An 89038-nucleotide genomic window follows, 5' to 3' on the forward strand; every position below is an offset into this window, starting at 1 on the left:
GGGGCTGACCAAGGCGCTTGCGCTTTTCGTTATGCAAAATGATTAAGTATTATAGATGCCAACAGGCCTAGGGCTGTGATTAGGCCTGTTATTGGTCCGCTTTCTTCGAAGGCTTCCGGCATCATCGTTGAAGCAATCATGGCGATGATTCCTCCGCCTGCGAAGGCTGATATCCCGGCCATGAGGCCATCCGATGCACCATCAAGGAAAAAGAATCCTGCCCAAGAGGAAAATGTAGAAATAGCCAGTACTGTTAACCACATTACAGAAATTTTTGTCTTGGAATAGCCGTTTTTCCTCATCCCGGCAGTACTGGAAAGACCCTCCGGAATATTACTGATAAAAATGGCGACTACGAGGAGGAAGCTCACCGTTTCCTGCTCAAGAAGGCTTGCGCCGATCATGATCGACTCTGGAACGGCATCGATGATGGTCCCAATGAATAAGGCGATTCCTGCACTCTCAGCTGCCTGTGTTCCGGATCTTTTTCGATGCGAAGCTCCTTTTTTGGAAACGATATAGTCAAATATAGTAAAAACTGCAGCACCGGAAAGGAATCCAATAGCGGTAGAGCTGATGCCGCCCGTACGCACCGCTTCACCAATAAGCTCATAGGAAGCCGCACCAATCAGGACTCCGGTTCCAAATGCCATGATAAAGCCAATCACTTTTTTAGGGAGTGAGAAAAACATTGCCACCAGGGAGCCGAGCAAAACCGCCGACCCCGAAACCGCACCCCACATTGCTGCATGCCACATAGCTACGCTCCTTTCATATAAAAAAATTACCCATTAATTTTCAGGGCAAACGTAATGAATGAAGAGAATCAAGAGGAGAAACAAAGAGGAGATACACTTAGACTTTCCCATTAAAAAGGATATTATCATTTGTACATGGGGACGGTTCTCATGTTCCCAAAAGGAACGTGAGAACCGTCCCTGTGTTACCTTTGTAAAGAAAAAAATCTTTTTTTATGAAAATAAATTAATAGAATTACAGGATGTGCAGTTGTAAAATTAGTAGTAAACCAGTTGAGATCCATTTTGGAAAAGGGGAGAAAGCGAAACCTCACCTATAAATTGACCGTTTTCAGCGTTTGAATTATCTAAAAATTCATAAATTTAAAGAAAATAAGAGGTTGATGAATTGAAAATGGATGTAAAAGAACAAACAATTTTTAATCACACCGGAAATAAAATCATGACCGAAGATAGAGAAATTAACATAATAGCAAGATTACATGAACCATTAATCGTGGTTTTAGGAAATGTTTTAAGCCATGAAGAATGCGATGAGTTAATTAGGATGTCAAAAGATCGATTGCACCGTTCAAAGCTTGCGGATGGCCTGGAAGTGGATGAGCTTAGAACAAGCAGCTGTATGTTTTTCGAAGAAGGAGAAAATGACTTTGTCGCCAGGATTGAAAAAAGGGTATCACACATCATGAATATCCCTGTTGAACATGGCGAAGGCCTGCAAATTTTAAATTATAAAATTGGCCAGGAGTATAAAGCTCATTATGACTTTTTTACATCAAAAAATAAGGTAGTAAGCAATCCTAGAATCAGCACACTCGTCATGTACTTAAATGACGTAGAAGAAGGCGGAGAAACCTACTTCCCTAAACTGAACTTCTCCGTATCTCCGCAAAAAGGCATGGCAGTGTATTTCGAATATTTCTATGACGACCAAACCTTAAACGAGCTAACCTTACATGGCGGAGCACCCGTTATCGTCGGAGATAAGTGGGCAGCAACACAATGGATGAGGAGAAAGAAAGTTTAGGAACATGGGGACGGTTCTCGCGTTCCAAAAATATTAGATCATGACTTTAAAGTAATGCAAAAACCCGTCGAACTGGACGGGTTTTTGCATTTATTATCGATTTTCCCTTTTTCCTAAGGCTTTGTTATTTTTAAATTTACCAAAACGAATGAATTAAAAGTGGTATTTACTGTGTCAGTCATAATTAGAGATGAATAATTAAAACGAATAAAAAGCAGCTTGGCGTCAGAATAACGGGTTCGGTATTCGAGTACAAAAACTTAATTAGCACGCCAATTAGCAGTCCTATTCGCAATTGAATTGGACTGCTTCTGTTTTTTGATATAGTAGGGTTATTAAGTGTATTAATGGGGAATTCGCACCAAAATTCGCACCTCTTTTACCAGGCTGACAGAAATTATTGTCAATATGCTGATACGTATGCTAATCCCTACGCGAATGATGTGCTGATAGGTAGGTTATTGGATATTTATGTTAAAATTATAGGTGAGCTTATTCAATTAACGGTGTAGTTAAAGAAGAATTTAATAAATGAGGGTGAACATTCTTACGAAATGGAGGTGCAATTAAAATGATAATTAGGGCTGTTAAACAAGAAGAATATAGTTTTATCGAAGATTTTGTTTATGAAATATTCAAGAATACCAACTATTCAGATGGTGTAGTTGAAAAATCTCTTGTAAGAGAGATTCGGGAAAAACAATATTACATCCCACAACTAGATTTAGTTGCTGAGGAGAAAGGGAAAATTATTGGACACTTTATACTTTCTAAACTTCCATTAAGTAATAAATATGAAAATGAAATTTTAATGCTATCCCCCGTCTCTGTGGCAATTAATAAGCAACGACAAGGTGTGGGTAAGTTTATGTTGCAGGAAGGTATTAAATTAGCTTCTGAAAGAGGTTATAAGGGAATTATTGTTGAAGGAGATTTTAGATACTATCGACGCTTTGGATTTAAAACATCAACTGAGTTCGGTATATATGCTTCTAAGAAAAACTTACCACCATCCAAGGAGAATTTAATGGCAATGGAGTTGTGTGAAGATGGGTTGAAAAACATCTCCGGTGAAGTGGACTATACAATTTATCATTCATTGACACATTGAAATATATTTTACACCTCAAATTAAAAGCCGAAAAAAATTCTCGATAGTATGACGTCCATACGGGTTGTTAATCAATAAAAATTGGTATTATCTAGCTACGTGTTTCTTTAATTACTTATAACGAAAAAAATTAATGCTGGTTTCAGATTGTGAATTATGTACTTCAACAAATGGGCGCGTTGATCCAGGAAGGATTAACCGCTTTTTTTGTTGAATTCCTTATTGAACATACGGGTTAATTGAAGAAGGACATTTAAATTATTTCTAGAATAAAAAAGATTAATAACTGTCATTATGGAAGCGGTGGGATTAATAGGACAGAAAATCAATTTATTTTTAGATAATAAAACTGAAAAAAGCATAATTAACAGACTACGGAGTGAGGGTTGTATTTTCGCTGAAAAAGAAACACAGTTACTTACCTCTGAGGCTAGAAGTATAGAGGAATTAATGAATATGGTAGAAAAACGAGTAAGTGGTTTACCGCTTGAATACGTGCTTGGATTTACAAATTTTTGTGGTCTACGAATAGGAGTCGAACGGGGAGTTTTTATACCACGTCCACGTACGGAGTTTCTGGTTCAGCAAGCAAAAGTTTTAACCCGCCCATATGATATTGTTTTGGATTTATGTTGCGGGTCTGGTGCTGTTGGTGCTGCAATAGCAACCGACTTTAAAAAGATTTTATTACACTCCGTTGATATTGACCCCGTTGCTGTACGATGTGCTTCCAGTAACATAACTAAGATTGGCGGTCACGTTTATCAAGGTGACTTATATGATGTATTACCCCATTCATTGAGAGGTCAAGTGAACATCATAGTGGCTAATGCACCTTATGTTCCTACTGACTCAGTAAAATTCCTTCCACGAGAAGCACGTTTATATGAATCAAAAGTGGCACTTGACGGAGGAAAGGATGGACTAGACCTTCATCGTATGGTGGCGGAAAAGGCACCCCACTGGCTTGTTTCTGGGGGGCATCTATTGATAGAGACGAGCGAAATGCAGGGTGCAAAAACCTTTGAAATCTTTGCTAAAGCTGGACTAATTACCAAAATACTTAGAGATGAAGAATTGGATGCAACAGTTGTTATTGGAACAAAATCTGGCTAAGAGTAACTACAAAATAAATAACTTATTCAGCTAATGGGTAGCTAATGTTGAAGAAAGAATGTATATAAAAATGCTTGGAGCATCGATTGCTCCAAGCATTTTTCATTGGAAATTTACTTGCTAAATTGCCTGCTAATAATAGTGCGAAATATTATGTGAATAGCAAACTTTATTCGAATATTGTACTTCAAAACCGAACCCGTTTGCTTCAGAACGCCAAGCTATTATTTTTGGTTTGACTATTTTTTATATCTTACATTGTTATTACCCGATAAATATATCTGCTATTAAATAGAGTGCTGCTTTTCCAGCTATCTTTACTCGTGTATCTTCGTGCTTACAATATAGCATACCGCCTCTATTTGATAACTGTCTTGCAACCATTTCTCGTTTCTTTAGTTTCTCTGCCCAAAGAGGAATTAATCCACAGTGGGCAGAACCACATACTGGGTCCTCATTTACTTTTAACTTTGGGAAAAAGGCTCTTGAAACAAAATCATCATTATTTCCTTTGGCAGTAACAATAACTCCAAGTCCCTCTGGCAGTTGCTCTAGTTTTGAAAAGTCAGGACTTATATTTTTTACCACTTCTTCTGATTCTAATACAAATAGCAAATCTCTATTCAGATAAGTTTCTATCGGAGTGGTTCCTAAAGCATCAATCATCTGTTCGGTAAGAGTGATCTCCTTAGAAGGAACGGTTGGGAAATCTAGTTCATACAAATCGTCTCTTCTATTAACAGTAAGTGTCCCACTCAACGTCTCAAATTGAACGGTTTCTAATTGCTTTTCAAAATAGTTCAGAATGACAAAAGCCGTAGCTAATGTTGCATGACCACAAAGGTTAATTTCTCCTCCTGGCGTAAACCATCTAAGCTTATAGTTTTTCACATTTTTTACTGCAAATGCCGTTTCAGAAAGGTTATTTTCAATCGCAATCTTTTGCATAATATCATCAGGAAGCCATTCCTCCATAATACAAACCCCAGCAGGATTACCCTCGAAAACGTTTTCAGCAAATGCATCAACCACATAATATTTCATCATTCTGCCTCCTAGATAAATGAATTTAAACATCCTATGTTTGATATAGAAGATAATAAATGGCTAAAAAAAAAACAGTTAAACATAACTAAGCCTTTCCCAAAAAAACGTGGGGACGGTTTTCGTATTTCATTGGGAATTAAATTGAACCACTAGATCCGTCCCTGTGTTCCTGCTTCATGAATGACGGTCTTCGAAGGTTGTTTCTTGATGACGATGACGAATAAACTGCCTAGTAAGCAAAAGATGCCTGCCAGGAAAAATGCCCAGGTGTAGGAATTGAATATCTTGTAAATCAGCCCGCCGCCAAAGGCTGCTACTGCGGCACCAGCCTGATGTGCTGCGAAAATCCATCCGTATACGATTCCGCTTTTTTCAATTCCAAATACTTGTCTTGAAATACTGATCGTTGGCGGTACGGTTGCGATCCAATCCAAACCGTAAAAGACCGAAAAAATCACCAGCAAAACGAAGGAATCTTGTAGTAAGGCATAGGGAAGCAATACTAGTGATGCTCCTCTCAGGCCGTAGTACCAGAATAATAGCCATCTATTATCAAAGCGATCGGATAACCACCCAGACAGGGTTGTTCCGATTAAATCAAAGATTCCCATAAAGGAGAGCAGTGAAGCCGCTGTGACTAAAGGGATTCCGTAACTCATACAGTAAGAGACGAAGTGAGTGCCTATTAATCCGCTTGTTGATAAGCCGCAAATAAAAAAACTGCCGGCTAATAACCAAAATTCTTTTACCTTCACCGCTGCGAAAAGACCATTAAAAGCAATAACAATGGGATTCTTCCGTTGTTCTTCATTACGTTCTTCCCGTTCCTCTTCAAGCCCGTAAGGAAGGATTCCAGCATCTTTCGGGGTATTTTTCATGAATAAAAAAATGATGAACAGCATGATGATACTTAGGACCATAATAAAACCTATTGCCCAGCGCCACGAATAGGTTTCAATCATAATCGCCAGCACCGGCAGGAGAATTAATTGTCCTGTTGCTGTACTTGCCGTTAATATTCCTACCGCAAGACCGCGCCTTTTTTCAAACCAGCGATTTGCTATATATGGACTAAGCACGGTTAAAAATAAACCGGATCCTAATCCGATGATGATTCCCCAAATGATCACGAGCTGCCAGGATTCCTGCATCACAAGTGTTAAAAGCGTACCTGCCAGCAAGGTGACCATGGATATGACCATCATTTTCTTTAGGCCAAACACTTCAATCAGTGCAGCCATAAAAGGGCCGGAAATGCCATATAAAAAAAGGCCCACTGCAAAAGCGAGTGAAATAACAGACCGGCTCCAGCCAAATTCGTTTTCAAATGATTCTATGAAAACGCCTGAAGAGGATCGGACGATTCCAGCGACGATAATGGAGAAGAAAGAGATGATTAAGATAATCCAACTATAATGGAGACGTTTCAAACCCTTCACCTGCGTTCTTTTAATTTAATTCTAAATTTTACAACAAATCTTACAGTATTAATATACTTATTTGTGAACATGGGGACGGTTCTCGCGTTCCTTTCAGGAACATGAGAACCGTCCCCATGTTTTACCTATGTTTTATGTTAGACCCTAATGGGAAGACAAGATAGATAGTTGAACCGATTAGGAGGAATGCAGGATGAGTAAGACGATTTTCATTACGGGGGCTGGGAGTGGGCTTGGCAGGGGTGCGGCGCTTGGTCTTGCCAGGAATGGCCACCGCGTTATTGCGACGACGGAGCTGACTTCCCAGAAAACGGATCTGGTTCGAGAAGTTGAGGAACTGGGCTTAGATATGGAAGTATTCAAGCTCGATATTACGAACGAGCGGGATCGAGGGCAGATTGAAAAATACGATTTCGATGTGTTTGTGGCAAATGCCGCGATTAATGAAGGCGGGCCGCTGGCGGAAGTGCCGATGGACCGCGTCCGTGCGCTATTCGAAGTCAATGTATTCGCCACACTGGAAACCGTGCAAATTGCAGCGAGAAAGCTTGTGGAGAAAGGAAGCGGAAAGATAGTCTTCATGAGTTCAATGGCAGGTATATCGGCAACGCCATATGTAGGTCCATATACAGCGACAAAGCATGCCATCGAAGGAATCGCCCAAACGATGAAGTCAGAGCTTGAAAGCTTTGGGGTTCAAGTGGCAACCATTAATCCAGGGGCTTTTAATACAGGCTTCAACGACCGAGCAGCAGAGGAGAAGTGGAAATGGTTCGACGAGTTCAAGAATTTTACCGACAAAGAAGATATGAAAAAACAAGAAGAGGGACTCGAAAATCAGTTTGATCCAGAAGATATGATTCAAAAGATGATTGAAATCATTCCAGCTGATCACCATAAATTTCGCACCGTTTACCCGGAGGAAACAGAAAATCAGCTTAAAAAGACGGAGAAAGAACGCTGGGATATGGATATTTGATTAGAACCATATGCATAAAGTGAATGATTTTTATCAAATGGGTCGGGTTTTGACTTGCAATAAACAATTCAATTAACAAGAAAACGCTCAGGGAATATAAAGTCTCTGAGCGCTTATTTATATTGTGTGATTGAACATATGGACCCTTTATTTTATTCCTGCTTCTTTAGAAAACTAAAATAAAACAAAAAGGAAATCATGACAAGCATGGCATAAAACCAGACCGAACGATACCAAACATTCTTTAATTCTATCCAAAAACTCATTCCCCCTTGTTCTGGTGGTAAGACAGAATATACAGACACTTCCACATAGAACATTACAAGGAAAAACAAGAACAAAGACAAAAATAATATCCGTTTCAAAAGTTTTGCGTTTATTTCTCCCATAGCTCAACCAGTCTGCCATCAGGATCTTCTATCCATATAAACTTTCCAAATTCACTAATCTCTTTTTCCTTCACAAGAGGAACACCAATTTGTTCAAGATGCTTAATCGTCTCATTTAGGTTATAGACTTGGAAGTTTAACATCACTTGTTGTTCCGTTGGGAAATAACTGTCATCTTCAGCAAAGAATGAAAAGATAGTTTCATTTTCTGAATGGGGTTTAATAATAGCCCCATTCCAATTTTCCATATTAATCTTCAATACTTCACTGTACCATTTTTTAATAGCATCTAAATTTTTAGTTCTCCAAAATATTCCCCCGAAACCTTTTATCATCATAATTAACTCCCTTCTATTAGGAACATGGGGACGGTTCTCGCGTTCCTTTCTGGAACATGAGAACCGTCCCTGTGTTTTTATTTTTCCATCATCTTCTGATCAAGATGCTCAAGGATCATCTTCCAGGCGTCTTCATGCCCGTTTTTCGAGTCTTCGTCTGGAAAGCCCTTATGGCTAAGTTTTAAAAGTGTGCCGGTTTGGTGAGGCTCCAGATCAATGGTTAGGACGGTTTCCGCGCCTTTTGTGCCCCCAGCACCTGTTAACCATGTAAGCTCTATCAGACGGTCCGGCACTAATCTGAGAAATCGTCCATAATGAGGATGGCGCTGAATTTCATTATGCTCATCCGGTCTAAAGACGGTTTCAAAGAAAAATGCCGAGTTGACCTGCGCCTTCATGATCAGCGTCCCAGGGGCTGCGAACCATTGATCGAAATTCTCTGTCCACGCTCTATAAAGTACATCAGACGCGGATTCCATTAAACGTTCAACCTGCAAATCATACGGTCTTGCAGAAAGGTCAGGTGTTGTAATGGGTTCCATGGTACATCCTCCGATTCATTCATTTGGATATGTTTCTTGTAAAAACGCAACAGACTGATTAATTAATGCTTTTAAAACTTCAGTGTCAATGTCAGCTATCTTATTTATGTACACACATGCTTTTCCTGTAGTATGCTTGCCAAAATCCTTTAAAAGCTCATCTCGCTTCGTATCACCAACTGCAAAATACAGACTGATCTTGGCCTTGCGAGGAGAGAAGCCAACCAGCGGCGCATCGCCTTCGTGGCCGGATTCATACTTATAATGATAGGATCCAAATCCAATGATGCTCGGTCCCCACATCTTCGCCTTATAGCCTGTCGTTTCCGTAAAAATATCTAACAATTTGTAGGCGTCCTCACGTTTCTTCGGGTTGTCGACCATTTCGATAAACTCAATCACACTATTATCATTTTCCTTCGTTTTTAGCTCGTACATATTTGGTATCTCCTTTCATGAAACAGAGGGCAGGTCTGCTGTTTGAAAACTAATATATAGACTCTTCCGTTTCCCTGACAATCATCCAGCTGCCAGTTCTCGATGGTAAATAGCCTTGCCAATACTTCTTCATTTATTTCGAGAAAGCAGGGGTGAAATCCTTCAAGGGAACATGGGGACGGTTCTCATGTTCCAAAAATAAAAAGCCCGCCGTAAAAGCGAGCTTTGGTTTTACCTATTTTGGTCCATCTTGTTGTTCTTCTTATCCGTAATCTCAATATATCTAATCGTTTCTTTCTGAAGCTTTCGATAAGTGGCTGTAAGTACAGCTGCTCCTGCTGAAATCATTGATGCCAGCAGCAGTTTCTTTTTCGTCTTATCCATGATCACCCTCCGTTTTAAAAAACTGCTTTTAATGTGTAATTCCCTATTTTCACCTGCATTAAAAGTACTGTGAGGCTTTAATTTTTTACAAGAAAAACGTCTGTCATAATACGTTCAAAACATTTCAACAGAATTGTGAAATCATTCACAAAAACCCCTATTTTCAAGATAAATTTGTTAAATTATAAGTGTAATAATAATTCATTTTTGGAGAGTGAAGATCATGGTTGCCAAATGGTTAAGAGAAAATAACATCGCCGCTGGAATTTTGACAGTGTTACGTTTATATCTAGGTTACAATTGGATGCATGCTGGATGGGGCAAGCTGACTGGTGGGGGATTCGATGCTAGTGGATTTTTGAAAAATGCGGTTGCCAATCCGGTAAAAGGCCCGGATGGTAACATGGTGTATAGCTGGTACGTATCTTTCCTAGAGAACTTCGCTTTGCCAAACATTGATATTTTCAACTTCATTGTTCCAGTTGGTGAATTCCTGATCGGTCTTGGCTTGATCCTTGGCTGCTTAACAACTGCCGCAATGTTCTTTGGCTTAGTGATGAATTTCAGTTTCTTCCTTGCCGGAACAGTATCTCACAACCCAACAGACATCTTCCTAGGCTTCATCATCCTGTTCGCTGGCTACAACGCTGGCCGCTATGGTTTAGACCGTTGGGTAGTGCCATTCCTTCGTAAAAATGTTTTCAAGCGAGCAGAGGAACTGGCCCATAGAGCTGTATAACCGAAGTTAATTCCCCCTTATAATATGGATGGCTGTCGAGATACTCGGCAGCTGTTTTTTTTATGGGCATGCTCTTAAAAAGTGAACAAGAGAACCGTCCCCATGTTCTTTTTAGGAGGGTCTATTGACCGGAGTGAACTAACATGTTACTATAAGGTCACATATTAAATGTTACTTTTTGGTCACATGTTATAGAAAGAAGCAAAAAACCTCGATGAAAGGGTTCGTTGTAATGGAGGAAGGACTTTCAATCGTATTTAAAGCATTAGGACACCCTATTCGAAGACAGATTCTCGATATTCTCAAAAAATCACCTAGAACGACTGGTGAGCTTAATGATTTTTTTCCCGAAGTCAGCAGGTATGCCATTATGAAGCATTTAAAGAGCTTAGAGGAAGGGAATTTGGTGGTGGTCCGTCGTGAGGGTAAATACAGGCGGAACTATCTTAACGCGATACCCCTTCAGGAAATGCATGACCGTTGGGTAGGGAAATATATGCAAACCACTGCTAGCTCACTGTTAAACTTACGGTCAGCCGCAGAACAAAAAGGAGGAAAAGAAGAAATGACAAAAGTTGATCACTTTCAAATTGAACAAGAATTACTCATTGATGCCCCTCGTGAAGAAGTATTCAAAGCGTTAACGGAAAGAGTGGAGGATTGGTGGGAATTCCGATTAGCTCCAAAAGGAGAAATCTCTCATTTTACCTTTGAACCAGTACCAGGAGGACGTTTTATCGAAAAATGGGGTGAAGATAAGGGTGCAGTCTGGGGAAGTGTTTACTACGTGAACGCTCCAGAAGAAATCCGTCTCCACGGCCACCTTGGCATGCAAGGAGCAGTGAACAGTGCCTATACGTATCGTCTTCTTGAAAAAGAAGGGAAAACCTTGCTCCAGCTTTCTCATACTGCTTCAGGAATCCTCCAGGAAAATTGGGAAGAGGACCACAGAAATGGATGGCAACATCTTCTCGGTACATTATTGAAAAATTATGTGGAAAATAAATAAAGCTAGTTATCTATGCAGGAGGAAGCTAGGATGGTAGATGTTTTAACCGAAATTGAGATTAAGCTTCCGGTCAATGTGGTATCTGACTATGCCATGAATCCAGATCATGCTCCGGAATGGTATGTAAATATTCATTCAGCAGAGTGGAAGACTCCAAGACCAATGACGATAGGTTCACAAATTGCTTTTAAAGCGAAATTCCTTGGGCGAGAACTCGCTTATATTTATGAAATCATGGAATACGAACCAGGAAAGAAGCTCGTTATGAAAACGGCTCAAGGGCCATTCCCGATGGAGACCACATATACATTTGAATCATTAGACGAGAATCTTACACGAATGACCTTAAGGAACACAGGCAATCCCACCGGATTCTCAAAGGTATTCTCTCCTTTTATGTCAACCATGATGAGAAAAGCAAATATGAAAGATTTGAAAAAAATTAAGAGCATTCTGGAAGGGTAAGAACCATGAGAAGCATGGGGACATATCTTGTGCTTCCGTTTTCTTTTTAGAAGCACAGGGACGTATCTTATGCTTCCGTTTTTATATACCTTTACTTTTCGGCCGATCTTAATAACTTATGAAGAAGCAAAGGGAACGTCCCTTTGCTTCTATAAAGAGCCAAATTTTGTGGCAGATATGGCCCCGGCTTTATTTGCAAACTTAGTGTAATCCGTTAATTGAGCTTCGCTTTTTGGAGTCCCCCTGTCATGAAAACAAGATAGAAGGGCCGCCATAAAAGCGTCGCCAGCACCTGTTGTATCTACCGTCTTAACCGTAATTCCGGGAACATGAACCATAATAGTTTGATGGATTGCACACGCTCCGTCCTTTCCTTTTGTGATAAAAAGGAAGGGAATCTCCATTTTCGCTATGTGCTCCAATCCTTTTTCCAGAGTTTCTGTTTCTGTTAAAAATAGCAGTTCCTCTTCAGCCATTTTTACGATATCTGCCCTTTTAACATAGGATAAAATCGTTTCTCTGCACTGATTCTCGCTTTCCCATCGTTTCAGCCGGATATTCGTATCAAAAGCGATTTCCATATTTTCTTCTTTGGCATATTGTAGAGCCTGTTCGGTTGTTTTTCTTGCGACAGGGTGAAATAGAGTACCGGATCCAAAGTAAAAAATCTTACTATTCATAAACGGCTTTTTATCAAGCTCCTCCGAGGTGATCCACTCATCAGGAGTTTCGTTTATGTATGAATGGAAGTAGCGTTCTCCAACCTGGTTTAAGTGAATATAGACCGAGCAAATTCTTTTTTTTAGATGATAAGCACAAAAGGAAACATCAACATTTTCTTTCATTAATTTTTCCTCTACAAATTTACTTGTTTCATCCTTCCCCAATTTACAAAAATAGTAGGAGGGAATCCCATGTCTCCTTATCCCAACTGCTACATTAACAGTAGCACCCCCTAATAATTGCTGATACGTTGTATTAGATGGATCTGTTGCAATAAAGTCTACAATTGCTTCGCCTAGTGATATAATCCCTTGCTTTTTCAATATGTGGCTCCTTTCATTACAAATACAAAATGTTCATATAAAAAAGACTGTAATATACATATTTTACGAATATATTAACAGCTATTTTAGATGTTTGAAACAGTAGTTTTGCTATTTTTTTTGGAACATGGGGACGGTTCTCATGTTCCTAAAATAATAAGCCCGCCGTAAAAGCGAGCTTGGGTTTTACCTATTTTGGTCCATCCAGCTGTTCTTCTTATCCTTAATCTCAATATATTTAATCGTTTCTTTCTGAAGCTTTCGATAAGTGGCTGTAAGTACTGCTGCTCCTGCTGAAATCATTGATGCCAGCAGCAGTTTCTTTTTCGTCTTATCCATGATCACCCTCCGTTTTAGAAAACTGCTTTTAATGTGTAATTCCCTCTTTTCACCTGCATTAAAAGTGGCTGTGAGGACTTTTTTACATTAAAATGACTCTGTCATAATTCGTTCAAAACATTTCAACAGAATTGTGAAATCATTCACAAAAACCCCTATTTTCAAGATATATTTGTTAAATTATAAGTGTAATAATAATTCATTTTTGGAGAGTGAAGATCATGGTTGCCAAATGGTTAAGAGAAAATAACATCGCCGCTGGAATTTTGACAGTGTTACGTTTATATCTAGGTTACAATTGGATGCATGCTGGATGGGGCAAGTTGACTGGCGGAGGCTTTGACGCAAGTGGCTTTTTGAAAAATGCAGTGGCCAATCCGGTAAAAGGTCCCGATGGTAACATGGTGTATGGCTGGTATGTATCTTTCCTAGAGCACTTTGCTTTGCCAAACATTGATATTTTCAACTTCATTGTTCCAGTTGGTGAATTCCTGATTGGTCTTGGCTTGATCCTTGGCTGCTTAACAACTGCCGCAATGTTCTTCGGCTTAGTGATGAACTTCAGTTTCTTCCTTGCCGGTACTGTATCTCACAACCCAACTGACATCTTCTTAGGCTTCATCATCCTGTTCGCTGGCTACAACGCTGGCCGCTATGGTTTAGACCGTTGGGTAGTGCCATTCCTTCGTAAAAATGTTTTCAAGCGAGCAGAGGAACTGGCCCATAAAACTGCATAACCTAAGTTAATTCCCCATTAATATAGACGGCTGTCGAGATACTCGGCAGCTGTTTTTTTATGGGCATTCCCATAAAAAGTGAAACACGAGAACCGTCCCCATGTTCTTGGAGGATTTTTGACCATCAAATCGAATTAGATTAGGATGGGGGTGTGGAATTTGAAAAAGATTGAGAAACCTTGGATCAAGCTTAAAGAGGGCATTGATTCTGAGGATTATGAGTTGGTTCATCAGCTTCAGGCGCGGTGCATTGAACATGACAAAACTGCGCTAAAACTGGAGCTGGATTATAAGCTGGGTGTTACTGGCGAAAAGAACGGCGTTCAGAATATCAATGAATTCATGTATTTTGATGGAGAGCGGCTGATTGGCTACATAGGGATTTGCAGCTTTGGCGGCCCGTGGGAAGTGAATGGTATGGTCGATCCAGAGTACAGGAGACAAGGTGTTTTTACAAAACTGTTTGAGCTCGTCCTAGCAGAAGCTAAACGAAAAGATTCAAAAGGGATGCTGTTATTAAGTGATCGCCAATCCGATTCAGGGCAGAAGTTCATCGCTGCAACAGATGCACGGTACAACCATTCGGAATATGAAATGTACCTGAAAGGGGAGCCAGCCCAGCAGCAGTCAGGTCTCTCCTTTAGAAAAGCGAACAATGCGGATGCAATGGAGCTAGCCCGGCAGAACGCGATTTATTTTAACGATGAGCAAGAAGTAGAGATAAACCCTGAGGACCTGCCCATGCCTGAAGAGGAAGAAAAGCGGGGGATGACGTGTTATCTTGTTGAAAAAGACGGAGAAATCATCGGGAAAGTGAACCTGCAGGTAACCTCCAAGATTGGTGCTATTTTCGGACTCGGCGTCCTGCCTGAACACCGCCGCAAAGGTTATGGAAGATCCCTTCTCCTGATGGCTATTGAAAAGCTGAAGGAAGCAAACGCAAAGGACATCATGCTCCAGGTGGCGGCAGAAAATGCGAATGCCCTCAACCTTTACAAGTCCTGCGGGTTTGAAGAGACTTCTACGATGGATTATTACTATTTATAAAACATGGGTAGAACATGGGGACGGTTCTTTTGTTCCAATTCAAAGTGAAAATGGAACACGAGAACCGTCCCTGTGTTACTAAAGGATCAGCTCCTTATGGGGGCGGGTCTTTTTTTGTTTTCGGGATTTTTTCATGGGTCTAGAACTTTTGTAATGGCTTCCCGCTGAAGTACTAATTGAAACTTTACTGTATTAAAGTCTTCTTGCTTGTTATGCTCCAGAATGACCTCGGCTTAAGGATTTTGTCAATCGGTATATCCTCTTGGTTTTCGAAAGGGAAATGCCGTTTTACCCGCTACTTCCTTCCTTTTTTTCTATACAGTTTCTTAATAAGCTCTTTGTATTTTCTTAACCTCAATTTCACCTTTAGTTAAAACTTCAATTCTATTCTTAAACAAGATAGAAAATTTGGATATATAAAGGTGTGTAGCTAATGAAGTTCAGTCTGAAAAAATATGTGAATTTGGCACTTTTAAGTCTATGTATCTTTGTTTTTCCGTATAGTGCTTCGGCACATACAGATAACAGTGAAGGGTACTCCAAATTATCATTTGATGACAAAGGGCTGGTTTATGAAATCCAGATTGATTACCTGGAACTGGCGCGGGTTATTGACCTTGGAATCAATTCGGACGACCCGGCATCCGTTTTAGAAGCAGCTTTTAAAAAGCACCAAAAGGTTATAGAGGAATATTTTCTAACAAAGCTTTCAGTTTTCAATCAAGGAGCCAAGGTAGAAGGCGTTCTTGCAGGAATGGATGTTAAAAGGAAATTAAATCGGGATTATGCCGTTTTTACCTTTCATTTTCCGATAAAGGAGAAGGAATCTGCAGCTTTGCAAATTAGCAATAATATTTTCTTTGATGACAATGACCCGTCACACAGGAATGTAACAACCTATGAACTCGGTGACAAGAAGGGCCAATTTGTTTTTACAGCGAATAATAGGGACTTCCATCTCGGGAAAGAAACAATGTTTGGGCAAAGTATCCCTTTTATTAGGCTTGGTTTCCAACATATTCTTATCGGTTTGGATCACATTTTATTCATCATAGCACTTGTGGTCACATCACGAAAAAAATCAGATGTCTTTAAAATCATTACATTGTTCACGGTTGCTCATAGTGTCACTCTTGGCCTTGCAGCTATGGAACTGATCTCGATCCCAAGTCAAATCGTAGAACCATTGATTGCTTTAAGCATAGCGTTTGTAGCAATTGAAAGAGTAATAGGACTGTCGGAAAAATATAGGTATGGGGTTGTTTTCGTTTTCGGATTAATTCATGGAATTGGTTTTGCTGGAGCTCTGGAGTTACCAAACCCAAAGGATTGGGCGGCTATCTGGCCTGTTTTAACATTTAATGTGGGTGTCGAATTCGGACAGGCTCTCATTATTGCCCTTCTTTTCCCAATGATGATCTTTATTCGCAGATTTAAGTGGTCCTACCCTCTGCAGCTTGCCTTGACCAGCGTAATTTTCTTTATTGGATTAACCTGGTATTTTCAGCGCTTTTTGACCTGATGTGCCTAATTCCAAAGGGGGTGATGCCAGAGTAAGCGTGTGAGCAGGATTTGGATGAAAAAAGATTAGGAGGAGAAAGAATGAGTATTAAACCAGACGCTAGCAAGAAAATAAAAAAGGTATTGAAACCAAGTTTGATTGTTCTTATGTCAGGTCTCGCTTTAGCCCCTTTCATAAAATCAGTTGACGCGGATAGCCAGAATGCCACAGTTAAAGGAACTGTCTATGAAGATAAAAATAAAAATGGAACGCAGGATGTAAACGAACAAGGCATTCCGAATGTCACTGTTTCTGATGGCAAGACTTTGGCGGTAACCGATGAAAAAGGTAATTATGAATTGATCTTTGATACCGAAAGACGCGTTAATGATCTCGTTTTTGTAAGTGTACCAAGCGGATATAGTGTACCTGCTGATAAAAACAAAACACCTCAATTTTATGAACAGTTAGGCGCCGTTCAGGCGGATGAAATGCGTGAACAAAACTTCGGGCTATTGAAGACGCCGGAATCGTCTAATCCTAATTTTACTTTTGCCAACATAGCTGACGTTCACGTGCAGGCAGGCTCAACGAATAACAAAGAACGATTCACAGGGCAGCTTGACCAAATCAATAAATCCACTGGAAATCCAGCTTTTATCGCGGTAAGTGGAGATTTGACAAATCGTGCTACGGATGAAGAATTTAAGGATTATACAGCAAGCACGGCAACATCCTCCTTGCCTGTATATCCAGCAGTTGGAAACCACGACTTTGCGCCTGGTCCGGACTATAAAACAAGAATCGATCGTTACCGGGAATATCTTGGACCTGAATGGTATTCATTCGATTACGGAAACAGGCACTTTGTTACATTGGAAAACACTCTAGGCTTCAATGAAAAAGACCAATTGGAATGGTTAAAGCAAGATCTTGCCCAAAATGCAAAAGACAAGGAAGTCGTTGTATTGGTACATAAGCCGTTGAATACACCGCAAACTCCTTCACCTGATAGCACAAAAGAATTTATGGATCTGCTTAGTCAATATCAGACACGACTCGTAATGGTGGGGCATACGCATGTTAATGATGTAGCCCAGGATACGATTCCGGGAGCCAATCATGTAACGACGGTCTCCAGCGCTTACACCATTGACCAGGCTCCAAACGGATTCAGAATGGTTAACTTCCAAGGAGACAAGCAGGACCAGAAATTTAAAATGTATGATGTGAAACAAAATGCAGCGATCGTCCATCCTTCAGCGGAAGGAAAGGTGCCAAAAGGGATGGTAGATGTGTTAGTAAACGCATATAACACGACAAGTAATGTGAAAAGTGTTGAATATCGAGTGGACGGCGGTTCATGGAAAAAACTAAAACAAAGCAGTGGAATGGCATGGTTTGGCCAGTGGGACGCAAAAAATGCTGACAATGGCAAACATGCAATCGAGACCAGGGTAACAGATGACGCGGGAAAAGTATGGTCTAAAAATCAACTCTTTGAAATTGTGGACAGCTCGGAACAGGTTTCACCAAAGGTTGGGGCAGACTGGTCAATGTTCCATGGAAACGCCCAGCATACTGGGACAGCCAAAGATAAGCTGGGTACAGGGCTGAGCTTGAATTGGACATATCGGACTCCTGGTACAATTCTTACTTCTTCGCCTGCGGTCGCAGATGGAGTGGTCTACATTGGAACACGGGATGAAGAGGGCAGCAGCAACAATGCCATTCATGCAGTGGACCAAAAAACCGGCGAAAAATTATGGCAGGTTAAAGCGGATGCGCAAGTACAATCCTCTCCAGCAGTAGAAGACGGGATTGTGTATGCTTCTTCGATTCGTGGCACGGTTTATGCACTTAATGCAAAGACTGGAGAAGTGGTTTGGAAGAAAACAATTGGTAAAGATGAAGTTCAAAGGGCTTGGATGTACTATTCACCAACTGTGGCAAATGGAGTTGTATATCAGGCATACAGTACGGGCAGTGGCGGTAAGATGATGGCGCTTGATGCAAAAACAGGTAAAGAAATATGGAACTCTTCTTTAGCGGGGAACTGGATTGTTGAATCAACGCCTGTCGTACAGGATGGCAAGGTTTTTGTCGGCGGAGACGGTGGCTGGATGATTTCTCTTGATGCCTCTACTGGTAAAGAACTGTGGAGGAAAAAGCCTGCTGGAGGCTGGATGCACTCAATGCCAGCGATCTCTGAAGGAAAGCTTTATATGGGATATCAAGGAGGGCTATTAGTAGCACTTGATGCATCAACCGGAAATGAGTTATGGCGTTACAACAGTACGGATTCGTCATATATTCACGGTGGAGCGACAGGTTCCTCTCCAGCTGTAGCGGATGGAATTGTCTATATGGGATTCCCTGATGGAAACGTGGCAGCACTGGATGCCGAGAATGGTACATTAAAATGGAAATACCGGACAAATGGAGGAATCATCTCCTCAGCGGCCATCAGTGGTGAAACAGTCTACATTGGTTCAAACGATGGCAATCTATATGCCTTCGACAAATTAACAGGACAGCCTGAATGGAAGCATGAAATTGGGGCATGGGTTGCCTCCTCTCCTGCGATTTCTGGAAATACACTTGTGGTAGGAGCCTTAGATGGAAATCTGTATGCTTTCACACCCCAAGGAAAGTAAATCACCATAATTTCCGAAATTCGTATAACTGAATAGAAGTTCGAAAGGATCTGCTCCTAAACAGGGCAGGTCCTTTTCATAAGCATAGGGACGTTTCTTGGAAGCACGGGGACGTATCTTGTGCTTCCATTTGGGTTGAACTATTTATTGTTTTCCTTTCAATTCAATATTGTCGCATATAAAAAGTTTACAATGCCTTAGTTGCTGACCTCATTATTCGTCCAAAATAAAGAAGCAAAGGGAACGTCCCTTTGCTTCAGTTTGAGTTTTTGTCTGCGATTTCTTTTCTATTAGGAGCAAGGGGAGGTTGTTCTAACCATTCATGTTTTTCCATGATATCAAACCATTTTTTTGTCACCATTAAATTTTTTAGAATTATGCTTTCATAAGTTGTAATAAGGTCTGTACGCATGGAAGATGCCAAACCTGTACCGTGATAAACTTGAGCAGCTTGGAACAAGAAGCCAGTATGATACAACATTAGTTTATCGGAAAAAGGAGAGTCCGTTGAAGTGGTGACTTCTGTCTCCCATGATCGAGGGACTGGTAAATTATCCTTGTGCAAGATATCTGCAAGAGTTTGTATTTGTTGATCAGACGTTTTCTCAGACTCCATTAAAAATTTTCTTACTTCTTTTGACTGAGCTACTTGACTGAATGCAATAGCAAGAGTTTTAGCCATAATACCTTTTTTCATGTTGAAAGAAATACTAATGATTTCTGTGGCAGATAAACTTCTCCCTTTTCCAAAAAGACCATCTGTGAAATCTTTACTAACTATGAATTCTGGACCATTGGAAGGATAAAATAAAGGATCTCTCTGGAAATTTCCTTTCTCCAGTAAGAGTTCTATTGTCTGGTGGTACATCCTTTTTCCGTCGTTATCGCATGTATCGTAAAACTCCCTTAAATCTTTTCTTACAGAAACCCCAAATGCAGTGATATGTCCAATCAAACCATGCAATGTCATAATATGTAGATAATTTAAACAAAAAATGTCAGAGAATAGTCTTTCTGCACCTTTATTTAGGTCGGCTTCACTAAAGCCTATTGGAACTGGAAAACCTTCGTTCTCTATAAATGTAACCAGTTGTTTCTTTTGCCGTTCGAACGTCTTAATCGCATCATCAAAAATGGCTTTTATTGCTTCATCCTCAATAATGGTGAACATATATCGATTTACTGCATCGACCATAGTCCCGTTTACATATTCGCCCCACAATGAACCGATCTCAGAAGAAGTAAGCTGTAATTTTTCCTTATCCATATTTTCACCTCACAATTATTATTTCCTCATTTAGAAGAAATATTAATGTGGAAGCACAGGGACGTATCTTGTGCTTCCGTTTGGGTTGAACTATTGAAACATGGGGACGTATCTTGTGCTTCCATTGGGGTTGAACTATTCATCGTTTTCCTTTTAACTCCAAATTGCCACATAAGTTTACAATGCTTTAAATGCTGACCACAGTTTGAATCCAAAAAAAAGAAGCAATGGGTACGTCCCTTTGCTTCTAAGGTTCCTATGGAATTGAAGTTATGTTCAAAGATGAGCCTATTAATTCATTCTCACCTAATGCTTGCACTTCTAGATGGTCGTGTAAATGTCTTGGAATCTTCCATGTTAATGAGAAATTATTATCCCCATCATCTTTTATGTCATAGCCGATCAACTTTCTTTCATACCATTGCTGGGTTCCGGTTGGAATTAACCAAAATAAGACCGTTTCTGTGTTCGTTGCTTCAACATAGATGGTAATTTCGTCTGTACCTTTTGGGACAGATACCCAATTGTCAATTTCGGGAATGCTCGTATAAAATTTTTCTATTTTAGGCACGGTAGGAACATATTCTTGTTGGCCTTTAACAGGAATATTCATTGCTAAGCTAATAACCAGGAACGGTTCTAAAAACATGAAAACCACCTCAGAACTAGCGTCTCCATATATAGCTAGGTTATGAAAGAAACATGGGGTATACATGGGGACGGTTCTGGCGTTTCATTTTTTGAGCAGAATCGTGAACATGAGAACCGTCCCCATGTTTATCTGTGCTGGTCAACAAGGATCTGGTTGCCGTCTGGATCTTCAATCATAAAGTGGGCTGGCCCTTCGCTTGATTCGTCTGCTTCGGTTAGTATTTTTATGCCGCTTTCTTTAAGCTGCTTTTGCAGCTCGCGGATATCTGTAAAGGATTCAAGATTTTCGGCTTTTTCGTTCCAGCCTGGGTTGAAAGTCAGGATGTTTTTTTCAAACATTCCTTGGAAAAGTCCGATAATGCAATTTTCATTCTTCATAATCAGCCAATTTTGAGAAATGTCCCCTCCAAGGGAATCAAACCCGAGCTTTTCGTAAAAAGCTTTTGAGACATGAATGTCTTTTACAGTTAAACTTACTGAAAATGCGCCAAGTTTCATTTAATTACCACCACCTTTGTATTATTGATTAAAAATTCAGATATCTATGTACATCTTAAAGTATAACAGTATTCCATATTAATTAAACTAGTCGGTTCATTTATGATAATCCATGAAATGCACTCAATGCTCCTTAACCTTAGTTAAAAGGCTGCCGGGGAATTTCCGGCAGCCGTCTTTTTACAATGTCTTAGTCATGAATACACTATTTGGGTCTTCTGCATAGTCGTCAAACGGCGGGCAGTAGTGGAAGCCATATTTTTCATAGAGCTTCCTTGCGGGAATGAATCCGTCCATTGAGCCTGTTTCAAGACTAAGTCTCGTATAACCGCGCAGCTGTGCTTCATGGATGATGTGTTCAAGCATTCCTTGCGCGACGCCTTTGCGGAGGTGGGCGGAGGCCGTCCTCATGGATTTGAGTTCACCATGCTGGCGGCCTAGCTCCTTCAAAGCCCCGCAGCCCATAAGCTGCTCGCCATCCCATGCCGTCCAGAAGGTAATTTCGGGTTTTTTCAGCTTCTCCAGACCCAAGGCATGGATGCTCTCCGGCGGTGAGTGCAGCGTCATCCCATGCAGGTGTTCGTTGATCAGGGAAATGACTTCGGGTTTTGTCAGGTCATCAATTTTAATTTCCATATGGTCCTCCCGTTTCATATGTTGAACTAGTAAATTATGAATATCATAACCTCTTTATCGGAAGGTAGACAATGAGTTTTTGGATAAATATTGTCATGTAAAGATATCCGGGGAGAGAAGAGCTGTTTTTTGCAGCTCTTTTTCATTTTAAGGAAAAAGAGGGACAAAAGTGGGCCTCAGTCTGGAACACGAGAACCGTCCCCATGTTCTTGTTCTAAAACCTCGGCGACTCATTTTATGGAAAAAAATAATTGGAAAATTATGCTACAATTAAATCATCTATAAATGGGAGAGATACCGATAATGAATAAATTAACAGAAGGTACGGTTGTCCAGAGTGAAAAATTCGTAAATGGTATTTTAGAGGATGGCAAATTGTATGTGGGTGATTACATAGAGAATAGCATTTTCGATTTTTCAAAGGGTATGCGGGAAAACGATGCAGCCAGGGCGGATAAACAGTATGTCATCATAGCGAGCTGGGAGATGGAGCCCAGCAGCTTGACCCTATTCCAGAATCGGTTGGTTGCCAAAGAACTGAATGAAGACGGTACCTTCAATGAAAACGGAAAGGAAATCAATTTTTCTACTGCGGGAGTGTATCGAGGATCGATCAAAGAATCCGATATTACTATTATTAAAGTGATGAAAAAGATATTTATATAAGGGGAGTCAACATGCAAACACAGTTTTGTCCAACATGCGGTAGCAAGATGATCGAGGATGCAGCTGAGGAGATTCATGAGCTGCCAGATGGCTCGGTGCAAATAGACGCTATCTATCCAGCATGGGTATGCAGCAGGTTCTGCGGCTATTATGAAAAAATGGACTGCTTCTCTGGTAAGGGAGAAATAAGAAAGGGTTCTTAGTAGTGAAATGGGATGAATGAAATTCAGTAATAGAGTGAGATAAAGTGAGAGTGATGGAGTATGGAAACAACCATAGTTAAAGAAGTAAATGTATTTGTCTGTAGTTATGATGAGTTTTTTTGTGAAAAAGCAGAATTTCCAGTCGGGATCGATAGCTATCAAAGACCCTATATATGGGATGAGTTAAAGGCTCGAGAGCTTCTGCAGGATTTAAAGGAGTATCTAGAGTCTGGCAGTAGTGTTCCTTTTTACATGGGATCGATTTTGCTGCATAAGGATGAGCAAGCCGGCAGGATGTTTATCATAGATGGACAGCAGCGCCTTACAACACTGAGTATTCTGTATTATGCGCTAAACGGAAAGCTTGTTAATGTTGAGAAGATAGCGCTGGAATATGATTCACCAATTTCAATCCAGAATATCCAAAGAATCCAGCATGTATTCAGTGGCTTGCAAGGATGGGACCAATATACGGATTTGTTTGGTAAAATCCATTTTACATTCATAACCACTGCTTCTGAAGATCAAGCCTTCACCTTCTTTGATACTCAGAATAACCGCGGTGTAAGGCTGAATCCTAGTGACTTATTGAAAGCTTATCACTTAAGGTCAGTCAAGGGTGAAGAGTTTCAGAAAGATTGCGCTAACAAGTGGGAATCAATTCAGGGATATGACTTATGGAATGAGAAAGATTTTATAGCTCAGGTTCTTCTTCCTTCCTTATGGAGGGCGCGAACCTGGCGTGGTCAAAACTCGTTAACATTTGAGGACGACGGCGGCCTGCTTTATGAATTTATGAAGAGAACAGTACAGAGCGATGCTGATAATTCTGTAAAGCTCTATCCCAATTCAAATAATGTATTTAATGCAAGGCTTCGCCTCGACAGCAATAAGGCATACATATTCGAAATGCAAGCGGAAGAGAATGGGGATAATAAAATCCTGCCTTTTATCATAAGGCAGCCGATTAACAATGGAATGGGCTTCTTTCTGTTTATAGAGAAATATGCTGATGTGATGAAATACCTTTTTGAAGATGAAAATGCTGATTCCGAAGTGCTAGCGTTCCGTGACTTTTATAGCAATGTCTGGGAGAAAACCTCTGTTTATCTAAGAGAGTTGTTTGTACTGGCAGCTGTCATGTACTATGACCAATTTCGTTCGGATAGGTTATTGGAATTTTCATTAAGACTTGATCATGTCTTAGGAGCTATACGTTTGGATAAAAACTATATTTTCAAAGTAGCACCACTGAAGTTTTTAAAAGAAATGGATCTAAATCTCCTTGATGTCATTAGTCAGGCATTTAGGACAAATGAGGTTTTTGAGTTTCTTGAATTGCTTTCAAGAGAAATCACAATCTATCATACGGAGAAAATTGTTAAAGGGAAAGGTGTTCAGGGGCGCTATAAGGAAAGGCTGCTTAACTATTACGGCAGAGACAGCTTTGAACACAAATTAAATTGGATTACATCGGAGTTTTTAAAGGGGAGATACAAATGAAAATTGAATCTTCAGCAGTGACATTGTCAGAACTCGTGAGCAATTCTTCATTTTTTCAGATACCGATTTACCAGAGATTGTATGTGTGGGAAGAGGATCAGATTAAAACTTTATTGGAGGATATCCAGTCTGCGGTGAAAGAACGAAAAGACCTTTATTATTTGGGTGGAGTGCTTGTCGTTGAAAAGAATCTACCTCAATCCGGAAATGTTTATGACTTAATCGATGGGCAGCAGCGATTTACAACTTTGTGGATGATGGCGATTGTTTTTCGGGATGCCTTAGAACCGTTTGTTGGTGATAGTAGAACACTTCGAATTCATTTCGCTATTAGGGATCATATAAACGAGTTTTTTAAAAGCTATATCACCGGTTACAAAGATCAAAAAGCAACACCGAATATCGAGAATGCGTTAGCTTTGATCGAAAGCTTCAAAGCAGGATTAGATAAAGGTGAAGCAACAGAGTTTGCTAGATATGTTTTTGAAAATATCAAGCTTATATTAACTGAAGTTCCTGGAGAAATGGATTTAAACAAGCTTTTCGAAGTCATCAACAACAGAGGAGTACAGCTGCAGCATCATGAAATACTAAAAGCGAGAATGTTGAACAGGCTTCCGGAAAAAGATCAGTCGCCTTATAACCTCTTATGGGAAGCATGTTCAAATATGAATCAATATATTGAGAAAAATATCCGCAGGAGTACTGGTATAAAGACTCAAGCTCTATTTTCCAAAAGGGAATCCAGAAAGGGGGAAGAAGCACTTTCGGATGCTGGCAATATTCTTGAAGCAATAAGTGACAGGGATAAAACAGCTCATAATCCTATCAAATTGTTGGATATCCTTAAAGGGGAAGGAATGAGAGGGTCTGGCAATAAAGTGGAAAATAACACTCTTGAAGAAGGTGAGGATCAAGTCAGAAGCATTATAACATTCCCAATGTTACTGCAGCATACCTTAAGGATTTATCTTGTTAAAAAACAAAAGGAAGATATCGAAAAGATCTTAGATAAGGAGCTTCTCCGAATATTCCAGGAGCATTATAAGGTTGATTCTACAACTGAAGAAGATGTAAAGGAATTTATTGAGCTTTTGTGGCGAGTAAGATATTTCTTTGACAAGCATGTCATTAAATGGGTTAAGGATGAGGACGGAAACGAGATTCATTTAATCAGTAAATTGGATAAGCAGAGAAGTAAGGAAGGTACTTATTTGGTCAGAGTGAAACCTCAATCTAACCAAGGGACCGCCCTTCTGCAAAGTATGCTGTACCACTCCCAGCAAATAACCACTCATTACTGGCTGACCCCTTATTTAATGTACATTATTGATCACAAAGGACAGGATAGCTATGCCTATCTTCGCCACTTGGATAATTATTTGCTGTGTTCGAGTGAGGAAGAACCGCTAATTGTGCGGACTAGAAAATTCCTAGAGAAACCATTCCGTCATGCGGCTTTAACTATAAAAGAGCTGAACAAGAAATCAGGAACATCCTTTCCCCATTATTGGTTTTACAAATTGGAGTTTGTCCTCTGGTATACACTCGCAGACAAAAAGGGAGAGAAATGGAAGAACTTTCGGATGACAGCCAAGAACTCCGTTGAACACATTTCTCCGCAAACACAAAAGGACACTGATACTAATACTGTGTCATCTGAATTGCTAAATAGTTTGGGGAATTTGGCACTAGTGTCCAGAAGCATTAACTCTGAATATAGCAATCTGCCATTCAACGAAAAGCGCCAGCGCTTCATGAATAATAATAGAGAGAAACTTGATTCTTTAAAAATGGATTTAATCTATGAGAATAAAACATGGAACGACGAGATGGCACGTAAGCATCAGATTGAAATGATTAAGATGATGAATGAGTATTTGGGATTATCCGGTGATAGTGATCCCGTTTCTAAGAAGATTTAGAAGGTGGAGGTATTGATATGTACAAATATACACCATTATATAATTTCTTAATGAGTCAGGAACAAGATAGAATTAAATTAACATTTGCTGAAGTTGAAAGAATCATCTCGGATCAGTTGCCTGCATCTGCTTTTAAATATAAAGCATGGTGGGCAAACGGAGGACATATACAAGCCAATGCATGGCTTGAGGCGAAGTATACAGTTGAAGATGTTAAACTTGGGGAATACGTAGAGTTTGTAAAGAGTTAATATTCTTGTGTTCAAGCAGGGGTTCTCCCAGCAATAAATACTTTATTTTATAATACTCTTAGGCTGCCGGAAAATAATTCGGCAGCCTTTTTATAAATCGTGGCACTAAAAATAGATTGATAAAAAAATAAAAAAATCCAGTAAGGTTTTAACCCACTGAAGAGACAGCTAGGTGATCCTATAACTAAATCAATAACATTGTATTTTTACCCCCCTACTGTATAATTATTCCTTGTGATACTGCATTAATTTAATTGATTATTCAGATAAAGGTTTTTTATAAAGGAGGTTCAAAATGAATAACTCTACGATTATTCAATTCAATAATGTAACGAAGCAATATGACAATGACGCGCCTGTTCTTGACAATGTGAGCTTTGAGATACAGCGCGGGAAATTCTATACACTGCTGGGCCCGTCTGGCTGCGGGAAAACTACGATTCTCCGATTAATCGCCGGTTTTACCGAAGCAACGTCCGGTGACATTCTTTTTAACGGTAAAAGAATCAATGACCTGCCTGCCAACAAGCGCCAGGTGAACACGGTTTTCCAGGATTACGCCTTGTTCCCTCATTTAAATGTATTTGAAAATGTCGCGTTCGGCTTGCGCATTAAGAAGATGAAGAATGCCGATATTGAAGCGAAGGTAAAAGAAGCGCTTCAGTTCGTCAATCTATCTGGCTATGAAACTAGGGAAATCCGTGAAATGTCGGGCGGTCAGCGCCAGCGTGTCGCGATTGCCAGAGCGATCGTCAACGAGCCGGAGGTCATCCTTCTCGATGAACCATTATCGGCCCTTGACCTGAAGCTGCGTACCGAGATGCAGTATGAACTCCGTGAGCTGCAGCGCCGTCTTGGCATCACATTCATTTTTGTCACGCATGATCAGGAGGAAGCTCTCGCGATGTCGGACGAGATTTTCGTCATCAACAAGGGGAAAATCATGCAGAGCGGCAGCCCGACGGATATTTATGATGAGCCAATCAACCGTTTTGTCGCGGACTTTATCGGTGAATCCAATATCGTCAAAGGAACGATGATCAAAGACCATCTCGTCGAATTCGCGGGCAAGCGTTTCGAGTGTGTCGACATGGGCTTGAACCCGAATGAGCCGGTTGAAATCGTCATCCGTCCTGAGGACCTTGAAATCACGACTGTCGAGAACGGCAAGCTTCAGGTAAAAGTAGATTCACAGCTGTTCCGCGGCGTTCACTATGAGCTGAGCTGCTATGACGAGGAAGGCAATGAGTGGCTCGTCCATTCCACGAAAAAAGCAGAGGTTGGCGACCAGATTGGGCTTTATTTTGACCCAGAGGCGATTCACGTCATGCGCCTCGGCGAAACGGAAGAGGAATTCGATGCCCGCTTAGAAGCATATGAGGATGGAGAAGTGGAATGAACACGAGACTGACACGTTCATGGTACACGCTTCCTTATACGCTCTGGATGGTTTTCTTCGTCATCGCGCCGATTGTGCTCGTCGTATACTATTCATTCCTGAATATCGACGGCCAATTTTCGCTCGTAAACTACCAGAAATTCTTCACGCCGGTCTATTTAAAAATGACCCTGAGCTCGTTCTGGTATGCTTTCCTGATTACATTTTTCTCCCTGCTGGTTGCCTACCCAACCGCCTATCTTTTAACAAAAACGAAGCACAAGCAGCTATGGCTCTTGCTGATCATCGTTCCATCGTGGATTAATCTTTTGTTAAAAGCGTACGCATTCCTTGGCATCTTTGGAACGTATGGCGTCAGCAATCAATTATTAGAAGCGATCGGGATTGGCACGCAGCAAATCCTGTTCACTGATTTCAGCTTTATTTTTGTATCGGTCTATATTTTTATCCCATTCATGATTTTGCCGATTTTCAACTCATTGAATGAATTGAATCCGACCTTGATCGACGCCGCCAATGATTTGGGCGCATCGAAATGGACGACGTTTACCCGTGTTATTTTTCCATTAACGATCGAAGGGGTAAAATCTGGCATTCAGGTCACGTTCATTCCAGCATTGTCTCTGTTCATGCTGACACGATTGATCGCCGGTAACCGCGTGATCACGCTCGGTACAGCTATCGAGCAGCATTTCCTTGTGACCCAGGATTGGGGAATGGGTTCGACGATTGCGGTATTCTTAATTATCATCATGTTCGCCATCATGGCGGTAACAGGCAACCGAAAGAGAGGTGTGTAGGATGGAGCGAAAAACGTCTAAGCTAGCAAATGTATTTTTAATGATCGTTTTCTTCATTTTATATGCACCGATCTTTTTCCTGATTTTTTACTCGTTCAACAGTGGCGGAACGATGTACAACTTTGAAAGCTTCACGCTCGATTGGTACAAGGAACTCTTCGGTGATGTCCGCTTGCTGATCATCGTATTGAACACACTGGTAGTAGCCTTGCTGTCTGCGCTATTCGCGACGATCATCGGGGTAATTGGTGCGCTGGCGATCCACGCGGTAAAAAAGCGTTCAGTACGTAATTCGTTGCTGTCGTTGAACAATGTATTGATCGTCAGCCCGGACGTCATCATCGGGGCATCGTTCCTGATTTTGTTCACGATTTCCGGCTACAAGCTCGGATTCTATTCGGTGCTACTATCGCATATCGCTTTTAGCGTACCAATCGTCGTCCTGATGGTGCTGCCGAAATTATCGGAAATGAGCTCATCACTAGTCGATGCGGCAAGGGACTTAGGTGCAAGCAGCTGGGATGTGTTGACGAAGGTGATTCTGCCGTTCATCTCACCAGGCATCATGGCCGGGTTCTTTATGGCCCTGACCTACTCGCTGGATGATTTCGCGGTGACATTTTTCGTGACAGGCAACGGCTTCAGCACACTGTCAGTCGAAATATACTCCCTGGCACGCCGTGGTGTCTCATTAAATATTAACGCCTTATCGGCATTGTTATTCTTATTCACGATTATCCTTGTCGTGGTCTACTACTTTATCACGCAGCGTCAGAAGCTGAACGCAGTGGGGGTGAAGAAATGAGGCAATTAGTGCGCGTATTCATCGCCATTTCCCTAGTTTCAGCACTGCTGCTGGCGGCCATTTCTAAATTGAATGACACCCAGGGTTATTCAGGCGACAATACATTGACCATCTATAACTGGGGCGATTACATCGATCCCGATCTTGTCAAACGCTTTGAAAAAGAAACCGGCATCAGCGTCGTATACGAAACATTCGATTCCAACGAAGCGATGATGACAAAGGTCAAGCAGGGCGGAACATCCTACGATATCGCCGTGCCATCAGAATATATGATTGAGAAAATGCGCGAAGAGGATTTACTGATTCCAATCGATCACTCGAAGCTGCCGAATCTGAAAAACATCGACGAGCGCTTTATGGACCTGCCATTCGATCCTGAAAACAAATACTCGATTCCTTATTTCTGGGGAACGGTTGGGATTGTGTATAATCCTGAATTGTTGGACGGCAAGGAATTCAGCAGCTGGAACGATCTCTGGGATCCCGAGTTGAAAAATGAAATCCTGCTTGTCGACGGTGCCCGTGAAGTCATGGGGATGGGGCTGAACAGCCTTGGGTATTCATTGAACGATACCAACAAAGAACACCTGCGGGAAGCCAAGGAGAAGCTCGATACCCTGACACCAAACATCAAAGCCATCGTTGGTGATGAAATTAAGATTCTTTTAGCCAACGAAGAAGCACCGATTGGCCTCGTCTGGTCCGGCGACGCGGCTGATATCATGTCCGAGAACGAAAACCTGGATTACGTTGTACCGGAAGAAGGCTCTAACCTTTGGTTTGACAACATGGTTATTCCAAAGACGGCTAAGAACGTAGAAGCGGCTCATGAGTTTATCAACTTTATGTTAGATGCTGAAGTTGCGGCTCTGAATACGGAGTGGGTGAGTTACTCCACGCCAAACAAAGCTGCGCTTGAGTTTATGCCGGAAGAGATGGTGACGGATGAGCGGTTTTATCCTTCGGCTGAGTTGACGGAGAAGCTGGAGGTTTATGAGAACCTTGGACAGAGTAATTTGGCGTTTTATAATGAGCTTTTTTTAGAGTTTAAGATGCATAGGAAGTAAGCTAGTGGAAGCACGGGGACGGTCCTTGTGCTTCCTTTTTTTAGAGCACGAGGACGTTTCTCGTGCTTCCACTTTTTTTCACGCTTTTAAAAAAAGCACAGGGCACTTTTTCAGTGGTCTCGAGCCGTCCCTCTGTCTCATTTCAAAGAAAACAAAACTTTTTTAAATCTCAATTGTATGAAAGGTAATGATTGATTCAAAGGAGGTCCATATGGAAAAGTCTAAGAATAATATGGAAAGATATACACTAATTTATTCCGAGCTAAGAGAAAGGTTTCGCTGGAAGGTTTCCGATTCATCCGTATTGATGATGGTGGCATCTTTGTATATTTCGAACAATCGCAGCTTTGATATTGAAAGATATAATGATGTTGCGGAATATATAAAAAATCAATCTGGCCTGTTTTCGCCTTTACGGTCTCAGTCTCGTTTTACCTTTGCAGCCATGCTCGATACAAGATTTGATAATCCCAAGGAGATGTTTACACACTTTATTGCTGCATACGATGAACTGGTCTCAGCGGGATTCAGCAGAAATATTTTCACCTACATTGCCGCCCTGCTGCTGATCACAACCGATGCAAAAGATCTTGGGTCCCTTTCTGAACGGGCAAGAAGCATTTATAAGAGGATGAGTGAGGAGCATTTATTTTTGACAGGTCACAGCGATTATCCGCTTGCGGTCATGCTGGCTCAAAGCGACCGTCAAACTGATGAACTGATTTTTCATATGGAAGACCTATACAGCAAGCTATCCCAAAATGGCTTTCGAAAGGGGAATGACCTGCAAAGTATGAGCCACATTCTTTCATTGCATGAAAACGGCTCTGTGGATGACCTGGTTGCAAAATCTGCTGAAATCTTCGACCGCTTGAAAAAAGAAGGAATCAAGCCAAAATCCATGTTCTATCCACAAATTGCCTTGCTCACCTTCATTGAAAATGGCATTGACAACCTTACAGAAATAAGAGAAATATGGGAGCAATTGAACGCAGAGAAGCCATTCAAATGGAAAAAAGACATCAATTTCATGATGGCCGTTACTTTCGTAGTCAGTGACAAAATTGAAAATTCCTCCCTGCTTCAGACTAGTCTTTCTACCACCATCGAAACATTGATACAGGCACAGCAGGCAGCATCGATCGCAGCCATATCAGGTGCCGCTGTGGCATCTTCTTCAACGGGAGGAGAATAAGCTATTTGATGAGGCTGTCCAAAAATGATAACTTTTGTACAGCCTTTCAGAGTACAGTTGGAAGAGTGTTTTAGATTTAACCACTTTATATTTCTTCTTAATCAAACGTTTGATTAAATATGGGACAAGTGGAGGGATCCGGTAGTTCATAAATTTTTGGGGGCAGCAGAACCATCCCTCTGTCTCTTTATCCCAACATTGGAGGAAATGATGCAGAACGAATCAAAAGCAGCCAAATCTTTAGTATATAAAGTGGGAATGGTCCTGATCATTTCATCTTTTATATTTTGGGTCCTTCCCATGGGGATTCCTTTTTTGCCACTCACTGGTAAATGGAAGGCAATCAGTATTACAAGCACACTGGTTATTGCAGAGGTCTTCTTCTGGATTGGTGCTATAATGGTGGGCAAAGAAGCCGCGGGAAAAATAAGAACAGCGTTAAATCCGAAAAACTGGAAAAGAAGAACTCCAGAAAGAAAAAATGATCTTGAGTAATTGGGTAAGTATGGATTGTTGGATCAAACATAGGGTGATGAATGAGGAGGTATCAGTGAATACTTTTTTCCTCAAAAGGGAAATGATTAATGTTTAAAATTCCTGTAAAACTCTCCTATTTTCTCGATGGATATGGTAGTATGATGAACATGTTGGTTGAAAGGGGAGTTTGTTTATGATGAAGCGCATTTTTACAGGCATTCTATTATTGAGCTTAGCGGTCCTTGTGCTAGGCGCATGCAGCAACGATAGCTCAAAAGGCAATGCTGAGAAACAAAATAAAGAAGATTTAGTTGCCACAGTAGATGGGAAAGGCATTTCCAAAAAGGAATATAACAAAGAGCTGGAGGCTATGAAAGCAGCATACGAACAGCAAGGCATGCCGACAGATCAAATGGATGAAAAGATGAAGGAACAACTCGAAAAGACAGTTCTGGACAATATGATCAATGCGGAGCTGCTTCTCCAGACAGCTGAGAAGAACGACGTCTCCGTTGAAGAAAAAGAAGTGGATGCAGAGCTGGAAAAAATCAAAGCCAACTTCGAAGATGATAAAAAGTTTGAAGAAGCACTGAAAACGAATAAGATGAACGAGAAACAGCTCAAAGCCCAGCTGAAAAAGCAAATAACGGTCAATAAATATATAGACAGCAAGATTGGCAAGGTAGAAGCAACACCACAAGAAATCCAGGCCATGTATGACCAATATAAAAAGCAGCTCGAAAGCCAAAAGCAAAAGCCAGAAGAGTTCGCAAAGATAAGTCCACAGCTTGAGCAGCAGGTTCTCGCAAAGAAAGAGAATGAGAAGGTTAGTGAGCTGGTGGAGAAGATTCGTAAAGAGAATGAAGATAAAGTTAAAATCCATGAGGCGTAGGAAGGTCCTAGCTTCGGGTATTTAAATGGGGGATAGACTTTTGTCTATCCTCTTTTTAATATGTCTAAAAGAAGCACGGGGACGTACCTTGTGCCTCCTTTTTTGTTCAGGCAAAGCGCGGGGATACCTGAACTATCTATAATTTCCAGAGGTGCATACAATTATAAAAATAGGTGATTTGGTGAGGCGGCGTAACCGTCACTTTGTTCTTTGTGGTAAATTTTTGAAAAAGAAAGAATGGTTGTTTATAATTCACCTATATATTCTTTTAAGGAGATACATATGAAAAAGACGTTCCTTTTATTTGCGATTACCCTGATTTTTCTGGTTTTAACAGGCTGTTCGGTGAGCGATCAGGAGCTTAAGGATTATGTTCATGATAAACACAATGTTAATGTCGATATTGTCTCAAGGCCAAAGATTGACACGGGCAATGGAGGGAATAGCAGTTTCAGGGTAAAGCATAAAGACATTCCGGAATTTAGGTTTTCCGTGTTTGTTGATGGTCTCTTTTTCAATGGAATAACAGGGGATGATTATAAAGAGAGCCTTGAATTCTATGAATTCAATAAAGAGTATATGGAATCCAATCTTCATGAACAGTTTAAAGAACTGGGGTTCGAAAAATCATTCCTGCAGTTGTATAGAACAAAAGACGAGGATGGGTTTAAAGGAAGTGCTTATCTTTTCTTGTTTAAGCCTGAAGGAATAGGCGTGGATGAACATGATTATTCCTTGCTGCAACAAAGTTACCCTCTGATCCAGGAGGTGAAGCAGAAACTGGCAGGCCTGCAGTACGATCTGTATGAACTCTATGTTTATGACGTGAATGCTTTCAACCGCTTCTATCTATATGAATATGATAGCAAAGAGTACAAGATTATGAATGAAGTCAGCATCTATAAAACGGGTATCGAGAAAATGAATACGGTCGATGGGGTGAAAGAAGCGATTTTTTCTGACAGCCTTAACCGCGAGAAACTGATCAGTTCTCATTTTTTCAAAAAAGAAGGACATAAGGTTGCGGAGAAAATGCCACAACTGAATAAAATTGGCTTTGAACCCGATGAAGGCTTTCATTATGGCTTCGTTGAGCCCTATTTATTCTGTGAGGATGGAAGCAATGACTATGTTTCCTATGAATCAATGAACATAAACGCTTGCCAGTCTTATGAGCTACACTTGCAGACAAAGGGCACTCTGTCTGGTATGGCAGAAGAAAGCAAGAAAGAGCAAATCATGCATATGCTATCAATCGTTCAATCCATCAACTTACCGATCAACAATATGAGCCTGAAGGTGATGGATGGAAAGTATGTTGATTTTATTTACCTCGAAGACATTGATAAAGTAAAAACGATTCAGGATCTGGAAGGCATTCTTGACGAGCAGCTGGCCGATGAATAGTTTGGTGGAGGGGCATAGACAGGGGACGTATCTTCTGCTTCCATTTTCTTCATGGAAACTTCAAGAAATGAATTCGTTTGGCGATGATTCATGGGGTAACAAAAGGAGCAAAGGGTACGTCCCCTCGCTTCGTCCCCACGCTTCCATGTGTCACAAATCGTTTGTTTTAATCGTCTTGTGATTAGGACGGTTGAAAAGGAGACGAATAGTATGGGTAGTGTGAAAACGATTGTGGTCGTAGGTGGCGGGTATGCGGGGATTAACCTGATTGAAGCACTTAAGAAAGAGTTTCATAGGGAGTTAAAGCGGAATATAAGAGTGATACTGATTGATAAAAATTCTTTCCATTTTAAAAAGGTTAAATTATTTAAGGGGATCGTTAATGAAAATGTGGCGGATTTATCCGTTCCACTAAAGGATTATTGCGGCATTGCTATTGAGTTCATACAAGGTGAGTTAGCTAAGATCGATCCTAAAAAGCAAACGATCCACATTACTGTGCAGGATGGAACGTTTAATGAAATTTATTACGATCAGTTAGTGCTGGCCATGGGAAGTGTATTGCGTGAGGCTGATTCAGAACGTGGAGGCTTAAGTATGACGAGCCTTGAAAGTGCAAAAACGATTCGGGAGCAACTATTGAGAAAGTTGGAGTCACCCGAGACCATGCTTCGATTGGTGATAGCAGGAAGCGGGATTACCGGTATCGAAACAGCTGCAGAAGTAGGAACATGGCTTAAGGAAGAAGCTAAAAAAGCAGGGAATAAACAGAAGGACATTGAAATATACCTTATAAATGATAAACAGAGCCTATTAAACGATGTACCTGTGAAAATCAGTGAACGGATCGAGAGCAGGCTGAAGAAACTAGGTATTCGCGTGCTGCACCTTAAAAAAGCAGAAAGATTTACAGATCATAAACTCTACTTCTCCGATATGTCCCATCTTGATGCAGATCTTTGTATTTGGACTGTCGGATTGAAGCCTCACCCTGGCCTTTGGAGATTAGGTCTTAGTCTAACTGAAGAAGGAAAAATAAAAGTCGATGCTTGGTATCGCGCAAGTGAAAATAAGAACATTTATGCCATAGGAGACTGCGTTCATGTAGTCGACCCAACAAGTGGAGCGGCTGCCGCAATGAGCTGTAAAGAAGCAATATCACAGGCGCAACGGCTTAGTAAAATAATGAAAGCCCATATAGAGGGATTCACCGCAGCACCCCATCAAACCTACGCTAATTTACTTTGTATAGGATTGGGTCCTTCCGACGGGATGGTATGGGCGCAGAAATGGGGAATTGATTTTGTCCTATCAGGTAAAATGGCAGGAAAAATCAGGGAGTATACCTGGGATCTTTCCAGTATAAATCATTGAATGTACTGATACAGGGGGGAAAGCATGGGGAAAGAAATACAGGAGCTTTATTCTCAGTTTCAGCCTTTGCTATTTACGATTGCTTACAGAATGCTCGGTACCGTTTCAGATGCAGAGGATATCGTCCATGACGTCTATGTTCAGGCTGCTGGAAAAACATTGGAACATGTGGAAAATAAAAAGGCCTACCTTTGTAAGATGGTCACAAATAAATGTATTGACCATTTAAAATCCGCTGGGCACAAGCGTGAGGTTTATGTGGGTCCCTGGCTGCCCGAACCTTTAGTCTTAAAAGAAAACGACCCTATCTCTGAGGTGGTGAACGGAGAGGCTGTATCATTTGCATTTCTACTGCTGCTCGAGAACCTAAAACCGATTGAGCGAGCTGTTTTCATCCTAAGAGAAGTACTGGAATATGATTATGCGACAATTTCGGAAATTTTAAATCGCAGTGAACCTAGTTGCAGAAAAGTATTTAGCAGGGTAAAGAATAAATTCCCATTAATAAAGGAAGAGTTGGAAGAACCCTCTGTTTCAAAAAACAATCAAATCATCCAGACTTTCGTATTAGCCTTACACGAAGGAAACACCAAGAAGATTGAGGAATTGTTGTATAACGACGTTACTCTGTATTCAGATGGCGGAGGAAAAGTATATGCAGCCTTAAAGCCGATCTATTCTAAGAATCTTGTTGTTCGTTTTATATCAAATTTATTGGCGCAAAATCAAAAGGCAGAGAAACCCGCACTAGTTAAGTTAATCAATGTTAATGGTAGAAATGGACTCTTAGTAATGGGAGAGGACAATGTCAAAACAATTTTTAGTTTTCATGTCAAAAAAGATCAAATCGCATATATCTATATTGTCAGGAATCCTGATAAACTAAAGCATGTGCCTTTGCCAGCATATTAATTTTCGCAACAAAGGGCCGTTTCCGTTGCCTCAAATAAGTGAAAATAGGTTGATTGTTGAGACGGCAAAATCGTCCCGCTGTTTGCTTTATGGTGTCTAAGGAAATTTGAAATATGATACTTTAAAAGAAGCAAAGAGTGCTTTGCTTCTTCTTTTATTTGTCTTTAATTTGGGTATTTCGATTTTTGGCGCCGTGGGAACCGTCCCTGTGTCGCAGAGGGGTGGAAGAACCCTCCCTCCCAACTTCTAGCTAGCTTATCGATTTGTTCTTTACAGGTGAAGACAACCGTATCAATGTAGAGGGCTGACCGTATTTCATTGATTCATCAATAAAAGATTCTAAGGTTTGAACCGATCCTGTTATTAATTTCACAATAAAATTGTATTGCCCTGCAAGGCGGTGACATTCCAATACCTCCGGGTGATTCTTGCAGAATTGTATGAACTGGTCACATTTTGTATTGGCATAGAGGATGATGGCCATGATTGGTTTTTCAATCTTTTCCGCATTGATCACCGCTCTGTAGCCCTCAATTACCCCTTTATCTTCTAACTTCTTGACCCTTTCATTAACTGCTGGGGTAGATAATCCAACTTTCTTTCCTAACTCTGTAAAGGAAATACGAGCATTCTCCTGTAAATGAAAAATAATGTCCCTGTCGATTTCGTCCATATTTAACACCTCTTTTAATTATTAAGTAAAATGAGTGAAATACGATAAATATTTAGGTATTTATACAAAATACAATAATTACTTCATGTAACAAATGCAATGGATAAAATAAAATTATAAAGAAACCAGAAAATTCAGGAGGTAATGAAAGATGGCTTTATTAATGAAAACAGAGTGTGAAAAGTGTGCTAAAACAATTCAAGAAACCGAAATAGCATATATTTGTGTGCATGAATGTACCTTCTGCCAAGACTGTACAGAAGATATGGGACATACTTGTCCCAACTGCGGAGGAGAACTTGTGCAGAGACCGAGAAAGACAGGGACAGTCATCAGCTGCTCATTGTAAATAGTAGATACATGGGGACGGTTCTGTTGCCTCGGGAAAGTGAGAGTATGTTGCTTTTTTGAGACGGAAGAACCGTCCCTGTGCCTCCATGTTGATTTCATTTACCTCGAAGACATCGATAAAATAAAAGCGATTCAGGATTTGGATGGCGTTCTTGACGAGCAGCTGTCTGAAGGATAATTGGAGGTATATACATAATAGACAAGGGGACGATTCCTGCGGGCGTCGAATGAACTTTAAAATTTACTATTTAGTATAAGCACGGGGACGTATCTTATGCTTCCATTTTCATATAGAAACTTCATCAAATGTTTATAAGGAGCATAAGATTGTTTACATAATTTGGGTATGTTATAATTAAGTCAATTTAATAAGCGGATTTCTGGAGTTGAATTTTAAAAATGACTAACAATACTATTTCACCAATACCTGCTTTTGTAAATAAAAATCTTCCTCCAGGAATACATTTAACAACTTGGGAAGAGTTTAAAGCTAGGTATGGTATAAATTATAAAAGAAATTTACAACTTGATGGGTTAGAGAGGGCTATTGAGGAATTTAAAAATGCTGGGAGTACAAAAATTTTCATAGATGGTAGCTTTGTAACTGAAAAGAAAAATCCAGGAGATTACGATGCCCTATATGATTTAGATGAAATTGATGAAAATAAAATTGATAATCGGTTAGTCGATGCTTCAATCCCTGGAAGAGAGGCACAAAAAAGAAATTATCAAGGAGAGTTCTTTCCCATGTATGCAAATGCAACAAGCCCTGTGGGTTCACGATTTATAGATTTTTTTCAAAAGGATAAAAAGACTAAACAACCAAAAGGTATTATAAGAATAGATTTGAGGTGAGGAACTTGATAAAAAATGATAATGAGTTAAAAAATTCAAAAGAGAGTTTAACACAATTTTTATCATCACTTCAAGAAATTGATTTTGACAAATCTTTTAAAGAGCTATCTCCTAAAAAACAAGATATTTATAGGAAGGCTTTGGAAGGTGAAGTAGAAAATCTACAAAGTCAAATAAATGAATATGAACTATTAAAAAGTGGCAAGTTGCATGATTTTTTTTCCGATAAGTTAACTGAACTTCCTCTAAATTTAATTCGAGCTAGAATTGCAAAAGGTTTTGATGAGCAATATATAGCAGATCAACTGAACATTGACCGGTCTGATTATATCGAATTAGAGGATGAACTATTTGCTGAAGCTGATACAGCTACAATAATTAATTTAATTAGTCTACTAAAAATAGAAATACCTACAGAATTGCAAAAAATGTTCACAATAGATTCGGAACAAATAAAACGAAATGTTAAAAACTCATTAGGTTCTCTTTTTGATAAGCTCATACCTTTCGAGTTAAAAGAAGATTATAACTTAACTAATGGCTATCTTAAGTTATTTTCTTCTCTAAAAAAGATTTTTAAGGACAATCTAAGTGAAATTCTTAGTGGCTCAAAAATTAATAATTATATGTTAACGAATGCTCGATATAAAACCCCAAAAGGAACTAGAGATGAGCTCGTATATCTATATACATCCTATGCTGAATTTATTGCAAGAGAAATATCTAAAGTATTAGATTCCCCTCCCCAAAAACTTATCACTAATCCGATGGAGTTTAGGACAAATGTAATCGGAAAGTATGGGGATTTAAACTTAGAATCATGTATATCTTACTTATGGGACCTTGGTATTCCAGTAATACCCTTTGAAATGTCAGGGGGGTTCCATGGAGCGTGTTGGAGATTCAATGGAAGGAATGTTATTGTTCTAAAACAACAAAGTAAATCTCATTCTAGATGGTTATTTGATTTACTTCACGAATATTGGCACGCAACCCAAGAGCCAGATTTGTTAGAACGAGAAACTGTTGATTTAGGCGAAGTACTATCAGCTAAAACAGATGACAAAGAAGAATTGGATGCTAATAAGTTTGCAGAAGAGGTTATTTTTGGAGGAAGAAGTGATGAACTTTTCGATGAATGCATTACTATTTCTCGAGGAAGAATAAAGTTCCTTAAGAGTGCAGTTCAAAGGGTCGCATTAATGAATGATATAGATGTAGGTTCATTAGCCAACTACACAGCCTATAGAATGTCCAAACTAGGTGAAGCATGGTGGGGAGCAGCCCAAAACTTACAAGATAATGGAAACCCATATTCTAAAGCTTATGATATATTGAATAGTAGATTAGATTCCTCTATGCTTCACTCCTTAGAAGATCCACTTGAACAGGAACTAATTCAAAATGCGTTATATCATTAAAAAATAACTGGGAAATCGCCATCTTTTTATGGCGGTTTTTTATTTGTAATTTTTTATTTTAATAATGTGTTAATCGTTCAATCAAATAGGATAATAAAAGATACTAAGTGGGCGAATTCCTGGTTGTCTGCAAAGTAGAGGGGGAGACATGGGGACGTATCTTGTGCTTCCGTATTTAAAAAAGGTCAATACTTTTCCGCTGAACCAAAACCAAAACACATCAAAAGTAGCAAAGGGTACGTCCTGAGTACGTCCCTTTGCTAATATTTAATTTAGAAGGTGCTGTTTTGATTAAATAAACATTTGTTGCATGAAGGCTTGTTTTTGATTTTGTAATTCTGTTAGTTTACCCGATTCTAATACAATTCTTTCATCAATTTTATTAAATAAAGACCCAATCATCTTTTGTTCTTCATAACAAGGTATGTTACAAATAATAGATTCAATTGTTTTTTTTGACAAACTAGGAACACCTGTGGACTCATCATATTTTTTCCAATTTATATACTGAAACAGAGCAAAAATAAAATTCAGGTCGGTAGATTCCTTAGATGTACAATAAAAAAGTGTATCTACTGTCCAAAACGGTGCTTTTAATTTTTGAGGTTGATTGATAGTACCTTTTCGTCCTATACCGATAGCGTCCTTATCATATAGAGCTTCATTAACACTAAGCATATAACCACCGGTTCCATAGACAGGTATATTTCCTAAATCTAAATGCTTGTAATCTCTTCCAGAATGTACTTTAATGATATCTCCAAAAGTCTTTGTTTCCCAATTAGAAAATTCTTGTCCATCTACATTCTTAAACCGCAATTCACGACTAAAAATCTTCTGCATAAAACCTTTTTTCTGTTCTTTCAGCAACTCGATTTTTTCTTGTTGAAGTTGGATTTTTTGTTTTAATAAGTCGAATAGTTCACCAATTTTTATCTGTTCTTCTATATCTGGTAAATAGAAATTTAGCTTTTTTAATTTCTCTGTACTGATAAAGGGTTGATCGGAACCTACAGAGTTTCCTAAAACGAAGTCGAATATTTCTTTACGAAGTAAAGCAAATAAAAACGTCTTAGATACCTTAGTATTGTCAATTACATCAATCTTACCGACACGTTGATATAAAATTGAAGGTGAAAAATCTTTAGAAATATATGAAATTTTTAATTGACCATTAGTAATAGGACGATTTAAAGCTAATACTATATCATTTTCTACTAATTTCAATTCTGGATAAGAAAATAGATATTCATTTGGTAAATAAGATACATTTTCTTTTTTTATTTCTTCATAGCCAACATTATCAATTTTAACTAATGGTATACCTTCATTAACATATTCACCTGCTTTAAAGCCATGTCCTGATCTAATGGTACACATTTTTTCAAAAGTTGTTGTCTTCCATTCTGAATTAAAATTTTTAAATCTTAAGTTCGGTGCATTCATATCTCTACACCCCTAACTCTTTAAAGTACTTCTCTAACTCACGATCCACTTCCGCAATTTCTTCATCAATTTCTTTCAAACGTTGTCCCACTGCTTGTAAATCAATCGGTTCTTCTTCTTCAAACGTGTCCACATAGCGAGGAATGTTTAGATTGTAGTCGTTCACTTTAATTTCCTCTAAAGTGGCTGCGTATGAATATTTGTAAATTGTCTTACGACTTAAGAATGTGCCAAGAATTTTTTCAACATGCTCATCTGATAGCAGGTTTTGATTTTTCCCTTTTTCGAATTCATTCGAGGCATCAATAAATAATACGATATCGTTGTGCTTGCGGCATTTTTTGAATACCAAAATACATGTTGGAATACTTGTACCGTAGAAGATATTTGCTGGTAAACCAATAACTGCATCTAAATAATTTTTCTCTTCAATTAGATACTTACGAATGGCTTCCTCTGCTGCGCCACGGAATAGGACACCGTGTGGTAATACGACTGCCATTGTACCGTTATCATCTAATTGATGAATGAAATGTTGAATGAAGGCGAAGTCTGCTTTTGATTTTGGTGCTAGCTTTGCATAGGCACTAAAGCGTTCATCATCTTTGAACTTATCATCTGCACTCCATTTTGCTGAGTATGGAGGATTGGCAACAATCGCTTCAAAGCGTTGGTCGATATGCTGCGGCTCTTCCAATGTATCGGCATTACGAATATCAAAACGTTGGTAGGGAACGTCATGCAACAACATGTTCATTCGAGCAAGGTTGTATGTTGTTGATACTTTTTCTTGTCCGTAGTATTTGTGTACCTTCGCTTCTTTACCTACACGAAGTAGCAATGAACCTGAACCGCAAGCCCCGTCATATACATCACGAATTTCGGTTTTTCCAGCAGTGACGATTTTCGCTAAAATTTTTGAAACTTGTTGTGGGGTATAGAATTCGCCAGCTTTTTTTCCGGCATTTGCTGCGAATTGAGAAATCATATATTCATAAGCATCGCCTAGAACATCAATTTCAACATCGTCTTGTAAAAATGGAATGTCTGCAATGTTCACAATGACTTTGCTAATTAAGTTCGTACGATCTTTTACTGTACGTCCCAAACGTGATGATGTTAAGTCCATATCATCAAATAGATTTTGGAAATCGTCTTGGCTGTCTGTTCCTAAAGTAGAGGATTCTATCGCTTTGACACCGTTTTGTAGCATTTCGATGTCAAAGTTACCGTTAGCTCCTTTTTCGATTTCTTCTAAGAAGTGAGAGAATAGGAAATGTGGCTCTACAACATAACCTAATTCATCGATTAAGTACTCTGCTAAGTGTTCACGATATTCTTCGTTTTTCCATGCAGCTGAAAATGAAATATTATCTTCTTTTAGTAATACATTTGCACGTGCTTCAACTTTTTCAGAAAGGTAACGGTAGAAAATTAATCCCAAAATATAATCTTTAAATTCGCTGGCATCCATTTGGCCACGTAGGTCATTTGCCATTGCCCATAATTTTTTATGTAGTTCAGCTTGTTGCTGACGTTGTTTTTCGCTTGATGTCACGGGTGTTTCCTCCTAAGATGGGTTCGTTTTTAAATGAGAAGATGCTCATTAAGGGTACCTTTAAAACTTCTTCACTAATTGATATTTTAAATTATCTTCATCTTTTTGTGTATTTAATGAAAAAAATAACATAAAAAGAGCGCTGGTTAAGCGCGTCTTTAGAAAAAACTGAGTTTATGCACCATACTTTTCAGTGAAGTCACGGATAAATGAGGTAATGGCTTTGATTGCTTTGTTCTTTTTCAAGAATGATCCAGATAGGGAATCCATTATCGCATTCTTTTCAATTAAATTGGAATACTCATATGTTGAAACTTGTTCGCGCAGCACGCTGTCTTCAATATCAACTGTTTTCGCAAAGAGTGCTAGTTCCTGCTCACTCATTTCTTCTTCGTAACGGTTGTATGCATCCATTACTGATTCATCAGGCGCCAATGTTGGTGCAACCTTATCCAGGAAGCCTTTAATCAGTTCAATTTTTAGACGAAGCTTTGGATCAGATGCATGGTTTAATTCTTGTTTGATGAAACGAATCTCTTTGTCACGTTCCTTTTTATCAATTGTGTTAAGGTTTGCAATCAGATTCAGAATGTAGCTGACATTAATCTTGTCTGTATGCATTAGCTCCAACTCAAAGTCAATATCATACAAAATCGATTCTTTTGGGACTTCGCTGCGCTTAAAATCTTCGTATACCTTGAAGTATTTGCTCTTGAAATCCTCATATGATTGCTGTGAAATCGTAAGCTCTGTTTCATCAAATTCAAAATCAGAAAATGACTGCAAACGTTGAAGAAATTTGGTTACATTTTTGAATGCTACGATAAAATTACGTTTATCTTCTTCCCGCTCCAGCTCGTCTACCAATTCCGGAATGACCGCAATCTCTCGAAGATTTTTCACAGCTTGTTTGAACGCTTTTAAGTAATCAGCATAGCTGCCCATTAGAACGGTATCCACATTGTCTGTTCGGGAGAATAACTTAATTGCATCGTCTGTATTGTCTTTTAGATTTCGATAGCAAACAATATTCCCGTATGGCTTAGTTGATTTCTCAACGCGGTTCGTACGGCTGTATGCTTGCAGCAGGTCGTGATACACCATGTTCTTATCTACATAGAGAGTATTTAGCGGCTTGCTATCGAACCCAGTTAGGAACATTTTTACGACAAGTAAAATATCAATTTGGGCATTTTTCACTTTTTTCGAGACATCTGAAAAATAACGATCCCATGTATCAGTCGAGAAGTCTGTGTCGTGCGTTTTATTATAATCTGCAATCATGCGGTCCAGTGCTTCACGAGAATGTTCACCTGTTCCATCGCTTTCCTCATTTTGTCCATATGAATAAATGCCAGCGATTTTCAGGTTGTGATTTTTCGATTTAAAAATATCATAATACTTGATTAAGGTTGAAATGGAATCTACCGCCAACATAGCGCAATAGCCTTTGCTCTTCGAACGGCGTTGGTGATTATCAATAATGTGATCAGCAACTAAATTTAAACGTCGTTCATCATGCCACACTTCATCCGTATCAATGGCTTGCACTTTTGTTTTATCATTTTCATCAATCTTGGCGTTAAACGTACGAACATATTCCACGGAGAAACCTAGTACGTTACCATCACGAATCGCATCTTTAATAAGGTAATAATGCAGGCACTTCTCAAAAAGATCAGCAGTGGTACGCCCATCTTGGCTCTTGTTCTCTTTGAAGCGTGGCGTTCCTGTAAAACCGAAGTACTGCGCATTTTTAAAGTGGTGATCAATTTCTTTGCGCATATCCCCAAACTGGCTTCGATGACATTCATCAATAATGAACACGACATGCTCTTGTTTGTATGGTTCCATGATGTGAGCGTACTTGGGATTTTTGACAGCATTATTCATTTTTTGAATGGTGGTAACAATGAATCTCTTCATTGGATTCTGTATTTGCTCAATAAGGATTTCGGTTTTGTCTGTACGGTCAACCGCGCCTTTTTGGAACTTGTTGAACTCGGCTATCGTTTGACTGTCCAAGTCTTGACGATCGACAAGGAAGAACACCTTTTTGATGCTTTCCTCATCGGCTAAAATTTGTCCAGCTTTAAAAGAGGTTAAGGTTTTGCCAGAACCGGTTGTGTGCCAAATGTAGCCGTTATTATTTGTTTCCGTTGCACGTTTTACCAATGCTTCTACTGCATACACCTGGTAAGGGCGCATGACCATCAAGGCTTTGTCTGTATCATTAATGACCATATATCGACTAATCATTTTTGCTAAATGGCATGGTTGCAGGAATGCGCTCGCAAAATCCTGTAAGTTTGTAATGAGATCATTGTTTTCATCTGTCCAGAAGAAAGTAAAGCCAAACTGAATGTCATAGTCGGAGTTAGAGAAGTACTTCGTATCCACTCCGTTACTCACGACAAAGACTTGTAAGAATCGGTACAGGCCATTAAACGTATGACGACGATAACGTTGAATCTGATTGAATGCTTCTTTAAAGTCCAAGCCACGTCGTTTCAATTCAATTTGAACGAGTGGAAGGCCGTTGATCAGGATCGTCACATCATACCGATTAATATAGGTGCCTTTTACTGTTGTTTGCGTCGTTACCTGGAACAAGTTCTTGCACCAGTCTTTTGTATTCATGAGTTCTACATATAACTGTGTACCATCTTCACGCTCAATCAGTAACTTGTCACGTAAGATTTTCGCAGAGTCGTAAATGCTTTTACCTTCTATTAGTGTAAGGATTCTCTTAAACTCTCTATCTGTTAACGGTTGTCCGTTTAATTTATGTTCGTTAAATGTATTGAGCTGCTCCTTGAAGTTAGCTAATAATGCGTCATAGTCAGCAATCTTAACCGCTTTGTAGCCTAGGTTTACAAGCTGATTATGTAAATTTTTTTCAAGGGCTGCTTCGGGTTGGTATGCCATGTGTATACCTCCTTGCCATGGTCTTGGTTTTATTATACTTAAAATTTGGGGGTTGGTTTCGTTTTTTGTTGGATTTTCCAAAAAATGTTTGTGTGTAGTGGGTAGTACTAAAATGCAACGTCGGATTCATAGGGAAATAGGGTCAAGTTATATTTCTATTACATATTCATCCTATTTTGAAAATGGTAAAATAAGTTATAAGAAAACGAAATCTGAGGGGAGCGGATAAAATGACAAAATGGTGGATGATAAGAGCTGGGGATAATAATGAATTAATTCCAATATGGAAAGAAAGAGGAATTGCATCAATTGGGTGGCCCCAAATGGGTAACCCGAAACAATACACTTCTAAGGCTGAGATGCTCAGTAAAGCAAACTCGTTTTATAGTGAAGAAAAGCCCCAAACTAGAAGCAGTTGGGTAAACCAAGTTTGGCGTTTTAGTAGAGAAATCCAGAGTGGAGATCGTATAATTTCATATTCCAAGGAAAAAAGAGAATACATAGTCGGAAGTGTTATTGAGCCACACTTTTTTGATAAATCAATTGGGAACCCTGATTATCCAAATACTTTAAAGGTTATTTGGGAAGATAAAACTATAGAGAGAGATAAATTATCCCAGGCTGCGAAAAATAGTTTAGGTTCGGTTTTAACTGTTTTTAGAGTAGATCAGTGGGGTGTTGAGTTAGAACAGTTGTTAGAGAATCCCTCCGTTTTACCAGTGGATGATACAGATAAAGATGAGGAAGAAAGTGAAATCATAAAAGATTTGGTGAGTAAAGCATTAGTAATGATAGAAGATAAGGTGGATCATCTTGATCCTTGGCAAATGCAAGATCTAGTAGGCGGTCTTCTTGAAGCCATGGATTATAATGTACAGATAAGTCCTAAGGGACCGGATGGCGGGGTAGATATCCTAGCATATAAAGATGCATTTGGTTTTGAAAAACCAATTATTAAGGTTCAAGTTAAACATCGTAAAATATCGGCATCTGCACCAGAGATTCAACAATTGTTAGGAGCAAATCCTCTTGATGCAAACAGTCTATTTGTTTCTACAGGCGGCTTCACTTCTCATGCAGAAGCTGTGGCGAGACATAACTCCGTGAGACTAGTAGATTTGGAAGAATTGGTTAAACTTGTTGTGCAGTGGTATGAAAAAATGCCAAACGAAGCAAGAGCGTTATTACCGCTCCAAAAGGTTTATGTACCAGAAGTATAGTTTTCTAAGGGAATATCATGCAATTTACTGAATTTAAATTAGATGACATTGTACAAATGAAAAAGAAACATCTTTGTGGCACTCATAGGTGGAAGATCATACAGCTGATATAAGGATAAAATGTATGGGGGTGCAAACCATAGTGTATTAATCCTGGAAGCACGGGGACGTACCCTGTGCTTTTTCTATGTGTGTCGTAAACATTAATAAAACATAGGTGGATAGATAGTTTAGGCATTGGTGTTTTGTTCTCAAAATTTAAAGTAGCACCATTTTAATCAGGAGTCAGTAATCAAAACGCTCTGCTTTATTGATAACGATAATGTATGAGAAAGTGTAAAGAATGGTTTTGAAATTAAAACAGAGGTATTCTGATCGATCTATCAAGTGTTAAACAGAACCGAAAAAAAGAAATGTTTTGAAAAAAATGATAATAATGTAATATTTTATTTATACGACAAATTTTATGGGGGATCATAATGAGTATGGGATATGAAAAAGCTTTACAATATAGTTTGAATGGAGAAGCAGTTTTAATGTTAGGAGCTGGATTCTCCTATGAAATTGTAAATAACAATGGAGAATTATTAGGTGATGCAAAAGATTTAGTAAAAAGATTGTGCGACAAATATGATATACCATTTGATAAGGACTATTCATTGGATGAAGTGGCCTCTTATATTTTAGAAAAAGGAGAAAAAGAGGAGAATTATGCAGTTTTACAGTCATTAATTAAATTATTGCAGGAACATTATCAAATATCTGTTAGAAATATCAATAAAGAACATGAAATTATTGCAAGTATACCTTGGATGAGAGTATATACAACTAATTATGACGATGTATTTGAAAATGCTTATTATAAAGGTACGGGTAAAGATATTGCTACTTTTAATGCATATGATGAAACTTCAAAAGTAGCTAAGCAATTGTCCGTTGTGCATTTAAATGGATATATAAGAAACCTAACTGTAGAAAAGTTGAGTTCTGAATTTAAACTGACAACTTTCAGCTATTGGCAAGAAGAATTTAAGAGAGAAAAAATGTTTGAACTCTTGAAACAGGATTTAGACAACGCAAAAGCCATTATTTATATTGGAACATCTCTTAAATATGATTTTGATATTAGTAAAATTTTAAATACAGATAGTTATAAAACAAAAACTATTTTTATTGATAGAGAGAAGAATGGTTTTGATATTTCAGATAGTAGGAAAAGTTATCTGGGACTACAAGTGAAAAAAGGAGTCAAAGGCTTCGCTGAAGATATACAGGTGGAAAAGGAAACGTTTATCCCGAATACTATTAAGTATGATTGGAACTGTTTTCAACCAGTAACTATAGATAAAAATATTTATGAACAGAATAACGTTCAAAACATTTGGAATCTCTTAGTCCTAGGAAAAATAAATTTAAATATCTTACAAAAAAACCTACATAATGATGACTATATAATTTCTAGAGACGAATTAAGTTCAATTGATCCTCAAAAATATAAAGTTATTAATGTACATTCTAATTTAGGAAATGGGAAATCCACAAGTATTCTTAAACAAGCCTATATATGGAGTAAACGTCATAGTGTCTTTTTCTTAAAAAGAGTTAATGAAAACATAACTAGCGATCTAATAGCTATCTCTAAAATCAAAGACCATAAAATACTGATAATTGAAGATTATACTTATTATCAAGATATAATAAAACAACTAAAAATATACTTAGATGGTTCTTATACATTACTTTTTTCTTCTAGAAGTTTTGTAAATGAGCAATATGAAAAACAAATACCATTATTATTAGAAATTGAAGATAAAGAAATAAAACAAATAAATTTAAACTATCTTAGTTCAAACGAAATTAATAATTTATCTTTGTTATTCAGAAAGCTTAACTTAGATAAATTCTTTATTGAAAGTCAAAGCCAAATAAAAAAATTAGTTAGTAAAAATAAGCAATTATCGAATATCTTATTAGACTTATTAAGTTCAGAATCTATTGCAAAAGAAATAGATAAAATTTATGAGAAAATAGAACTGAATGGTAAAACTCTAAAAATTTTGTGTGCAACAATGGTAAATAACTTTTTAAACTTAGGGCTTACTCCATCAGATTTATTTTCATTAGTAGAAGTTACTACAAGTGACATAGAAAGCATAAGAAATGAAGAGACTAAAGAAGTGCTTAACATTGGAAATGGTGATGTAACTTTACAATCAGCAGTTTTTGCTAGATATTTAGTATCAAAAAAATCAATGGATAATCAAATAATAGAGACTATGAAGGAAATCCTCCTAAATTCAAGATTACTTTCAAAAGAAGATGAAAAAAGAGTTTCCGAAAAATTGATTTCTCAGTCAAATATTAGAATTGTTTTTTCTGGACTAGATAGTAATAGAGAAAATAATGGAGCATCTGAAAAAGTTGTTCGGTATTTTGATGATATAGTCGATTGTAGAAATCATAAGGGAAATATATTCTTTTGGCTCCAATATGGCATGGCTTGTATGGATATAAAAAGGTATGATCGTTCAGAAAACTATCTGAATATTTCTTATAAGTTAGCTTCACAAAGAGAGGAAAGAGGTACTAGGTTTGAAACTTTTCAAATAGATACGCAATATGGGAGACTAATATTAGAAAAAAATATATATTCAGAAGAATCAACAAAAGGCAATTTTAATGAATTTTTGGATGCTAATAATAAATTAGATAAAGCAATAAAGCAAAAACCTAGTCAAGCGAGATTGGCATATAAACAAATGATGTTGTATAGAGAATACATCAGAAAAAATCTAAAGTACTTCTCTTTTGATGATATGAAAAAAATTGAAAACATAATTAATAACCATTTAAAGAATAGATGGTTCAATTCTGATAAAAAAGAAGTTAGAGAAGTTAGAAGAAAGTTAGAAGAATCAAAGAAGTATATAATGAAATATGCTGTACAAAAATAAGGCTCTGAAAGAAACCTGTCCAATCTGGATTGGGTTTTTTTTATAATCCCTAGATGATGATGGTATCTGGGCTTAATAAAAAATAAACTATAAGGAAAATAAATTTTGTAAGCACGGGGACGTACCCTGTGCTTACTTTTTTTACCTATGGTCTTCTCATTTCTGACGGGTTCCGCGACAAGGGGACGGTTCCGTTGTCTCGAAATAAGCAAAAATATGGTGCTGGTTGCGACGTCAGAACCGTCCCGCTGTCGCGAAGTAACCCATATATGGATATAAATCCTAATGTTTAAAACTCAATAATAAATGGAAACACAAAGAATGGAGGGATGAAGATGAAAATACTTATTATTGGTGGGGATGCAGCGGGTATGAGTGCTGCGATGCAAATGGTGCGAAACAGCTCTGGACATGAAATAACTGTATTGGAAAAGGGAGGCGTGTATTCATATGGACAATGTGGCCTGCCTTATGTCATCAGTAGGAAGATTGAGTCCACAGATCGGTTAATCGCTCGCACTCCGTCTACTTTTAAAGAGAAATATGGCATTGATGCACGTGTGTTTCATGAAGTCCAAAAGGTAGACATAGAAAATAAAATGGTAATTGGAATAAACCATAGTAATGGTGAAACGTTTAGCCTTCCATATGACCGCCTTCTGATTGCAACTGGGGTAAGCTCGGTCATTCCAAAGTGGGAGGGTGTGACACTTCGTGGTATTTTCTCATTAAAGAACATCCCCGATGCAAAAGCAATCATGGATTATCTGGAAAGAGATATAAATAATGTGACCGTGATTGGTGGCGGATACATTGGACTTGAAATGGCCGAAAGTTTTGCGGAGCTCGGCAAGAAGGTAACGATCATTGAAAGAAATGAGCAATTAGCCAAAATATTTGATACGGACATGGCCGAACTGATTCACGAAGAAGCAGTAAAGCAAAACATTGTGTTAAAAATGGGTGAATCCGTGGAAGCATTCGGTGGAAGCGACAACGTGGAATCTGTGAAAACCGATAAAGGAGAGTATGAAACAGATTTGGTGCTAGTCGCTGTAGGTGTAAAGCCCAATACTTCCTTTTTAGAAGGAACAGGAATCAAAACCAGTGTGAATGGTGCGATCCAAGTAAATGCCTATATGCAAACCAGTATAGAGGATATCTACGCGGCAGGAGATTGTGCTACACAATATCACCGAGTAAAAGAAAAGGATGATCATGTACCATTGGGAACACATGCCAATAAGCAAGGACAAATAGCCGGATTGAACATGGTTGATGTACATAAAACGTTTAAAGGAATTGTAGGCACTTCAATTATTAAGTTTTTCGATTTAACCCTGGGGAGAACAGGGCTATCAGAAACAGAGGCAAACATGCTGAACATTCCCTGTGGCTCTGTAACCATTACAGCAACTGATATCGCTGGTTATTATCCGGATGATAAAAAAATGAAATTGAAACTTGTCTATCATAAAGAGACACATAAGGTTCTTGGCGGGCAAATTATTGGGGAAAATGGGGTCGATAAACGAATCGATGTCCTAGCAACGGCCATATTTCATTCTATGACGACCGATGAGCTGCTTGATTTAGATTTGGCGTATGCTCCCCCGTATAATGGTGTATGGGATCCTATTCAGCAGGCGGCTAGGAGAGTGAAGTAGCTGGTAACAGCATAGAAACAGAGGGACGGTTCTTGTGTCTTATAACCCTTATCCAAAGATGGATAAGGGTTATTTATATTAAATTGATTCTTAAATCGAGGGGAATTCCCTAATTAACACCCTTCTGATGCTCATAACAAAAAATCTTCCCATTGAACCTTTTACTCGATAAACAATACTCCTTCACTTTATCTGATACAGGTTTATTACAGATTGAACAGGACGAATTAGAGTTAGTGTCTGGAGTACTTGTCTTCAATGCTTGTTCATGTTCTTTTCTAACTTGAGGATCTTTTATATCTGCCTTTGAGAATGTATCGTAAATCTTTGAGATGTCACTTTCGCTCAATATAGGTTCTTTATATTGGATCTTTAATACGGAAATTTTTCGATGGATGAATTCTGACAGTTCGATATCATAAACGATAAGTTCGTTGGATGCTATTTTCCGGTAATCCAAGTCAACTTTGAAGGTAGAGCGCTTTGTGAAAGAGACGAGTGAAATAAATAGATCCTTGTACTTTGAATCAATTAAGAACGCTAATGCCTTGATATGCCCGTAGTTTTGTACAAAAGGGTTCATCATTTTGAAGGTCCCATTGACCGACCATGTTTTTCTGTCTTCCCCGCCGTAAATGGTACCTTGATAATTTTTCGTTTCAATTACAAAGATGCCATAAGGAGTTAACACCACATGGTCGACTTGTGAGTAACCTGATTTTGCTTTTGGGTTCCTGATAAGGAGGTCGCTCAAGTAGCGATTAAACCATACAACCAAACCGAAGCGATCAGCATAATATCCGATAAATTAATCAATAAAGGTTATCATGTCTCCCGTTCATCACTTAATCATTCTCCATACCATTTAATTGCGGAATCTGAAGAACGAGTTGCTAAGATATTAGTTCGTCATCTTCAGTATGACCATGCATATGATCTTTCCACGTTACCATATCAAGTGTATAAGATTGATGCTTTTGAGACAGTGGATGAACAGAAAATCGGAGTAAATGAGATTGATTTTGTCGTAGGTTATAACTTTAAAGATAATAGTTTTGCTTGTTTGGAGATTAAACATTTTAAGGATAAGAAAAGTAGAGTAGTACACCAGAAAGAAGGATTGAAATCCGAATTTTATAATTCCTGGCATGCGCTTGATGAGTTTTTAAAAGAAAAGCAGATTACTAATGGGTGAAGTGTTAATGAGCATTGAACAGGCTCAAAAGATAGAATAATAGATGAACTACAGGAGTGAAAAGAAGATGAATCGTTATTTTAAATTCGTATCAATTAGGAAAGACAAAGAGGAATGGATGTTACAAGAGCTTCAGGAAGGACGCGCGAGGTTTGGCTGGAGTAGTCCAGGCTCTGATTTAAGAATAATCAGGTCAAAAAGTAATGCTGACAGAACTCCGGAAGAAAAAGTTTTTTGGCGTTATACACAGTTTTTAATCAATAGATTAACCAAAGGGGACAGACTGATTATTCAGTTAAGCAGACCGCTGCGTAAGTTTCTTGTTGCTGAAGTGGTAGGAGATTACGGTTCGACTGATCCGCAAGAAAGCGATTTTAATCATTATGTTGAATGTAAACTTTTAACGGAAACTTTTATCAATGTGGAGTCGCAGGCGGTTTCCCAATCATTAAGGCACCATCTTTCTAAACGCGGCCAATACTATGAAATTTATGATAGAGATATTAAAAAGGAACTTGATAGTATTGTAGAAAAATCAATCCAGGGTAATGTGGAATTCTTGAAAGATAATGAGATAGAACATACCGCGGAATTTGAAGCCAAGCTTTTTGAAGAAGATGTGGTGACTCAAACATATAAGCGAATTTCAACAAAATGGCCAAGCGCATACTTTGAAAAATTCGTTGCCGATTTAAATCGTTCAACTCCAGGTCTTGAAGTAAATAAAACAGGAGATACAGGACAAGGCTGAGACCTCACAATGAGAATTCTTGACCCAATGGATGGTTCAATTTTACATGAAGAAGTTCCCGTTCAATGTAAAAACTATAATGGATCAGTAAAAACAAAAAGACCGATTGATGATTTAGAAAGATGTATAAAAAATTCAAATTCACCAATAGCATACCTATTTATTATTGGGGACTTAACAGAGGAATTTAATACTGAACTAGAAACAAGGCTTGCTCAATTAAACAATGAAAAGGGATACGTTCAATGGAAAGTCATTGGACAAGAGCAGATAGCTAAAATGTACTTGAATAGGTTGGGGACTACAGTTTAAAGAAAGAGATTTAAGTGTTTTTCAATGGTAGTGAAACACACGGACGGTTCAACTATTTTTATGAAATGGTTGAACCTTTTTAGCATAGCAAGTTAAGGAGGTTTCATATGAAGTTAATAACTTGGAATGCCTCAATGCGGTTCAGGGACAAAATTGAAAATATAATTCCATTCAATGCAGATATTTTAGTCATCCCAGAATGTGAAGCTCCAGAAAAATGGGGAGCAAGCCACCATCCTCATAAGGTAAATCAGTTTCTATGGTTGGGTGACAATCAGAACAAGGGAATCGGAATCCTGACTTTAAATGATCACTACCAAATCAAATTACATCCATCCTATAATAAGGTATTTCGTTATATCATTCCTTTAATAGTCACTGGCCAGCAAGAATTCATACTGTTTGCTGTTTGGTCTCAACTTTCAAAGAGCAAATTTGATAGTTATATAGGACAAATTTATTTGGCATTGAAATATTATGAGTCATTATTGAAGGAGCCATGTATCATTGCGGGTGACTGGAATAGCAATAAGATCTTTGACCATATCAAAAGGGTAGGTACTCACTCTGAGGTGGTTGAACTTCTAAGGAAAGAAAATATCAGAAGTGTCTATCATCAAACGTTTAATGAAGAACACGGCCTTGAAACAATGCCAACACATTATTTCAGAAAGGAAAAAGCTAGGCCCTTTCATATTGATTTTGTATTTGCATCTGAATCCTTACTTAAACAGGTAAGTAATTTCAAGATAGGGTCATTTGAAGAATGGATACGTTTGAGTGATCACATGCCTTTATTAATGGAGCTTACTGAAAATGAATAAAAGGAAGCACGGGGACGTACCCAGTGCTTCCAATGTATTTAGGAATAAAGAAGCACAAGAAACGTCCCTGTGCTTCTCCCACTGTCTCATTTTGCATTATAATGCCTAAGATTCTTAAACCACTTTTTCTTCTTCACATACTTCTCATTAAGAATGAGTACTTTCCCGTTCTCCGTAGCTGCATATTTGCGGTAAACAGTTTTATATTTTTCGAATGCGAGGTGCCCTAGGATATAAATGGGTATGGTGATGGCCATGAGTATGAGTGCATCCCTAATGAAGTGAAACTTATGGCCAACTACATAAATCGTTATGACTGCCTGGGATGCGAAAGCGACAGTCAGGGTGATCAGCACATTAAATATGTGAAAGACGAATACCTCTTTTTCCTCTCGAAACATCCGCTCCAGTTCATTTTTAAAAGTTATGGTAATGAATACAGATATCACAATGAATATAAGGGAAACAAAATACGTTAACACAGTCACCATGTTTGCTGTCCTCCTCCATGGATATCCCCTTTTTCAGTATTGTAACACAACAGTGAAGCACGGGGACGTACCTGGTGCTTCTTTGTCTATGGATGGAAGCAGGAGAAACGTCCCCGTGCTCCCACGCTGTCTTTTCTTTTACATACTTCTCCTGTTCTTGGTCAATATAAAAGGAAAATGAATGGAGATCAGGTGACTTCCCACTTAGGTGCGAGAACAGTACCCCAGTCTCCAGCCAAAAAACTCAGGAGGAAAGTTATGAAAGACAATAAAGAAAGAAATAAGAATAAGGAAAATAGAAATAATGCTCAAAATGAAGAGTTATTTGAGATAAGTGAAACTGGTTACGGGCTGGAATCGGTTGAAAAGGGTACTGATTTTGCGGAGGGAGATAGAAATACTTTTTCTAACGGTGGCGAGCTTTAAAAGAAGGAACGCAGCACGGGTTGTAAGGGGCTTAACTTTTTAAAAAGTTAAGTCCCTCTATTTTTCAAGTTGGCCCCTTGCCATATGGAAGCATAAGGTACGTCCCTATGCTTCTAGTATGGTAGAATGGCTTGCAAAGGATTTTAAGTTTACATCAGGAGGAATCTGGAATGAAAAAGCTGCCTATTAACCAAAATGGATTGAATGCTTCGGAGCTTGTTTTTGGCTGCATGGGGCTTGGGGGAAGCTGGGATCGTCAGCCGATTGAACCGGCACATGTCAAGCAGGCGCATGAAGCGGTGGAAGCTGCGCTGTCTTCAGGTATCAATATGTTTGACCATGCTGATATTTATACAAGGGGTAAGGCGGAAAAAGTTTTTGGACAGGTTTTAAAAGAGAAGCCGGGGCTTCGTGACGAAATCATCATTCAGTCAAAGTGCGGCATTCGTTTCGGAGATCAGGAATCTGGGCTGCCAGGAAGGTATGATTTTTCTAAATCGCATATTCTCGATAGTGTGGATGGAATTCTTTCCAGACTTGGAATTGAGCACCTGGATATCCTGTTATTGCACCGTCCTGATCCTTTGATGGATCCAAGCGAGGTTGGAGAAGCATTCCATCAGCTCAAGGCTTCCGGCAAGGTGCGTTCGTTCGGTGTTTCTAATATGAGTGCAGGACAAATGCGCTTGCTGCAGCACCATACGGACGAAAAAATCATGGTGAACCAATTGGAAATGAGCTTACATAAAATTGGCTGGCTCGATACTGGTGTACATGTCAATCAGGAAGCGGCACGCCAAAACACCTTCCCGGAAGGAACGCTGGAGTACTGCCAGATGGAGAATATCCAGATTCAATCGTGGGGCTCACTTGCAAAAGGGCTCTATTCAGGGAAAAACATTGAAAATGAAAGCCAAAGTGTCAAAAATACCGCAGCCCTGGTACAAAAGCTGGCAGAACAGAAACAAACCACACCAGAAGCCATCGTGCTTGCCTGGTTGATGAGGCATCCTGCAGGCATTCAGCCTGTCATCGGCACGGCAAATCCTGACCGGATCAAGTCAAGCGCAGAAGCAGTCAATGTCACTCTGACTCGTGACGAATGGTATACATTGTATGTGAGCTCACGAGGTGTTAACCTGCCTTAATGCTTTAATACAAACTTGGGGACGGTTCCAGCGTCCCCATGAAATTTTTAATACCCCTTGTCTTCCCTCTATTACAATCCACGTTGTTTGCTTAAAAGCTTCTTCGTTACAACGGTAAACCCAAAGAGGATTAAAACAATAGCTGAGAATCCGAACATCAATTGCGGTGGTGTTAAAGAAAGCCCCTCAGCCAGCTCCACTGAGTATGCAAGCAGCGTTGCAGTTAAGAATTTTGAGATCGAGGCAATGAGTAAGAACCTTTTTGGTGATACTTGCCCTATGCCTGCTCCTACACAGATGATCTCATCTGGGAGAATAGGAATGATAAACAGCAGGAACATAATCAGAGTTTCATTTTTAGAGACGTATTGTTGGTATTTTTCCAGTTGCTCCTCCTTGATGAACTTGGATATGAATTTCCTTCCCCCGTATCTGGCGGCAAAAAACATCGCTGATATCCCAAGGAGTGTTGCTGGAAAAGCAATGGCTGCTGCAACGGCGGGTCCCAATACCGCGCTCGCACCTGGGATGGTAACAGCTTCAGGGATCGGAAGGAGGATTGGCTGTGCAAAACTGATGAAAAAGAAAATATATTTCGCGGTTTGCAGATGTTCTTTTAACAAACCTTCAAATCCATACGAATCGGTAAAAACCATTACTTTTGTTACATAAAAGATTGCCAATACCAGCAGTAAAACTGCGCCTAGATAAAATAGGATTATCCTATTGATTTTCAAAAGGTGGTTCCGCTTCTTCATGACGAAAAATCCATCTGCTGCTAAAACCATGAGCAAAGCGCTTAAATAAATGATTTTAAAAAGTGGCAGCACTGTAGGCAATTGAAAAAATATAAAATATATGGACACTATGCTTATAGCGAGATGCAGGATCCATTCCTGCGCTTCAAATCTTTTTTCTCTATGTGTGAACAAGTCAATTCTCCTTTATGCCAATGTTGTTCTGATTTTTGCTTGTGTTTACATTATAGGGAAGCTGTAGGTTGGAATCGTCACGCTTAGGTTTGAAATTGCGATAGGACCTGAGGCTGATGGTGAATGAAGTGGAAAGTTACTGGCAGTCTGAAGCTTTTGCAGACACGTTTCTAATTACGAGCAGAGGACCGTTGCTGTGGCTAAAGCAATTTTTAAAAGGTAAAGGATTAACCCGGGTTTTGTTGAATATGTTTTTGACTAAACTTATACGCGAATCAATCTGTGAGAGGATCGTGGAAAATTGAGATTGTTATACTTGTTCGGAAGTATCATCATTATCCCTTTCTTGCCATTTTTATATCTACAAGGAAAAAGGGTCCGGGCCCGTACACCCGTGTTGCCAGAAGCTAATGGATGTACGGGCAGTGTTAGGCTGGAGGGAGATAGGGAGTTTCGCATCATTTTCCTGGGAGAGAGTTCAATAGCAGGTGTGGGGGTTAATCATCATGATGAGGGGTTCGCTGGTGCTTTCGCAAAAGAATTAGCAGCAAAAATGAATACGACGGTTCACTGGGAAGTGTATGCAAAAAGCGGCTATACGCTAAAAAAGGTCACTGAAAGTATCGTTCCGATGATTTCTGACCAGAAGGTTGACCTGATAGTGGTAGGCCTTGGCGCAAATGATGCCTTTACTCTGAATAATCCATGGTCCTGGCAAAAGCAATCAGAAAAGCTGGTTTCAGATTTAAGGTCTAAATTTGAGGATGTGCCCATCGTGTTTGGCAATATGCCGCCAATTAAAGACTTTCCGGCATTTCCATTGTTAATGAGAGTTTTCATCGGCAATTTGGTTGATATATTGGGAAATGAGCTGCTGACTACGGCATCAAAGTTTGATGGAGTCCATTACAGTGATGCGAAAATGAGGGTAAAGGATTGGAAAGCAAAATTTAAAGTGGAGGATGGGGCTTTTTTTAGCGATGGGGTCCATCCCTCAAAGCTCACATATGAGTTGTGGGCTAGTGAGTTATCTGCATTTGTTTGGGAGATAGAGGCCCTGAGGAAAAAGCTGTGGAACAGGGACATGTCAGGTGTCCCATCTAGTAACGGCCGATCGACCCTGTAGTAAAAATAGTAATAGGATAATGGACTAACGAGATTTGTTTTATAAGGAGAGGATTAGCGATGGGCGATAAAATAATCAAATGGGGAATTTTAGGGACAGGTTTAATAGCAAGTGTGTTCGCGAGGGATTTAGCGTTTGCTGGAAATACGGAAAAGACTGCTGTTGGTTCACGTACCAAAGAGAGTGCTGAAAAATTTGCGGAAGAGCATGGGGTTCGAGTGCTTATGGCAGCTACGAAGAACTAGTACAGGATCCGGATGTCGATGCCATTTATGTTGCTACGCCACATCCTTTTCATAAGGAAAATGTATTGGCGTGCCTTCGTGCTGGCAAGGCTGTGCTTTGCGAGAAGCCCTTTACCATAAATAGCGAAGAACTAGAAGAAATCATTCAGGTTGCAAGAGAGAAGAAGCTTTTCTTGATGGAGGCGATGTGGACACGCTTCCTGCCTCCAATTGTTAAAGCTAGGGAATGGATTGACAGTGGAAAAATTGGCGAAGTACTTTTAGTAAAAGCGGATTTTGGCTACCGTGCAGCGTGGGACCCAGAGTGGAGATTACTTAATCCCGCCCTTGGGGGAGGAGCATTGTTTGATCTAAGGATCTACCCAGTATCATTTGCCTCCATGATTTTTGGAACAAACCCAGAGAAGATCATGAGTACTGCTCACATTGGTAAAACGGGTGTTGATGAACAATTTTCGATTATAATGTCCTATCCTTCAGGAAAAACCGCCACCCTTAATGGCGCCTTACGAGTGGGTTTAACGAACGAAGCTTACATACATGGGACAGAAGGATACATTCGGATTCCATCTTTCTCCAGTGCAAAATCAGCAACCTTGTATAAGAATGGGGAAGAAGCAGAGACATTTCATGATGACAGACAATCAGCTGGTTACGTGTTTGAAATAGAAGAGGTAGGAAAATGCCTGAATCAAGGGCTTTTAGAAAGTCCCGTCATCCCGTTGGACGAATCATTAAAAATCATGAAAATGATGGACGAAATCCGAGGACAGTGGGGATTAAAATATCCAGTTGAGTGAAGCGTGGGGGCGTACCCTGTGCTCTAGTTTGTGGATAGAGGATTGTTAAAGCAAACTCATGATTTTTAAAAATTTTATATATTGAGAGATAAAGGAACTGCCTTCTGTCTCCATCTGCTTCTATAGTGAAGGGGTTTTTGATAAGGCGGTGGAAATGAAGGAAGGGGATGAGATTTTTGGTAGGGTTGACTAGATAAAATATAGAATGAATTTTAAACTCGGAAACGGTTCTTCTTTTTCATGAATTGTTAGGTAATGCAATTTCATGAAAAGCAAGAACCCTTCATTATTAGGATGATTATTTTTGTTTTGTGGGAAAAAGGATGGTTCCAGCCTGCATGTCATTTATTTTGAGACGGCGGAACCGTCCCCATGTCTCCAGAATTGATAAACCTGTTAACCGGAAGCCTGAATTGTTTTACATATTCCATTGTCAACAAATGAGTAGTGGGAATGCGCATCGCACCAGCTTCAAGATATTGCTCATCCCTAAAATCGCCCCTTATCGAATATATCCGTCCTCCAACTCTGTCAGTTGCTTCAAGAATGGTACTGCCCAGGGGCGACAGGCATAAGACTAGCGCTGATATAAAGCGCTTTTTGCCTTCCGAAGCGAAGTCCGAAAAGCGGAGCCGTCTTTAAAGAAACAAGTAAACTGGCCGACTAAAGACGCCACGTCCTCCCAAAAGCTCCTGATGAGGAAATCAGCGACTCCTATGTTAAAATAGCAGCAAACAGCCTTAATAAGTATTAGTGTTAATAATATGATTAAAAGTATGGTAATATATATTATCTTTATAAAATGTATTTTAGGGTGTTAATATCATTGGAAATTAAACATTTACAATATTTTATTGAAGTGACTCGCACTGAAAATTTTACAAATGCAGCTGAGAATTTGTTTATTACTCAGCCTGCCCTTAGTAGAATTATCAAGTCATTGGAGAATGAACTTGATACACAGCTTTTTATTCGTACAAGAAAAAAACTAATACTGACTGAAGCGGGACGTGTTCTAAAAAAACATGCATTAATAATTGAAAATCAGCTGCAGCAACTAGGTGTGGAATTAGATAAGATGGTCATGCTAAAAAAAAGGCATATCCGCATCGGTCTTCCTACGATTACCAATACCGTTTTTTTCTCCCAACTGATGGCATCGTTTCATCAAGAATATCCAGAGGTAACATTCCAATTGGAGGAAGATGGTTCGAAAGTGATTGAAGAGAGGATTGTTAATGATTTACTGGATTTTGGGGTTGTTGTTCTTCGTGAAAATGATAATAATATAGACTATTTTATGTTCGTTAAGGAGAAACTAAAACTAGCTGTACCATCGTCCCATCGTCTCGCTGGAAAACAGGAAGTGTCATTACAAGAACTTAAGGAAGAGTCATTTATTATGTTCAACCGAGAATTTGAGTTAAGAAATATTGTCATCAATGCTTGTAGAGAAGCTGGCTTTCAACCGTTTATTATTTCTGAAGCATCACAATTGGATTTTATTCAAGAAATGGTTGCTTCCAATTTAGGCATTACTTTGCTGCCGGAAAGTACATGTAAGGAATTAACAAATAATATTCACACCCTAACTGTAACCAATCCTGCAATCGAATGGAATCTAGCTATGATTTGGAAAAAGGATGAATATTTATCACAGGTTGCCAAAGAATTTATCCGATTTGCAAAAAAGAAGCTGATGACAGCTTATCCATATGATTGATAATATCAATAGGTTTCCTCTTGTTTAGAGGGAGCTTTTTTTTATTTTCAGGCTAAAGAGCGCTTACATACCATTTTGTTATGAATGTTATATATGAATTGGCATTTTATGTTTCCACTATCATCATATTATAATTATCCTTGTAAAAATCCTAATGCATAAGAGGCGGCCGCTTCAAATGTATTTTTCATATAAGGTGATAATTAATGGAAGCAAAGAAAATTAAAGATACACGTGTGATTCAAACCGACCAGGTGCTAATTAATGATTTGAATAATTATCATACATTATTTGGCGGCGTTCTAATGAAAAAGATGGATGCTTGTGCGGTGCTTTCTGCTCGCAGACATTCACGGGTAAAAGAATGCGTTACGGCATCGACTGACGGCGTTAACTTCCTCGAACCAATCCGTGTAAGTGACTCGGTCTGTATCGAATCATTTGTCTGCTATACAGGTAAAAAGTCAATGGAGATTTTCTGTAAAGTGATCGCTGAAAATCTAGAAACAGGGAGCCGAAGAATTGCGGCTACTGCTTTCTTTACCTTTGTTCCTCTGGATGAAAATAAAAGACCAATGCAAGTGCCTAGTGTTATTCCAGAAACTGAGGAAGAAATTTTTCTTTTTGAGACAGGGAAAGAACGAGAAAAAATCCGCAAGCTAAAAAGGGAACAAAACAAAGAACTTGTGTCAAAACTTACACTAGATAAACCATGGGATTAATACCAATAAAGGGGAGAGAGTGTCGTATGCTAATAGCATCAAGTTACAATCAATTAAAAAATGCGCAAACAGCGATCGAAAGCTTACATGAAATAAAACCATCTATTTATAGTAAATTTTTGAATGTCATTAAACTTACTCGTCAAATGCAGTATGGATATCAATATATGGGGTCCTTAGTTATGGATGAAAATCCAAGTGATTTCGTTCCAAACTTCCAAAATGATTATGTATTATCTGTTTATAAAAGGGAAATCGAAAAATTAAAAGCGGATAATAAATTCCCTGACTTGAAAGAATTACTGAATACGTATAAACATGTCAGCTATGAAAATATTAGCAAATTGGCATTAGGGGAAAACCCAAAAGCGTTAGTTGGTCCAATGCTTGTCCGTTAATTCTTCCATAATAAAACCGCCGGTTGGATAGTTACGGTGAACCTTATCATAAGTAGTTTTATAAACAATAAATCATCAAGAATGAAGGTCCCTCTATTTAAATAGAGGGATTTTTTTCTACCTAATGTGGACTCTTCAGAAGGCCCTTGAAGGAAAAAACCACTCAAAGTGGTTTTTAATCTCGCATTGCTCCTGCTTCTCGGGAAGTCATTGCACCTTGTCCTTCGCTTACATCTTTTTGAATTTGTTGTTTTACTTTTTGTGCATCTGTTCCGGAAAATCCCGGTTTCATAACAGAACTCATATTTCCGTTATCTTGTTGATTCTTTTTCATATAAATCCTCCTCAATTTATTGTTTTAACAGTCCTATTATTTACAAAAAGATACCCAGTATGTGCTGAGGGTTCGAGTAAGTTTTGAACCCGGCAACTAAGCACTACCAATTGTGTCGGTTCCAGGAAGAAATTAATGCTGTTTTGTTGAATCTTTATTTAACAACGGGACAAGAACAATTGAAGCGGGAAGGTGACGGGTTTTATCGGGAGGAGATGAGGATGAGGTTTTGGCTGCTTAGAAGATTGCGATAAGAATTTAATAGATTGGAGAGAAATGAACGCAAAAGGACGGGCAGTGGGGAGTGTTGCTGCCAAGTTTCCACCTTCTGATAAAGACATTCCGGCTTACCATTGCCCGGGTATCTTCACTTGGGCGGGATACGAATAGGTAAGTCGCTCGTAACCTTCACTCGCTTTGGAACAAGCGGACGGTCTAGTGTCTCATGAACAATAAAAATATGTAACTTTGTGAGACAGCAACATGATTGTGCCCGATAAACCAGACCCTCATGCCGCAAAGACCCTGCAGGAAGCCCTTGGGGGACAATTTGTCGAAATGAGAACGATGATGCAATTCTCCTTCCAGAGCGCCAATTACAGAGGTGAAGCAAAACTCGTGACCTTATTAGAGGTGAATTTTATAATAATATGTTATTTAGTGAAACAGCGGAACCGTCCCTCTGTCTTGCCTGCATTCGCATTAAAATGGCTGCTAATCCTATCAAGGATAGCAGCCACTTTTTTTATGGTAACTTTTTGGACGATATATAAATGTAGGTATATCTGCTGAACCGGACATAAGGTTACTGTATGGTAAGGGCTTGTTTTTAAAAAAATTGACCTCTTCCTAAGTTAATTATACAGATAAAAAATGGTGATTATAGACTGTTTCTTCTCATTTACTACTGCTAAAATGCAGTAGAGCTTAATAAGGTTTGTTGGAGGGATTTATATGACAGGATTTGGCCAGCAATCTACTGACCCTAGCTGGACACCATTGTTTGTATCCATTAAAGGCCTCGTCACCGAAGTTGGGGGATTGATGGCCCATGGAGCAGTAATCGCCCGAGAATACGGCTTACCAGCAGTTGTCGGAGTCGATCATGCTACCAAACTGATAAAAGATGGACAACGCATTCGCGTGCATGGAACTGATGGGTATATCGAAATAGTGTAATTGCTGGAAGCATGGGGACGTACCTTATGCTTCCTTTTTTTACTTTGCAGAAGGAAACATGGGGACGTATCTTATGCTTCTGTTTTCTCTTGGGAATCAATACTTAGAAGAGCAAAACCAAGGGAAGAAGGGACGAGGCGGGCTGGTGCATCATAGAATAAACAAAAAATTTGTGACTGCCTGGAGGGGGAGGAAGAAGCACGGGACGTATCTCGTGCTTCTTTTTTAGTTTAATTTAAAGAAGCACAAGATACGTCCCTATGCTTCACTTCCTTTTTTAGGGAATTTTTATGTATAATATTCATATTGTTTCCTATCATTCTATTAATTGAATGAACACTTCCCTAAAGGAGTTGAATTCGTGTTAAAAAAGATCGTGATTCTCTTCGTGCTCCTTTTATCGTTTGCTTCGACTGCGTTTGCGCGGTCCTATTCCATTGATGAGGTTAAAATAAGGGCATGGATTCAGCCTGATGGGGATTTGCTAATTAATGAAATCCTCACATATAACTTCGATGGGGATTACGATAGCGTCAGCAGGACGATACATAAAAAGAACCATAAAGGAATAGAGTTTTTCGAAGCCTATGAATTGGTAAACCCAGAGGCGGAGCTGGGCTCTGTGAAAATGGAAGACTTGCGCCCCCTTAAGATTTCACAAGATGACAACACCTACCGAACGGTACTGCCGGCAAGCGATGAAAAGAAATCCGTTTTCTTTATCTATGGATTAAAAGAAGCTGTAAAGTCATATGATTCCTACAGTGATCTAACTGTCCCGTTCTTTGGTACAGATACCAACCATGATGAAGATTTACAAAGGGTGACGATTGACTTTGTATTTCCAGAGGAAATCGAGCCAAATAGCTATTTTGCCTATTTCCATGATCGGCAGGGCAAGGTGACGGAAAAAGACTCTTTGGTAGTCCGTTTTACCACACCTGTGTCAGACATGTACTCCTTGACTGAGACACGTCTGCTGTTTCCTTCTTCCCTGATGTCGGAACAAACTAAGACCAAGGCACCGATGTCGTTGAAGGAAGCTATTGCTGAGGAAGAAAAATTGGCTGATAAAAATGCCTTCATGAAGAAACAGCTAAACATGCTGGAAAAAGTACTGGGTTGCCTTGCTGCTCTCCTGGCATTCGGGCTGATGGCCGTGCTTTTCAAGCGTTTCCTTAGGAAACTGAGAACCGATGATCGTCCTGATGAACTACTGCGGACAGATCCTCTTATTCTGTATATGATCCACCGAAGAGGTAAATTGGATCAATACGCCTTTCTGGCCGGGCTTTTTTCACTTGTTGAAAAAGGAAAAGCAACAGTCAGGACGGAACAAAATCCGAGGAGATTCCTGAAAGATGATGCTTCGGCCAACCAAACGCTATATTTTACTTTAACAGCTTCCGAAACCAGCTTAATGAAAGGTGAGCATCAATTGGTATCCTGGCTGTTCAAGAGGAAATCCAAAAACGGAAGTCCTGTTTTCTTCATGGGTGATATAGCAGGCGCATCCAGGCAGCAAAGAAATAATCAACAGCATCTTCACAATTACCATTTAAAGTATAAATTATTTAAGGAAAACGAGAAGCAATGGTTTGCCTGTGTTTTAGATGAGTTGAAGGAAGCAGGCATGATGAGCGATAAAATCATTCGGATGGTTGGAAGGGGCCTTATGCTGATTATCTTTATGGCCGTGCTTTATGCCTATTATCTGGATATCCATCCAGCGGCATCTATCCTTATCTATTCAATTATTGCAGGGTCTCTATTGATCATAAGCTGGATCAAACCAGCTAGAAGATTGTTCACCCAGCTATTTTTCCTGGTATCCCTAATTGCATCTCTCATGCTTTATGATGCAGAGGCACTTACCTTGCTGGTCATCACTATTGTCCTTTCGGGCTTACTGTTCATACTGATGCCCCTGATGACCTTATCAGGAGAAGCAATCACCCTCCAGCCAGTAATACAGGCTTTTATTAAACAGCTTAAATCAGAGAGAGTCCCAGACAAAATTACTAGCCAATCGGATCAATGGACGATTCGCTCTCTCCTTTTAAAGCCAAAACGCAAAACCAAGGCACAAAATAAAGAATTCTTAAGCGAAGAAACAACCGCAGCACCTTTGACCTATTTGGTTGGATCCGGACAGAATCCCGTAGAATTCCTTGCAAATACCTGGAAATGGAGCCTGCCTCCAGGAAGCAGCTCTTCATCATCTGATTCAGGCTTCAGCGGCTATTCAGGAGGAGATAGCGGAGGAGGCAGTGACGGAGGAGGAGCCAGTGCGGATTAATAGCCTACTATTTTACAAATTATATAGAGAAGGAAGCATGGGGACGTACCTTGTGCTTCCTTTTTTTACTTTGCAGAAGCATGGGGACCTACAGGAGCATGATTCTAAATTTTTTGTTCGGATCCGGGAAATCGTTTGGATCATGCCGGAGATTTAATTGAGGGCGGAAAAGGGGAGGGTCTAGTGTCTCATGAACAGTAAAAATGTGTAACTTTGTGAGACTGCAGAACCGTCCCTTTGTCGCGGGAAGCAAAGGGTACTTCCCTATGCTTCTCTGTGTTCTTCGATTGCCCTCATAATCTCGAAAGCTCCTTTGGATTTGTTGGAGCAGACGACGGCAATAGTTTGGGTGGCTGGATAATATGCTGAATGGAAGCTGACTCCTGGGTCATAGCCCATGACATGGTATTTCAATACTTGATTGGCGTCTTTCTTGATCCAGATCCCGTATCCGTAATAGCCTGTTTCATTGACTTGTACGTGGAGAGTCAGTAGTTTATTTAACGACTCCTCACTTAGTAAAAGGTGAATATAAAGCGCGTTCCACAGCTTAACCATGTCTTCTACGGTGACATATGCGCCACCATCAGAGCCGCCTTTTACCGGCAGTGAATAGATATTCGTCTTCCATGTCCCATCAGGAAGGTCGATATAGCCTAATGCTGTATTCGACGGGAGGGCGTCAAAGGAAAAATAACCGGATTGACTCATGCCTGCTCTCTTAAAAATATTTTCCTGAACATATTCAGTAAACTCCATCCTGGAGGCTTGTTCTATAATCAGGCCTAATAAAATGTATCCAGCGTTATTATAGTGGAAGGATTCGCCTGGTGCGGATTTCATCTGCTCATTCTGGAACATAGGCAGGAAATCCTTTAGGCTTCTGATATGATACATCGGCCTGTTAATCCAGAGCTCCTCAAAATCATCCATGACATCCTCGTCAAAATAGTCAGGAATACCGGATGTATGCGTCAGCAAATGGTGAATTGTAATCTCTTCACTGAAACTAGGAAACTCTAAATCAAGGCAATCACTTAATCTCGTATCAAAGGTGAACTTGCCTTGCTCCACAAGCTGGCAAATGGCGATTGCTGTGAAAAGCTTGCAGCCAGAGGCGATTCCGAACCGGGTTTCCGCGTTGTTTTTTAATGAATCAGACCGATTTGCATAGCCAAAGCTGGCAGTGGCGGCGTGACCGGTCCCATCTTGAACCTTCACCGCTCCTGAAAAATTAACCTTGGAATGAACCTCTTTAATGACTTCTTCTAAATTTTTCATATGGATTCTCCTAACCTATTCTACTCCGATGTTACCATGTGGCAATTGTGAATTATAGAAAAATATGACAAAAAGTGAAACGGAAGCATGGGGACGTATCTTATGCTTCCGTTTTCTAAATGGAATTTTTCATGAAATCTCAAAACTATGGACCCTGAATCACAACTCCATTATAGAAGCAAAGGGTACGTCCCTTTGCTTCAAATAGTATAATGGACTAACAAGGTTTGTTCTAGACTACTAATTGCTTAAGGAGAGGGTTAGACGATGGGCGATAAAATAATCAAATGGGGAATTCTAGGGACAGGTGGTATAGCAAGTGCTTTTGCCAAAGATTTAGCGTTTGCTAAAAATACGGAAAAGACTGCTGTTGGTTCACGTACTAAAGAGAGTGCTGCAAAGTTTGCGGAAGAGCATGGCGTTTCCCGTGCATATGGAAGCTACGAAGAACTAGTGCAAGATTCAGATGTAGATGCAATTTATATTGCCACGCCACACCCTTTTCATAAGGACAATGTATTGGAGTGTCTTCGTGCTGGCAAGGCTGTGCTTTGCGAGAAGCCTTTTACCATAAATAGCGAAGAACTAGAAGAAATCATTCAGGTGGCAAGAGATCAGGAGCTTTTCTTGATGGAGGCAATGTGGACACGTTTCCTGCCTCCAATTGTTAAAGTTAGAGAATGGATTGACAGCGGAAAAATTGGCGAAGTACTTTTACTAAAAGCGGATTTTGGTTTCCGTGCAACATGGGATCCCGAGTGGAGATTACTTAATCCGGCCCTTGGAGGAGGAGCATTACTTGATGTAGGGATCTACCCTGTATCATTTGCATCCATGATATTTGGAACAAACCCAGAGAAGATTCTGAGCTCTGCTCATATTGGTGAAACGGGTGTTGATGAGCAGTTTTCTATTATTATGTCCTATCCTTCTGGAAAGACCGCCACCCTTAATGGCGCATTTCGAGTGAGTTTAAATAACGAAGCTTACATACATGGAACAGAAGGATCTATTCGAATTCCGTCCTTCTTTAGTGCGAAATCAGCTACTTTATATAAGGACGGTGAGGAAGTAGAGACATTTAATGATGACAGAAAATCGGCTGGTTATGCGTTTGAAATAGAAGAGGTAGGAAAATGCCTGAACCAAGGACTTTTAGAAAGTACCGTCATTCCGTTGGAGGAATCGTTAGAAATAATGAAATTGATGGATGAAATTCGTGGACAGTGGGGATTGAAATATCCGTTTGAGTAACACAGGGCGGTTCTCCTGTCTCATTCGTAAGGCGAAGTATATTCTGAGAAGGGACGGCTATTGTGTCTCATAAATGTGAAGATATGTCATTTTATGAGACGGAGGAACCGTAACTATTTCACTTAAATATACCCTCGAATCCCACGCGAGAATTCGCTTTTCTTACCGTTTATTATATTACAATCTGATGACACTTCCCTTACAACCCTCCTATTCATTCAAGGAATGTGTTAGTATGACGGACATTTTGAGTGAAAGGGGAGTTTGTTATGATGAAGCGCATTTTTACAGGCATTTTTTTATTGAGCATAGCCGTCCTTGTGCTCGGCGCATGCAGCAAGGATAGCTCGGAAGGAAATGCTGAACAAAATAAAGAAGATTTGGTCGCAACAGTGAATGGGGAAGGTATTTCGAAACAGAAATATGAAAAAGAGCTGGAGGCTACGAAAACATCTTATGAGCAACAGGGCATGCCGGCAGATCAAATGGATAGCAAGATGAAGGCTGAACTCGAAAAGTCAGTTCTGGATCAAATGGTCAATGCTGAGCTGCTTCTTCAGACAGCTGAGAAGAATGGCATCTCCGTCAATCAAAAAGAAATGGATACAGAGCTGGAAAAGATTAAATCCAACTTCGAAAATGATAAACAGTTTGAAGAAGCACTGAAAAAGAATAAGGTAACCGAGAGTGAGCTTAAGGACCAGATGGAAAAACAAATGTTGGTCACAAAATATTTGGACAGCAAGATAGGTAAGGTGGAAGTGACCGATCAAGAAGTCCAGGTGTTGTATGATCAATATAAACAGCAAGCAGAAAGTCAAAAGCAGAAACCGGAAGAACTCGAAAAGATAAAGCCAAAGCTTGAGCAGCAAGTTCTCTCTCAAAAAGAGCAGGAAAAAATCAGCAAGCTAGTGGAAGAGCTTCGTAAAGACAATGAAGATAATATCAAAATCCTTGAAGCATAGGGTTCGCATAAATTAAAAGGAGACAGCGGGATGATTCCGCTGTCTCTAAATCTATATCTACCTTTTGCCATGGAAGGAAGCATAGGGACGTATCTTATGCTTCCGTTTCTTTTCATAGAACTCCATCGAATTAGTATAATTTTGTGCTGACACAAGAAGCAAAGCGAGAAGAAGCACAGGGTACGTCCCCGTGCTCCTTACCTTTCGCCATCGACGTATCTGCCGTAGTCAGGTATGGCTATATCATCAAATTCAGCTGCCAGTCTAGCCAGGTTCTCCCTTAATGTTTCCGCAGCCATAGGTATCCCGTGGCCTGTGACCGCGACTGTTGGGTTCAGGGCTTCTAGCTTTTGTACGGAAGCGCGTGCTGATTCCCAATCGGTTGTTAAATAACGCGGCGGACCGCTTATTTCCTGTTCCTGGGTCAGCACACTATAAAGAGATTCCTGTTTGACCGTTACAAAGGCGTCCCCCGCAATCAACACTCCGTCACTTTTTCTGTAAAATGAAACATGTCCCGGTGTATGACCTGGTGTGTGAATCCATTTCCAGCCTGGCATATGGGGAACGCTGCCATCTTCAGGTAATGCCTGAACATGTGTGTCGAGGTCGATTCCCTCGTGAGGAAAAGTTGGCGATATTTTAGCAACCAATCCTCCCTCGACACTTGCATCCGGTTTTGGATAGTCCTCCTTGCCCGTTAAGAATGGCATCTCCAATGTATGTGCGTAAACAGGAACTTGCCAGTGCTCAACCAAATCAATAATAGCACCTACATGGTCAAAGTGCCCATGTGTTAAAATAATCGCCTTTGGCTTTGCGTTTTCTCCGAAAAGTTCCTTAGCCGCATCTATGATTTTATCAGCTGACTTTGGCATGCCTGCATCGACTAATACCCAATCGTCTGCAGAAACCTGTACAAAGCAAAGGTTTACAATCTGAACTGTTAAATAATGTACGCCTTCCGCAACGCTTACAATCATTCCGCTAGTCGTTGACGTCATGGGCATATACCGTTCTGTGGATGAGCTTTTCTTCAAGGATATTGCCTCCTTTTTCAAGAGTTATCCTTTTGATTTTACCCCCATAACACCCAAGTATGCGTCAAGGTTTGCGGAAGCATGGGGACGGAAGCATGGGGACGTACCCTGTGCTTCTTCTCTAGTGGTTAACTTAAAAGAAGCATAAGATACGTCCCTACGCTAATATAAAAAAAGCATTCCTTGTTATAAACATGGAATGCTTTTTTGCATACTAGAGAAGCGCCTCAGCGATCAACTTATCAAACTTTCGAACATCAATGCCTTTTTTAAGATTTACTTTTATATGGCCAGCTCTTGTCCATAATTCAACTTCGGCGTTGAAATCGAACAGGCTGCCTGCATTTTCAGAGGACCACATATTGATTGACGAATATGGTAAGGAGTAGATTTCAACCTTCTTCCCTGTTAGGCCTTGTGCGTCTCTTACGATTAATCGCTTATTCGTGAAAATGGCGCTGTCACGAATGGTTTTATAAGCAGCAACCGCGGTTTCTCCTTCCACCAATAAATCATTTACGTCATTAGGTATAGGGCACTCAGAAATAAAAGTCCATGCCAAAATTGCTTGTGTTGCAACCATTTGAATTACCTCCTGGAAAGTATATTTATATATTTGTATTCTGTATGAAAATGGAAAAACCTTCTTTTATAGGAGTAATACTTAAAGTCACACCTTACTCTTCGAATTCAGCCAAATAGCCCATCTAGTAATATAAGAAACTTAATTTATAGTGAGATCCCTAACCTAAATCAAAAGTGTTGCTGAAAACTTTTCTTAGCCAATGGCAAAGTGAACATATAAAAATGTAAAGATAACGAAAAGGTATTTAAAACTAAATGTCGAATTGAGTCTGAGAATAACAATAGGCAAAATAAACATAGGGACGTATCTTATGCTTCCGTTTTCTAAATAGAATCTCCCATGAAGTCTCAATACTATGGATTCTGAATAAACCCCTCTATAGAAGCAAAGGGTACGTCCCTGTGCTTCCGTCCCTGTGCTTCCGGAAGCAAAGGGTACGTCCCCATGTCCCTAACAGATATTTAGGAGTGATTGTTTTGGAATTGAATGATGTTATACACGGACACAGATCCATTCGAGAATATGAAGATAGGGAAATAGATCAAGTTATGCTGGACCAAATTTTAGAGGCGGGTATTCGTGCCTCTTCAAGCGGTAATATGCAGACTTATTCGATTATCGTCACGAAAGACAAAGAACTTAAGAAAAAATTATACACTGCTCATATGGAGCAATCGATGGTTGTTGATGCACCTATACTATTAACATTTTGTGCTGATTTTAATAGGATGAGGAAGTGGCTTGCGCTGAACGATGCACCTGTACATTTTGATAATTACATGAGCTTTATGATCGGTGCCATTGATGCAGCTTTGGTAGCACAAAACTGTGCTTTAGCAGCTGAAAATGCTGGGCTGGGCATTTGCTATATGGGCTCTACGCTTGCAAATTGTGATCAAATTGGTGAACTGCTAAACTTACCACCAAATGTCGTACCCGTTGTTGGTTATTCATTAGGGTATCCCGCAGAAAACCCTGCCCCACGTGATCGTTTGCCAAAGGATGGACTTGTTCACTACGACCAGTATCGTGATTATTCTGATGAAGAAATTCTAGAAATTTATAAAGATAGAAATGAAAAGGGATGGAACCGCTATATGGACATCCCCAAACTTAAAGAAATGACAGAACGATTAGGATTAAAAAATCTTGCTCAAGTCTATACCAAGGCCAAGTATACGAAGGAATCGCACCTCGAATTTTCACAAACGGTACTGAAGTACTTAGAGAGACAAAATTTTATGAATAATGAATAGAAAAATACGATCTTATAGTTATTCACAAAACTTTTCCCTCTTTTATTCGTATAAAAATAAATTAACGCTATTTAATGATCTTATGAAAACTGTCTTAACCCGTTGATATCACTGGGTTAAGACGTTTTTTTTTATGCTATGTGAAATGGATAATAACTTGCCGGAAAAGTCGGGCGGTTCCAGCGTTTTAAATATTGTAACGATATAGAATTTTTTAAAGGCAACGGATCCGTCCCTCTGTCTCGTGGATGGATTAATTTTCCATATATAGGTCTCAGGTCTGATTATAAGTTAAAGCCTCAGCCTGTTAAATGATAATGGGTGATGGCTTATGATTAACCTATAATCAAACGGAGGCGATATCAAATGAAAAAAGTTATGGGATTTGGATTGGCAGCATTATCTGCCGTTTTATTACTGTCTGGATGCAATAATACAATTTTTGCGAGTGATAAAAATGATGATGAACTCGTTGTTAAGAAGGATAAAGCAAAAGAGCTTGAGGTTGTTTTGAATTTTGGCGCGGGAAAAATGGATGTTGCCGGCGGTGCTGATGAATGGGTTAATGGTAACGCAATCTATGAACCGGAAAAGATGAAGCCTGAGGTTACCTATGATCTAGACGGGAAAGTCGGCAAGGTGGAGATCGCTCAGCCAAATCATTTTAAAATGGGTAAGATGAAGAATGAATGGAATCTGAAAATAACCGAAGATGTTCCAGTAGACCTTGTCGTAAATGCCGGAGCATCAGAGACCGATCTTGATTTGAAAGGAATCGAGCTTTCAAACCTTGAAATTAACGCAGGAGTTGGTGAAATAACCGTAGATCTTGGAGGAGATTGGAAAGAAAGCTTTGATGCCCGGATTTCATCGGGAGTCGGAAAGATGATCGTTATTCTTCCTAAAGATACAGGTGTAAGAATACATGCTGAAAAAGGAATCGGCTCTTCGTCTTTTGAAAATTTGATTTCGAAAGGTAATGGAGTTTATGTAAATGAAGCATTTGAAGATGCAAAAGTTAAGATTGATCTGGATGCTGACATCGGTGTAGGTGAAGTAACGTTTAAAACGGAAAAATAGTTCAAGATGGGGGGATGGTTTCTGTTTCTTATAAATGTGGCAAGAATACGTCATTTGTTGAAACAGCGGAACCGTCCCTTAGTCTCCCGTCCCTTTGCTTACCTCAGCTTCGCTTATTCATTAAAGTGGCTGCTAATCCTATCGAGGATAGCAGCCATTTTTTATGTGGTCATTTTATGGACGGTCTAAATATGTAGGTAAATGTGCTGAACCGGGCAGCAGGTTACTGTATGGTAAGGGAGTTTTTTTAAAAAAATTGACCTCTTCCTAAGTTAATTATAACAGATAATAAATGGTGATTATAGACTGTTTCTTCTCATTTACTCCTGCTAAAATGCAGTAGAAGTTAATGAGGTTTGTTGGAGGGATTTATAGGAGAGGACCTGTTCTGCAAACTTGAAATCGTACTACAGGTAAAGGACAGTGGTGAGCACTCGCAGCATCAAAGAAACCAAAAATATAATGGTTAGGGGAGATGTAGAATGAGTTCTGTGGTTCTCGGTTTTCAGGAAATGGATCAAACGCAGCTTTTGCTCGTTGGCGGAAAAGGGTTGAATTTAGGGGAATTATCCAAAATTCAAGGAATACAGGTGCCAGAAGGATTTTGTGTTACAACCGTGGGATATCAAAAAGCCATCGAACAAAATGAAACGTTTCAAGCATTGTTGGATCAACTAACACTGCTCAAAGTAGAGAATCGAGACCAAATTGGTGAAATCAGCAGGAAGATTCGACAAATCCTCATGGAAGTAGAAATTCTAGCTGATGTTGTGAAAGCAGTTGATCACTATCTCTCCCAGTTCGGCGATGAACATGCTTATGCCGTGCGTTCTAGTGCGACTGCTGAAGATTTACCACATGCCTCTTTTGCTGGTCAACACGACAGTTATTTAAATGTCATCGGAAAAGAAGCAATTTTGCAGCATATCAGCAAATGTTGGGCATCCCTTTTTACGGATCGTGCGGTGATCTACCGAATGCAAAAAGGATTTGACCACAGACAAGTGTATTTATCCGTTGTCGTTCAAAGGATGGTTTTTCCACAGGTTTCAGGTATTTTATTTACAGCTGATCCGATTACTGCTAACCGAAAGGTGCTATCCATCGATGCCAGTTTTGGACTTGGAGAAGCACTGGTCTCCGGCTTGGTAACTGCCGATAGTTATAAAGTGCGGGATGAAGAAATCGTCGATAAGAGGATTGCAGCCAAAAAATTGGCTATCTATGGACGAAAAGAAGGCGGAACAGAGACAAAGCAGATTGATCCTGACCAGCAAAAGACTCAAACACTTACTGAACAGCAAATTTTACAACTAGCCCGCATAGGTAGACAGATCGAAACATATTTTGGCTGCCCGCAAGACATTGAATGGTGTTTGGTTGATGATACATTTTATATTGTCCAGAGTCGTCCAATCACTACGTTATACCCCATCCCTGAAGCGAATGATGAAGAAAATCACGTTTATGTATCTGTCGGTCATAATCAAATGATGACCGATTCCATGAAACCATTGGGATTGTCTTTTTTTCTGTTAACGACGAATGCACCCATGCGTAAAGCTGGCGGTAGGTTGTTTGTTGATGTGACACATCAACTGGCTTCGCCTGTCAGTAGAAACATTTTATTAAAGACTATGGGACAACATGATCCGCTCATGAAAGACGCACTTATGAACATCATTGAGCGAGGAGATTTTATAAAAACGTTACCAAATGATATTAAAGCACCGAGTCCTAGCAGAGGCAATACAGATATGTTGGAACAAATTGAAAACAATCCATCAATCGTTTCTGATTTGATTAATCGCAGCCAAACATCCATAGAAGAGTTAAAACAAAACATTCAAACGAAAATAGGATCAGATTTATTTGATTTTATTCTAGAAGATATACAGGAATTAAAGAAGATTTTATTTGACCCACAAAGTTCAGCTGTATTTATGGCTGCTATAAATGCTTCATCATGGATCAATGAAAAAATGAACGAGTGGTTAGGTGAAAAAAACGCGGCGGACACGCTTTCTCAATCTGTACCAAATAATATTACATCGGAAATGGGTCTAGCACTATTGGATGTCGCAGATGTGATTCGTCCTTATCCAGAAGTAATTGATTATTTACAACATGTAAAAGATGATCACTTTTTGGATGAACTAGTTAATTTTGATGGTGGACAGGAAGCTAGAAACGCTTTCAATGCTTTTCTCAACAAATACGGAATGCGATGTGCCGGAGAAATCGATATTACTAAAACCCGTTGGAGCGAAAAACCAATTACACTTGTCCCTTTAATTCTTAGCAATATCAAAAACTTTGAGCCAAATGCCAGCAATCGGAAATTCGAGCTAGGGCGGCGTGTTGCTTTTGAAAAAGAACAAGAGTTATTAGATCGCTTGAAGCAATTACCGGATGGTGAACAAAAAGCAAAAGAAACAAAACGAATGATTGACATAATCAGGAATTTCATCGGGTATCGTGAATATCCGAAATACGGCATGATTAATCGCTACTTCGTTTATAAGCAGGCTTTACTGATAGAAGCTGAACAACTCGTACAAACGGGCGTCCTTCATGAAAAAGAAGATATATACTATCTAACTTTTGAAGAACTTCTTGAAGTCGTACGCACAAATAAACTGGATAACCAGATGATCAGCAAACGAAAAGAAGAGTACAAATTATATGAAAAACTAACTCCTCCACGTGTTATCACGTCTGATGGTGAAATCATTGCAGGTGAATACAAACGAGAAAATCTCCCAGCTGGAGCTATTGTAGGTCTACCGGTTTCTTCTGGAGTTATAGAGGGCAGAGCACGCGTCATCTTAAAAATGGAAGATGCAAATCTAGAAGTTGGGGATATACTAGTCACCTCCTTTACTGACCCCAGCTGGACACCTTTGTTTGTATCCATAAAAGGCCTAGTCACCGAAGTAGGCGGGCTGATGACCCATGGAGCAGTGATCGCACGTGAATACGGCTTGCCAGCAGTTGTCGGAGTGGAAAATGCTACTAAACTAATTAAAGATGGGCAACAAATTCGCGTGCATGGAACAGAAGGGTATATCGAAATATTGTAATTGCTAGAAGGGACACGTGAACATGGGGACGGTTCTCGTGTTCCTATTTTTATTAATAACAATAAGGAAAGTGCGGTCCTTAAGTTTCATGAACCGTTTTTTTTTACATAAATACATAGAACTTTTTTTGATGGGGAGGATGATGAGAAGAGGTGCTTGGCTGCTTAGAAGACTGCGATGAGAATTTAATAGATTGGATAGAAATTAAGACAAACCGACGGGCAGTGGAGAGTGTTGCTGGCAAGTTTCCGCCTTCTGATAAAGACATTCCTGCTTATCATTGACCGGGTATCTTCACCGGGCGGGATACGAATAGGTAAAGGCGGCGCTAGTAACTTTCACTCGCTTGGACAAAGGAACGGTCTAGTGTCTCATAATCAGTAAAAATATGTAAAATTGTGAGACGGCTGAACCGTCAATCTGTCTTCAGAAGCAAAGGGTACGTCCCTGTGCTTCGAGTAACAAAAGGGCGAGGTCGCTTTTTAAATAAGGGTAACGTATAATTAAACTATAGAACTAAAGATACGATTCATTAGGAGGCCGAATGTTTCATGAATAGTGATCAAACAATGCCGACAAAAATATCGTTCAAATCTAATAGGGTTATGATAAATGGAGAAGTTGTGCGGACAGCAATCTTCGCCAGATTCATGGTTGCCGAGGTCCAAACTGAAGTAAACGAAAAATACTATCTGATTTTCTACAAAAATGCCCTTATCTATGGGGATCAACTCGAAAAGGTTCAAAAAGATTCATTTATTGATAAAGTGCTGAATGAAGGGATAGTCTTAGATAAAGAGCATCCGCTTCTGCCTGTACTACTTCCCGCCACAGCTTTAGCCATACCAGCGAAAAACAAGCTCTTCAATCATATCCAGCGCAATTATTCCCTCCTTGAAATACCATGTATTGCTGCAGCACTCGACTCCTTTTTCTCATCAGAACAGCTCGCCAAACCAATCGAAAATATCTTTTTCCACTACAGAAGAAACGGCAGTTTTTTCAAAGCTTTTCAATCGATCCATATTTTGTCCGACTTATCTCCCTCCCTGGAAAAGCTTAATGATCTCCTCCATTCCCGGGAATACAGCTCATATTCAAGTTTCTACACTACCTCGTCTTTATCGGCAATCCAAAAGAAGGACCCCTTATTTGCAGAGTTCCATTGCTTTACGAATCGGAAAAACACCGAACATTTTCAAATGCTGGAAAGTTTATTAAATAACGAAGAACGGTATGCTGAAGGGCTGCTGGTTTGGATGGATGACAAAAGGAATCATACTTCTGAGTCCGTTAAGAGCCAAACAGAATTGGCCTTGAAGTACATACCCCTCGAAAATTGGATTCTAGCCTTATCCTATGCAAAAATTAATCCATATAAATGGGTATCAGATGCTCGAACTTTTATTGAAGGATTGATGAGAGAAGGGCAATATGAGAAAGCGGCAGTTTATTTATTCCCCTTCATTGAGGATCTGCCAGCAGAGTTTCATCAGGTCCTGAATGAAATTTGGAAGCATATGGATGCTGAATTTGTGTCTTCTCACGTGGATGAATTTCTGTTGCTCCATCAGCAAGTTGCTCAGGAAAATGACCCGAAGCAATCTGAACAAAGAATACTGCAGCTGACAGCAAAACTAATGGAGGGGCATGACTTGACAGTTGTTTGTGAAAAACTGAAACCGATTCAGAAAAACTTTCCACATTCTATCACCATTCGAAAAGTCAATGAAATGGCCTCTCTTATGGAGAATCCTGACAGAATGATGGAATTGGGGCAATTTTACGCAAGCTTTCGTCATTATGATCAAGCCATCGAATGTTTCTTCTGGGAAATGGAGCTCAATCCGACTGATCCAGCTCCCGTCAGGCAGCTGTGCAAAATGTATCAGCACAAAGGCATGGTCAAGGAAGCATCAACCTATCAGCAAATATATACACAATTAAAGAGCGACCAGGAGACAGGCTAAAGCTGGGGAAGCATGGGGACGTATCTTATGCTTCCGTTTTCTAAATAGAATCTCTCGTTAGATCCTAAACTGTAAACCCCCAAACAAAACTCCTTAAAGAAGCAAAGGGTACGTCCCTTTGCTCAAAAAGAAGCGCAGGGTACGTCACCATGCTTCTGTGTGAAACTTTATATGTTCTAATTCGTATATGTTAAGAACAAACTGATAAGGGGATTTTTATGGGAAATATTATTCTTTTTGCGCTTTTGGTTGGATTGGCCTCTGCTCTGATTCTGATTCCTTTTTCAAAAGCGGAAGACCAAGGCAGGAAAATGACGTCGGCTTTATTGATCGCTGCGATTGTCCTTTTTACGATCGGAAGTTTTGCGTTTTATTATTTGTTTAATTTAGATCGGAACCTCTCTTCTTTGTGGCCGTTGGCGATTTTGATCACGCTTGGCGGTACGATTTTTGCAGCGGGGAAGGAAAGAATGATTAAAGGGAGTTTGTTTGTCCTAACCTTGCTTTTAGGTGTGTATTTTTTACTCGCTTTTCTTTTTAACGCGGAGGAAAAATACGAATCTGCGAAAATGACAGAGAAGATGGAAATCTCGACCTTTGATGAAAAGGAAACACCGGCGAGTGTACCACCTCATTTTGCTCGTAATAAAATGAAAAAGGCATTCGGTCAAGTTCCAAATACAAGTTATTACGAGCTTGGGAATTTGCAAATCCAGAAGGTCAATGGCGAGTATGTCTATATCGCTCCTGTTGAATTTTCGGGCCTGTTCAAATGGGTGAATGGCAAGTCAACACCGGGTTATTTTACAATCAGTGCCACCGATTCATCAGCAAATCCAAAATTCAAGAAATCGGACATGATTTATACACCTTCTTCTTTCTTCAATAAAAATATTGAACGCCATATCCGAATGCAGTATCCGGAGTCTATTTTCTACGGAGGCACCCAGCTTGAGATCGATGATGAAGGCAAGCCTTATTATATCAGGACCTTTGGCGAATTCATCTCTGCCCGCAACGGCTTTAAAGTGAAAGGGGTTGTGGTCGTTGATCCAAAATCAGGGGATACGAAGCGGTATGCTTTAGCGGATGTACCTGAGTTTATTGACGGCGCAGTTTCCCCAGAAGCAGTCAGTCTGCAAAACAGCTATTACGGCAATTACATTCATGGCTTTTGGAACAGTCTTTTTGGCAAAAAGGATGTAAAGTTGCCGTCGGATGAAGGAACCGAAGCCCAGGTCAGCCCGATCTTCGATGAGAATGGCGAAATGTATTATTTCACCGATTTTACCAGCCCGAAAGAAGGTGTCGACTCCATGCTCGGATATTCGCTGACGAACTCAAGGACAGGAAAAGCGACCTTCTACACTGGAAACCTTAAAGAATCTTATATGGATTCTGAAGGTACGATGCAAATTATTGAAAAGAAATTCATCGAGAAAAAGTGGCATGGCGAAATGCCGATTCTCTATAACTTCTATGGGGAAGCAAGCTGGTTAACATCTGTTCTTGATTCGAATGGCTTCCTGCAAAATTACTTTATCGTATCAGCAGCGAACCCGGAAATTTCGGCTTATGGAAACACTCCAAATGAAGCATTGAGAAAATATAAAACAGCCCTGCAGCATGGCGGGGGAACACTGGATGGCAGTTCGAAGGCAGAAGAAAAACAAACGAGCGGAGAAGTGTTGCGTGTCTACAAAGAAAAAACAGGCGATTTCACGATTGTATCAATCCTGCTAGACAACAAAAAGAACTACATCATCTCATCCGAAACCAACCCATTGGCGATTTATGTAAAAGAAGGCGACCAGGTCAAGATCACATACATGGATACCGGCGAAACCTTCCTGCCGGTGAAGGAACTAGTGATTCAGGGATTGGAGTAAAGAAGCATGGGGACGTATCTTATGCTTCCGTTTTCTAAATAGAATCTTTCTTGATCTCAAAACTATGGATCTTGAATCATAGCGCGATTATAGAACCGAAGGGTACGTCCCTTTGCTTCTTATGGAGGGAAAAATGATGGCGGATATGGCTTTTGGAGCTCTTTTGGGAAGTTTCTTTGTCCTGCTAGGCATATTCATTTGGAGAAAAGGAAGTGTGTCTTTCCTAGCTGGTTATGCGAAAGATAAGATCAATAATGAAAAGTTAATGGCGAAGCGGATAGGAATAGTCATTATTTTGTTTGGACTGGAGACCATTTTATTAATCGCCACTAGCCTTTTCGTAACAGAGGTAGATGGGTTTATATATGGAATACTAGCCATCCTGCATATCCTGACTATTTTACTATTGATGATTTTAACTCAAATGAGTGAAGCTAAATGAAACCTGGGAAGCATGGGGACGTACCTTATGCTTCCATTTTCAATATAGAAAATTAATAGTTTTATGCTGACAGTAGTTTCACAACAGAAGCAAAGGGAACGTCCCTCTGCTTCAAGGGGAGGGAGCGTTATGAAAGTTGAAGCACTAAAAGCGGAGCGGCTTGGAGACTTTAAAGAGTATTGTAAAAAGCATCGAAAGGAACTGGATGATTCATTTCTGTATGATGAAGACCTGCAAAATTTAAAAATTGATGCGGAAAAATCTACCTATATATTAACTGACGCAAGTGGGGAAATAAGGGGAGCGGCCTCTCTTATACTGGATGACTATCATCGAAGAGGAAAAAGGGCAAGGTTCCGGATTTTTCATTCGGAAGCGCACGACGACCAATACTATAAAAAACTGTTTGCGGAGATATTGAAGCATACAAATTCCTTGGATCATGTGTTTTTATTTGTCCCCTTGCTCAATCAGGAACTACAGGATGTCATGGCGAAGCTGAAGTTTGACGTGGAGAGGTATACTTTTCTGCTAGTCAGGGAGGACTTGGAGGTTCAGGATCCGTCTATTCCAGAAGGCTTTGAGATTAGGAGTTTCAGACCTGGCGCTGATGAGGATGCCTGGTGCATGGTAAGGAATGCTGCGTTCTCGAAGCTGAAGGGAAGTGAAACGGCGATTACCCCTGAAATGGTTGCAAAAATGCCATCAGAGTCTGATTACCTGAACGGTGGGATGATAATCCTTTATGAGAACGATAAGCCAGTTGGTGTCGTGAGAGGTTCGGACGATGAATATGAAGATTCACCAATTATGAACATAGGACCACTGGCCATTTTGCCGGAATACCAGGGGAAGGGGTTAGGAAGGGTTCTCTTAAGAGCGTCGATCAAGTTTTCGAAGGAAAAAGGATACAAAAGATGCGTGCTGTGTGTCAATGCAGACAACGAACAAGCCAAAGCCCTATACCTGCAGGAAGGCTTCGAGCAGACAGAAGGGGTCGTATGTTATCGATATGAATTGTGATTCAAGGAAGTATGGGGACGTACCTTATGCTTCCATTTTCTTTATAGAACCTTCATCTGATTAAAATAGATTATGCTGACCGTCGTTTAACAAAAGAAGCAAAGGGTACGTCCCTCCGCTTCAAAAAGATGTCTAGTATGATAGGTAATTAATGGTAAAATAGAGTTGGAGAAAGAACGAATTAAAGGGGGAAACATATATGATCCCAGCAAAAATGGATTCTATTTCTACCACTACTATACGAGAAAAAGGAATAGAATCTGTCGTCGATTGGTTCGATCGGCATAAGCAGTCTTTCTATACACTGGGTTATTTTTACCTTAGGAATCAGCAGCAAATGGAAGAGCTATTTTACCGTTCGATTATAAAAATGCAGAAGGAATTGCCTCGTTATAAAGCTGATGCGTCATTCGATATTTGGGTTACCTCCATTTTCATGGATAATTGCCGAGAGCTTTCTCATGCTAGAGGGTTGCAAGTTTCAGAGGGAAATCAGGATTTATTTAATGCGCTGGATCAATTGGACGATGGCGAAAAGGAAGCGATGCTCCTTACGTATGTAAAAGGATTTTCTCATGAGGAAGCTGCATCTATTCTTCGAGTTTCAGTCGATAAAATGAAACAGCTTTTGTTCTCTGGAATACAGTCCGTTAGAAAACAATTGGACGGATCAACCTATAATGGCTGTAAAGAGTACCATAAGCATTACATCTATTACATGGAGAAATCTATGAATCGGCAGGAAAAAATTGAGTTTGAAAAGCACATTTACCATTGCCAGGAATGTCAGGAGGATTTGGCCACCTTTCAGGATGTCACGCTCAAATTGATGGATTTTTCCAAGGGGATGAACGATTTACCTGCGATGACTCCTTTCATGGAGAATGTCAGAAAGCGGCTGACAGAAAAAGAGAAGCACAGGCAACAGAATAATAGAAAACGGATAAGATTGGGACTTGTTTTTGCAAGTGTATTCGCTGTCGTCATCGGGATAGCATTCATAACCGGTGCATTTAACTACGTCTACTATGGATGGACAGAGGAAGACGAGCAATTACGTGCCTTTTTGCAACAGGAACTGGGCCAAAGGGTGAACCTGGAAGCGGAAAGCGAAGGAGTGAAAATTAAGATTACGGGCGTGGTTGCTGATGATGTTCAGACGCTTGTTTTTTATAAAATTGAGGATACAGATGAAGACAATCAATATATGATGAATTATGAGGATGGCCTATATGTCGAGAACGAAAATGAAGTCTTGAGCCAGCAAAACTATCCAAGGTTTTACATTCCAGACCTTAAAGCGGAGATTAATAAAAAGGAAAAGAATGTGTTTTACGGAAGGGTTGGTTTGCGGCCGCTCAATAAAGACACCGACACTGTGAAACTAAAAATCTCAAAGCTTATGAAAATGATTCCAGATCCCGATGATTCGATTGGTTTTAACACCAGGAATATTGAATATAAAACAGGTGAGTGGAACTTCGAGGTCCCAGTATCCAAACAGCCTTCCATCGAATATGAATTAAATGAACGAACTGAAATCGACGGAATTCCGTTTCGATTTCATAAATTAACCATTGCTCCAACAGCAACGATCTTGGAATATGGCATCTATATCGGGCAGCCAGAGAAGAGGATCGACTATGTTGAGTTTGACGATCTGGAAGTGAACAATAAAAAAGTGAAAGCTGACCGTTTTGGCGGTGGTTTTACGACTTCATATCAAGATGCGAATTGGAATTCTTTCAAAACCCAATTCGACCCGCTTTATGAAGAAAAGCCAACAGAAGTTACCGTTCAGTTGAAAACGGCCTATTTTACATTCGAAGACAATAAAAGCATCGAGCTGGATGTGACTCAAAAATATCCACAGACGTTTGAATATGCAGGGAGTACCATCAGCATCGATAAAGTCGAAGTCGGACAGCCGACAACCGTGGTCATAAGCGATCATAAAATTAAAAACCGGGCATATGAAACATTACACGTAAATATAGTCGGTGAAAATGAAAATGAACCTATCTCAACGGAGATGGAAACTGAAGGAGTGTTTGTTGACCGGAACGGAGTCGAATATGACCCAAATACAGGCAATCTCGACTTCGGAAAAATTGAACAACCCCGCCAGTTCACTACCGTCCAAACCTTCAGGCTAGACGGCAACAAAGTAATTCCTAAAAGAATCGATATATTTGGATACAATACAACCAAATACTTGGATGATGTGGTCAAGATATCGGTGGAGTGAAGCATGTGATACATGAGGACGGTTCTCGCGTTTCAAAAATTGTAAAATAATGTTATTTTCTGAAACAGCAGTACCGTGGTCGAGTCTCCAAAAAGGAAAGTCTGGATGCAGTAAGGTATAGCTGTAACATTTCCCGTTTTTTGTCGGAAATGATAGATTTCCAGTGAAATAAATAGTGATAGAATAAAGATGCAGCTGAATATTGTAAGGGTGGTTGGTTGTCATTCTCCTCTCCTGTAAGGGCAAGGAGGTGATAACTATGGAGACAATTCTCGATCTTCTCAAGGAAGTTTTGAAGGGAGTTGTGCGTGAAGTGAGTGCGCATATCTTTCGGAAAAATGTATTGGAGAAATTGAAAACCACCCGCAGCCGTCACAAGCAAAGGGGTGGTTCTCATCGAAGATAATTCATGACAACCACCACCCTGACGGTAGAGGTTGCAGGGAGAAGTGTTGTAGCACTTCTCTCTTTATTTATATATCCATTATATAAGAAAATATTCTGAATGAGAAGGAAATTAAGAACTCGCTAAGAAGCATGAGGACCTTTGCTTCAAGTTACCTATTCATAAATATAACTAATAACATCCAATGCCTGCTCAACTGTCTCCACCGTCACATTCGCCTTGTTAGACAGTTCCTTCAAAGGATGGATCAAAGATTCGGGCCTAATAATAATCGTAGGTTTGTTCATCGCAATTGCGGTGCTGGCGTCCATCGCGGTGTTCCATTGTTTGTACTTTTCGCCGAATAGAGCAATGACGATATCGGATTTTTGCATTAAGACCTGTGTCCTGAAATTGTTGATATCAGACGCAGCGTCATCTGTGTATAATTTTCCTGGCTGTTTTCCGAGAATCTCCTCACCGATTTGGTCGGATCGGTCATGGTTTGTCTGAGGTCCGACGAAGACCAAAGGCAGATTTCGTTCCTTCGCTTTGTTCGCAAATTGATCTCGCCAATCGTCGTGAATCTGGCCTGCTAAATATACCGTTAATTCCATCGTAACACCCTCCTAATGGATCTATTCTAAGTTCATCATATATAACTTTACTATGAATTCAAAGGAATAAGGACGTAAATGAAAAAAGGGTGGTCCTAATGATTCGCCTGAACCAAAAGAACCGCCTTGTATTATTTCAACCTCACACTATAATACCTCATACCCTTCGGAATCCCTTTAATCTCAAAAACTCCTTTATATACAAGAGCCCGCAGCCTGTCTTCTAAAAAGGCATCGCCTACATGATTGTCGATTTGGGCAAAGACTTCTCCAATAATCCTGGCTGCTTTGATAAATTCTTTTTCGGTTTTTTTGCTATGTAATTTTTGAGCGGTCGTGATGATTAATTCATCAAAGTAATCTTCATTTACAGCAATGATGCTGTTGTTTTTCCAAATCCGCAGGACTTCCTTTTTCTCTGCCAGGGTTATCCATTCTTGCTCGAAGCGTCTTCTTTCTTCTTGAGTCAAAGGACTGGAGGTTTTTCTCTGATAGATCTCTTTTAATTTTTCAGGTTCGGGCCCGCCGGTATGGGAGTACAAATACTGATATTCGCTCGTATTGAATAATTCCTGATAAGCAGTGGTGGTATTGATCAAGCATATGTCATTTGGCTTTTCTTTTACCAAATACAACAGATATCGTATTCCCGTTTGTTCATCTGCATTTTCAGCAGTCCAGACCACAATGGGAACATGAGGGGAGATTGCCTCTATTTCTGCGAGCGTACTTTTTAATCTGATTTCATACTCTTCTTCAAAATAATCATCTGAATAATTTAAATGGTCCCTTAGCCATTCGTATCGGCGTTGAAGCCCTGCTTTTGTATGAAGTCTTTTGATAGGGCCGACAGCAAAGAAGTCAGGAAAGCCGATTACCCTATGCTCATGCCCAAATGTGTATCGCAATGAACCGGCATGTGACTCCCCGCAGACAAGGTGGACTGATTTATATTCTCGTTCAACCACCTGATCGTTTTGAAGGATCCTTTCGATTTCGTGATACCATGATGATAAATCCTCGATCATTTGCCCGGGAGCTTCATTGGATTCCTGGACCCTTTTTAACCGGAGCATCGTTTGCAGTAAGAGCGATTTGGCATCATTTTCGTCTAATTGCTGGATAGAGCGACGCAAGTCTTCGATCATTGGCGATTTCCCTTCTTATTGCGAAATTTTAAAAGTAAAAAGACAATTATAGCGCTGGCGACAACACCGGCAGCCCATAAATAAGGTTGATTTTCATTAGATTCGCTTTCGCTGCTTAAATCAACTTTTTCAACTGGCGGTCTCCCTGCACCAAGGATCGGCAAATCTTCTTCTAAAGCAGTCAAATAATTTGTCCGATCACAGATGAGGGTCACAAGGCTTTTAGCTCCGTACATGTCTGATTCGTTCGCATAAACCAAATATTCCTGACCCTCTGTAAAATTAAACCCGCAGTCCCCGCCGCCTTGACCTGTGGTAATGATAATTTGTGATTGTGTCACGCCTTTCCAGGTGTTCGTGACTTCAAAGCGGACGGATTTAGTCATATATCCTTGTGAACTCCGCTTTTCTTTTATATCCAAGACTTTCCCACTAAATACAGCCTTTGACCGCTCCAATTCACTTGCTGCAGACGGCAGCTCAGCACAAGAACACGCACTTGTAACAGAAGGGAAAGAGCCCGTAAGTAAAATAACCATAAACATCAAAACAAAAAACGGCATAACCTTCTTCAAACCAGCACCCCCATAAGCCTTTATCAAACCCGTTCGCTTTTTTTAAGATATTCTACTAAAAGGGAAAGATTACCTTCTTGGAACATGGGGACGGTTCTTGAGTTCATATTTTTACGAGAAAGCATGGGGACGTATCTTAAGCTTCTTATATTCATAACTTTTTCTTATCCCTTTTCATTAAAAACATCAAATTTTCTTATTTAGCAAACGGAAATATAATAAGTTCAGGGGGTGTGAAAAAATGGATTATGTCATTCTTTTTATCATCGGAATTTGTGCAACGACGATTGGAACTCTGGCAGGAGGAGGGGGCTTGATTAGTTTGCCAGCGATGCTTGTTTTGGGAATCCCGGTGCATTCAGCGATCGCAGCGAATAAAGTTTCGAATACGATCAGTTCCTTCTCGAGCTTTTTGCATCTTTATAAAGAAAAGAAATTAACGTTTAAGGAATCGTTCTGGATTATTCCTGTCAGCATGATTGGCGGAGTAAGCGGCGGATTCATTGCTTCAAAAATTGCAAGTGATGACATGTATGTCGTGGCACTCTGCCTGCTGGTATTTGCATTCATTGCCTCGTTTATTGGAAAGGGGAATTTCTCAGGGGATGAGCGATTGAAGGTTTCCGGAAAAAGTGTTACGGGGCTATACGGAATCGGAATTTATGATGGACTTTTTGGGCCAGGACAAGGGACATTGATGCTTTACTTGTTTGGACATCTGAACATTGCCTACATTCGAGCGGTCGGCTATGTCCGGCTTGCCACATTTTCTAGCTGTTTAGGTGCAGCGATTACCTATATTTCAACCGGTGCCGTTATCTGGCCTGTAGCCATCGCTCTCATGCTGGGGTCATTGACAGGAGCGCAAATTGGTGTTCGAATTGCGAGTAAGCTTAAACCGAGTTATGTAAAACCGATTTTAAGGGTGACGACATTGGCGTTGGTGGTGCAAATTTTTTTGGAAAATGTTTTATAAAAAAACGGTGTATACAGCAATCCGGCTTGCATTGAAATGACATTCCATGAAAAAGTCGATGATAAAAACCAAGGGGTGTCCCAAAATTATCTTGGGACACCCTTTTTGAGGTGTTACTCGGACCCTTCTCATAACAACTCGTCGGCCTTTTTTCGCTTCGAGTTGTTCTCGGCCCTCTTCTCATAACAACTCGTCGGCCTTTT

85 protein-coding genes and 3 pseudogenes are annotated in these 89038 nt (G+C 39.7%); 60 read left to right on the forward strand and 28 right to left on the reverse strand.

What is annotated here, in order from left to right:
• Positions 1-29: 29 nt before the first annotated feature.
• Positions 30-758, reverse strand: coding sequence for a ZIP family metal transporter (locus tag V7654_RS05480; RefSeq protein ID WP_335429132.1), 729 nt, complete (start codon positions 756-758; stop codon positions 30-32).
• Positions 759-1152: 394 nt separating this feature from the next.
• On the opposite strand from V7654_RS05480, the gene V7654_RS05485 reads away from it, so the two are divergent.
• The 3 genes from V7654_RS05485 to V7654_RS05495 all read left to right on the forward strand — a co-directional run bounded on the left by V7654_RS05485 (position 1153) and on the right by V7654_RS05495 (position 4012).
• Positions 1153-1785, forward strand: coding sequence for a 2OG-Fe(II) oxygenase (locus V7654_RS05485; protein WP_335429668.1), 633 nt, complete (start codon positions 1153-1155; stop codon positions 1783-1785).
• A gap of 571 nt (positions 1786-2356) precedes the next feature.
• Positions 2357-2896: a GNAT family N-acetyltransferase gene (locus V7654_RS05490; RefSeq protein ID WP_335429134.1), complete on the forward strand. Its 540-nt coding sequence runs from the start codon at positions 2357-2359 to the stop codon at positions 2894-2896.
• 294 nt (positions 2897-3190) lie between these two features.
• On the forward strand, positions 3191-4012 hold the full coding sequence (locus V7654_RS05495) for a putative protein N(5)-glutamine methyltransferase (RefSeq protein ID WP_335429136.1): 822 nt from the start codon (positions 3191-3193) through the stop codon (positions 4010-4012).
• Between the two features lie 264 nt (positions 4013-4276).
• Here the strand turns inward: V7654_RS05495 and V7654_RS05500 are convergent, their stop codons facing one another.
• Complete coding sequence (locus V7654_RS05500) at positions 4277-5056, reverse strand: PhzF family phenazine biosynthesis protein (RefSeq protein ID WP_335429138.1); 780 nt, start codon at positions 5054-5056, stop codon at positions 4277-4279.
• Positions 5057-5208: 152 nt separating this feature from the next.
• Positions 5209-6489 (reverse strand): MFS transporter, encoded by a 1281-nt coding sequence (locus V7654_RS05505; protein ID WP_335429140.1) that lies wholly within the window; start codon positions 6487-6489, stop codon positions 5209-5211.
• Between the two features lie 202 nt (positions 6490-6691).
• Here V7654_RS05505 and V7654_RS05510 point away from each other — a divergent pair, with 202 nt between their 5' ends.
• Positions 6692-7477, forward strand: a complete 786-nt coding sequence (locus tag V7654_RS05510) for an SDR family oxidoreductase (protein ID WP_335429141.1) — start codon at positions 6692-6694, stop codon at positions 7475-7477.
• A gap of 376 nt (positions 7478-7853) precedes the next feature.
• Here the strand turns inward: V7654_RS05510 and V7654_RS05515 are convergent, their stop codons facing one another.
• From V7654_RS05515 to V7654_RS05530, 4 genes are all read right to left on the reverse strand, one after another.
• Positions 7854-8201, reverse strand: a complete 348-nt coding sequence (locus tag V7654_RS05515; protein ID WP_335429142.1) for a VOC family protein — start codon at positions 8199-8201, stop codon at positions 7854-7856.
• 80 nt (positions 8202-8281) lie between these two features.
• Entirely contained in the window at positions 8282-8746 is a 465-nt protein-coding gene (locus V7654_RS05520) for an SRPBCC family protein (protein WP_335429144.1), read from the reverse strand.
• A 15-nt stretch (positions 8747-8761) separates the two neighbouring features.
• Positions 8762-9184: a DUF1801 domain-containing protein gene (locus V7654_RS05525; RefSeq protein ID WP_335429145.1), complete on the reverse strand. Its 423-nt coding sequence runs from the start codon at positions 9182-9184 to the stop codon at positions 8762-8764.
• 231 nt (positions 9185-9415) lie between these two features.
• Positions 9416-9568: a hypothetical protein gene (locus V7654_RS05530; RefSeq protein WP_335429147.1), complete on the reverse strand. Its 153-nt coding sequence runs from the start codon at positions 9566-9568 to the stop codon at positions 9416-9418.
• Positions 9569-9791: 223 nt separating this feature from the next.
• Between V7654_RS05530 and V7654_RS05535 the strand changes: the two genes are divergently transcribed.
• From V7654_RS05535 to V7654_RS05545, 3 genes are all read left to right on the forward strand, one after another.
• Positions 9792-10307 (forward strand): DoxX family protein, encoded by a 516-nt coding sequence (locus V7654_RS05535; RefSeq protein ID WP_335429149.1) that lies wholly within the window; start codon positions 9792-9794, stop codon positions 10305-10307.
• 214 nt (positions 10308-10521) lie between these two features.
• Positions 10522-11316 carry an SRPBCC domain-containing protein gene (locus tag V7654_RS05540; protein ID WP_335429152.1) on the forward strand — a complete coding sequence of 265 codons (795 nt, stop codon included), beginning with the start codon at positions 10522-10524 and terminating at the stop codon, positions 11314-11316.
• 30 nt (positions 11317-11346) lie between these two features.
• Positions 11347-11781 carry an SRPBCC family protein gene (locus V7654_RS05545; protein ID WP_335429154.1) on the forward strand — a complete coding sequence of 145 codons (435 nt, stop codon included), beginning with the start codon at positions 11347-11349 and terminating at the stop codon, positions 11779-11781.
• Between the two features lie 149 nt (positions 11782-11930).
• Here the strand turns inward: V7654_RS05545 and V7654_RS05550 are convergent, their stop codons facing one another.
• Together V7654_RS05550 and V7654_RS05555 are read right to left on the reverse strand one after the other, a co-directional pair.
• Positions 11931-12827, reverse strand: coding sequence for a carbohydrate kinase family protein (locus V7654_RS05550; RefSeq protein WP_335429155.1), 897 nt, complete (start codon positions 12825-12827; stop codon positions 11931-11933).
• Positions 12828-13013: 186 nt separating this feature from the next.
• Complete coding sequence (locus tag V7654_RS05555) at positions 13014-13166, reverse strand: hypothetical protein (RefSeq protein ID WP_335429158.1); 153 nt, start codon at positions 13164-13166, stop codon at positions 13014-13016.
• 221 nt (positions 13167-13387) lie between these two features.
• Between V7654_RS05555 and V7654_RS05560 the strand changes: the two genes are divergently transcribed.
• The 4 genes from V7654_RS05560 (at position 13388) to V7654_RS05575 (ending at position 19108) form a co-directional block, all read left to right on the forward strand.
• Positions 13388-13903 (forward strand): DoxX family protein, encoded by a 516-nt coding sequence (locus tag V7654_RS05560; protein ID WP_335429159.1) that lies wholly within the window; start codon positions 13388-13390, stop codon positions 13901-13903.
• Between the two features lie 159 nt (positions 13904-14062).
• Entirely contained in the window at positions 14063-14950 is an 888-nt protein-coding gene (locus V7654_RS05565) for a GNAT family N-acetyltransferase (protein WP_335429161.1), read from the forward strand.
• Between the two features lie 433 nt (positions 14951-15383).
• Complete coding sequence (locus V7654_RS05570; RefSeq protein WP_335429164.1) at positions 15384-16472, forward strand: HupE/UreJ family protein; 1089 nt, start codon at positions 15384-15386, stop codon at positions 16470-16472.
• 80 nt (positions 16473-16552) lie between these two features.
• Positions 16553-19108 (forward strand): outer membrane protein assembly factor BamB family protein, encoded by a 2556-nt coding sequence (locus V7654_RS05575; protein WP_335429166.1) that lies wholly within the window; start codon positions 16553-16555, stop codon positions 19106-19108.
• 256 nt (positions 19109-19364) lie between these two features.
• Here V7654_RS05575 and V7654_RS05580 read toward each other — a convergent pair whose 3' ends face one another.
• From V7654_RS05580 to V7654_RS05595, 4 genes are all read right to left on the reverse strand, one after another.
• On the reverse strand, positions 19365-20375 hold the full coding sequence (locus tag V7654_RS05580; RefSeq protein WP_335429169.1) for a DUF3231 family protein: 1011 nt from the start codon (positions 20373-20375) through the stop codon (positions 19365-19367).
• 256 nt (positions 20376-20631) lie between these two features.
• The gene (locus V7654_RS05585) at positions 20632-21024 is read right to left on the reverse strand and encodes a hypothetical protein (protein WP_335429170.1); all 393 of its coding nucleotides are present in this window, start codon (positions 21022-21024) and stop codon (positions 20632-20634) included.
• Between the two features lie 128 nt (positions 21025-21152).
• Positions 21153-21524, reverse strand: a complete 372-nt coding sequence (locus V7654_RS05590; protein WP_335429172.1) for a VOC family protein — start codon at positions 21522-21524, stop codon at positions 21153-21155.
• A 180-nt stretch (positions 21525-21704) separates the two neighbouring features.
• A complete protein-coding gene (locus tag V7654_RS05595) occupies positions 21705-22160 on the reverse strand; it encodes a GNAT family N-acetyltransferase (protein ID WP_335429669.1) in 456 nt (151 codons plus the stop codon).
• Between the two features lie 303 nt (positions 22161-22463).
• Between V7654_RS05595 and V7654_RS05600 the strand changes: the two genes are divergently transcribed.
• From V7654_RS05600 to V7654_RS05670, 15 genes are all read left to right on the forward strand, one after another.
• The gene (locus V7654_RS05600; protein WP_335429174.1) at positions 22464-22826 is read left to right on the forward strand and encodes a hypothetical protein; all 363 of its coding nucleotides are present in this window, start codon (positions 22464-22466) and stop codon (positions 22824-22826) included.
• Positions 22827-22837: 11 nt separating this feature from the next.
• On the forward strand, positions 22838-23029 hold the full coding sequence (locus V7654_RS05605) for a YgiT-type zinc finger protein (protein ID WP_335429176.1): 192 nt from the start codon (positions 22838-22840) through the stop codon (positions 23027-23029).
• Positions 23030-23089: 60 nt separating this feature from the next.
• Positions 23090-24532 carry a DUF262 domain-containing protein gene (locus V7654_RS05610; RefSeq protein ID WP_335429178.1) on the forward strand — a complete coding sequence of 481 codons (1443 nt, stop codon included), beginning with the start codon at positions 23090-23092 and terminating at the stop codon, positions 24530-24532.
• Entirely contained in the window at positions 24529-26457 is a 1929-nt protein-coding gene (locus tag V7654_RS05615) for a DUF262 domain-containing protein (RefSeq protein ID WP_335429180.1), read from the forward strand. Before V7654_RS05610 ends, V7654_RS05615 begins: the two co-directional genes overlap by 4 nt.
• Positions 26458-26474: 17 nt before the next feature.
• The gene (locus tag V7654_RS05620; RefSeq protein WP_335429183.1) at positions 26475-26708 is read left to right on the forward strand and encodes a DUF7662 domain-containing protein; all 234 of its coding nucleotides are present in this window, start codon (positions 26475-26477) and stop codon (positions 26706-26708) included.
• 295 nt (positions 26709-27003) lie between these two features.
• A complete protein-coding gene (locus V7654_RS05625) occupies positions 27004-28107 on the forward strand; it encodes an ABC transporter ATP-binding protein (RefSeq protein ID WP_335429186.1) in 1104 nt (367 codons plus the stop codon).
• Complete coding sequence (locus V7654_RS05630; RefSeq protein ID WP_335429189.1) at positions 28104-28907, forward strand: ABC transporter permease; 804 nt, start codon at positions 28104-28106, stop codon at positions 28905-28907. The genes V7654_RS05625 and V7654_RS05630 overlap by 4 nt, the downstream gene beginning before the upstream one ends.
• Position 28908: 1 nt before the next feature.
• Entirely contained in the window at positions 28909-29712 is an 804-nt protein-coding gene (locus tag V7654_RS05635) for an ABC transporter permease (protein WP_335429191.1), read from the forward strand.
• On the forward strand, positions 29709-30782 hold the full coding sequence (locus V7654_RS05640; RefSeq protein ID WP_335429193.1) for an ABC transporter substrate-binding protein: 1074 nt from the start codon (positions 29709-29711) through the stop codon (positions 30780-30782). The genes V7654_RS05635 and V7654_RS05640 overlap by 4 nt, the downstream gene beginning before the upstream one ends.
• A 211-nt stretch (positions 30783-30993) precedes the next feature.
• Positions 30994-31977 (forward strand): DUF4003 family protein, encoded by a 984-nt coding sequence (locus V7654_RS05645; protein ID WP_335429196.1) that lies wholly within the window; start codon positions 30994-30996, stop codon positions 31975-31977.
• 210 nt (positions 31978-32187) lie between these two features.
• Complete coding sequence (locus V7654_RS05650; protein WP_335429199.1) at positions 32188-32472, forward strand: transporter suffix domain-containing protein; 285 nt, start codon at positions 32188-32190, stop codon at positions 32470-32472.
• Positions 32473-32647: 175 nt separating this feature from the next.
• Positions 32648-33346, forward strand: coding sequence for a SurA N-terminal domain-containing protein (locus tag V7654_RS05655; protein ID WP_335429200.1), 699 nt, complete (start codon positions 32648-32650; stop codon positions 33344-33346).
• 282 nt (positions 33347-33628) lie between these two features.
• Positions 33629-34753, forward strand: coding sequence for a hypothetical protein (locus V7654_RS05660; protein WP_335429202.1), 1125 nt, complete (start codon positions 33629-33631; stop codon positions 34751-34753).
• 210 nt (positions 34754-34963) lie between these two features.
• Positions 34964-36127: an NAD(P)/FAD-dependent oxidoreductase gene (locus V7654_RS05665; RefSeq protein WP_335429204.1), complete on the forward strand. Its 1164-nt coding sequence runs from the start codon at positions 34964-34966 to the stop codon at positions 36125-36127.
• Positions 36128-36151: 24 nt separating this feature from the next.
• Positions 36152-37039: an RNA polymerase sigma-70 factor gene (locus V7654_RS05670; RefSeq protein ID WP_335429205.1), complete on the forward strand. Its 888-nt coding sequence runs from the start codon at positions 36152-36154 to the stop codon at positions 37037-37039.
• A 250-nt stretch (positions 37040-37289) separates the two neighbouring features.
• Here V7654_RS05670 and V7654_RS05675 read toward each other — a convergent pair whose 3' ends face one another.
• Entirely contained in the window at positions 37290-37712 is a 423-nt protein-coding gene (locus tag V7654_RS05675) for an Lrp/AsnC family transcriptional regulator (RefSeq protein WP_335429206.1), read from the reverse strand.
• A 163-nt stretch (positions 37713-37875) separates the two neighbouring features.
• Here V7654_RS05675 and V7654_RS05680 point away from each other — a divergent pair, with 163 nt between their 5' ends.
• The 4 genes from V7654_RS05680 (at position 37876) to V7654_RS05695 (ending at position 40339) form a co-directional block, all read left to right on the forward strand.
• A complete protein-coding gene (locus V7654_RS05680) occupies positions 37876-38061 on the forward strand; it encodes a DUF1272 domain-containing protein (protein WP_335429670.1) in 186 nt (61 codons plus the stop codon).
• Positions 38062-38100: 39 nt separating this feature from the next.
• Positions 38101-38241 carry a hypothetical protein gene (locus tag V7654_RS05685; protein WP_335429207.1) on the forward strand — a complete coding sequence of 47 codons (141 nt, stop codon included), beginning with the start codon at positions 38101-38103 and terminating at the stop codon, positions 38239-38241.
• Between the two features lie 221 nt (positions 38242-38462).
• Complete coding sequence (locus tag V7654_RS05690) at positions 38463-38918, forward strand: DUF6932 family protein (protein ID WP_335429208.1); 456 nt, start codon at positions 38463-38465, stop codon at positions 38916-38918.
• 5 nt (positions 38919-38923) lie between these two features.
• Complete coding sequence (locus tag V7654_RS05695) at positions 38924-40339, forward strand: hypothetical protein (protein ID WP_335429209.1); 1416 nt, start codon at positions 38924-38926, stop codon at positions 40337-40339.
• Between the two features lie 291 nt (positions 40340-40630).
• On the opposite strand, the gene V7654_RS05700 is transcribed toward V7654_RS05695, so the two are convergent.
• From V7654_RS05700 to V7654_RS05710, 3 genes are all read right to left on the reverse strand, one after another.
• Complete coding sequence (locus V7654_RS05700; RefSeq protein ID WP_335429210.1) at positions 40631-41785, reverse strand: restriction endonuclease subunit S; 1155 nt, start codon at positions 41783-41785, stop codon at positions 40631-40633.
• 4 nt (positions 41786-41789) lie between these two features.
• Complete coding sequence (locus V7654_RS05705; protein WP_335429211.1) at positions 41790-43343, reverse strand: type I restriction-modification system subunit M; 1554 nt, start codon at positions 43341-43343, stop codon at positions 41790-41792.
• A gap of 174 nt (positions 43344-43517) precedes the next feature.
• Positions 43518-46271, reverse strand: a complete 2754-nt coding sequence (locus V7654_RS05710) for a type I restriction endonuclease subunit R (RefSeq protein ID WP_335429212.1) — start codon at positions 46269-46271, stop codon at positions 43518-43520.
• Positions 46272-46501: 230 nt separating this feature from the next.
• Here V7654_RS05710 and V7654_RS05715 point away from each other — a divergent pair, with 230 nt between their 5' ends.
• The 4 genes from V7654_RS05715 (at position 46502) to V7654_RS05730 (ending at position 52112) form a co-directional block, all read left to right on the forward strand.
• The gene (locus V7654_RS05715; protein ID WP_335429214.1) at positions 46502-47491 is read left to right on the forward strand and encodes a restriction endonuclease; all 990 of its coding nucleotides are present in this window, start codon (positions 46502-46504) and stop codon (positions 47489-47491) included.
• Between the two features lie 56 nt (positions 47492-47547).
• Positions 47548-47604 (forward strand): hypothetical protein, encoded by a 57-nt coding sequence (locus V7654_RS23895; RefSeq protein ID WP_438825265.1) that lies wholly within the window; start codon positions 47548-47550, stop codon positions 47602-47604.
• A gap of 366 nt (positions 47605-47970) precedes the next feature.
• Entirely contained in the window at positions 47971-50445 is a 2475-nt protein-coding gene (locus tag V7654_RS05725) for an SIR2 family protein (protein ID WP_335429215.1), read from the forward strand.
• A gap of 335 nt (positions 50446-50780) precedes the next feature.
• Entirely contained in the window at positions 50781-52112 is a 1332-nt protein-coding gene (locus tag V7654_RS05730; protein ID WP_335429216.1) for a CoA-disulfide reductase, read from the forward strand.
• Between the two features lie 109 nt (positions 52113-52221).
• Here V7654_RS05730 and V7654_RS05735 read toward each other — a convergent pair whose 3' ends face one another.
• Positions 52222-52890, reverse strand: a complete 669-nt coding sequence (locus tag V7654_RS05735) for a nuclease-related domain-containing protein (RefSeq protein WP_335429218.1) — start codon at positions 52888-52890, stop codon at positions 52222-52224.
• A gap of 18 nt (positions 52891-52908) precedes the next feature.
• Here V7654_RS05735 and V7654_RS05740 point away from each other — a divergent pair, with 18 nt between their 5' ends.
• The 4 genes from V7654_RS05740 (at position 52909) to V7654_RS05755 (ending at position 55194) form a co-directional block, all read left to right on the forward strand.
• The gene (locus V7654_RS05740) at positions 52909-53307 is read left to right on the forward strand and encodes a group I intron-associated PD-(D/E)XK endonuclease (RefSeq protein WP_335429671.1); all 399 of its coding nucleotides are present in this window, start codon (positions 52909-52911) and stop codon (positions 53305-53307) included.
• 67 nt (positions 53308-53374) lie between these two features.
• Positions 53375-54058, forward strand: coding sequence for a hypothetical protein (locus V7654_RS05745; protein WP_335429220.1), 684 nt, complete (start codon positions 53375-53377; stop codon positions 54056-54058).
• 9 nt (positions 54059-54067) lie between these two features.
• Positions 54068-54370, forward strand: a complete 303-nt coding sequence (locus tag V7654_RS05750; protein ID WP_335429221.1) for a hypothetical protein — start codon at positions 54068-54070, stop codon at positions 54368-54370.
• Between the two features lie 107 nt (positions 54371-54477).
• On the forward strand, positions 54478-55194 hold the full coding sequence (locus V7654_RS05755) for an endonuclease/exonuclease/phosphatase family protein (RefSeq protein WP_335429222.1): 717 nt from the start codon (positions 54478-54480) through the stop codon (positions 55192-55194).
• 86 nt (positions 55195-55280) lie between these two features.
• On the opposite strand, the gene V7654_RS05760 is transcribed toward V7654_RS05755, so the two are convergent.
• Positions 55281-55685, reverse strand: coding sequence for a hypothetical protein (locus V7654_RS05760; RefSeq protein ID WP_335429223.1), 405 nt, complete (start codon positions 55683-55685; stop codon positions 55281-55283).
• 258 nt (positions 55686-55943) lie between these two features.
• Here V7654_RS05760 and V7654_RS05765 point away from each other — a divergent pair, with 258 nt between their 5' ends.
• Positions 55944-56111: a hypothetical protein gene (locus V7654_RS05765; RefSeq protein ID WP_335429225.1), complete on the forward strand. Its 168-nt coding sequence runs from the start codon at positions 55944-55946 to the stop codon at positions 56109-56111.
• 170 nt (positions 56112-56281) lie between these two features.
• Complete coding sequence (locus V7654_RS05770) at positions 56282-57259, forward strand: aldo/keto reductase (RefSeq protein WP_335429226.1); 978 nt, start codon at positions 56282-56284, stop codon at positions 57257-57259.
• A gap of 71 nt (positions 57260-57330) precedes the next feature.
• Here the strand turns inward: V7654_RS05770 and V7654_RS05775 are convergent, their stop codons facing one another.
• On the reverse strand, positions 57331-58191 hold the full coding sequence (locus V7654_RS05775) for a TVP38/TMEM64 family protein (protein WP_335429228.1): 861 nt from the start codon (positions 58189-58191) through the stop codon (positions 57331-57333).
• Between the two features lie 301 nt (positions 58192-58492).
• On the opposite strand from V7654_RS05775, the gene V7654_RS05780 reads away from it, so the two are divergent.
• A complete protein-coding gene (locus V7654_RS05780) occupies positions 58493-59317 on the forward strand; it encodes an SGNH/GDSL hydrolase family protein (RefSeq protein ID WP_335429229.1) in 825 nt (274 codons plus the stop codon).
• Between the two features lie 59 nt (positions 59318-59376).
• A pseudogene (locus V7654_RS05785) lies at positions 59377-60362 on the forward strand (Gfo/Idh/MocA family protein).
• Between the two features lie 380 nt (positions 60363-60742).
• On the opposite strand, the pseudogene V7654_RS05790 reads toward V7654_RS05785, so the two are convergent.
• Positions 60743-60913: pseudogene (locus tag V7654_RS05790) on the reverse strand (FAD-dependent oxidoreductase); the annotation flags it as partial.
• Positions 60914-61188: 275 nt separating this feature from the next.
• Between V7654_RS05790 and V7654_RS05795 the strand changes: the two are divergent.
• The 3 genes from V7654_RS05795 to V7654_RS05805 all read left to right on the forward strand — a co-directional run bounded on the left by V7654_RS05795 (position 61189) and on the right by V7654_RS05805 (position 63205).
• Positions 61189-62085, forward strand: a complete 897-nt coding sequence (locus tag V7654_RS05795; protein WP_335429230.1) for a LysR family transcriptional regulator — start codon at positions 61189-61191, stop codon at positions 62083-62085.
• A 206-nt stretch (positions 62086-62291) separates the two neighbouring features.
• Positions 62292-62807: an acyl-CoA thioesterase gene (locus tag V7654_RS05800; protein WP_335429231.1), complete on the forward strand. Its 516-nt coding sequence runs from the start codon at positions 62292-62294 to the stop codon at positions 62805-62807.
• Between the two features lie 26 nt (positions 62808-62833).
• Positions 62834-63205, forward strand: a complete 372-nt coding sequence (locus V7654_RS05805; RefSeq protein ID WP_335429232.1) for a hypothetical protein — start codon at positions 62834-62836, stop codon at positions 63203-63205.
• 175 nt (positions 63206-63380) lie between these two features.
• Here V7654_RS05805 and V7654_RS05810 read toward each other — a convergent pair whose 3' ends face one another.
• The gene (locus V7654_RS05810; protein ID WP_335429233.1) at positions 63381-63539 is read right to left on the reverse strand and encodes a hypothetical protein; all 159 of its coding nucleotides are present in this window, start codon (positions 63537-63539) and stop codon (positions 63381-63383) included.
• A 483-nt stretch (positions 63540-64022) separates the two neighbouring features.
• On the opposite strand from V7654_RS05810, the gene V7654_RS23900 reads away from it, so the two are divergent.
• The 3 genes and pseudogenes from V7654_RS23900 to V7654_RS05825 all read left to right on the forward strand — a co-directional run bounded on the left by V7654_RS23900 (position 64023) and on the right by V7654_RS05825 (position 67017).
• Complete coding sequence (locus tag V7654_RS23900; protein ID WP_438825251.1) at positions 64023-64331, forward strand: manganese catalase family protein; 309 nt, start codon at positions 64023-64025, stop codon at positions 64329-64331.
• Between the two features lie 186 nt (positions 64332-64517).
• Positions 64518-64718, forward strand: a pseudogene (locus V7654_RS05820) (PEP-utilizing enzyme); the annotation flags it as partial.
• 361 nt (positions 64719-65079) lie between these two features.
• Complete coding sequence (locus V7654_RS05825; RefSeq protein WP_335429234.1) at positions 65080-67017, forward strand: DUF2207 domain-containing protein; 1938 nt, start codon at positions 65080-65082, stop codon at positions 67015-67017.
• A gap of 264 nt (positions 67018-67281) precedes the next feature.
• Here the strand turns inward: V7654_RS05825 and V7654_RS05830 are convergent, their stop codons facing one another.
• Positions 67282-68298 carry a serine hydrolase domain-containing protein gene (locus V7654_RS05830; protein WP_335429235.1) on the reverse strand — a complete coding sequence of 339 codons (1017 nt, stop codon included), beginning with the start codon at positions 68296-68298 and terminating at the stop codon, positions 67282-67284.
• A gap of 267 nt (positions 68299-68565) precedes the next feature.
• Between V7654_RS05830 and V7654_RS05835 the strand changes: the two genes are divergently transcribed.
• Both V7654_RS05835 and V7654_RS05840 read left to right on the forward strand, forming a co-directional pair.
• Complete coding sequence (locus V7654_RS05835; protein ID WP_335429237.1) at positions 68566-69552, forward strand: Gfo/Idh/MocA family protein; 987 nt, start codon at positions 68566-68568, stop codon at positions 69550-69552.
• Between the two features lie 269 nt (positions 69553-69821).
• On the forward strand, positions 69822-70517 hold the full coding sequence (locus V7654_RS05840) for a SurA N-terminal domain-containing protein (RefSeq protein ID WP_335429238.1): 696 nt from the start codon (positions 69822-69824) through the stop codon (positions 70515-70517).
• A 197-nt stretch (positions 70518-70714) separates the two neighbouring features.
• Here V7654_RS05840 and V7654_RS05845 read toward each other — a convergent pair whose 3' ends face one another.
• Entirely contained in the window at positions 70715-71557 is an 843-nt protein-coding gene (locus V7654_RS05845; protein ID WP_335429239.1) for an MBL fold metallo-hydrolase, read from the reverse strand.
• Between the two features lie 214 nt (positions 71558-71771).
• Positions 71772-72140 carry a PH domain-containing protein gene (locus V7654_RS05850; RefSeq protein ID WP_335429240.1) on the reverse strand — a complete coding sequence of 123 codons (369 nt, stop codon included), beginning with the start codon at positions 72138-72140 and terminating at the stop codon, positions 71772-71774.
• 470 nt (positions 72141-72610) lie between these two features.
• Here V7654_RS05850 and V7654_RS05855 point away from each other — a divergent pair, with 470 nt between their 5' ends.
• The 9 genes from V7654_RS05855 to V7654_RS05895 all read left to right on the forward strand — a co-directional run bounded on the left by V7654_RS05855 (position 72611) and on the right by V7654_RS05895 (position 85540).
• On the forward strand, positions 72611-73399 hold the full coding sequence (locus V7654_RS05855; RefSeq protein WP_335429241.1) for a nitroreductase family protein: 789 nt from the start codon (positions 72611-72613) through the stop codon (positions 73397-73399).
• A 366-nt stretch (positions 73400-73765) separates the two neighbouring features.
• Positions 73766-74479: a toast rack family protein gene (locus V7654_RS05860; RefSeq protein ID WP_335429242.1), complete on the forward strand. Its 714-nt coding sequence runs from the start codon at positions 73766-73768 to the stop codon at positions 74477-74479.
• 482 nt (positions 74480-74961) lie between these two features.
• Positions 74962-77562, forward strand: a complete 2601-nt coding sequence (gene ppsA, locus V7654_RS05865; protein WP_335429245.1) for a phosphoenolpyruvate synthase — start codon at positions 74962-74964, stop codon at positions 77560-77562.
• Between the two features lie 551 nt (positions 77563-78113).
• Positions 78114-79532 (forward strand): hypothetical protein, encoded by a 1419-nt coding sequence (locus V7654_RS05870; protein WP_335429246.1) that lies wholly within the window; start codon positions 78114-78116, stop codon positions 79530-79532.
• 218 nt (positions 79533-79750) lie between these two features.
• Complete coding sequence (locus V7654_RS05875; RefSeq protein WP_335429247.1) at positions 79751-81421, forward strand: hypothetical protein; 1671 nt, start codon at positions 79751-79753, stop codon at positions 81419-81421.
• 136 nt (positions 81422-81557) lie between these two features.
• The gene (locus V7654_RS05880) at positions 81558-81863 is read left to right on the forward strand and encodes a hypothetical protein (RefSeq protein WP_335429248.1); all 306 of its coding nucleotides are present in this window, start codon (positions 81558-81560) and stop codon (positions 81861-81863) included.
• 129 nt (positions 81864-81992) lie between these two features.
• A complete protein-coding gene (locus tag V7654_RS05885) occupies positions 81993-82886 on the forward strand; it encodes a GNAT family N-acetyltransferase (protein WP_335429249.1) in 894 nt (297 codons plus the stop codon).
• 199 nt (positions 82887-83085) lie between these two features.
• A complete protein-coding gene (locus V7654_RS05890; RefSeq protein WP_335429250.1) occupies positions 83086-85134 on the forward strand; it encodes a DUF4179 domain-containing protein in 2049 nt (682 codons plus the stop codon).
• A 259-nt stretch (positions 85135-85393) separates the two neighbouring features.
• Positions 85394-85540: a hypothetical protein gene (locus V7654_RS05895; RefSeq protein ID WP_335429251.1), complete on the forward strand. Its 147-nt coding sequence runs from the start codon at positions 85394-85396 to the stop codon at positions 85538-85540.
• A gap of 155 nt (positions 85541-85695) precedes the next feature.
• On the opposite strand, the gene V7654_RS05900 is transcribed toward V7654_RS05895, so the two are convergent.
• The 3 genes from V7654_RS05900 to V7654_RS05910 form a co-directional block, all read right to left on the reverse strand.
• The gene (locus V7654_RS05900; protein ID WP_335429252.1) at positions 85696-86136 is read right to left on the reverse strand and encodes a YtoQ family protein; all 441 of its coding nucleotides are present in this window, start codon (positions 86134-86136) and stop codon (positions 85696-85698) included.
• Between the two features lie 131 nt (positions 86137-86267).
• Complete coding sequence (locus V7654_RS05905) at positions 86268-87284, reverse strand: DUF1835 domain-containing protein (RefSeq protein ID WP_335429253.1); 1017 nt, start codon at positions 87282-87284, stop codon at positions 86268-86270.
• A complete protein-coding gene (locus tag V7654_RS05910) occupies positions 87281-87859 on the reverse strand; it encodes a hypothetical protein (protein ID WP_335429254.1) in 579 nt (192 codons plus the stop codon). The genes V7654_RS05905 and V7654_RS05910 overlap by 4 nt, the downstream gene beginning before the upstream one ends.
• Before the next feature lie 241 nt (positions 87860-88100).
• On the opposite strand from V7654_RS05910, the gene V7654_RS05915 reads away from it, so the two are divergent.
• Positions 88101-88835: a sulfite exporter TauE/SafE family protein gene (locus V7654_RS05915; protein ID WP_335429255.1), complete on the forward strand. Its 735-nt coding sequence runs from the start codon at positions 88101-88103 to the stop codon at positions 88833-88835.
• Positions 88836-89038: the final 203 nt, after the last annotated feature.

The sequence above is a fragment of the Bacillus sp. JJ1609 genome, assembly GCF_036967045.1.
In the GTDB taxonomy this organism is placed as follows: Bacteria; Bacillota; Bacilli; order Bacillales; family Cytobacillaceae; genus Mesobacillus.

Coding starts and splice junctions, on each gene's coding strand:
- V7654_RS05885 (WP_335429249.1), top strand. CDS start 81,993: ATGAAAGTTGAAGCACTAAAAGCGGAGCGGCTTGGAGACTTTAAAGAG.
- V7654_RS05595 (WP_335429669.1), bottom strand. CDS start 22,160: ATGGAAATTAAAATTGATGACCTGACAAAACCCGAAGTCATTTCCCTG.
- V7654_RS05690 (WP_335429208.1), top strand. CDS start 38,463: ATGACTAACAATACTATTTCACCAATACCTGCTTTTGTAAATAAAAAT.
- V7654_RS05525 (WP_335429145.1), bottom strand. CDS start 9,184: ATGTACGAGCTAAAAACGAAGGAAAATGATAATAGTGTGATTGAGTTT.
- V7654_RS05610 (WP_335429178.1), top strand. CDS start 23,090: ATGGAAACAACCATAGTTAAAGAAGTAAATGTATTTGTCTGTAGTTAT.
- V7654_RS05810 (WP_335429233.1), bottom strand. CDS start 63,539: ATGAAAAAGAATCAACAAGATAACGGAAATATGAGTTCTGTTATGAAA.
- V7654_RS05915 (WP_335429255.1), top strand. CDS start 88,101: ATGGATTATGTCATTCTTTTTATCATCGGAATTTGTGCAACGACGATT.
- V7654_RS23900 (WP_438825251.1), top strand. CDS start 64,023: ATGATTGTGCCCGATAAACCAGACCCTCATGCCGCAAAGACCCTGCAG.
- V7654_RS05620 (WP_335429183.1), top strand. CDS start 26,475: ATGTACAAATATACACCATTATATAATTTCTTAATGAGTCAGGAACAA.
- V7654_RS05880 (WP_335429248.1), top strand. CDS start 81,558: ATGGCGGATATGGCTTTTGGAGCTCTTTTGGGAAGTTTCTTTGTCCTG.
- V7654_RS05725 (WP_335429215.1), top strand. CDS start 47,971: ATGAGTATGGGATATGAAAAAGCTTTACAATATAGTTTGAATGGAGAA.
- V7654_RS05860 (WP_335429242.1), top strand. CDS start 73,766: ATGAAAAAAGTTATGGGATTTGGATTGGCAGCATTATCTGCCGTTTTA.
- V7654_RS05605 (WP_335429176.1), top strand. CDS start 22,838: ATGCAAACACAGTTTTGTCCAACATGCGGTAGCAAGATGATCGAGGAT.
- V7654_RS05840 (WP_335429238.1), top strand. CDS start 69,822: ATGATGAAGCGCATTTTTACAGGCATTTTTTTATTGAGCATAGCCGTC.
- V7654_RS05495 (WP_335429136.1), top strand. CDS start 3,191: ATGGAAGCGGTGGGATTAATAGGACAGAAAATCAATTTATTTTTAGAT.
- V7654_RS05585 (WP_335429170.1), bottom strand. CDS start 21,024: ATGTTTTTAGAACCGTTCCTGGTTATTAGCTTAGCAATGAATATTCCT.
- V7654_RS05530 (WP_335429147.1), bottom strand. CDS start 9,568: ATGGATAAGACGAAAAAGAAACTGCTGCTGGCATCAATGATTTCAGCA.
- V7654_RS05570 (WP_335429164.1), top strand. CDS start 15,384: ATGAAGTTCAGTCTGAAAAAATATGTGAATTTGGCACTTTTAAGTCTA.
- V7654_RS05500 (WP_335429138.1), bottom strand. CDS start 5,056: ATGAAATATTATGTGGTTGATGCATTTGCTGAAAACGTTTTCGAGGGT.
- V7654_RS05755 (WP_335429222.1), top strand. CDS start 54,478: ATGAAGTTAATAACTTGGAATGCCTCAATGCGGTTCAGGGACAAAATT.
- V7654_RS05870 (WP_335429246.1), top strand. CDS start 78,114: ATGAATAGTGATCAAACAATGCCGACAAAAATATCGTTCAAATCTAAT.
- ppsA (WP_335429245.1), top strand. CDS start 74,962: ATGAGTTCTGTGGTTCTCGGTTTTCAGGAAATGGATCAAACGCAGCTT.
- V7654_RS05625 (WP_335429186.1), top strand. CDS start 27,004: ATGAATAACTCTACGATTATTCAATTCAATAATGTAACGAAGCAATAT.
- V7654_RS05850 (WP_335429240.1), bottom strand. CDS start 72,140: ATGGTTGCAACACAAGCAATTTTGGCATGGACTTTTATTTCTGAGTGC.
- V7654_RS05635 (WP_335429191.1), top strand. CDS start 28,909: ATGGAGCGAAAAACGTCTAAGCTAGCAAATGTATTTTTAATGATCGTT.
- V7654_RS05805 (WP_335429232.1), top strand. CDS start 62,834: ATGCTAATAGCATCAAGTTACAATCAATTAAAAAATGCGCAAACAGCG.
- V7654_RS05750 (WP_335429221.1), top strand. CDS start 54,068: ATGAGAATTCTTGACCCAATGGATGGTTCAATTTTACATGAAGAAGTT.
- V7654_RS05670 (WP_335429205.1), top strand. CDS start 36,152: ATGGGGAAAGAAATACAGGAGCTTTATTCTCAGTTTCAGCCTTTGCTA.
- V7654_RS05575 (WP_335429166.1), top strand. CDS start 16,553: ATGAGTATTAAACCAGACGCTAGCAAGAAAATAAAAAAGGTATTGAAA.
- V7654_RS05555 (WP_335429158.1), bottom strand. CDS start 13,166: ATGGATAAGACGAAAAAGAAACTGCTGCTGGCATCAATGATTTCAGCA.
- V7654_RS05515 (WP_335429142.1), bottom strand. CDS start 8,201: ATGATAAAAGGTTTCGGGGGAATATTTTGGAGAACTAAAAATTTAGAT.
- V7654_RS05715 (WP_335429214.1), top strand. CDS start 46,502: ATGACAAAATGGTGGATGATAAGAGCTGGGGATAATAATGAATTAATT.
- V7654_RS05745 (WP_335429220.1), top strand. CDS start 53,375: ATGAATCGTTATTTTAAATTCGTATCAATTAGGAAAGACAAAGAGGAA.
- V7654_RS05890 (WP_335429250.1), top strand. CDS start 83,086: ATGATCCCAGCAAAAATGGATTCTATTTCTACCACTACTATACGAGAA.
- V7654_RS05675 (WP_335429206.1), bottom strand. CDS start 37,712: ATGGACGAAATCGACAGGGACATTATTTTTCATTTACAGGAGAATGCT.
- V7654_RS05645 (WP_335429196.1), top strand. CDS start 30,994: ATGGAAAAGTCTAAGAATAATATGGAAAGATATACACTAATTTATTCC.
- V7654_RS05615 (WP_335429180.1), top strand. CDS start 24,529: ATGAAAATTGAATCTTCAGCAGTGACATTGTCAGAACTCGTGAGCAAT.
- V7654_RS05905 (WP_335429253.1), bottom strand. CDS start 87,284: ATGATCGAAGACTTGCGTCGCTCTATCCAGCAATTAGACGAAAATGAT.
- V7654_RS05600 (WP_335429174.1), top strand. CDS start 22,464: ATGAATAAATTAACAGAAGGTACGGTTGTCCAGAGTGAAAAATTCGTA.
- V7654_RS05650 (WP_335429199.1), top strand. CDS start 32,188: ATGCAGAACGAATCAAAAGCAGCCAAATCTTTAGTATATAAAGTGGGA.
- V7654_RS05655 (WP_335429200.1), top strand. CDS start 32,648: ATGATGAAGCGCATTTTTACAGGCATTCTATTATTGAGCTTAGCGGTC.
- V7654_RS05490 (WP_335429134.1), top strand. CDS start 2,357: ATGATAATTAGGGCTGTTAAACAAGAAGAATATAGTTTTATCGAAGAT.
- V7654_RS05895 (WP_335429251.1), top strand. CDS start 85,394: ATGGAGACAATTCTCGATCTTCTCAAGGAAGTTTTGAAGGGAGTTGTG.
- V7654_RS05590 (WP_335429172.1), bottom strand. CDS start 21,524: ATGAAACTTGGCGCATTTTCAGTAAGTTTAACTGTAAAAGACATTCAT.
- V7654_RS05540 (WP_335429152.1), top strand. CDS start 10,522: ATGAAAGGGTTCGTTGTAATGGAGGAAGGACTTTCAATCGTATTTAAA.
- V7654_RS05770 (WP_335429226.1), top strand. CDS start 56,282: ATGAAAAAGCTGCCTATTAACCAAAATGGATTGAATGCTTCGGAGCTT.
- V7654_RS05520 (WP_335429144.1), bottom strand. CDS start 8,746: ATGGAACCCATTACAACACCTGACCTTTCTGCAAGACCGTATGATTTG.
- V7654_RS05480 (WP_335429132.1), bottom strand. CDS start 758: ATGTGGCATGCAGCAATGTGGGGTGCGGTTTCGGGGTCGGCGGTTTTG.
- V7654_RS05710 (WP_335429212.1), bottom strand. CDS start 46,271: ATGGCATACCAACCCGAAGCAGCCCTTGAAAAAAATTTACATAATCAG.
- V7654_RS05580 (WP_335429169.1), bottom strand. CDS start 20,375: ATGGATAAGGAAAAATTACAGCTTACTTCTTCTGAGATCGGTTCATTG.
- V7654_RS05800 (WP_335429231.1), top strand. CDS start 62,292: ATGGAAGCAAAGAAAATTAAAGATACACGTGTGATTCAAACCGACCAG.
- V7654_RS05510 (WP_335429141.1), top strand. CDS start 6,692: ATGAGTAAGACGATTTTCATTACGGGGGCTGGGAGTGGGCTTGGCAGG.
- V7654_RS05700 (WP_335429210.1), bottom strand. CDS start 41,785: ATGAATGCACCGAACTTAAGATTTAAAAATTTTAATTCAGAATGGAAG.
- V7654_RS05900 (WP_335429252.1), bottom strand. CDS start 86,136: ATGGAATTAACGGTATATTTAGCAGGCCAGATTCACGACGATTGGCGA.
- V7654_RS05545 (WP_335429154.1), top strand. CDS start 11,347: ATGGTAGATGTTTTAACCGAAATTGAGATTAAGCTTCCGGTCAATGTG.
- V7654_RS05830 (WP_335429235.1), bottom strand. CDS start 68,298: ATGAAAAATTTAGAAGAAGTCATTAAAGAGGTTCATTCCAAGGTTAAT.
- V7654_RS05730 (WP_335429216.1), top strand. CDS start 50,781: ATGAAAATACTTATTATTGGTGGGGATGCAGCGGGTATGAGTGCTGCG.
- V7654_RS05630 (WP_335429189.1), top strand. CDS start 28,104: ATGAACACGAGACTGACACGTTCATGGTACACGCTTCCTTATACGCTC.
- V7654_RS05680 (WP_335429670.1), top strand. CDS start 37,876: ATGAAAACAGAGTGTGAAAAGTGTGCTAAAACAATTCAAGAAACCGAA.
- V7654_RS05835 (WP_335429237.1), top strand. CDS start 68,566: ATGGGCGATAAAATAATCAAATGGGGAATTCTAGGGACAGGTGGTATA.
- V7654_RS05760 (WP_335429223.1), bottom strand. CDS start 55,685: ATGGTGACTGTGTTAACGTATTTTGTTTCCCTTATATTCATTGTGATA.
- V7654_RS05485 (WP_335429668.1), top strand. CDS start 1,153: ATGGATGTAAAAGAACAAACAATTTTTAATCACACCGGAAATAAAATC.
- V7654_RS05875 (WP_335429247.1), top strand. CDS start 79,751: ATGGGAAATATTATTCTTTTTGCGCTTTTGGTTGGATTGGCCTCTGCT.
- V7654_RS05535 (WP_335429149.1), top strand. CDS start 9,792: ATGGTTGCCAAATGGTTAAGAGAAAATAACATCGCCGCTGGAATTTTG.
- V7654_RS05560 (WP_335429159.1), top strand. CDS start 13,388: ATGGTTGCCAAATGGTTAAGAGAAAATAACATCGCCGCTGGAATTTTG.
- V7654_RS05665 (WP_335429204.1), top strand. CDS start 34,964: ATGGGTAGTGTGAAAACGATTGTGGTCGTAGGTGGCGGGTATGCGGGG.
- V7654_RS05640 (WP_335429193.1), top strand. CDS start 29,709: ATGAGGCAATTAGTGCGCGTATTCATCGCCATTTCCCTAGTTTCAGCA.
- V7654_RS05660 (WP_335429202.1), top strand. CDS start 33,629: ATGAAAAAGACGTTCCTTTTATTTGCGATTACCCTGATTTTTCTGGTT.
- V7654_RS05765 (WP_335429225.1), top strand. CDS start 55,944: ATGAAAGACAATAAAGAAAGAAATAAGAATAAGGAAAATAGAAATAAT.